Genomic DNA, 101,829 nt, shown 5'->3' on the forward strand with positions numbered 1-101,829 from the left:
GGGTTCGTCGTCGGTTGTGACGGTGGACGCAGCACGGTTCGGAAACTGCTCGGGATTGGATTCCCCGGGGAACCGTCGAGAATCGACACGCTGCTGGGTGAGATGGAAGTGACGGCTACTCCGGAAGACATCACCGCGGTGGTGACCGAGGTGCGCCAGACGGAGAAGCGGTTCGGGCTCGGGCCGTCGGGCAAGCCGGGGGTGTTCCGGGTCGTCGTGCCCGCCGGCGGCGTGGCCGAGGACCGTTCGGCGCCGCCGACGCTCGAGGAGTTTCAGCGGCAGCTGCGCGCGTACGCCGGAACGGATTTCGGGGTGCACTCCCCCCGCTGGCTGTCCCGTTTCGGCGACGCGACCCGGCAGGCCGAGCGGTACCGGGTGGGCCGGGTGTTCCTGGCCGGCGACGCCGCGCACGTCCACCCGCCGATGGGTGGGCAGGGGCTCAACCTCGGGATCCAGGACGCGTTCAACCTGGGCTGGAAGCTGGCGGCGGCCGTCACCGGGTGGGCGCCGGACGGTCTGCTGGACAGCTATGAGAGCGAGCGGCATCCGGTCGCCGCCGACGTGCTCGACAACACCCGTGCGCAGATGGAGCTGACGACCAACGAGCCGGGGCCGCAGGCGGTCCGGCGGTTGCTGACGCAGCTCATGGACTTCGACGACGTCAACCGGTTCCTAATCGAGAAGATCACGGCGATCAGCGTCCGGTACGACCTCGGCGAGGGTCACACCCTGCTCGGCCGGCGGCTGCGCGACATCCCGCTGCAGCAAGGGCGCCTGTACGAGTTGATGCGTACGGGCAGGGGGCTGCTGCTCGACCGGACCGGGCGGCTCTCCGTGGGCGGCTGGACCGGCCGGGTCGATCACGTCCTCGACACCGGCGAGGAGCCGGACGCGCCGGCGGTGCTGCTCCGGCCGGACGGGCACGTCGCGTGGGTGGGTGACGACCAGCAGACGCTCGAGGTAGCGCTCGCCAGGTGGTTCGGCGCGGCGTGAGCGCCGCTGTCACTCTCTCGGGCTAAACCGGTTGGGCGCAGCGTAATGATCAAAACGCGAAAACCGCGAAACGGACGCCCGATCTCCGGGCCGGGGTCCGTGGCGTTTTCCTCTACGAGACGCCGTCCTGCCTGCGAAGCGACGGCGTCTCCCCAGCGGACAGGCCGAAGCGGAGCCGGGCCGGCAAGCGGGCGAGCGGATCGCCGGCGGCCGGACCGGATGCTCCCGCGGAAGCGTCAGGAGAATGCGCCATGCACCACGACCGCGCCGGATAGCCGGCTCCGTAAGCGCCTGCTGCCTTACGAACCCGGCAGGTGACGAAAAAGGATCCGCGGACCGTGTCGTGGCGCGTGTGCGGATCAGGCGGGTCCTCGGCGGCCAGAAAACGCCGAGGGCCCGCACTCGCCAGACCTTAGTTCATTCACCGACCTCACCGTCGCTGCCGTGTCGCATGCCCCCGGTTCACGGCCGGGACGGTGCGGGCCCGCCGCCCGTGGTGCTGATCAGGCGGGTTCTCCGGGGTCCTCGCCGCCCCGCCCGGCGGCGGGGGCCCCACCAGCGCGGCCGCCACGTGCCGCGAAAACGTCAGACCTCGAACGCCGCTTATTTGCCCCGCCGGCAAGGAAGGTGCTAATCGCATGTCGTCCCTGGTCATCACCGTTACGGCGGGCGAGGCACGCCCGCCGGGCATCGATGAGCGAGGCGACGTGCGGCGCGCCGTCCCCCGGTCGGGGTAATCCGGTGAGCGCAGAAGCGGGATTTCGAACGGATGAGAATGCCGCACGGACATCCGATCACGTTTCTGCCCTTGGTCCGGGAATGTTGTGCCGCGCCCTTTCCGCCTCCACCGGAATCGGCGCACTCGCACAGGTCATTCCCCGTGGCCCCGGTCGCGTCCCGGCGACCGGGGCCACGTTCAAGGTCTCGCAGGAGGAAAGCGCGGATGCGCAAGCTCAGTAGACGTACCACCGTCGTTGTCGTCGCCTCGGTCGTCGCCGTGGGGGCGGCCGGGGCGGCGTACGCCGCGTGGAGCCTCACCGGTTCGGGCACGGCCGAGGCGAAGGCCGGGTCGGTGGTGACGCTCAAGGTCACCAGCGCCGGGCTGGCGGGCGGGCTCACCCCGGGCAACGCGACCACGGTGCTGCTGACCGTGGAGAACCAGAACGCTTTCCCCGTACGCATCACCGACATCGACCTCACGAAGCTGGACTCGCCCCAGGAGGGGTGCGCCGCGACCGACAACGTCCAGGTCGTCAACGACGCGCCGCTGCCGGACGCCGCGACCGTCCCGGCCGGCAGCAAGGACAAGCCGGCCACCGCGCGGATCGCCTGGGCCGGACCGCTGCGGATGATCCCCGACCCGGCGGATGCCTGCCAGGGTGCGCCGTTCACGTTCAACGTCCACCTCGACGCCGTCAGCGCGGCGTCCTGATGGCCGCGACGGGGCACGGTGGCGGCCTCGCCGTCGCCCCGTCGCCCACCGATGAGCAGACACCGAAAAGGATGCGCATGCGCAAGCTCGACCGTCGCGGCAAGGTGATCCTGAGCGTCGCGGCCGCTGCCGCCGTGATCGTGAACGCGGGCGCCGCCTGGGCGTACTGGACGCTGAACGGCGCCGGCACCGGCGTCGCGGTGGCCGGCTCGGCCGTGGAGCTGAAGCTGCAGGGCCGGTCGGACGAGAGCAAGCCGCTGTACCCGGGCGCGACCGCGGACCTCGCGGTGACCGTGACCAACCAGAACGACTTCCCGGTGAAGATCACCTCGATCAGCCCGGGCAAGGGCAAGGTGACCGCCGACCCCGACCACCGCGACGCCGGCTGCATCCAGACGGGTGTGGTGCTGAGCGCCGACGTGCTGCCGGTGTCGTGGCAGGTCCCGAAGAACACCATCGGCGCCTTCACCGTCCCGGACGGCCTGCGGATGACGAACAGCTCGGACAGCGCGTGCCAGGGTGCGACCTTCACGATCCCGGTGAAGGCGTCCGGTCTGAGCAGCGCCTCCTGAACCACCTCGTGGGTGTCCGGGCCGACGCGCCGCCCACGCTCCCCTTGTCACGTCGGCGCGATGCATGTCAGGAGTCAGGCTGTGCACCGGTGGCACAAAACCGTGGTCGTCGCGGCGGCCGTCGTCGGCGCGGCCGGGCTGGCCGTCGCGCTGCGCGACCCGTCTGCGACCGACCAGAAGATGACGCTCACCGCGGCGCCCGGCGCCGACGGAACCAACCCCGTTTTCACCGTACGGGGAGCAGCGGTCGAGGATCTGTACCCGGGCGCGCGGCGCCGGCTGGTGCTGACCCTCACCAACTCCTCCAACCGCGATCTGGTGGTGACGGGGATGCACGCCCGGCTCACCGCCACGTCGAAGCCGGGCTGCGAGCCGGTTGTGTCCAACCTGGAGGTGGGCGCGTACACCGGAGCCCTGCCGGCGCGGGTCCGGGCGCGCGGCAGCCGCGAGGCCGGCGCCGTGCCGCTGCACATGCCGAACACCGTCGTGGACGCCTGCCAGGAGGCCACCTTCACCGTCCTCGTGACCGCCGACGCTGTGGCAGCCCGGTGAGGCGTCGGCACGCCCGTACCGGTCAGTCGTTTCGTTTCCTGCGGTCGCCACTGCCGTTCGTCGGGGTGGCGACCGCGCTGGCGATCGGCACCGGCGTGGCGGCGTACGGGGACTGGGACGTCGGCGCGGACGAGGCGCAGTTCACGGTGCACGCCGCGAGCATTCCCCGGATGGACGCGCCCGCCGTGACGCTGCCCGGCGGACAGCCCGAGATCACCGCGGACGGCATCGTCGTGGGCGGCCCGCGCATCGAGTGGGACCGGGTGTCGATCGCCCCGGGCACGCCGGTGCAGCGCTACGTCGTGACCCGGCACCTCGGCCCGATCATCCAGGTCGCCTGTGACGTGCCGGCGGACCACAGGCGATGCGTCGACGAGAACGCCCCGGCCGGATATCTGGCCACGTACACGGTCGCGGCGACGTACGGCTCGTTCTGGACCGGCGTGCCCAGCCCGGAGAGCGCACCGGTCCCGCTGCCCGGCGAGGCGGCCCCGATCGTGGTCGACGGCGTGGTCATGGTGCCGGGCGGCGACGGTTCCACGCTCGTCCCGGCGCCCGGGGTGAGCGCGTCGGCGCCGACGGGGATCGTCGTCGTCCCGCAGGCGGGCACCGGGGACGGGAAGCCCGCGGCGGAACCGGTGGTCTCCGCGTCCGCCTCGACCGCGCCGGGACAGGTTCAGCAGCCACCGGTGCACAAGCCGCCCGCGCCGCCGGAGGAATCCGCGCCCGTTCCGGACTCCGGGAAACCGTCGTCGAGCGCGCCCGCCGGAGACGATGAAAACGAGGGTGGCACACAAAAGGACACGCCGCTCGGCTCGGCGGTCGACGCGGTCATTCCCGGCTGACTAGACATCCGTCGAAGTTCATAAACGCGCGTTCCTGTCACGGCGAAACACCCTGAACAAACAGCTAAATTCCGGACGACGGCCGTTTACGCCAACTGCCTTTACAGGTGTCCTGGTTTCCATGGGGCAAAGAATAGGATCGTTGGTATGACGCCATCCGGTTCGATCGCCATCCAGCTCGCCCTGTCCGTCGCCATGGTCATCTTCACCGCGTACGTCGCGGGCCGGGTGCATCAGTGGTACCGGCACGGGTTCGATCGCGATGTCGCGTACCGGGAGGGCTACAACCAGGCGTCGCACACGCTGTTCCAGCTCGCGGTGCGCAACCACCCGGTCAAGCCGGCGCCGGTCGCCGCGCCGCGGCCGGCGGCGAGCATCGCTCCCGGCGTGCGCGCCGTCGTCCCCCTGCACCAGCTTCCCGAGCGCACCCCGGTCGACCCGGCCGGCGGGCGCATCGAGCACACCCGCCTGTTATCGCACCAGGCCTGATCCGTAGGGAAGTACCGGACCGCCATGACCGTCCCCGGCAACAGCATCATCCAGGCCCTGTTCGCGCTCGCGTTCGTCATCGCCAGCGGGTACGCGGCCGGCCGCATCCACCAGTGGTACAAGCAGGGCCTCGATCGCGACCAGGCCTACCGCAACGGCTACGACCAGGCTTCCAATTCCATGTTCGACATGGCCATCCGCAAGCGCCAGCAGGACCCGGCAGCGGCGGACGCCGAGGGTGACTTCACCCCCGCGGCGGCGGAGAGCCCGGATCGCCAGCATCTCGTCGGCCAATCGCGCCGCCGCATCCAGCCCCCGCCCAAGGCCGGCCGCCGGCGTCGCCGCTCCGGGACACGCTGAGGTTTGCCCTCCACCCACGGGTGCTGCTAGATCTCCCCTTGCCGCTGGTCGGCGGCGTCGTGCCCGGCCCTCCCGGACGCGATCGGACGCTCACCCCTCGCCCGGCCGGATTAGCTCGCACGGCTCGTTCCTTCCGGTCGACCGGACACCCGGGACGGACCGATTGCCGATCCGCACAAGGCGACGAATCGGGCACTGTGGGGGTTCACCGAGCATCCGTACCCGCAGGAGGAGGCTCCGGGCCCATGAGAACCGCCGTGACGGAAGCCGTGCCGGACGACGCGGCGCCGCCCGCACCGCGAGACCGGCGGCGCCGGCTGGACGGGCGTACCCGGGCCATCCTCGCGGCGGCAGCGGTCACGGCCGCCGTGGTCAACGCCGGGGCCGTGTGGGCCTACTGGACGATCACCGACGCCGGGGCCGCCATCGTGGAGCCGGGAACGTACGTCTCGATGGCCCTGCGTGGACGCTCCAGCCTGGACACGCCGCTGCAGCCCGGCGCCACCGGCCCGCTCACGGTGACGGTGTCCAACGACAACCCGTACCCGATCGTCGTCAGTTCCGTGGAACCCGGCCCCGGCAACGTGGTCGCCGACGACGAGCACCGCGAGGCGGGCTGCCGGCGGCCCGCGGTGAGCTTCGCCCGCAGCTCCCTTTCCGTACGCTGGCAGGTCTCGCGCAACGACGTCGCGGTGTTCACCGTGCCGGACGCCCTGCGGATGGCGGCGGACGAGAAGGCGGCCTGCGCAGGTGGCGTCTTCACCGTGCCGGTCCAGGTGACCGGTCACGTCGACCGGATCTGATCAGACAGCTGCGCTCAGCGCCCGAGCGGCGTACGGTCGTAACGCCGGATCGACGTCTGCCGTTATCGGAGGTCGCCATGACCACCGTCCAGCCGAAACCGATCGTGACCCGCCCCTGGCCCGTACGGCGACAGGTCAAGGGCAGCGCGTTCGCTCGGGTCCTGCGCACCACCGACGCGAAACAGATCGGGATCATGTATCTGTTCACGTCGTTCGCGTGGTTCGTGGTCGGCGGGTTCATGGCGCTGCTCATGCGCGCCGAGCTCGCCCGCCCGGGCATGCAGTTCCTGTCGCCGGAGCAGTACAACCAGCTGTTCACCATGCACGGCACGATCATGCTGCTGTTCTTCGCCACGCCGATCGTGTTCGCGTTCGCCAACTACATCGTGCCGTTGCAGATCGGCGCGCCGGACGTCGCTTTTCCGCGGCTGAACGCTTTCGCCTACTGGCTCTATCTCTTCGGCAGCGTCCTCGCGCTGGGCGGTTTCCTGAGCCCCGGCGGCGCGGCGGACTTCGGCTGGACCGCGTACGCGCCGCTGAGCGATTCCACGCATTCCCCGGGCCTCGGCGGCAACATGTGGGTGGTCGGCCTGGCCGTCTCCGGCCTCGGCACCATCCTGGGCGGCGTCAACATCATCACGACGATCCTGACGCTGCGCGCGCCCGGCATGACGATGTTCCGGATGCCGATCTTCACGTGGAACATCCTGATCACCAGCCTGCTGGTGATCCTGATCTTCCCGTTCCTGGCCGCCGCGCTGTTCGCGCTCGCCGCCGACCGCATCCTCGGCGCGCATGTGTACGACGTGAACACGTCCGGCCCGATCCTGTGGCAGCACCTCTTCTGGTTCTTCGGCCACCCCGAGGTGTACGTGGTGGCGCTGCCGTTCTTCGGCATGGTCACCGAGGTCATCCCCGTGTTCAGCCGCAAGCCGGTCTTCGGTTACAAGGGCCTGGTCGGCGCCACCCTCGCGATCGCCGGGCTGTCCATGAGCGTGTGGGCGCACCACATGTTCGCCACCGGCCAGGTGCTGCTGCCGTTCTTCAGCCTGCTGAGCTTCCTGATCGCCGTGCCGACCGGGCTCAAGTTCTTCACCTGGATCGGCACGATGTGGCGGGGCCAGATCAGCCTCGAATCACCCATGCTGTTCGCGATCGGGTTCATGGTCACGTTCCTGTTCGGCGGTCTCACCGGGGTGCTGCTGGCGGCGCCGCCGATCGACTTCCACGTGCACGACACGTACTTCGTGGTGGCGCACTTCCACTACGTGCTGTTCGGCACCATCGTGTTCGCCGTGTTCGCCGGCACCTATTTCTGGTTCCCGAAGATGTTCGGCCGGATGCTCGACGACCGGCTCGGAAAGGTGCACTTCTGGCTGACGTTCATCGGCTTCCACACCACGTTCCTGGTGCAGCACTGGCTGGGCGCCGAGGGCATGCCCCGCCGGTACGCCGACTACCTGCCCACCGACGGCTTCACCACACTGAACATGATCTCCACGCTGGGCGCCTTCGTGCTGGGCGCGTCGACGCTGCCGTTCTTCTACAACGTCTGGCACTCGTACAAGGTGGGTCCATTGGTCACCGTGGACGATCCCTGGGGCCACGGCAACAGCCTGGAATGGGCGACGAGCTGCCCGCCGCCGCTGCGCAACTTCGACCGCATGCCACGCATCCGCTCGGAGCGCCCGGCCTTCGACGCGAAGTACCCGCACCTCGCCGCGGGCGAGCAGTCCGTCGCCGGCCCGCCCGAGGGTGGCGGCCGGCCGCTCACCAGCGAGTCCGACACCGGCGCCACGTACCAGGAGGACCGCAGCACCTAGACTCGCTGCGTGATCATCGACCGGCGGCCCGGGGACGGGGGCACCGTACGGCTGCTCGTCGCCGGCGAGCTGGACATGGTCACCGCCGACGAGCTGACTGCCGCGGTGACCGCCGCCCTCACCGACGGCGCCACCGCGGTCGTCGCCGACCTTCGCGGCGTGACGTTCTGCGACTCGTCCGGCATCGCCGCGATGGACCGCGCCTACGGCGCGGCCGCACGCCTCGGCCGGACGTTCCGGATCACCGAGGTGCAGCCGAACGTGCAGCTGGTCCTGCAGCTCACCGACATGTACGAGACCCTCACCGGCCCCTGACCCCGGCTCGCGCCCCGCCTTGCGAACGGCAGGCGGCGATATCGTTCATGCGACAAACGGCATCGGCGCGATTGACGACGTCCCGGCTCGGGCATTGGCCGCACGCATGGAGCGGCCCACGGAGGAGGCAGCCGGCGTGCACGAGCACTACACGATCCTGCGCGAGCCGGAGGTCATGAGCCTCGGCGGCACGGCCACGCTCGTCGTCCACGCCGGCGGCGACATCGACCTGCAGGCCTGCCCCACGCTGCGCGGTGTCATCCTCGACGCCGTCGCGGACGCCCGGGCCGAGGCGGTCACCGTCGACCTGACCCGGGCCACGTTCATCGACTCGGCCGCGCTGCAGGCCCTCCTGCACGGGTTCCTCGCCGCCTCGGAGGCCCACAAGGGCTTCCACGTCGCCAACGCCCACGGCATCGTCGAGCAGGTCCTGGTCACCACCGGGATGCTCGAGGTCTTCAACGGGCGCCGGTGAGCACCGGTTCGCGATCCGGCGCCGCCATCCGGCGATCCGACCGAGGGGCCCGCAGCAGCGGCAGGCAGGTCAGCGCGAGCCCGCCCGCGACCGCCACGCCGCCGGCGGCCTGCGGGACGGAGAGCGAGTCGCCGAACACCGCCACCCCCAGCGCGAAGCCGACCAGCGGCTCGAGGTTGACGAACGCGCCGGCCACCGCCGGCGTCACCCGCGACTGACCCCACGCGAAGAGCGTGAACGGTACGAGCGTGCCCGCGATCGCGAGCACGAGGGTCGCGGCCACCGGGGCCGGGGCGAACGACAGGGCGGCCGTACCGTCCACGAGCACGGCCGCCGGCAGGGTCACCACCGCGCCGACGCCGAACTGCACCGCGGTCACCGCCACCGGATCACGGCCGGCGAGCACGGCCGGCTGGGCGACCAGGAACGCCGCCGAGAGCAGGACGGACAGACCGACGAGCGTGTCGCCCGCGAGGGTCGCCGTACCGCCGCCGTGAGCCGCGATGACCGCGATCCCGGCGAGGGAGAACGCGGAGCCGGCCCACGTCGACCCGGTCGCGCCGCCCCGCCGGGTCAGCACGCCGAGCAGCGCGACCAGCACCGGCGTCGCCCCGACGATCAGCGCCGAGTGGCTGACGCTGGTCCGGGCGATGCCCGCGTTCTGCAGCACGATGACCCCGCCGTACCCGATGGCGCCCCAGAAGAGCGCCCGCGGTGACGCCGCCGCACGCAGCCCGCGCCGCGCCGCGATCGCGAGCGGCACGGCCGCGATGACGAACCGCACCACCGTCAGCCACGCCGGTCCCATGCCGGTGAGCGCGACCTTCGTCAGCGGGACGGTGGTGCCCCAGAGCAGGCCGGCGGTGGCGAGAGCGAGCAGGATGAGTCGACGGTCGGTACGCATCAGACGATCGTCCGCACCACAAGCTCAGATTCGCCGGCTCGCGCCGATCACGAAACTATATTTGGTCACATGGCCGCTCGACTTGATGAAATCGATGTCCAGCTCCTCAACGAACTGCAGCAGGACGCCGACCGGTCGAACCTGGAACTGGCCCGCCTCGTCGGCCTGTCCCCCGCCGCCACGCTCAACCGCGTCCGCCGGCTCAAGAAATCCGGCGTCATCCGGCACGTCACCGCCAAGCTCGACCCGGCCGAGGCGGGCTTCCCGCTCCAGGTGTACGTGTCGGCGCGGCTGGCCCGGCACGACCCGCGCGCCGACCTCGCCTTCCAGAAGGCGGTGCTCGCGATGCCCCAGGTCATCGCCGCCGACTGGGTGGCCGGCGAGATCGACGTGATGATGCTGATCGTGGCGCGCGACGTCGCGGAGCTGCAGCACGTGCTGACCCAGCTGTCCTTCAAGGGAGCGCAGCGGCTGACGACCCTGCTGCGCCTGCAGGAGATCAAGGCGACCTCGCCGCTGCCGCTCACCCCCGAGCCTTAGCCGGCCGGGCCCTAGCCGATCGCGAGGGTGGTGTTCGCCTCGGGCCCGGCGCCGATCGGCCGGCCGGTGAACGCCGGGAGCTCGGTGGGCGCCGTACGGCCGGTCGTGTCGCCGAGACCCAGCTGCCCCGAGGCGTTCGCGCCGAAGCACCACACGGCGTTGCCCGTGTCGGTGGCGCAGGAATGCTGGGCGCCCAGGGTCACCGTTCGCCAGGTCGTACCCGAGCCCACCCGGACCGGCGCGGTGCGGTCGGTGGTGTCGCCGAGGCCGAGCTGTCCCGACGCATTCGCGCCCCAGCACCAGAGGCTGCTGTCCGTACCGAGGGCGCAGGTGTGCTGGCCACCCGCCGTGACCGTGCGCCAGGTGCCGGTGCCGACCCGGACCGGGGAGAGCTTGGTCGCGGTGCTGCCCAGGCCGAGCTGGCCCGCAGCGTTCTCACCCCAGCACCAGAGGCTGCCGTCGACGCGGGTGGCACAGGTGTGCGCGGCACCCGCGACGATCGCGTTCCAGGTGGTCGTGGTGCCGATCTTCACCGGGGCCGTACGGTTCGTGGTGGTGCCCAGGCCGAGCTGACCCGACGCGCCGGCGCCCCAGCACCAGATCGTGCCGTCGGAGCGCAGACCGCACGTGTACGCCGTACCCGCGGTCACCGTCCGCCACTTCGTGACCGTGCCGACCTGCACCGGCGCCGTACGGCCGGTGGTGTCGCCGAGACCCAGCTGCCCGGACGCGTTGGCGCCCCAGCACCAGAGGGTTCCGTTCGACCGGACGCCGCAGGCGTGCTGCCGTCCCGCCGCGACGGCCGTCCACGTCGTCGCGCCGCCGACCTGGACGGGACCCGCTGTGCGGGCGGTGGTGTCGCCGAGACCGAGCTGTCCCGAGCCGTTGGCGCCCCAGCACCACAACGTGCCATCCGTACGCGGCGCGCACGCGAACCCGGCACCCGCCACCGGCCGTACCCACGTGGTGGCGGACCCGACCGCGGTCGGCGCGGTCAGCGAGCCGGAAGCGGCCGCGCCCGTCTGCCCGCTGGACGAGTCGCCCCAGCCGTAGAGGCCGCCCGACGAGAAGGCGGGCGCAGCCGTGAACTTGGCCGCGGTGGTCGTCTTGGCGGTGAAGGCGGCGTCGGACCGGGCCAGACCGAAGAGGCCGCCCATGGCCGCCAGGGTCACCGCAGTCGCTATCAGCAGACGCCTCACGCCGCTCCTTCTCCGTCTGCTGTCATCGTCGGCCGGGAACCGCCCGAGGTGAGGATTCAGGGCTTGCGGGCCGGGCGCAGCACCAGCGCTAACGCGGCCAGCACGGCGGCGCCCTGCGCCACGAACAGCGCCGGACGGCCCTCGCGCAGCTCGAGGCCGCCGAGCGCCACCCGCGGGACGAGCAGCCGGCCGATGCCCCGCACGTCGGCGGGCGCCGTCCGGAAGGAATCGTCGCTGCCGTTCGCGTCGCCCCGCGTGATCAGCATGCCGTCGCCGTCGATGCCGGCGATGCGGTGGATCCGGGTACGGCCGGGACGCAGCGGATCCGGCACGACCACGACCTGACCGACGGCCGGCGCCCAGCCGACCGGCGGCGCGGAGGTGACCGCCACGTCGCCGCGGTGCAGCGACGGGCTCATCGAGCCGCTGGTCACGACCGTCGGCTGCCAGCCCCACACCGCGGGCAGCGCGCTCCAGGCCAGCATGGCCGCGACCCCCGCCAGGGCGGCGACGGCGATCAGGCGTACCGCGCCGGCGGACAGGCGCAGCACCGGCATCCGGCGGACTCCGGTCCAGGCGACGGTGGTCACGGTCAGCTGTTCGCTTCCCAGGTGAAGGTCGCCGCAGCGGACGCGGCCTGCGCGCTGTCGGGCGTCGCGGCGTTCACCGTGTACGTGATGTGGTACGTCTTCTGCTGCCCGGACCCGCTCGGGGCGAAGGTGCCCACGCCGGTGGCGAACCCGGTCTTCGTGCTGCCGAAGTTCGCCAGCGTGCCGGTGTACGCGGTGCCGGACGGCGTGAAACCGGAGCAGCTGCCGAACCCGCCGCCGCTACCCTCCTCGATCACCAGGTCCACGTACGGCGTGAGCGCCCCGGAGACCGCGGTGCCGTACATCTTCACCGTCGACGAGAGGCTGCCGCTGTACGAGACGGTGATGCACTTGTCGCCGGTCGACCCGGGACGCAGGTTCGTCGCGTTGAACATCGCCGTCGCGCTGTCGTCGTCGCTCAACGCCACCGTGCCGGCGGTCCAGGAGTTGGCAGCGGTCCCCGTGGACGCGGTGAAGGCGGCGTTCGACGCCTGCCACATGACCCCGGAGCTGACCGCGATCCCACCGGCCACGGTCAGGCCCACGGCCACCATCTTCATCCCCGCAAGCTGCATGACATTCCTCTCGGACCGGCGCGGCGGGCATCGCCGTCGCAGTTGCCCGTGAGTTCGGCGGCCCGGCTCAACGCACACTCAAGCGCCCGTCAAATCCCCGGCAAGCCTCCCGCGACCGCTCAGCGGTTGGCCGGCGACCGTGTATCGCGGCCTCGGAACGCCGTCAGGCGAGGGTGGAGACCGTGCGCGTTTCGGAGTCGTAGGTGCGGGCCTCGACCAGCCGCCCGGCCGCGCCGCCGAGGCCCCGCGGGTACAGCTCGTGGACCTCCGGTTCGACCCGCAGCGCCAGGCTCACGTGCGGCACCCACGACCGCGGGTCGTGCAGCGGATTGCGTTCCCGGCCGTCGAGCGCTTCCCAGACCGCTCGCTGCATCGACTGCAGCTCGGCCGTCGGACGCACCCGCCAGGCCACTGTCCGGCCGAGGAACACCACGTCGTCGAGCTCGACCTCGATCGGGAGACCCTCCAACGCCGGCCCGACGCCGGGTGACAGAGCGTCGGCCGTGGCCAGCGTGAGGTGGGGGCGGTTGGTCGGGTGCCGGTGGGAGGCGAGGCTGCGCAGGCCCCTGGCGGCGAGGTCGTGCCAGACGGCTCGGACGCGGTCGTCCAGCGCTGCGTCCAGCAGGAGCTCAACCGTGTGCATCGAGGGAACGGTAGACGAGCAACGGCGGGGACGACGATCGCTCGTCGCCTCCGCCGTTCTTCGAGCCCGGCGCCACCGCCGGTAACAGAGCGTGGGCAGGCGGTGCACCGGATTGACATCGTATCCCGGTCATCTGCAAGTTGCACTACGCGCGGATGCTGTCGATGTCGCGCAGCGTATGGCGTTCGATCACCGGTACGGGCGGCAACGGCGCGCCGGTCACGCTGTCGTAGAGATGCGCGCGGGCTCGCTCCATCGCAATGCCCGCCAGCTCCTCGTCGTGCGAGGCCTTGCCGATGCTTTCCGCCATGACCCGCGAGGCTGCCTCCGCGTACCGGCGGGCGTCGCGCAGGCCCTGCTCGTAGCCGATCGCCGCCTCGTGTTCGCGGCCGCGCGCCACTCGGGCCTCGCTGCGTTCGTACGCGTTGCCGTGCGAGACGAACTTGAGACCGACCGCGGCGCAGTCGAGGGCGACCAGCAGCAGCGCGATGCCGATGTAGAAGACGCCGATGCCCCAGAAGTCGCTGCTCACCAGGTACCACATGGCCTTGGTGCGGGCGCCGAAGCCGGCGTCGGCCTTGATCGCCTCGGCGTTGGCCGTACGCTGATCGCTGATCTTGCGGGTGAGGTCCGCCTGCTCGGCGGCCCGCGACTGCCGCGCCGCCTCCTGGGTCTTCTGCAGCTCCGCGGCCTGCGCGTCGAGACGCGCGGCCTGGTCGTCCAGGCCGCGGGACCGCTTCACCAGGGTGTCGCAATAGCCGCCCTCCGGGCAGCCCGCTTTGCGGGAGACACCGTCACCCTCGGAGTCGGCGAGGGCTTGGGCATAAACGGTACGGGCGTCGGCGCGCTTCTGCGCAGCGCGTGTGGTGAGCGCCTGCACGGCCTTGTCGTCGGCCGCCGTCTCCCGCTTGAGCTGCTGCAGCCGGGCGTCGTACGCGGCGATCGCGCCACCCTGCTCCACCTGGCTGATCTGCTCGTTGTGCACCTCGTTGAGCCGCGCGTCGATCTCGCCCTGGTAACGGGCCAGCATCAGCGGCTCGGTGATGATCACGGCGAACAGCAGGGCGAGGCCGAGGCGGCCGGCGTACAGACCGATGGTCGGGCGGCGCAGCAGGTCGGCCGGGTCCGACGACTCCAGCCGCTCGAAGTTGATCGCCACGCGGCCCACCACGGCCCGGTCGTACGCCACCACGCCGGTCGCGACCAGCGGACCGACCAGCCACTGCCACCACGGATGCGTGTAGTTCGCGCTGGCGTCGACGAAGGCGGCGCCGCCCACCGTCGCGTACCCGAAATAGAGCACGATGAACACGCCGATGGCGCTGTAGAGGACGCGGTCCGAGTGCGTGGTCACGCTGTCCGGGTTCACGTTGGCGATCCGGAGCAACAAGCGACGCATGCAGCGAGTCTCGCTGATCACGCGGCCCGGTGCGGGCGAAACGGGTGGATCGCCGACGGCCGCCTCAGGACATCCGGACCTCGGAGATGAGCACCCGGACGATCACCGAGGCGTGCACGGTCTGCGGCTGCGGGTCCAGTTCCAGCTCCAGGTCGGCGGCCGACTCCATCCCGAACGCCGCGGCCCGCATCATGCCGCCCCCGCCGCCGGTCCCCTCGTCGGAGATCTCGGCCAGGCGCTCCACGCGCGCGCCGACCGCCTCCGCGTACTCCTTGGCCCGGCCGAGCGCGTCGTCGATCGCCTCGCGCCGCACCTCGGCGCCGGCCCGGCTGCCCGGGCGCAGCTGCCACCAGGGGCCGGAGATCGCGGCGTCCTCGATGCCGGCCAGCCGCAGCAGGATCTCCCCCAGCGCCGCGAAGTCGGTCACGGTCACCGTGGTGCTGACGCTCCCGACGTACGCCGAGATGGCGCCGCCGCGTTTGAGCTGGGGATGCACCTGCACTCCGCTGGTCTCCCGGCGCTCGACGGCGTCGGGATAGTCGTCGAGCGCGGTACGCACCTGCGCGGCCCGCTCGGTCAACCGGGTCAGCGTGGCCTGCCGGTCCTTGTCGCGGACGGACACGGTGACGGAGAACTGGGCGAGCTCGGGCGGCACTTCCCGGACGGCCTCACCGCGGACGACCACCATCGGTTGCTCAGGCATCCCCCGAACCTAGACCGTCGCCCGCGCCGGAGCGACACGGAGCGGCCTCGCCATCGTGCCGATGGGGGCCCGCCTGCACGAGGCGCTGCACCGCCGCGACGAGGTCGGCGTTGCGGAACGGCTTGAGCCAGACGCCGCAGAGCTGCTCCCCGGCGAAGCGGCGATCGTCCGGCTGGATGTCGCCGCTCAGGATGGCCACGGGGACGTCGGCCAGGACCGGGTCGGCCCGGATCGCCTGACACAGCTGCAGGCCGTCGAGACGGGGCATGTTGAAGTCGGTGAGCACCACGTCGGGCGGCCTCCGGCGCGCCATCTCGAGCGCCTCGGCTCCGTCGGCGGCCACCTCGACGGTGAAGCCGACCCGGACGAAGACGCGGTGCAACACCATGCGGACGTCGTCCGTGTCCTCGGCGATGAGGATCGTGGTCACGGCTGGGTTCCCTCCGTACGTGACTGAATCGAGCTTTCACCTCACAAACGACGGACGGACGGCGTCCTCGGCCAGAACCGGCCTACCAGCGGCGGAACGAAGACGTTCGGCCGGACCGGGGGCAACCACACGGCCCGATCCCGTTGTCGGATAGGCGTCCACCCGGTGCGCGCCCTCGGCAGTCAGGGGCGTCCGAGCGGGATCCGGACGCCGCCGCTCAGCGCCGAGTCCCGCAGCACGACAGAGACCGGCCGCACGCCACGGGGGAGGTCGAAGACGAGCGTGCCGCGTACGCGTACGCCCGGGTCGATGGGTTCGAGCACCGTCTGGCCGGGACCGCCCACGTACATGGCCGCTCCCGCCTCGCTGGGGTACGCCCGGCCGTCGGCTGCGTACGCGGTCTGCGCGCTCGCCTCGAGGGTGCGGGTCCGCGGGCCGAGGTTCTTGACCGTGACCGCGACCAGGCAGAACCGCCCGCGCGCCTTCTGGCCGAGCCGCCGGGTGCCGACCTGGCGTACGCCGCAGCGCATCCCGGTGACCGCGAACCGGAAGCGGCCGTCCGTCATCTCCTGGTGGAGCCGGCCGGTGACGGCGTCCGCGCGGGTGGCGTGCCCGGCGGTGCGCCCGAGGTCGGCGGAGAGCTCGTTCGCGGCGGCGCCGATGACCGCGACCAGGGTGACGCACGCGGCGGTGAGCAGCACGGCGAGGGCGGCGACGAGCCACGGCCACCAGTCGTCGGCGTGCGTCGCGAAATGCTGCCGGACCCGGCGGTACGGCATCGGCGACTCCCCCGGGTACGTGGTGGCGTGGCCGGGTAGCCACCCGAGAGATACCGGACCCGGCCACGCACTACACCAAACCCGCACGTATGCCGTGGCGTAGTGGGCCGAACAGTCACCCTCTGTGGCCCGGTCGGCACGCAGCGGCCGCCCGTACGCCTCATAGCCGCGAACCTCGTCTCACGCCCGCGCCGGAATGCCGCCTTCGCCCGTTATGCACCTGGCTAGGCCCCCTCTCTCTGACCGACACGGGAGTTCGCTGTGACCGAGACACAGATCAAGGACCGGCTCAAGGCCGTGCTGAACGGGAGCGCGCCCGACACGGCGACCTCGGAACATCCGCTGATCGTGCCCGGCGCCATGCACCCCAACCAGGCCCTGCAGGTGCTGACCCTGGCGCAGCGCACGGCCGAGGAACACATCGCGATCGCCAACCGCCAGGCCGAGAAGATCCGCGCGGACGCCCAGGCCGCCGCCGATCAGATCGCCAAGGACGCCGAGGCGCACTCGAAGAACATCCGCAAGGAGGCCGACCGGGTGCTCGCCGAGGCCCGCGCGGCCTCGGAGAAAGCCGCCCGCGAGGCCCGCGCGCAGGCCGAGGAGACGCGCCGGAACGCCGAGAAGCTCGTCTCGGAGGCCCGCGACCAGGCACAGAAGATCACCGGGGACGCCCAGGAGCACGCCGAACAGCTCGAACTGCAGGCCCAGCAACGGTACGAGGACGCGGTCGGCAGCCTGGGCTCGAAGCGGGAGGCGCTGCAGCAGCAGATCGAGGCGCTCGAGGAGTTCGACCGCGAGTACCGGGCCCGGCTGACCGCGTTCATGCAGGGTCAGCTGCGCGCGTTGTGGGTGGACGTACCGGTCGTGAGCAACGAGCTCGACACCCCGGACGCCGCGCCGGAGGCCTCGCCGGGCGCCGGCCCGGAGGCGTCGCCGGAGGCCGGCCCGGAGGCGTCGCCGGACGCCGCGCCGGAGGCGGTTGAGCCGGACGAGACCGAGGGCCCGGAATAGCCCGCCCCCTCCGTTCGGCCAGGACGTCCTGGCCGTTCGACCGCGCCGCCACGGCTGCCGCCGCTTCGCTAAATAGGGATGATTCGGACATGACACCACACTCTTCCCGGCGTCGCTGGGCGGCAGCGGCCGTGGCCGTCACCTCGGTGGCGGCCACGATCGCCGGGTCGTTCTTCATGCGCGCCGACGCGAGCACCACCGCTTGGGGTACGCAGGTCGCGCGCTACACGTTCGACGACCCCGCCGCCGGAAGCCTGCTCGACATCTCCGGCCACCAGCACGCGTTGGTCCCGGTCAGCGGCGCGGGCGGCGCCGTGGCCACCATGCCGCGCGGCGACGGCGCTGCCCTGACGTTCCCCGCGGCGTGCCACGAGGAGCCGTGCCCCCGGATCGCGCTGCGCGCCCGCAGCTCCGCGGACCTCAATCCCGGCAAGCGGCTGATCCGCTTCGGTGCGTCCGTCCTGCTCGCCCCGGACCAGACCACCAAGGGCCAGAACGTGGTGCAGAAGGGCTACTCGGCCCGGGGCAGCCAGTACAAGCTGCAGATCGACGGGATGGCGGGAAAGCCCAGCTGCGCCCTGGTGGACGGCCGGACCCGGCGCGTCCACATCGTCAAGAGCAGCGTCACGGTCGCGGACAACGTCTGGCACACCCTCGAATGCCGGCGCAAGCGCACCATGCTCGTGATCCGGGTGGACGGCGAGCGGCGTGGGAGCACCCGCATCCCGGCCGGCCTGTCGGTGTCCAACCGCAACCCGCTGAGCGTCGGCGGCAAGGGCGCGTACACCGACAACGACCAGTTCCAGGGCGCCCTCGACGATGTCTGGGTGGCCATCGCCTGACCGTCCCGCGGGACCGCACAACACGAAGCCGGCGCCACCGGCGATGCGGGATGGCGCCGGCTCGTTGTGCGGAGACGGTCAGAGGGCGAAGCCGTCGAGCTGGTCGCGGAGCTTGGCCAGCGCCTTGGTGAGCAGGCGCGAGACGTGCATCTGGGAGATGCCGACCTGCTCCGCGATCTGCGACTGGGTCATGTTGCCGTAGAACCGCAGGCTGACGATCCGCTGCTCGCGCTCGGTGAGCATGGCCAGCGCCGGGCCCAGCGCCACCCGCAGCTCGGTGAGCTCGAACCCGTCGTCCATGCCGCCCAGGGTGTCGCCCAGCTCGGTGCTGCCGTCCGCGTTGACCGGGGTGGAGAGGCTCGCCGCGGTGTACGCCCGCGCACCCTCCAGGCCCTCGACGACCTCTTCCTCGGTGATACCGAGGTGCTCGGCGATGTCCGTCACGGTCGGCGACCGGCCGAGGGTGTGGCTCAGCGTGCTGTTGGCGCCGGTGATGGCCAGGCGCAGCTCCTGCAGGCGCCGCGGCACCCGGATCGACCAGGTGCGGTCCCGGAAGTGCCGCTTCAGCTCGCCGACGATCGTGGGGATCGCGAAGCCGGCGAACTCGACGCCACGGTCCAGCTCGAACCGGTCGACCGCCTTGATCAGGCCGACCACGGCCACCTGGTACAGGTCGTCGGCGGGCTCGCCCCGGCCCGAGTAGCGGTTGGCCAGGTGCCGGGCCAGCGGCAGCCACGCCTCGATCGCGCGGTCACGCAGCGCCGGGCGCGACGGGTGCCCCGCGGGCAGGCTCGCCATCGCAGTGATGAACTCACTGGCGCTGTCCGTGCTCGACGACGCGTCCGTCAGAGTGTCGGCGTCGTGAGCGGAAACGGCGATGACGGTCATGAAGAAGCTCCCTGTATCCGGCTGCCGGCGTCGGCAGTCTGACGTACTCGGCGGACCCTCCGGCACGGGGGACGCGCCGGCAGCCCGCGAGGTGCTGCGGTGTGCGGACGTCTTGCCCGCAAACAGGGCACGCTCAAACTCACCTGTACGGCTGGAGATCTCGCGCCTGAAGGAGGTTGCGCTCGAGCCGTATGGTGCGTTATTGATCGACGCCTTCGTGAAGGACATTACTGTTCCCCGCCCATCCGGCTTCAACCGATCAGGCGGCGGAACTGCAGCGTGCTCGTACGGAACACCGCCCGCTCGACCACCCGCCGCCCCGGGCCCGGCGCGTCCACCATGCGCCACCGCCCGACCAGCACTCCGACGTGCCCGTTCATGGCCACCAGGTCGCCGACCCGGGCGTACCGCGGCGTGACGCGGATGCCCCGCCGGGCCTGCGCGGCGGACGAGTGCGGCAGCCGGATCCCCACGGTCCGGTACGCCCCCGATGTCAGCCCCGAGCAGTCCCATCGCGACGGCCCGCTGGCGCCGTGCGCGTACAGGTCACCGCGCTGAGCCCGGGCGTACGACACGACCCGTACCCGCGCCCTGGCGTGTCGCCGGGAGAGCTCGAGCGGCGTGAGCGCCGGCACCTTGCGGGCCGCCGGCTTCCGGGCGCTCACCGCCTTGCGGGCGGCGACCGGCTTACCGGCGGCCGCCGCCTTTCGCACGGTCTGCGGAGGCGCGGGCGCGGCTTCCACGGGAGCGGAGGCGAGCAGAACTGTGAAAGCGCCGGTAACAGCGGCCAGGCGCATGTGACGAGCGGACAGCTAAGTCTCCTCGATCGGCTCGGGACACGCGTGTGAGCTCCTGCGCCGGCGTTGCCGGTGCCGCCCGCGCAATGCGGACAGCCAGGACCCGAGCTACCTTTCTGGACAAAGGGGACGCTAGCTTGTGATGGGCTTCACACGTCAAGCCCCATATCCATGAAAAATAGTCAAGAAGCCACGCCGATCATGAGCACTCCGGCGGCGCCGCCGGCTCCCCCGCCTCCACCAGCGCTTGATTGATCTGCGTGCTGGTCGCCAGCTCCCGGAAACCGTCGCCGATCACCATCTCGACGACACCGTCGCGGCTCGGATCGAACTGCATGACGGCTCTGTTCCGCACCATCGCCCGTAGCACCACCGCGTCGCCCACTGCCGCCGGGCCGTACCGCAGAATCGCCACCGCGTCCGTCCGCTCGGCCGCCTCCCCCGCCGCGACGGCCTTCGTGAAGCGGCGTTCGTGCAGGTCCCGGACCACGGTCCGATCCAGGCCGGCGGTGGCGGCACCGTCGAGGACGCGGACGGCCACCTGCGACGGGTCGTCCGGCAGCCGCAGGTCGAGCCCGGCGCACGGGTCCGCCGGCGCGGCGGCCGGCGGCGGCGAGCCCGGCGACGGCCGGTCGCCGGTCGTCCGGACCACGACCGTACCGGCTCCGGCCGCGACCAGCGTGAGGCCGGCCGCTGCGAGGGTGGTGCGCCGGCGGGCCCGGGCACGGCCGCGGGCGCGGATCGCCGCGGCCGGGGCGAGGGGGGCCCGGCGGACGTCGTCCGCCAGGTCCAGGAGCATGTCACGAACGGGACGCGGCATCGTTGAACTCCGGAGATTCGTCGCTGAGCAGGTCCGCCAGCGCGGCGCGGGCCCGGGACAGCCGGGCCTTCACCGTTCCGGCCGGAACCCCGGTCGCGGTGGCGATGTCGCTCACCGGCATGTCGAGCAGGTAGTGCAGGACCACGGTCCGCCGCTGCGCCTCGGGCAGGCGCTGCAACGCGGCGATCACCGCGACGCGGTCGGGCGAGGGGCCGGCCGTGGTGGGCTGACCGCCCAGCCGGGCCTGCGCCGCGAGCCACCGCTTGAAGCCGCGCCAGCGGTTGGCCGCCAGCCGCCACGCGACGGTCCGCACCCACTGCTCCGGGTTGTCGTACGCGGAGACCTTCGCCCAGTGCTGCCAGGCGCGCGCGTACGCCTCCTGCACGATGTCCTGAGCGTCGCCCAGGTCGCCGCAGACGGCGTACACGTGCAGCACCACGCGCCGCGCGGTCGCCGTGTAGAACGCGTCGAAGTCCTCGGTGCCGCCGCGCGTCATGGAGCTTGTTTCCCTCGTGAGATCCGCACAGACGTAAACACCCCGGAGCCGCCGGACCGGTTGCGTCAGCCGTCGAGCTGTTCGACGACCTGCTTGCGGGCGTGCTGATAGATGACCGAGCTGCGGAACCCGACGATCTCCCGGCGGCCGCTGAACTTGTCCATCAGGAAGGCGTGCAGCGCGTCGACGTCCGGCACGGCGACGTGGACGAGGAAGTCGTCGCCGCCGGTCACCACGAACACCGACAGCACCTCGGGCAGCGCCATCACGTACGCCTTGAACCCGTCGATCACCGTACGGCTCAGCGGCCGCACCTGGACGTGCAACAGCGCCTGGACCGGGCGGTTCAGGGCGGACAGGCTCACCTCGGCGTGGTAGCCGGTGATCACGCCGCGGTCCCGCAACGCCCGGACGCGTTCCAGGCAGGTCGACGGGGCGATGCCAAGCTTGCGGGCGAGGTCGCGGTTGGTCTGCCGGGCGTCCGTCTGGAGATGCTCCACGATCGCCGAATCAAGTTCATCCACGACCGGCATTATCGCTCAGCTGCCGAACATCATTCGGTACGAGCACCGTCACGCCTGTCAGATGCCTACCTTTCTCGGCATGGAACACGAACGAATTCTCATCGAGCGCGGACAGCGCTCCGGCTTGCCGATCATCGTGGCGGTGCACTCCACCGCACTCGGTCAGGCCATCGGCGGGTGCCGGCTGGCCGCGTACCCGGGTTGGCGCGACGGCCTGACCGACGCGCTCCGCCTCTCCGCCGCGATGACCGACAAGTGCGCGCTCGCCGGCCTGCCGAACGGCGGCGGCAAGACCGTCGTCGCGCTCCCGCCGGGGCGGATCCTCGACGACACCGCACGGCGCGACGTCCTGCACGACGTGGCGGACGTGATCGCGTCTCTCGGCGGCGCCTACGCCACCGGCCCCGACATGGGTACGGGCCCCGACGACATGGCCACGATCGCCGAGCGCACCCCGTACGCGTTCTGCCGCCCGGTCGATGCGGGCGGCAGCGGCGATTCCTCCGAGGCGACCGCCGTGGGTGTCCTGGCCTCGCTGCAAGCGCTCTGCGCGGAGCGGTTCGGCTCACCCGACCTGTCCGCGCACACCTTCGCGATCCTCGGCCTGGGCCGGGTCGGCGCGCATCTGCTCGGTCTCCTGGACGAAGCCGGAGCCCCGCCGGTCGTGGTCAGCGACGTCGACGAGAACAAGCGGACGGTCGCCGGGAAACACGGGGCGACCTGGACCGATCCGCAGCGGTGCCTGACCGCGGACGTCGACGTGCTCGTCCCCGCCGCCACCGGTGGCCTGCTCACGGCGGCCTCGGTGCCCACCCTGCGCTGCGCGGCGATCGCCGGGCCGGCCAACAACCAGCTCGACGAGCCCGCCACCGCCGGCCTGCTGCACGCCCGCGGGATCCTGTGGGCGCCGGACATCGTCGTCAGCGCCGGCGGCATCGTGCACGCCACCGCCGTCGAGTTGCGCCACGAGACGTCCGGGCAGGCGACCGCCCGGGTACGCGCCATCGGCGAGACGCTGGCGGAGATTCTGCGTACGGCCCGGGCCACGGAGACCACCCCCGCCGCCGCGGCGCGGTCCCGCGCACGGAACCTCGTCGCGCGGGCATCGGGGCGCCTGGCACCATGAGCGCCGTGGCGACCGCTGGGCAGCTCGAGCTGCGTCCCTCGTACCCGATCCGCACCGAACGTCTGCTCCTGCGCCCGCTGACCGCCGGCGACACGAGCGCGCTCCTCGCCTATCGCAGCCGGCCCGAGGTCTGCCGGTACGTGCCGTTCGAGCCGATGGACCGCGCGGGCATCGCGGAACGGCTCGCCACCTACTGGGCGGCCACCGCCATCACCGACGAGAAGCAGGGCATCACCCTCGGCGTCGAGCTCGCGCAGACGGGTGAGCTGGTCGGCGACGTGCTGCTGTACTGGGTCAGCCGCGAACACCTCGGCGGCGAGATCGGCTACGTCTTCCACCCGGACCACGCCGGGCACGGGTACGCCACCGAGGCGGCGCGCGCCATGCTGCGGCTCGGCTTCGAGGAGCTGGGCCTGCACCGCATCACCGCCCGCGTCGACGAACGCAACGGGGCCTCGGCCGCGGTCGTCCGCCGGCTCGGCATGCGCCAGGAGGCCCGCCTCGTCGAGAACGAGATGTTCAAGGGCGAATGGTCCACCGAGCTGGACTTCGCCATGCTCGCCACGGAATGGCCCGCACACCGCTGACGCCTACCGCGGCAGCAGGGCCAGCGCCATCGTCGGCCCGGCGGCGTCGGGGTCGCGGGCGAGCCGGTCCATGAGGTTCTCGCCGGGGAAGTCCTCGAGCACCACGTAGTCGGCCGGGTAGCGGGTCCGGCTGCGGTCGACGGCGTACACGTCGGGAACCCGCAGGCCGAGGGACCGCAGGCGCGCGTACGCACCCTCGAAGAGGTCGAGGCCCAGCCGCCACGGCGACGAGATCGTCCCTGGTGACCGTTCTGGGCGTCATGATCGTCTCCCCTGCCCCCGCCGGTTGTGATCATGCCTCATATTGAGCGCATGAGATCGCGTGCGAGGGTAGCGGCGTTCACGCTGGCGGCGGTCGCCGTGCTGAGCTGGGCGGCCCCGGCCGCGGCGGCACCGGCGTACCCGAAGCCCAGCGGCCGGTGTGTCGACGAGACCGGCGTGATCGGCGACGACCGCTGCACGATGATCACCCGGGCGTTGCTGCGCGACGAGAAGGCGACCTCCGACGAGATCGCCGTCGCGATCGTGCCGACCACCGGCGACAAGAGCATCGAGGCGTGGTCGACGGGCCTGTTCAACAGCTGGGGCGTCGGCAAGAAGGACAAGAACAACGGGGTCCTGCTGGTCGTCGCGGTCGACGACCATCGGGTACGCCTGGAGACCGGTCGCGGCGTGACGAAGCGGCTGACCGACCGGGAGGCGAAGGCCATCGTCGACGACGTCGTGACGCCGCGCTTCGCCGAGGAGGACTACCTGCACGGCGTCCTGGCGGGTCTGGACGAGGTCCGCCGCGAGCTGGGTCATTCGATTCCGGCGGACGCGCTGCTGGAGACACTCGGCGAGCCCGCCGACGACGAGGAGCAGTTCAGCCCGGCGTACATCGTGGACGACGCGGACAGCGGGGACGACGGGTCCGGGTCGGCCTGGGGCGTGGTGATCGTGGTCGTGGCCGGGATCGGCCTGCTCCTCGCGCTGGTCACCCGCGCATCGCGGGGCGGCTCGCCGGGCTGGGCGCGCTCGGTCACCCGGTCGGGATCGGCCCACCACACGGCATGGGTCGGTGGCAGCACCGACACGTCGGCGTCGAGCTTCGGCTCGTCCTCCGGCTCCAGCTTCGGCGGCGGCAGCTCGGACGGCGGGTCAGGAGCCTCCGGGAGCTGGTGAGCCCGCCCGCGCGTCGAGGGCGGCCACCCGGCGCGGGCCCGCCGTACGCCGGTAGCTCGCGTCGAGCAGCTCGCCGATCTCGTCCCAGTCGGTGTCGCCGTCCAGATCGATCCCGACCCATCCGGACGCGCCGAGGTAGGCGGGCAGGTAGCAGCGCTCCTCGCCGAGCAGCGCCTCCCGCTCGTGAGGATCGGCCAGCACGAGGACCGACCGTTCGTGCTGCCGGTAGACGCCGTCGACCTTCACCGAGCCGCCGTAGTACGCGAACACCTTGGTGGTGAAGAAGGCGGGGTGGCCGTGCGAGATCTTCTCGGCGGCGCCGGGGAAGGCGAGCGCGAGCGTGCGTACGCGCCGCAGCACGGGGTCGGCGTCGTCGAACATGATCGGGTGCGTCACAGGACCGGCTCCTTCGGGCTGTACCGGGCGAACACCGTCTGGGCGACCCGGACGAACGCCGCGACCGCCGCCGACCGCGACTCCCGCGGCCAGGCCACCACCAGCGTCGACGGCCCCAGATCGAGGACGGTCCGGTAGGCGATCGCCGGCCGCGGATGCCGCCGGGCCAGCGACTCGGGCAGGAACCACACCATCTCGCCGACCTCGACGAGGTTGAAGATCTGTGCCAGGTCCAGCGGCCGCGGCGGCCGCCCGGCGGGGACCTCGCCTCCGTCGGCCGCCGTACCGTCGGGCAGCATGCGCCCGGCCAGGTCGGCCACCCGCAGCTCGGTACGCGCGGCCAGCGGGTCGGCCGCGGGCAGCGCGACCAGTCGGGGTTCGGTCAGCAACGGCTCGACGTCCAGCCCCCGGCCGTCGAACGGGGTGGGCAGCAGCGCGACGTCGGCCCGCCCGTCGCGCAGCGCCGCGACCTGTTCGCCGCGACCGCCGAGCTGCAGCTCCACCGGCAGCGCCACGGGCTCCTGCTCGTACGCGCCGAGCATCTCGGGCAGCATCCCGGCGTCATAGTCGGCCTTGAGCGCCAACCGCAGCGCCGGCACCTCTCGTCCCGCGTGCCGCGCCCGCCGCTCGGCCGCGGACACCGCATCCAGCGCGGTACGCGCGTCCCGCAGCAGGACCTGTCCCGCCGGTGTGAGGCGCACCTGCCGCGTGGTGCGTTCGAGCAGTCGCACGCCCAGGTGCCGTTCCAGGTCGCGGATCGCCCGGGACAGCGGGGGCTGGGCCATGCCGAGGCGGTCGGCGGCCCGGCCGAAGTGCAGCTCCTCGGCGACCGCCACGAAGTACCGCAGCTGGCGGACCTCGAGGTCGCTCATATCCGTACGGTATCAATGCGGATCGGATCGGTCCTTCAGCTCTGCGGCCGGCGCGCGTTGACTGACCTCATGATCGTTGTCACCACGCCCACGGGCGCCATCGGCCGGCAGGTCGTCGGCCACCTCCTCGACGCGCAGGCGCCGGTACGCGTCGTCGCCCGCGACCCGGACCGGCTCTCCCCGCAGGTCCGCGAGCGCGCCGAGGTCGTACCCGGCTCGCACGGCGACGCGGACGTCACCGACCGGGCCTTCGCCGGGGCGGACGCGGTGTTCTGGCTCGTGCCGCCGAACCCGCGCGCCGAGAGCGTCGACGCCGCGTACTCCGGTTTCAGCCGGCCCGCGTGCCAGGCCTTCGCCCGCCACGGCGTCCAGCGGGTGGTCGGCATCTCGGCCCTCGGCCGAGGCACCCCGGTGGTCGCGCATTCCGGGTTCGTGGCCGCCACCCTGGCTCTGGACGACCTGATCGCCGGTACGGGTGTCAGCTACCGCGCACTGACCATGCCGTCCTTCATGGACAACCTGCTGCGCCAGACCGGCTCCATCAAGGACGGTGTGTTCTTCCAGCCGATCTCCGGCGACCACAAGTCCCCGGCGTGCGCCAACCGCGACATCGCCGACGTGGCCGCCCGGCTGCTGCTCGACGACTCGTGGAGCGGCGTGGACAGCGTCCCGGTGCTCGGCCCGGAGGACCTGTCGTTCGACGAGATGGCACAGATCATGTCCGAGGTGCTGGGGTGGCCGGTGCGTTTCCAGCAGGTCCCGGTCGAGGCGTTCCGGGCCCGGCTGCTCACGGCCGGGATGTCCGAGGCCATGGCGCAGGGCATGGCCGACATGGCGGTGGCCAAGGAGAACGGCCTGGACGACGCCGAGCCCCGTACGCCGGCCGCGAGCAGCCCCACGACGTTCCGGCAGTGGTGCACGGAGGTGCTGCGGCCACGGTTCAGCTGACCTGACGGAAATCGAGGAAGGTCGGTACGGCAGGGCACCGTCACTGCCCTGCCGCACACCAACCTTGCAGTACCCTTCGATCCCGTGGATCCCCTCCTGCCCAGCGATCCCCGCCGAGCCGGGCGCTACGAGCTCGAGGGCCGGCTGGGGACCGGCGGCATGGGCACCGTGTATCTCGGGCGTTCGCCGGGCGGCCGCCTCGCCGCCGTCAAGATGCTCGACCCGTTCCTGCTGGCCCACCCCGACACGCTCGCGCGGTTCCGGCGGGAGGCGGAGACGCTGCGCAAGGTGCGCAGCGCGTACACGGCGGCGCTGATCGACTGCGAGCTGACCGACCCGCCGTACTGGATGGCCACGGAGTTCATCCCGGGCGCCACCCTCGCCGACGCGGTCGAGGCCGAGGGCGCGATGACCACCGGCGAGTGCCTGCGGCTGATGGCCAGCCTGGCCGAAGGGCTGGCGGAGGTCCACGCGCAGGGCATCTGCCACCGCGACCTCAAGCCGCAGAACGTCATCCTGTCGACGACCGGCCCGCAGCTCATCGACTTCGGCCTGGCCCGCGACCCCACCGACACCGGGCTCACACAGAGCGGCATCATCGTCGGCACCCCCGGATACATCGCCCCCGAGCTGCTCACCAACGACCGGCTCTCGCCGGCGGCGGACGTGTTCGCGCTCGGCGCCACCGTCGCGCACGCGGCGACCGGGCGGCGTCCGTACGGTGAGGGCAGCGCCCAGTCCATCTGCCAGCGCCTGCTGCGCGAGGAGATCGACCTCGACGGCGTCGACACCCGCCTCGCCGGCCTCATCCGGTCCTGCGTCGCCGGCGAACCCGAGCGGCGGCCCACCCCCGAGCAGATCGTCAGCCGCTGCCACCACCCCCGGCTCGGCGACAGCGACCCGCACGCGGCCGCCGTGCCGCCGCCGGTGAGCTGGTCCGGCGCCGCCACGGCGACGGACCGCTCGACCCTGTCCGGGCCGATCGCCCCGATCGACACCCCGCCGCCGGCAGCCGGTCCGCCGCGACGCCGGGGCAGGCGGCTCGGCCTGGCGCTGGGAGCGGTCGCGGCGGCCACCCTCCTGTTCGCCGGCGGCGTGGGCGCGGCGGTCAAGTTCACCGCGACCGCCGACGACGCGCCGGCCCCCACCGCGGTCCTGCCGTCGCCGACACCGTCGGCCACCCCGTCCGTACGGCCGTCCGCGCGCAAGTCGCCGTCGAAGCGCCCCACGAGCAGGAAGCCCGTACCCGTCAAGAGCACCAGCAGCAAGCCGAGCCCGTCGCCGAAGCCGAGCACCCGGCCGCCGGTGACCACGGTGACCAGCGCCGACGGCCGCTGCATCCAGATGCCGGACACCGACGTGAACGGCGTCAAGCTCAAGGCGGCCAAGTGCACCGGCGCCAAGAGCCAGCGCTGGCGCTTCACCCGCGAGGGCGCCCTCATGCCGGCCACCGCGACGAAATGCCTCGACATCGGCGCGAACGCGGGCGTCGACATCAACTACCGGATCCAGCTCTGGGACTGCAACTTCGGCGGCGCGCAGCTCTGGGTGCCGCAGACCGACGGCGCGCTGTACAACGCCGGCTCGGGCCGCTGCCTGAGCATCCTGCCCGCCGCCGAGGGCGGGCCGGCCCTGGCGATCCTGCCCTGCACCGGCAAACCCAGCCAGCGCTGGCAACTGCCGCGCTGACCCGCCCCGCCCTCGTCACCGCCGGGTACAAGGTCCCGCCGCCGGCAGGCTGTCGACTCTGCATGCCGGCCGGCCCACCGGCGACGATCATGCTCAGGAACGCCGAGCCGGGCCGACCGATGAGAGAAAGAGGTGCAGCGATGACCGCGACCGTCACCGCACGGCACCTGGCCGCGACGCCGTCGCGCACCGTCCTGACGGACTGCGTCCGCGTCGCCACCGCCGCGCCCTCGCTGCACAACAGCCAGCCGTGGCGCTTCCGCATCGCGGACGACCACGTCGACGTGTACGCCGACCGCACCCGCCGGCTGACCGTCGTGGATCCCACCGGGCGCGAGCTGATGATGAGCGTCGGCGCTGCGCTGTTCACCCTGCGCCTGGCGCTGCGCGAGGCGGGCTGCCTGCCCGTGCTGAACCTGTTCCCCCGCCCCGGCGAGCCCGACCTGGCCGCCCGGGTTAGCGTGGGACGACGCGCCGCCCCGTCCGCCGGCGTCACCTCGCTGGCCATGGCCGTGCAGCGGCGACGCACCAACCGTCACCCGTTCGCACGGACCGCCCTGCCGGCCGGGGCGCTCGACCGGCTCCGGGCTGCCGCCCGCCTCGAAGGCGCGAGCCTCGCCGTGGCCGGCCCGGCGGACCGTGACGCCGTCCTGGCCCTGGCCCGCTCGGCGGACCAGGACCTGCGAGCCCGCGACGGGTACGCCGAGGAGCTCGCCCGCTGGACACACGACGACCGGCATCGCCGGGACGGGGTCCCGGCCACCGCGATCGGCCCCCGCGATGCCCTGCAGCACCTGCCGGTACGCGACTTCCGGCCACCACACGCCGAGCACGACCTGACAGCCGTGGCGTTCGAGGCACACCCCACCATCGCCCTGCTCACCACGCCCGGTGACACCGAGGACGACTGGATCATGGCTGGGCAGGCGCTCCAACGGGTGCTGCTCACGGCGACCACGCTGGGTGTCAGCGCGATGCCGATGAGCCAGCCGATCGAGCTGCCGGCGGCCCGGTCCCTGCTCACCGGCCGCCGCACCGGCGAACGGGCGCAGATGGTGCTGCGCCTCGGGTACGGCCGCCCTGTCCCCGCCACGCCACGGCGCCCGGTCACCGACGTCCTCGTCCGGCGGACCAAGCCTTGACCCCGGCAGAGGCTGCGGCCGCCGCCGGACGGCGCTGCGGCAGAATCACCGGGTGACACGAGCACAGGGTGACGCCCAGCCGCCGCAGGCGTCGATCTCCGAGGACCATTTCGTCAACCTCTACCTCGCCAAGGACGACCCCTGGGACGTCGCGACGAAGTGGCACGACCAGCGCAAGTACGCCGTCACCATGGCGAGCCTGCCCCGCGAGCGGTACCGGCGCTGCTACGAGCCGGGCTGTTCGATCGGGCTGCTCACCCGGATGCTGGCGGAGCGCTGCGACGAGGTGCTGGCGGTCGACTGCGTCGACTCGGCGGTCCGGCAGGCCGCCGAGGCCGTCGGCGACCTCCCGCACGTACGGGTGGAGACGGCGATGCTCCCCGCGGATCTCCCCGACGGCACGTTCGACCTGGTCGTGATCGGCGACCTGCTGTACTACCTGTCCGGCGACGACCTGACGGCGCTGCTCGACGGGCTGGTCCGGCGGCTGGAGCCGGGCGGTGACCTGGTCGCGGTGCATTTCCGGGACCGGCAGGAGGGCGGGAACTACGACGGCTTCAACGTGCACCAGGCCCTGGCCGGCCGGCCCGAGCTGGAGCGCCTCGTCCGGCACGAGGACGAGTGGTTCGTGCTGGACGCCTTCCGCGTCAGGGCGTGACGGTCTCCGCGCGGTCGGCGAGCACCTCGCCCGCCACCTGAAGCAGCGCTTCCAGCGCCGCATGCGGGTCGGCCGGCGCCTCGGGGAACGGATCGGACCGCAGGCAGCGCTCGAGCAGCAGTTCGATCAGGGCCGCGCGGTGCAGGATGTCCGCGGTCTCGATGGCGCCCGGCAGGATGCGGATCTCGACGGTGTCGCGCAGCGGGGTGTCGGTGAGCAGCTGGGTGAGGTTGACGTCGAAGAACTTCGTCAGCCCACCCTCGTCGGCCGCCTTGCGCAGATCGTCGTACGAGGGGACGCCACGCGCCGCCGCCACGAGCGGCTCCGGCAGCGGGGCGAGGCGCCGGCACGCCGGGTTGGTCTGCAGCAGGGTGCGCAGCGGCTCACGCCACGACGCGAAGAGCCGCACGACGTTGGCCAGCGCGTACGCCGCACGGAACGGCGCGCCGTCGAGATGCAGATGCACGGCTGCCTCGCGCGGGACGGTGAAGCCCAGCTCGCGAGCGGGGCCGAGCAGTTCCTCCAGCGCCGTGCCGTGCTCGTCGGCCAGCGGCGGGGTGACGATCTCGCACGGCCGCTCCCGCTCCGCGCCCTGCGGGGCGGCCAGGGCGATCGTCGCGCCGCCCGGGTCCTCCAGCACGTACACGTCGTCGTGGCGCTGCACCCTCGTGCCCCACAGCTGCGCCGCCGCGTCGAGGGCGGCCCGCAGGGTGCCGCCGGGGTCGCTGTGCGCGGCGAGCAGGTGCAACAGCCGCCGGTCGTCGGTGAGGATGCGGAACCAGCCCGGCACCGCAGGGGCCCGCGGGTCGAGACCGGCCAGCAGCGTCACGTCGTCGACCAGCGTGCACAGCAGTGAGCCGTCCGCCCGGCGTACCTCGAAACCCTGGGTGAGGTGCAGGAACCGGCCCAGGCCCGGGACCAGGGACGGTTCGCTGTCGTGATGCCACACCGGGTGGACCCGGCCGCCGTGGCGGGCGGCCAGGTCCACGGCCAGGGTGCGCCGGCTGAGGCCCGGCGGGGCCATCAGCTCGATCTCGAATCCGGTACGCCGGAGCAGACGCGGGGTCACGGCTGGAACGGCAGGCTCTCTCCGGCCAGGAGCTTCTTCCCGCCCGCGACCTTCGCCTCGTACGGCGTGGCCTTCTTCCACATCTTGGCCAGCCGCGCGGCGTCGTCGTAGTCGTAGCCCGCCCGGAAGAACGCGTTGACCTGCTGCTCTTCCTTCGGGGTGGTGACGTCCGGGGAATCCGGGTCGTTGCTCGGCTTGACCGGCAGCTTCTTGCCGTCGAGCAGCCACTGCCCGGCGCGCACCTTGACCGCCCCGATGTGGTCGTCGTCCGACTTCATCTTCCACTTCTTGGCCAGCTTCAGGGCGTCGTCATAGTCGTAGCCGGCGTTGAAGTAGGCGTCGTACTGCTTCTGGTCCGGGTCCGTCGGCTCCGGCGAGGCCTCGAGCTGCGGCTTGCGGCTCGGCGCGAGCGACGGAGTCTGCGGGGCCGCGGCCGGCGCCACCATCGCGCCGTCGTTGCCGCCGGGCCCGGCGGGCAGGATGGACGGCAGGTTCAGCACGCCGGCGACCAGCCCGGCGCCGAGCACGGTGCCGCCGGCGACCTGCAGGCCGCGGCGCCGCCACGCGTAGGAACGGGACAGCTCCTGGACCCGCGCGTACACCTGGGCCGGGTCCGGAGCCAGGTGCTCATGGCTCTCGAAGGCTTCGCGAAGCCGGTCCTCGTTATCGATCACGACGCCTCCTTGGCGTGAATCCTGTGCGCGAACTCCGGCGACAGCCGGAGCGTTTTCAGCGCCCTCGAGGCATGGCTGCGGACGGTGGCCGGGGAGCAGCCGACCAGGTCGGCGATCGCCTCGTCGTCCAGCTGCTCGTAATATCGCAGCACGAGCACCGCCCGCTGCTTACGGCCCAGCGTCGCCAGCCGGTTCCACAGCGCGTCGGCCTCCACGACTCCCTGGGCCGGGTCGTTGCCCCCGCCCCGGGCGTCGTCAAGGTCGACGAGCCGCTCCCCCACCGCATGGACGTTGCGCACCGCCCAGCTACGCCGCCAGGACAGGTACTCGTTGAGCACCATCCGGCGCACGTACGCCTCGGGGGAGTCGGCATCGCTGATCCGCCGCCATTTGACCTGCGCCCGTGCCAGAACTTCCTGGACGACGTCCTGCGCGAGATCGCGGTCGCCCGTGAGGACGACCGCGTACCGCAGCAGGCTCGGGAGCCGGGCCACCGCGAATTGCTCGAAGGTCACACCCTGAAGGACGCGTGCGGGGTCCCGCTGTGTGCACTCGAGATCAAATTTTTTCCGCAGCCCGGCTCCCCTTCCTCTCGTCAGCGCGGCGGCGTCGCCTTCAGCATCGCCGCCTTCGGCTGCTTGACCGGCGCGAACGCCGGAGAGCCGTCGAGGTTGTACTGCTTCAGGTTCACCGCGAGGTGCTCGCTGTTGCCACCCGCGAACAGGCCGCCGAGGGTACCGCCGGCGCGCCCGCCGCTGCGGTAGAGGAAATCACCGCTCAGCGAGTACGGGACCGTGATCGTCCCGTGGGTCACCGTCACCGTGGCCTCCACGACCGAGCGGGCCGGGACGATCACCGGCTGCCGCCAGGAGAACGTCTGCGACCGCTGGGTGGACCCGTTCTGCGTGTAGCTGTACGAGCCCTCGGCGGTGAGGTTGATCTTGCCCTCGGCCAGGATCGGGATGCCGGTCTTGAAGCTCGTCGACACGGACACCTTGATGCCGGTGGTGTCCGACCAGCCCTGGCTGTCCGTGGCCACCTTCGAGCCGCTGATCTCGGTGGACTGCTGCACCGGTCAACTTTGCGTCATGATCCTTGACAAAGGTCAGAGGATTCGGCAGGTGGCGGTGGCGGCCGCGGCGGGATCACTCTCCGAAACGACCGTGACCGGGACCTTCGTGCCGCGCAGACCCGCGCCCTCGCGCTTGACGTACACGTCGGCCACGGCCGTACGCCCGGCCGCCACGTCGATGACCTCCCTGGGCAGCCACGCCGTCCACCCGGTGGCAGGCGCCGCCGAGATGCGGTAGACGTCGGTGGCGGTGCGGCCCGTGTTGCGCACCGGAACCCGGCACCGCGCCCAGCCCGAGGACGGCGCGACGGCCACGGTGGGCGTGACCGCCACGCCGCGCGGGTACGGGCCCGCGCCGTCCAGCGACCGCACCGCGACCGTGTACGACAGCACGCCGGAGGCGTCCCGGCGCGGGTCGAGCACGTAGAAGTGCAGGCGGTTGGCGGTGTCGACGTACTCGTACTCGCTGCCCGAATCCGTGCCGGCGTGGAACAGCGCGTCGGAGAGCTGCCGGTAGTCGCCGACGGTCATCTTCTGCGGGGTGCCGTCCGGGCGGACGAAATCCACCTCGTCGATGTCCTGCGGATTGGCGTCCACCGTCCAGATGAACGGCGCGGCGTCCGCATTCTTCGTCTTGGCCAGCAGGACGCCGGAATCGGGCGTGAACGAGTCGAAGCCCATCCGGTCGACCACCTCGAGCGTGTAGTTGTCGTACCCGCCGCCGTCGCAGTAAGGATCCGTCCCGGCGTCGCAGGCCGGGCTCGCGTCGCCGCCGTCCAGCGTCACGTTGATGCCCGAGATCCCGCCCTCGCCCGGCTCGACCTCGCGGGCGGTCACCCGCGCCACCACGACACCGGAATCGGCCAGCGCATCCCGGGAAAGGCGCAGCACCGCGGCTTCGTCGACGATGCCCAGCTTCATCTTGTTGCGGAGCATGTGCTGGGCGCCCATGGAGGCCCCGGCGGTCGCGGGAATGAGCCAGCGGCTGTGCGGTCCGCCCGGCCCGTTGAACGTGCCGCGGCTGAGCATCTCCCACGGCCCGCTGTAATCGCGGCGCGGCGGGACGGAATACGGATTGTTGTAGTTGTCGGCCACGCCGAGGATGTGGCTGAACTCGTGCGCGTACGTGGACATGCCCGAGCTCTCGGCCTGCAACGAGCTCCCGCCGGTGGCGTTGGGCCAGATGTTCGCCGAGGCCTGCCACGACGTCCAGTCGACGTACCGGGTCGCGTTCCAGTTCGGCAGCGCCTCGTCCGGCGGCCCGAAAGCGTCGCTCACGGCGTCCTTGCCGGCGAACTTCATCTCGCCGAACTCCTGCCACGTGGAGGACTCGTCCTGCCCGGCCGCGAGGAAGAAGACGAAGTCGTAGCGAGCGGCCTCGGTGTCACCGACGTCCGCGAGCCAGGCCGCGCGCGCATCGGTGCGCAGATCACGGCCGCAGATGTCCCCGGCCGGGCAGCCGCGGCCGCGCTGCATGGAGTTCTCGATGCCGTACTCATGGCTCTTCGACGGCATCTGATAGACCCCGAACGACGTCAGGTCGATGCCGTAGCGCCCGCCGGAATCCTCCATCCAGTACTCGTGAATGGTGTGGCCACGGTTCAGGTCGCCGGGCCGGTTGAGGAAGTCGCGATAGAACCCGGGTACGTCGGAACGCGCCAGGTCGTGCACGGAGAACGGGTTGCCGTAGATGGTGGAGTTGGCGGGCCGGGTCACGACGAACGGCTGATTCGGGAAGTCGACGAGGACCAGCGCGCCCTTGAAGTCGCGCACGGAACCGGGGGTCGCGGGATCGGCCCAGTCCGTACGCGGAATCGGCTTGTAGTCGTCCCACGTCATCGTGTCCGGCAGCTCGTAGTTCTGCGGATCGATGGCACCTCTCCGCGGCGCGGGTTGATCCCGCTGCCAGGGCTGGGTCTGCGGCCAATGACGCATCCGCCAGGGGGTGTCCGGGCCGGGCGGGGCCGGGGCCGCCTGGGCCGGGGCCACGGCGGCGGTGGTCGCCAGCAGCGCCGCGCAGATCGTCGAGGCCCAACGCCGTACGGTCATCCCGGCCCACCCGTCGATAGAGGAAAGTCGATCGATCCTGGCACTTCCGGCCGTCGTTGAAAACCGGGTGCGGCACCGGACGGCGCTTGCCTACGGTGGCGGGATGTCCCTGGAAGCCGCCCGCGCCGCCGACGTCCTCACCCAGCTCTCCGGCGAGACCCGCCTGCTCGCGCTGGCCGAGCTGGTCCGCTGCGGCAGGAACGGCGCCAGTCTCGGCGAGCTGAGCCACCGGCTGGACCTGCCGCTGCCCAAGGTCGGGGACGCCTGCGCGCGGCTCGTCGCGCTCGGGGTCGCGGTCGGCTCCGGCAACGGCTTCTACCGGGCCCGGCTCGAAGGCCTGCGCGAGGCGGCCGCCGCCGTCGAACGGGCGCAGCCCATCGCCAGCCTCCTCACCGAATACCCGCAGCTGCGCGGTAACTTCTCGCACGGGCGGCTGACCAGCATGCCGCCGACGCTGAGTGACCGGTACGAGCTCCTCGGCGAGCTGCTGTCGCGGTTCCTCGCCCTCGACGGCCTGCACGACGAGGACGAGATCAACAAGCGGCTGGCCGAGGTCACGGATGACGTCGCGGCCGTACGCCGGATGCTCGTCGACACCGGCCGGCTCGAGCGCGACCGGGCGGGCACCACGTACGGACCCGGCCGCTCCCGGCTGTAACGATCACCGCGGTGCCGCACATGTAGGTGCCGGATGCGCTTCCCCGCATCCGACACCTACAGGAGGCGCGGATGACGACGGCTACGGAAACCCGGACAGCCGCAACGCCACCCGCCGTGCGCCGCGGACGGATGTACGCCCTGGACGGGTTGCGGCTGATCTGCGCGCTGGGCGTGGCCGGTTACCACTTCGGCGACTCGTGGCGGCTGGACGGCGTACGGCCCCCGAAGCACTTCCTGCCGGACGCCGCACCCGTGCTGATCTACGGGTTCCTCGGTGTCGAGGTGTTCTTCCTGATCAGCGGTTTCGTGATCTGCACCAGCGGGTGGGGCCGGACCGTACGCGGCTTCGCCGTCTCCCGCGCCGTACGCCTCTATCCGGCCTTCTGGGCCGGCGTGCTGCTGACCGCCCTGGTCGTGACCACGCTGCCGGTGACCATCGGGGTCCCGGTCAGCGGGCTGCCGTCCGTCAGCGACGTCGCCGTCAACCTGACGATGCTCGCGGAACCGCTCAACACGCCCCTGGTCGACACCGTGTACTGGACCCTCTGGTGCGAGATCCGGTTCTACCTGCTCTTCGCCTGCCTCGTCGGCGCCGGGCTGACGCGTAAGCGGGTCGCCACGTTCGCCACCTGCTGGCTCGTCGCGGCCGTCGTCATCCCCGGCCACCCGCGCTCGCTCGTGACCGACCTGGTGATGCCCGACTTCGCGCCGTACTTCGTCGCCGGGATGACGATGTCGCTGATCCGGCGGTTCGGCCCCGACCGCCGCCTCGGCCTCCTGCTGACCGCCTGCTGGCTGGTCAGCCTGCAACGGGTCCACGTCCGCGTCCTCGACCTCAAACCCGGTTTCACGGTTCCGGCCTGGCCGGCCTACCTCCTGCTGACCATCGCGTACGGGGTGCTGCTCGGCATAGCCCTCGGTTACACGGACCGCCTCACGTGGCGCTGGCTCGCGACCGCCGGGGCGCTCACCTACCCGTTCTACCTGCTGCACCAGCGCATCGGTTACAGCATCATCCGGACCGCGTACGCCCACACCGAGCTGCCCGCCCCGGTCCTTATCACCGGGGCGGTCGCCGTCCTGCTGACGGTCGCCTGGCTCGTGCACCGGTTCGTGGAACGGCCCCTCGCGCCGGTGCTTGCTACCCTCGCGAACCCGTCGCCGGAAAAAGTCGGTAGCACCGGCGCCCGTGCCGAACATGTGAGGTCGTGAGCCAACCCACGGCGGATGCCGAGACCGCCTTCCGCGCCCTGTTCCAGGCCACGTACGACGACCTGGTCTGCTTCGTCGAGCGCCGCACCCACCTGGCGATCGCCGACGACGTCGTGGCCGAGGTGTTCCTCACCGCCTGGCGCCGCTTCGCCGACGTCCCCGAGCCGCTCGACGAAGCGCGCGCGTGGCTCTTCGTCACCGCCCAGAACACCCTGCGCAACCGCCAGCGCAGCGATCAGCGGCAACGCAGCCTCGCCCTGCGCATCCTCCGCGAACCCGGCGACACCGACGCCGCGGAAGCCGACGGCGTGGCCGCACGCGTGGACCTGGTCCGCGCCTGGCACCGCCTGAGCCCGGACGATCAGCAGGCGCTCACCCTGACGGTCTTCGAGAACCTCACCGGCGCGCAGGCCGCCCGCGTCCTCGGCATCTCCCGCCCCGCCTTCAGCGTCCGCCTGCTCCGAGCCCGCCGCCGCCTGCGCCGTCACCTGCAGCACGAAGCAACCGCCGATCACCGCCACCCCACATCCACCACGATCACCGAGACCGGAGCCTCGCTATGAGCCGCCACCTCGACCTCGACCAGGCCCTTCGCAGCGCCGCCGAACCGGTGCCCACCCGCGTCGGCCGGCCACCCGCCCAAGCCCTCCTCGACCGCATCGTCGCCTCCGCCCCCGACCCCGCGCCCACCCTCGCCACCGTCCGCCCCGCCCGCCACCGCCGGCTGATCACCGTCGCCGCGGCAGCCCTGGCCGTCAGCGCGGCCGCTCTCGCGCTGCCGAGCCTGGGCACGGACCGCGCGTACGCCTCATGGACCCCCGACGCCCGGCCCCTCCCGGCAACCCAGGCGGCAACCATCATCGACCGCTGCGTCCCCGAGGTCGGCTCACCGGCCACCCCGGAGCAAGCCCGCAACCCCCGCCTCGTCCTCGGCGAGCAGCGCGGCGCGTACGCGTACCTCGGCATCATGACGCGGACCTGGACCGCGACCTGCTTCCGCGACCACGACGGCACGGTGCGCGGGGCGAGCATCTTCGCGGCGCCGGTCACCGACGCGCAGCTGGGCCGGGAGGGGGTCGAGCTGCAGGCGTACGGTCAGCTGCGCACCGAGGAGGGGTACTGCCGGTTGATCGCCGGGCACATCGGCTCGGACGTCACCGGAGTCACCATCACGGTCCCCAAGAGCCCGACCGTGCATGCGACGGTGAAGGACGGGTTCTTCCTGGCCTGGTACCCGGAGCCGGACGGACCGCTCAGCGTGGGGACTCAGCTGTCGTTGCAGCTCACCGGCGGCAAGACGGTGGCGGGCCTGCTCGCCGGCGACCTGTACGAGGAACCGCGGCTCAAGTGATCTGAAGCCCCGTCCGATTCGCTTCAGCCATCCCCCACCCCGTCGATAGGGAGGCGACGTACGACGCGACCGGGGGGTATGGATGGACGACGGACGGAACGCGCTGTACCGCCGTCGTCGTACGGTCGAACGGGTCGGCCTCACCGCCCGCTTCATCAGTGCGGCGGTGGCGCTGCCCGGCTTCGCCACGTACCACCCCGCGGCCGGAACACCGGCGCCGCCGATGGATCCGGTCGTGGCCGGGGTGCTCTCAGCGGCGGCGCTGCTCCTCACCAACGTCTTCGCCTTCAAGGCGCTCAAGCATCTGCACGGACGCCGCTACCGGCTGCTCAGCGCCGGCCAGGTCGCCGTGGACACCGCGGTGGTGCTGTTCTCCGTCTGGTACTTCCTGGCGGATCCGCGATCCACGACCTGGCCGGTGCTGGCCCTCCCGATCGTCGTGGCGGCCGTCCGTCAACGCCTGGTCGGCGCGCTCGTGACCTGGGCGGTCACCTCCTCCGCCTTCGCCGCGATGCTCGCCGCGCAGCACCCGGCGCCCGGCCAGGCCTCGGCAGCCCCGTCCGCCACCGCGGCGGGCCTGGCGATCGGACTCCACCTCTTCCTCGCGATCATCGTCAGCCTGCAGAACCAGGCGTACGTCCGCCAGCTCCGGGAACTCGAACGCCTCCGCTCCGAACTGACCCTCCGAGCAACCCACGACCCGCTGACCCGCCTGCCGAACAGGGCCCTGCTGTACGACACGGCATCCTCGATGCTCGCCGACGACGACACGGCCGTGACGGTGCTGCTGCTCGACCTCGACGGCTTCAAACAGGTCAACGACACCCTCGGACACGCGGCCGGAGACGCCCTCCTCAAGGAGGTCGCGGAACGCCTGCGGGCGACGCTCGCCCCGGGCGAGACCGCCGCCCGCCTCGGCGGCGACGAGTTCGCGATCCTCTCACCCACCCCCGACGGCGAGGACCTGCGCAGCCGGGTCGGCGCGACGTTCACCGCCCCCTTCGCCTCGGTCGCGGCGACAGCTGCGGCGGCGCATCGCCCGCCACCGCGCGTCGGCGCCAGCATCGGGCTGAGCACAGAACCGCCGGCCCGCGACCGGGCCCTGGACACGATGCTGGCGGACGCGGACACCGACATGTACGCAGCCAAGGCCCGCCGCCGCGACGCCACGCCGAGGTGCGCCTGCCCCACTCCGGCCGACGCTCTACCGGGCCTACCGGTCAGGTCGTAAACCGCGGCGCAGCCATGAACCTCGGCTTCGTCCGGCGCAACGACGGCAGGACGGGGCGGCGGCCACCGAGTGCCACGCCGCCAGAAGGCGGTCCGAGCGGGACAGCTCGAGACGTGCACGATCCTCTATGCTGCCCGCCATGCTCACGATCAGCGACGTCGATCTCGACCCCGCTGCCGCGTACCCCGAGGTCACCACGCTGAGAACGGCTCTCGCCGCGCGCGACTGGCCGGCGTGCCGCACGGTGCTCGACGCGGCCACGCCGGTCGCCCGGACCTCGCTGATCGTCATCGCCGGCGACACATCCGGCCTCGGGGACTTCCTCACCTCGGTCCTGCGTGACGATCCGGATGACGGCACGGCGGCCGCGCTGCTGGGCGCTCACTTGACTGCCGTCGGTTGGCGGGTCCGCGGCCGCTACTGGGCCCAACACGTGAGCGCCCAGCGGTTCTCCCTCTTTCACGACTGGCTCCGGGAAGCGGAGCGTGTCCTGATCGACGGCGCCGCCCGCAACCCGGCGGACCTCGCGGTGTGGACGGCTCGCATGCCGACCGCGCGCGGGCTGGAGCTCGGGCAGGCGGAGGCGCGCCGCCGATACGACCGCCTCGCCGCGATCGACCCGCACCACCTGCCGGCCCAGCGGCACCTCCTCCAGCAGCTGTGCCCCAAATGGGGCGGGTCCTGGCAGCAGGTGCACGAGTTCGCCGGCGAGGCCATGCACAGTGCACCGCCCGGCTCGCACAACGCCGTCCTGATCGCCGAGGCGCACATCGAGCAGTGGCTCGACCTCGACGACGAGGACCCACGGGAATACCTCGGGTCCCCGGCCGTGCGCGAGGCGCTCCACCAGGCCGCCCAGCACTCGGTGTGGCACCCGGACTTCCAGCGCACCCACGGCTGGGTCTCGGTGCTGAGCACCTTCGCGATGGCCTTCAGCGCGGGAGGCGACCACCGCGCCTCCGGGCCACTGTTCGCGGCGCTGGGATCGCTGGCCTCGGAACATCCCTGGGACTACCTCGGCGAACCGGTGCCGGTCATTCAGCGCTACCGGGCGATGAGCGCGTAGCCACGGGGAGGGGCCACGATGATCAAGCAGCTCGAGGTCGACGGCGTACCGACGCTGCTCGCGCCCACCACGGGACCCATGCACGCCGGCCTGGTGTTCCGGGTCGGGCAGGCCGACGAGACGCTGGCCCGCAAAGGCGTCACGCACCTGATCGAGCACCTGGCGTTGCATTCCATCGGCGTGGCCGACTACCACTACAACGGCGTCACGGGCGTCGAGCACACCTACTTCCACATGCAGGGTACGGCGACAGAGATCACCGACTTCCTCACCGGCGTGTGCACGGCGCTCGGGTCCCTGCCGATGGCGCGCCTCACGACCGAGAAGGAGATCCTCCGCACCGAGCGGATGAGCCGGGGCAACCCTGCCGGCGAACTCCTCGGGCTGTGGCGGCACGGAGCCCGGGATTTCGGCCTGCTCTCGTACCCGGAATGGGGCCTGACCGGGCTCACCGCCGAAGACCTGCGCGAATGGGTCGCCCGCTACTTCACGCGGGACAACGCGGCCCTCTGGATCGCCGGCGACGAGATACCGGCCGGCTTGACGCTCGCCCTGCCCGCCGGGACGCGCCGGCCGGCACCCCGGGCGTCCTCGGCCCTGCCGGTAACGCCGGCTTGGTTCGGCGGCTCGTCGGGCGTGGTCGCCTGGGATTCCGTGGTACGCCGGGGAGCCGCCGCGATGCTGTTCACGCACATCCTCGAACGCCGGATGTTCCGCGAACTGCGTCAGGAGGCCGGCCTCTCGTACTCGCTGGGTGCCGACTACCAAACGCGCCAGGACGGCACCGCGGTGATCACGGCCGTGGCGGATGCGCTCCCGGAGAAGCAGGGGGCGGTCCTCGGCGGCTTCGTGGACCTCCTGGCTGCGCTGCGGGTGGGTCGGATCGACCCGGACGAGGTGACGGCCGTGGCACAGCACGCCACCGAGGCGCTCCGGCGGGCCGAGGAACAGGGCGGCCACCTCCCGGGTCAGGCGTTCAAGCTGCTCGCCGGGCTCGAGGTGCGAGAGCCGGCGGATACGACGGCGGAGATTCGAGCGGTCACTCGAGACGCGGTGACCGAGGTCGCCGCGGAGGCGTACGCCGCCGGGCTGCTCATGACACCCGGCGGTACCAGCGCCGACTGGGCCGGATACACCGACGCACCCACCACCTCCGACCACGCGGTCGAGGGCCGCCGCTTCCCCGCTGTGAACGACCCGGGACATCACCTCGTAGCGGGACCGGACGGCGTCAGCAAGATCACCGGCGACGACATCGCGACGGTCCGCTACGACGCTTGCGCAGCCGTCCTGGCCTGGCCGGACGGTCGACGCCAACTGATCGGCCTCGACGCGATGCTCGTCGCCATCGAGCCCACCTTGCACGCCGACGGCTTCGCTGCCGTATCGGAGATCGACGCCAGGATCCCGCCGGACCACCGCATCGACATGCCGGCCCGCGACGCCGCCGACATCCCTCAGCCACCCCTCATCTCCCGGCGCGGTCGCTGGCAGGCACTCTGGTGGAAGATCACGACGTGGTTGCACACCCACGGATCGTGAAGGAGCGGATCGTCCTCCCGAGTGCACCGATCACTCTCGGCTCCGCCGTGGCCGCGCTGACCGGGCTCAGCCTGGCGCTGGTCGCCGGCAAGACGAGCGGCCCGGTCTACTTCCGCACTGTGGCCGGTGCGGTTGCCACCGTTCGTTACGGCAAGCGCCTCTTCGCCATCACCAGCGCCATGCGCGGCTGAGCTGCGGGCCGCCCCGGTTTCGCCCTTCTCCCTCGCCGCTACGGCGCCGTCGGAGAATCGGGTTCAGCGAGTTCGGCGGCGGGCCAGGAGGAACACCGCGAGCGTTGCTCCCGCCAGCAGGACCACGCCCGCCGTGACGATCAAGGCGGGCGGGATGCCGCCGTTCTCGTCGTCGTCGGCCGGAGCCGGGCCGGGCGCCGCGACCGGTGCGTCCGTCGCCGCGGGGCCTGCGCTGGTTGCCTTGGGTTGTGGTGCCGTCAGGGCGGCCATCAGGTCCAGCTGTCCCGCACCGTAGTAGTCGTCCCGGCCCTTGTCGCCGCGGTCGATGGCGGTGCTGGTCAGGCGGTCCACGACCGCGGCGGCCGAGAGGTCGGGGTGTTCGGCTCGGATGAGGGCGGCCGCGCCGGCCACCAGGGCGGCCGAGACGCTGCTGCCTTCGACTTCGGCGTACGTGTCGCCGGGGGCCGGGACGGTGATGTCGACGCCCGGGGCGGCGAGGTCGACCTGGGGACCGTGGTTGGAGAAGGCGGCGACCTTGTTCCGGCGGTCGAGGGCGCCGACGGTCAGGACCTGCGGGTACGCGCCCGGGTATTCGGCGTCGTTGCCCTTGTCGGCCTCGTTGCCGGCGGCGCCGACGAGGACCACGTCGGCGGCTGCGGCCTCCTTGAGGGCGGACTGGAGGTTCTCGGACGGGTCGATCTCGAAGGCGAGGGTGATCACCTTGGCCCCGTGGTCGACGGCCCACCGGATGCCCTGCGCGACGAAGTAGGTGTCGTTGACCGGGCGGATCGGCAGGATCTTGGCCTGCGGGGCGATGCCGAGGATGCCGCCGCCCGAGCCGTGGCCCCGGCCCGCGATGATGCCCGCCATGCCGGTGCCGTGACCGACGCCGTCGTCGTTGCCGGCGGGCTTGTTCTGCACGATCTGACGGCCGGGCAGCACCGCGCCCCGCAGGTCGGGGTGGCTTGCGTCGACGCCGGTGTCGAGGACCGCGACGACGACGCCCGCGCCCTTGGTGATCTTCTGCGCTTCGGACACCTTCATCGGGGACCAGTACCACTGCTTGTCCCGGATGGAGTCGGCGCGCGCGGGGGCCGCGGACACCGCGACGGTGAGCAGGGCCGCGAGCACCGCCAGGGCCTGCCGGACCGCTACGGCCCAGCCGGTCCGGGGGGTCGTGCCCACCCTGGTGGACATGCCGGCCCGGACGGATGTGCCCGCCCGGGCGGTCGTGCCGGCCCGGGCGGTCGTGCCGGCCCGAGCGGTCGTGCCGGCCCGAGCGGTCGTGCCGGCCCGTGCCGGCATTGCGGCCCGGGCGGACGTCGCGGTCCGGACGGAGGTTGCGGCCAGGGCTCGCGTTGCGGCCCTGATGGACGTGCCGGCGGTGTCGTGGGCGGGGCCGGGTCGCGGGGTCCGCCGTGGGGCGGGCCCCGGCCGGGTCGGTGGGGTCACCCGCGCCAGCCGATCACGTTGGGGCCGGGGTCGTGGGTGGGCTGCTCGGTGGACGGGGCGATGACCGGGTCGACGCCCTCCGCCACCTGCCACGGGTTGTCCGGGTCGAACTCGGGCCGGCTGCCGTCGCCCGGACGCCGGCCGCCGCGGGCCGCGCCGGACATGCCCATCGGGCCGGCGCCGGGGCGGGCGGAGCCTGCCGGTTCCTCCGGCAGCCAGGAGGGCCGGGGTGGGCGCACCGGCTCGGTTGCGCCTGCGCGACCCGCAACGCCACCGCGACCCGCGACACCACCGCCCGCAACGCCACCACGACCCGCGCCACCGCGGCCCGCAACACCACCGCGGCCCGCAACACCACCGCGGCCCGCAACACCACCGCGGCCTGCAACACCACCCGGCGCGCCGGCGCGGCCGGGGGCTGTGGAGCCGCCTGCGGCGCCGCGGCCCGTAGCTGCGGTGGGGCCGCCGACGCGACCGGCGGCAGCGCCGCGGCCGGACATTCCGCCGATGCCGCCCATGGCGCCGCGGGGAGTGCCTCCGACCGTCTCGCCGATCACCGCGCCGGAGGGCAGGGCCCTGCCTCCACTCGTGCCGGGGCGGACGCCACCGCGACCGACACCGGAGACGCCTCCGACGCCTGTGCCACCCCGGCCGACACCGCCAACACCGCCTCCGCCACCTCCGCCGCCGGAGCCGATCTGGCCGGGAGGGAGGACACCGGGCGGGACGATGCCGGAGCCGCCGGTCACCGGGCCGGCGCCGCCCGTACCCGGGAACGGGGTGCCGCCCGGGGGAAGGGTGTCGGCCGGTGTCACGCCGGGCGGGGTGATGACTCCGGCGAGGCCCGGGCCGACCGGGGGCGCGACCGAGCCGGAGCCGCCGCCGGTCGAACCGTCGCCCGAGTGGGTGGAGCCGGGGCCGGGCACGCCGTCGGGGATAGTCGGCTCGTGGCCGGGCATGGGCGGAACCGGGTCGTGCGGTACGGGAACCGCGCCGGCGGAGCCCGCATGCCCGCCCGAGGAACCGCCGGAGCTGGAGCCGCCCAGCGTGTGCGGCTGCCGGGAGTCCCCGCCGGGAGGTGTCTTCTCGAACTTCGGTTCCTGCGGCTTGAGCTCGTACGGGTCCGGCACCTTGAGCCGGGCGACGTTCTCCTGGACGATGCCCTCCGCCGTGATCATGTGGGCGCGGGCCTTCTCGTCGATCTCGTCCTCGGCGTTGTCCCACCAGGACGGCACGAAGTCGTCGTTCTTCTCCTTGTACTGCTCGTACAGGGGCTGGATGTTGTCCTTCGCCTGCCGCAGCGCCTCGAGGATGTTCGCCAGGCCGGTCGCGGTCTCGTCGGCGTCGGCGCGGGCGGCGTCCATGCGGGCGATCAGGGTGTCGAGCTCCTGCACGAAGGCCGCGGACGACTTGTTGCGCTCCGGCGGCCACGCCGCGACCAGGTCCTCCTTGGCCTTGAGCAGCATGGCGCGCTGGTCCTTGACCGAGCCGGAGATGTCACCCCACGCCGCCACCTGCCGCCACGCCTCCGGGTCGTCCTCGTCGGCGACCATCGCCCACAGACGGGGTGTGTTGTACGACTGCCAGGCCGTGCACCAGCTGCTGCTCAGCACCTCGTCGCTCATACCGCTTCCGCCCGTCCCCCGTGGCGCGGCGGGCGGGCGGCGGCCTCCGCGGCGAGCCGTGCCCGGCGGGCCTCCTCGGCCGCCGCCCACAGCGCCTCCTCGGCCAGTGCGGTGGACTTGGCGGCCCGCGAGTCGGAGGCGTCGAAGTCGGCCGCGACCTTCTGCGCCGCCGCGGCGAGCAGCTTGGCGGCTGCTACGTACTGCCTCAGGTTCTCGGTGGACGCGACGAGGCTCTGCGCATAGCGCTGCTTGGCCGCGTGCACCGCGCCGCTCGCGTTCTTGGCGCCGAAGCGCACACCGTCGGAGAGCTGAACCTGCGCCCTCTCGGTGGCCGGCCCGAGGACACTGTCGGTGTCCACGTGCACGTCAGTGGCGAACTTGGTGAGCCCGCCCGTCTCGACATCGATCCCTGGTTCGCCCACGACGACCTCCCCGTTGCCACGCCGTCACAGCATCGCCTCGAGGGTAGCGACCACAGGCGACGTTCGTGTACCCCTGTGGATGGCTTGTCAGAGGATGGTCAGACGGCGAGACGGGCCACCGCGGCGGCCACTCTTTCATCGGTCGCCGTCAGTGCGATGCGGACGTGCTGCGCCGCCGCCGGCCCGTAGAAGGCGCCCGGGGCCGCGAGGATGCCCCGCTCGGCGAGCCAGTCGACGGTCTTCCAGCAGTCCTCGCCGCGGGTGGACCACAGATACAGGCCCGCGCCCGAGTGCTCGATGCGGAAGCCCGCCGCCGTGAGGGCGTCGCGCAGGGCCTCGCGGCGGGCCGCGTACCGGGCGCGCTGGTCGGCCACGTGGGTCTCGTCCTCGAGCGCGGCGATCATCGCCGCCTGGACCGGCGCCGGGACGATCATGCCGGCGTGCTTGCGGACCGCCAGCAGTTCGCCGACCAGGGCCGGGTCACCGGCGACGAAGCCCGCGCGGTAACCGGCGAGGTTGGAGCGCTTGGACAGCGAGTGGACCGCGATGACACCGGTGTAGTCGCCGCCGCAGACTTCGTCCGACAGCACCGAGACCGGGCTCTCGTCCCAGCCGAGCGTCAGGTAGCACTCGTCACTGGCCACGATTGCGCCGCGCTCGCGGGCCCAGTCGACCACCTTGCGCAGGTGCTCGCGGGGCAGGACCCGGCCGGTCGGGTTGGACGGCGAGTTGACCCAGACCAGCTTCACCCGGGGGTCCGGGCCGAGCGCGGTCAGCGAGTCGGAGCGGACCACCTCGGCGCCGGCGAGGCGTACGCCCACCTCGTATGTCGGGTAGCACACCTGCGGGATGACGACCACGGCACCGGGGCCGACGCCGAGCAGGGTGGGCAGCCACGCCACCAGTTCCTTGGAGCCGATGGTGGGCAGCACTGCGGGCGTACCCGAGGCGTTGCAGGCCCGGGCCACCCACCCGGCGATCGCCGCCCGCAGCGCCGGGGTCCCCGCGGTGAGCGGGTAGCCCGGCGCGTCCGAGGCGTCCGCCAGGGCGGCCCGGATCGGCGCCGGCACCGGGTCGACGGGCGTGCCGACCGACAGGTCGACGATGCCGTCCGGGTGCGCGGCGGCGACCGCCTTGGCCGGTTCCAGCAGGTCCCAGGGGAAATCAGGCAGCGACGCCGACAACACGGTCAGTGCGCATCCCCGCGCGGCGGCTGGGCCGCCACGAACGTGGCGTCCTTCTCGATCTTGCCGACCTTCGAGGCGCCGCCGGGCGAGCCGAGGTCCTCGAAGAACTCGTAGTTGGCGTTCGTGTAGTCCTTCCACTGCTCCGGGACGTCGTCCTCGTAGAAGATCGCCTCGACCGGGCAGACCGGCTCGCAGGCCCCGCAGTCGACGCACTCATCGGGGTGGATGTAGAGCATCCGGTTGCCCTCGTAGATGCAGTCGACCGGGCACTCCTCGATGCATGCCTTGTCGAGCACATCGACGCACGGCTCAGCGATGATGTAGGTCACGGGTCTTTCCCTTCCAGAGCCTTGCTGTCCTCACAGAGCACAGCCGCGGGAAGCACGGCGGTACGGGCAGAGCCTAGTATCTCGCCAGGAGGGGATGACACGTGCTCCGACGGCAAGATGTGGGACACCGGGTGGTGGTCCGCCGAATTGTAGGTGTTTCCCGGGATCGGCCGCTTTTCACCGACGCTCTCGGCGAGCTCGTCGAGCTGACGGAGACGGATCTCACTCTCGCGACGGCCAAGGGCACGGTTCGCGTGCCCCTGACGGAGGTGCACCGCGCCAAACGGGTGCCGCCCGCTCGCCGCCCGCCCGCCGCGGACGTCGTGGCGCTGGAGCTGGCGGCCAACGACGGCTGGCCGGCGCCCGTGCAGGCCCGGCTGGGCGCCTGGATCCTGCGCGCGGCCGACAACTGGACCGGCCGGGCCAACTCGGCCCTGGCCGTCGGCGACCCCGACCGTACGCTCGAGGCCGCGATCGACGCGGTCGAGCAGTGGTACGCGGCCCGCGGCCAGCAAGCCTTGATCAACACACCGATGCCGCTCGCCGCGCCGGTCAACGCCGCCCTGGACGCGCGCGGCTGGACCGCTCGGCCCCTCACCCTCGTGCAGACGGCGAGGGTCGCGGCGCTGGTGGACGCGTTGCCGGCACGGCCCGGCCTGCCGACGGTCGAGCTCGCCGACACCCCCACGGACGCCTGGTACGAGATGGTGGCCGAGCACAAGGGCACCTTGCCCGCGACGGCGAAACGTATTCTCACCGGCGTACCAGATGCGGTTTTCGCTCATGTGCACGACGCGGAGGGTGAGCTGCTCGCGGTGGCCCGGGGCGCGGTCAGCGGGCCTGACCGCTGGCTGGGGGTGTCGCTGTTGCAGACCGCTCCGGCGGCGCGGCGGCAGGGTCTGGGCGCGCACGTGCTGCGGGCGCTGGCGCAGTGGGCCGTGCAGCAGCGGTCGGCGCGGGCGTATCTGCAGGTGGAGGAGCGGAACACGGCCGCTGTCGCGCTCTACCAGAAAGTGGGTTTCACCACCCACCACACCTACTTGACGCGCGAGGCGCCGCGCTGAGAAAGCACGGGTGCGCCCGGCAGCCTGCGACGTGCCGTCGCGGCGAGGAGCGCCAGGCCGGGCAGCGCGCCCACCAGCATCAGCAGCGGTAGCGGCCACCGCATCAGCGAGTCGGCGACCGGGCTGATCGACCGTACGGGAGTCACGCGGTAGTCCGTGTCACCGGGAGACGAGCACGTGAGGGTGTAGATGCCGGCGGCGGGCACGTCCAGGTCGGCGATCGTCGTCTCGCCCGGCGTGGCGTCGTAGCCGGCCTCCTCGGGTTGGATGGTGAGCGGCACGGCCGGCACGTCGGGCGCGCCGGGCCGAACGAGCCGGCAGCCGGGGTCCGGGGGTGGGTCGCCGTCGCCCACCAGGGTGTACCGGCCGGCTGCCGGCACGTCGAAGACCGCCGGCTGGTTGGCGTGGGGCTCCGGCCCGGTCTGATCGACGGTGCTGAACTGGGCGGCGTCTGCGAGCGTTCCGGGCATCAGGAGCGCCCCGAACAGGGCGACCCCGGCAGCGGTCAGCACGGTCTTCGCCGGCCGCGGCTCGGACCGTTGCGCAGACGTGCGCCCCGCCTCGGACGTGCGCTGCTCCTCGGACGTGCGCTGCTCCTCCGACGTGCGCTGCTCCTCCGACGTGCGCTGCTCCTCCGACGTGCCCCGCGCTTCGGCCCTCTGCTGTTCTCCGGCCCCGCGCCGCTCCTCGGCCTTGCGTCCGATGAAGTGGCCGGCGACCGCACCTGCCGGCGCGGTCACGGCCGAGAGCAGCACCGGCAGGTCGATCGGATGCGCCTCCATCGGGAAGACGAACGCGTACACGGCGACCGTCGCGGCGACGTACAGCGCGGCGACTGCAAGGCCGGTTCCGATGGCCTTCGGTGCGTCCCGCTCACGGCGCGCCCGGGCTGCGGCCACGGCGGCGGGGAGGACGGCTGCGACGGCGATCCACCAGCTCATTTCGGGGCCGCCGAAGCGGGCTTCCTCGACGGGCCGGGCCGAGGCGGCCAGCGCCAGCGGGATCACGGCCGTGAGCAGGGCCCACCCGGCGAAGGAGAGCACTCCGGATATCCGCACGCTCCGATCATGCGCCGCCGACCGGCGGCGAAGGAGTCGTGACGGCGGAACTGCCCGTTCGGGAACCGGCAGAGCGGCAGAGGCCGCTGCGCCGCCATCCGATACGGCCCGGCACGGGCGGCCCTGACCCGCTCAGCGTCCGACTGACCGACCCGACGCCGATCGCGGAACCCGACTCGGCGTCGGCGCACGCAGCCGGCCCGAGGTGCGGCGCCTTGCAAGATCCGCCGCCCGGCGAGATCCGCCGCCCGGGGAGGCCCGACGCCCGGCGAGATCCGGGGCGCGGCCCGCTCAGCGGCGGACGACGCGGCGGGGCCGGGTCACCTTCGCGGTCGCCAACGCCTTCAGCGACTTCGAGCGGTAGTCGCGGCCGAGCATCGTGGCGATCCAGTAGCCGAGGAGCGTGCCGACGATGGCGAAGCCGCCGTACAGCCAGATCTGCGAGAAGAAGTTGCCCGCGCCGCCGGAGAAGGGGTAGTCGCCGCTGACGAACGGGCCGACGAGGATCGTCAGCAGCATGCCGCCGACCGCCGCGGCGGCGAGATCGGGGAGCCAGACGCTGGGCGGGACCCGCTGCGAGCGGACGAACGTGACGCCGGCCAGCACCAGGCCGATCACCGCGAACATGACGATGCTGACCCTGTTCTCGGCCGTGTCGTTGTCGGGGAAGCCCAGACGCGTCACCAGCCGGGCCACCACATTGATCGCGAACAGCGCCGCGGCCAGCACCGCGATCCTCACCCAACGCTGCCTCATGCCGTCCTCCGTGCCGACTTACGGCTCCTCGCCGCAGATGAATCGTGGTTCGGGATCGTAGCGCCAGGTGAACTTCTTGCGCTCGACCTCTTTGCCATCCTTGCGGATGACGCGCCAAGCATCCTGGGTGAAACCTGGGAGTCCGCTGCTGGAGATGCACTTCGGACCGGGCTCGCGGTGCACAGTCGGCGGCGAGGTGATGTTGCGGCGGGGGCTGCGTACGGTCTTGACGCTGTCGTAGACCTTCGTGCTCCACATCGTGACGGTCACGGACCTGCTCGTGTACGAGGTGTCGATGAGGATCCCGTACGGCGTGGTGTTCTTGAACTTGAGGTCGAGCGTCGGGTAGAAGATCGTCGACTCGATGACCGCGGGATAGCGGGAGAAGTAGAACGAGTGCGGCTTGTGCTCGACGTCCTCGAGCCCCGCGTAGTACGCCGCGTTGAACAGCGTGGTGGTGAACTGTGACGCGCCGCCGCCGACACCCGGCTCGAGCTTGCCGCCGACGATGACCGGGGCGTCCTGATAGCCGGAGGCGTAGTCGCGCTCGCCGGTGTGCTTGTTGAGCGAGAACGTCTCGCCGGGCCGGACGATGGCGCCGTCGACGTGCCGGGCGATCGTCATGATGTTCTGGCTGCGCGGCGAGCTCGCGCCACCGGTGAAATACGTCGTGAAGGTGGAGACCTTCTCCTTGACGCCGAGCTTCGCGACGTCCGCCGCGGTGACGTCCGGCTCCTGCCGAGTGAGGCTTGCCTCGACCGTGCGCGGGGCGGGGTTGCGCAGGACGCCGAGCAGCGCGGTGCCGAGCGCGTCGAGATCGACCATGTCACCGGCCGTGCCCGCGACGATCGACGGCTTGCCGCCCTTGAGGACGACGCGCGCCGGTTTCGGCTCCTTCTCGACCGGAGCGAACGCCGCAGCGGCCGCGGCGTGCAGCTTGGGGCCGTCGACCGCGGGCGTGAGCAGGCCGTTGTCGTCGGACCGGAACACGAGCCCCTTGGCCAGCGCCTGCCGGGACAGGGTCACCGACTTGCCGGCGACCTCGACGGTGACGGGCGCGGCGACGGCGGGCACGGCCAGGTCGGCGATCATGGCGTCGACCTGCTCCCGGCTGGTCGCGGGTGGCCTCTCCACCAGCGGCACGCGGGCCGTGCCACCGGCGAGCCAGGCCTTGCGGACCTCCTCCGCGGCCGCGGCCGGGTCCAGGCCGCGACCGGCAGCCGGGTTGGTCGGTTTCGGCGTGAGTCCCGCGTACGCGATGGCGGGCTTCTTCAGGGTGAGCTTCTTCGGATCCACCTGGCGGCGCAGCGCGGTTTCGAGCCTGGCCTGGTCCACCTGGATCACCGGGGCGACGGTGCGCTCGCCGAACGGCCTCGGGGTGCCGCGCATCGCCTTGCCGACGGTGAGCTCGATGTTGAGGCGCAGCCCGATCTCGGCCGGCGCGATCCGCACGGTCTTGCCGTCGAGGTCGACGGTCACCGGGTCGGTGGTGCGCGGGCCGAACGTGTCGGTCATCGCCCGCTCGGCCTCCGTGCGCGACTTGCCGCCGAGGTCGAGGCCGAGGACGTGGGTGCCGCGCGGGACGTCGCCGCCGTACGCCCAGGCGGCCACGCCGGCCGCGGCGATCAGGACGGCCGCCACCGTGGCCACGACGACGATCCGGGTGCGGTTGACGCGACCGGGCTCACCGGCCGCGGGAACCGGCTCACCGGCCGCGGGGGCGGCGGGCGGGGGGATGTCTTCGGAGACGGAGGTCAACGGTGTCACCTTCGACGACGGCGGCGGACTCGCGCCAGTCTGCAGCCCCGCGATCAGCGGCGACAAACGCCACGGGCCGATGTCATGACTTTGTGACGGTTGGCCCGCGGAGGATCGCCCGATACGTGAAGACGGCGAAGGTCAGGCTGCCAGCCAAGATCATGACGAGCGCGATCCAGTTGTCGCCGGCGATCAGGAAGTCGCCCTCGGCCGTCCGGGTGCCGGCGGCGAAGAACATGATCGCGGTCCAGAGCGCCCACGGGGGCCCGAGCGCCCAGCGCCGCCCCACGGTGGTCAGCGCGAACCACGAGATCGCATAGTTGCCGGCCACGGCCACGACCACTGCCAGGCCGATCGGGACGCCGTCGGCACGCAGCGGGGTCAAAAACAACTCGAGCAGCGCCGACAGGATCGTGGCGAGCACCGAGACCACCACCCCGCCGACCCTGATCAGCCGCTCCAGGCCCGTACGCTCCGGAGCCGGTTCATCGGCGGGCGGCGCGGGAGCGGGGGCTTCCAGCGTCATCGCCGCACCACGTTGCTGAACAAGTCGCTCTCCCACTTGTGCGGGCCGGTGACCTCGCCGCGCTCCCCCTTGACGAGCGTGAAGTACTCGACGCCCATGAACTCGCCGCCGAAGTCGCCGGCGATGCCGTACAGCCAGGAGTTGTCCGGGATCTGCGTCGCGTGCGCGCGCATCGCAGCGACCTTCTTCTCGTAGTGGTCGGTGCCGTCGATGCGGGCCGCGATCTCGTCGTCCGGGTGGCCGAACGGCAGCTCGTCGACGGTTTCCACGTCCGCGAACGGGTTGTCGTCCATGCCCTTGAACGCCTCCATGCCGCCCTCGAGCACGCTGCGGGGCATGGCGGTCCAGTAGATCTTCTCGGGCCCGAAGCCCTCCGCCTCGGCCAGCTCCGCCGCCCGCATCGCCACCCGGTGCGCCTGGATGTGGTCGGGATGGCCGTAGAAGCCGTTCTCGTCGTACGTGATCAGGACCTGGGGGCGCACCTCCCGCATGACCTCCAGGCAGTGGGCGGCGGCCTCGTCCAGGTCGGCCTGCCAGAACGCGCGCGGGTGGTTGTTGGTCTCCAGGCCCATCATGCCGGAGTCGCGGTAGCGGCCCGCGCCGCCGAGGAAGCGGTGGTCGGTGACGCCCAGCGCCGCGCAGGCGCGCTGCAGCTCGGCGATGCGCCAGCCGCCGAGCTGGTCGGCCTGGCGCGCCTCCAGCTGGGCCAGGGCCGGCACGTGGATCTCGCCCTCCTCGCCCAGGGTGCAGGTCACCAGGGTCACGTGCGCGCCCTCGGCGGCGTAGCGCGCCATGGTGGCGCCGGTGCCGGTGACCTCGTCGTCGGGGTGGGCGTGCACGAGCATGAGGCGGCGGGCGGGCAGCGCGTTCGTCACCCGCGACACTTTACGCGCGCCCCGCCGCGCCGGTTCGTCTGCTGTTTGACCCGCGCGGAGGGGCTCCGATCAGCGATGCTGGTCAGCGTGGAGTATCCCGAACTCGCCGGCCGGACCGGCCGGTTCCGCTTCGGCGCACCCCACGCCGTGACGGTCGGCGGGGACGGCGCCCGGGTGGCTTTCCTGCGCTCCGCGGGGCCGTACGACCCCGCGGCGGCGCTGTGGGTCCTGGCGGTGCCGTCCGGGGCCGTGACGAAGGTGGCGGACGGCCCGATCAGCTCGTACGCCGGCTCCCACGACCTGGGCGTGCTGGCGTGGGCGCGCGACGGACGGCTGTTTTGCGCGGGAACGGAGCTTTCCACGGCGGCGGTCGTCGTCGAGCCCCGGCCGGACCCGAGCGGACGCTCCATCGGATACACCACGCCGGACGGCACCCTGCGCGTCATCGGCGAGGAGGGCGAGGACCAGCTCCTGGCCGGAGAACCGGGCACCGGCGTGTCGTGGGGCGTGCCGGAGCCGGCGGCGGCCGAGTTCGGGCGCACCCGGGGATGGTGGTGGTCGCCCGACGGCACGCAGATCCTCGCCGTACGCAGCGCCGGGGCGGTCAGCCTGCACCTGCTCGACCTGTACGGCGGCTGGGTCGACGTGCACTGGGACCGGGAGACGTACCCGTACCTGGTCGACGTGCGCTGGACCGGCAAGGGGAACCCGCTCATCGCGGTGCTGCGCCGCAGCCAGCAGCACGGGCTGGTGCTCTCGGTCGACCCGCGTACGGGAGAGACGCAGGTGCACGCCGAGCTGGCGGACGCGCGCTGGGTGGAACCCATCCCGGGCACCCCGCTGCTGCTGCCCGACGGCCGGGTGCTCGTCGGCGGCGAACTCGCCCACGACGGCTTCGACGCCCGCTGCCTGTTCGCCGACGGCAGCCTCCTGACCCCACCCGGCCTCTACGTGCGCCGCGTCGTGGGCGTGCTCGCTGACACCCAGGAACTGATCGTCGAAGGCGCCGAGGGAGAACCTTCGGAACAACACGTGTACGCGGTCCGCACAGCGCTCGGCGGCGGCGGCGCGAAGGCCCGTACGCTCACCGACCGGCCCGGCTGGCACACCGCCGAGGTGGGCGGCGACGTCCTCGTCATGGACGCGACGGTGCACCGGGGCGCCGTCGCCATCCCGTTGCCGTCGGACGCGGCGCTCCTGCCGTACGCTCCGAACCCGGTTTTCGAAAGGGTGACCGACCGCAGGCTGCCGGCCGCGGTCCTCTACCCCGAGGGTCATGTCACGGGCACGCGCCTTCCGGTGCTCGTGGAGCTCGGCGAAGGCCCCGGACACCAGCAGGTGGTGCAGGACGCGGCCCGCTGGCAGGAACGGCAATGGTGGGCGGACGCCGGCTTCGTCGTGGTCAGCGTCGACACCAGGGGTACGCCCGGAGTGGCGCCCAGCTTCGAGAAGGCGGTGTACCGCCGCCTCGCCGACGTGGCCCTGAGCGACCACGTCGACGCCCTGCACGCCCTCACCGGCAAACACCCGGACCTCGATCTGGCCCGGGTGGCGGTACGCGGCACCGGCCTCGGCGGATGGCTGGCGGCGCTCGCGGTGCAACGGCGCGGGGACGTGTTCCGGTGCGGCATCGCGCGCGACCCGATCACCGACTGGACACACCTGGCGCCGCCGTACGCGGAACGCTATCTGGGCAGCAGGACCGACAACCCGGACGTATACGAGCACCACGCGCTCGCACCGGCCGGCCCCGCGTTGTTGATCTCCCCCTCCGGGGGTTTGTCAGAGGAACTTCAGTTCGTGATCCGGGAGTGTGCATGACGTCAGCGCTGATCGGCCGCAGCCTGCCCATGGAAGCCCTGCCGACCACCGAGGTCGAGTACCTCCGGCTCGGCGAGACCTCGGCCATCTCCGAACTCTGGGACGGCAACGTCCTCACCTGCCCCCGCGACACCCCCCGCCACCAGATGATCCTCAACGCCCTCGCCAACGCGCTGCGCGCGGGCCGCTCGGACCTCAACGTCGTCACGGGAGTCCCGGTCCGGCTCGCCCCGGGCCGCATCGCGGTCCCGGACCTCATCATCGCGGGCGCGATCGACCCGGACATCCCGCTGGTGGAGGCCCAGTCGGTCCGCCTGGTCTGCGAGATCACCTCCGCGGCGAGCGCGACGGTGGACTGGACGCTCAAGATGCACGCGTACGCGCAGGCGGGGATCCCGTGCTATCTGGTCGCCGAGCCGGACCGGGGGTTGTTGCACAGCAATATGCTGACGGCACAGGGGTACGTGGAACAGTCGGTGATGCAACTGGTCCGCGTCACCGGCCTCAACCTCTGACGTGGCTGGCCCAGCCGCTTCCGTGGAAGAATCGGCGCCATGACGTCCGCCATCTTCGGCGATGGGTTGCCGATGACCGAGGAGCGCTTCCTCGCGCTCGGCGAGACCCCCGAGCGCGTCGAACTCTTCGACGGGAGCCTGTACGTGACGCCCGCCCCCACCCCGCGCCACCAGCACATCTCTTCTGAGCTGACGTTTGCGCTGAGGCGAGCGGCACGCGAGGCGGGCCTTTTCGTGCTGGAGGCCGTCAATGTTCGGCTTCAGCCAGGACGCATCCCGATTCCCGACCTCGTCATCACCCAGCCGATCGACTTCGACCAGCTCGTCGTCGATGCGGAAGCGGTGTTGCTGGTGTGCGAGATCGTCTCGCCGTCGAACGCCTCCGCCGACAAGGTGCTGAAGATGCACTACTACGCCGCGGCGGGGATCCCCTGGTATCTGCTGGTCGAGCAGGAGACCGGCGCTCTGCACCTCTACCAGCTCAAGGGCCAGCACTATGCGGAGCATTCGGTGACGCCGCAGGGAGACGTCCTGCACCTGGAGGAGCCGGTCAAGGCTTCCATCGCAACCGCGGAGCTGTTGCCTCCACGGTGAGTTGCTCTCGTTCAGGCGCTTCGGTTCCGGAGCTGGCCGAGGATTGACCAGTAGACGTCCAGGTCCACCATCTCGAGGTTGTCCACGCTGCCTTCACCACCCAGGAAGAGCGGAACCTTGAAGCCGACACATTGATGCGGCTGAAGAGCACGGCCGTCCCGGCTTCGCCACTCCGCAAAAAGATCGCCGGCCAGATACGTGTCGGGATCGGACACGAACTCCTCGTTCAGCAGCGCCGGAACGTCGACGTCGGTCTCGAAGGAATCGCCCGTCGCCGGCTCGAAGAGCAGCACCTGCCCGTGGTGCGACGTCCCTGGCCGAGTGCCTACGGCGTACTGCCTCCCCGTCCAGTCCTGAGCGACGGCCAGGAACGAAGCCGCGGCGAACTCCGGGAAGGCCTCCGTTATGAGGCGGCTCGACAAGCGCGAGCCGGCCTCGGCGTGAACCCGTACCATTCCGTCGCCGAATGTCCTGCCTGAGCATTCGGCGGCCAACTCCCTCAAGCCAGGCAGGTCGAGCCCGGACGCGCTGGGGAACGGCTCCGGACTGCCGGCTCCGTCAGGACGGAAGACACCACGAAAGCGCTCGAACATATCCACTGTCCCAGGTCATCTCAGTCATCAGGCCACGTTCCACCGCTCGTTCGCGCAGCTGACTTCCGCTTGCCACCATCCCGCCGCTTCGCCCTGTGCCAGCAACGCCTTGACTGCTGCGAAGTCGGCGGCCGCAGGGACATTCAGTGCCACCAGGGGCAGGTCCTCGCTGAACACCTCCCCGTCGACTCCGAACGGCCGGAAACGCTCATGCACCTGTCGTGCATCGGGTCCTAGCGGTCCGTCGGGGAGGGGAAGGACTCGAACGGTGCAGTTGCCTGAGGCATGGACCCGATCCACCGCCCACAGCGTCTGATCCTCATCGACCATGTACCGGACGATGTCGCCGACCGCTACGCCGTCCTGCAGGAACGGAACGTTCTCGATCTCGGCGGTGTCGGAGCCGGTCGGGGCCGCCCACAGACCTTCGGTGTCGTAAGGCAGCCATCCCTCACGAGGCTCGAACTTGAACCAGACCTTCACCGCGTCCCCTGAGGCCGCCTCACGCATCTCCATCTTCACTGACTCCGTCTCGATCCCGTCAGGCGGCGGCCAACCGGTTCCGGCCCGCTCGCTTCGCCGCGTACAGCCGCGCATCCGCCCGGTCGTACAGCTCCCGGCCGCTCTCCCCCGCTTGGCATGCCGCCAGCCCCATGCTCAGCGTCACCCGCAGCCCCGGCGCGATCGCCGACCAGTCGCGGGTTCCGATCACCTGCCGGATCCGCTCGGCCACCTGCCGGCCCTCATGCTCACTGGCGGCCAGGAACATCGCGAACTCGTCGCCGCCGAAGCGGATGGCCACCTCGTCGTGGCGGCAGTGCGCGCGCAGCACCGCCGCGATCTCGGTCAGCACGCGGTCGCCGACGCCGTGGGAGAACTCGTCGTTGATGGACTTGAAGCGGTCCACATCGATCAGCAGCAGCGTGCCGGATCCGGACACCGCCTGGATGCGCCGGTCGAACAGGCGCCGGTTGCCCAGCCCGGTCAGCGCGTCCGAGGCCGCCGCGTGGTCCGCGCTGCTGCGGGCCGCCTCGAGCTCCACCCGGCGGTACGCCTGCTGCAGCATCGTGCGCCGGTCCAGCCTCAGCTGCCACAGCATCTCGACCTGGCCGCGCAGGGCCGACAGCATGGACTGGGCCGCCTCGCCCGGGACCTCGACCGCGGCCAGGACCGCGAGCTCGTAGCGGAAGATGAGGCGCTGCCCGGGCTGGGTGGCGAGTTCCTCCGCGGCGGTGAACTCGCGGCGGGCTCCTCGGAGGTCTCCGGTGTCGCGCAGGACGATGCCGTGGGCGAGGTGGAGCAGGCGGGCCTCGTGGTCCTGGCCGCTCGTACGCATGGGCATGAGCAACGCCCGCACGATGGCGAGCGCCTCGTCGTGACGGCCGGTCTTCGCGAGGCTCAACGACAGCAGCGCGCTGGCCAGCGGGGCTTCGGGCATGCGCGGGGCCCAATGCTCCAGCAACGGCACGCTGGTCGCGTACAGGCGGAGCGCCTCACCGGCCCGGCCGACCTGTTCGAGGCGCAGACCCCATTCCAGGCGCAGCTCCGCACGCTGGATGTCGGCTGACGAGCGGTAGAGGTCGCTGAAGTCGAGGACGTCGTTGGCGACACCGAGGCACTCGTCCGCGAGTTCGAACAGCTCCGCAGCCTTGGCCGCCTCGCACAGCGACGACATGGCCGAGACGTACCGGACGTCGCCCCGCGGGGCTGTCTCCAGCAGGACCAGGGCGCGGGCGAGGTGTTGCAGGCCGTCGTCGATGCGGCCCATCTTGATGAGCACCTCCGCCGTGTCGGCGAGGATCTTGGCGTCGGTGCTGCGCGGCCCGGCGACCGGGCGGTCGGCGGCGGTGAGCTGCTCGCCGACGGCGAGCGCCTCGTGCAGGCGGCCGAGCGCGGTGAGGGCATACATGCGGCCCAGGCGGATCGACCGGATCGTGCGCGCGTCGCCGAGCGCCGCGGCGATGCCCTCGGCCTCGTCCGCGGCCGTCAGCGTCTCCGCCTGCCGGCCCTGGATCGTCAGGTCGTGGACATGAAGAGCGAGCTCCGGGTACGGGCCGTAGGGCAGGAGGAGTGCAGGCAGGCGGCCCTCGCCCATGATCCACCCCTCTCGGCGCCGAGTCCTCGCCGGCGACCGTACCGTTCGGCACCGGGCTCGTGGACATGAACCTTCTTTGTCGTACCCGTCGCCTAGGGTTTCAGGTCATGAGCGTGGATCACTTCGACGAGGCCGGAGCGGCGGTCCAGGCGGCCCTCGACGCGGGCGCCCGCTATGCCGACGCGCGGGTCATGCTGCGCCGCACCGAGACCATGAGCGCCCGGGACGGCGAGATCGAGGACCTGAGCTCCGACGAGAGCGCCGGCATCGGGGTGCGGGCCCTGGTCGGCTCCAGCTGGGGCTTCTACGCCGTGCCCGACCTGTCGGACGCCGCCGCCCGCGCGGCCGGGCGCCGGGCCGCCGAGATCGCCGCCGCGAGCGCGCTCGTGCCCGGGCCGGCGATCGACCTGGTCCCGGCCGGCGCCGGGAGGGCCGGCTGGGCCAGCCCGTGCGAGATCGACCCGCTCTCCGTGCCGCTGTCCACCAAGGGCGACCTGCTGGTCGCGGCGACGGCCGCGGCCCGCGACGCCGGCGCCGACCTCGCCGAGGGGCTCTATCAGATCTGGGACACCCGCAAGTGGTTCGTCTCCAGCGACGGCCACCGCATCGACCAGCACATCCGCGAGTGCGGCGCCGGCATCACCGCCAGCGCGTACGGTGACGGTGAGATCCAGCGCCGGTCCTGGCCGTCACACCGCGGGCAGTACGGCACCCGCGGCTGGGAGCTCGTCGACGAGCTCGCGCTGACCGACAACGCCGCGCGGATGGCCGACGAAGCGCGGGCGCTGCTGACCGCACCGCTGTGCCCGGCCGGCGAGACCACGCTCATCCTCGGCGGCGAGCAGCTGGCCCTGCAGATCCACGAGTCCGTCGGCCACGCGATCGAGCTGGACCGCATCCTGGGCTGGGAGGCGGCGTTCGCCGGCACCTCCTGGCTCGACCTCGACCAGCTCGGCACGCTGCGCTACGGCTCCGACCTGATGAACATCACCATCGACCCGACGATCCCGGGCGCGCTGGGCAGCTTCGGCTACGACGACGAGGGCTCACCCGCGACCCCGCGCGACGCCGTACGCAACGGCATCTGGGTCGGTGTGCTCGCCGGACGCGACTCCGCGGCGATGGCCGGGCTCGACTACGCCGGCAGCGTGCGGTCCGACGGCTGGGCCCGGCTGCCCATGGTGCGCATGACCAACGTCGGCCTGGAGCCTGGGCCGCACACCCTCGACGAGATCATCGCGGCCACCGACGACGGCGTCTTCATGGACATCAACCGCTCCTGGTCCATCGACGACCGGCGGCTCAACTTCCAGTTCGGCTGCGAGATCGGGTACGAGGTGAAGAACGGCAAGCGTGGGCGGATGCTGCGCAACCCGACGTACACGGGGATCGGGCCGAAGTTCTGGCAGTCGATGGACATGCTGTCGTCGGAGACGGTGGCGTGGGGCACGCCCAACTGCGGCAAGGGACAGCCCGGCCAGGTGGGCCACACCGGGCATCCCGCGGCGCCGGCGCGGTTCACGAACGTACGGGTGGGAGTCCGGGGATGAGCACACCAGTGACCGTCGAGGTGGACCTGGCCGGCCGGGTCGTGGACCTGGCCCGGAGCGTCGCCGGGGCCGGCGCCGAGGCGGAGGTCGTCGCCGCGCACTCGGCGGAGGCGCTGACCCGCTTCGCCAACTCCGCGATCCACCAGAACGTCGCGGACGCCACCACCACCGTCAGCCTGCGCCTGCACCTCGACGGCCGCACCGCGTCCGGCTCCACCACCCGCACCGACGCCGAGGGGCTGCGGTCGCTGGTCGAGCGTACGGTCGCCGCGGCCCGGCTGTCCCCGCCCGACCCGACGTGGCCGGGGCTCACCCCGCCCACCCCGCTGCCACCCGACGCCGGGTACGACGAAGCCACCGCGTCCGCCGGCCCGCAGGAACGAGCCGCCCGCGTCCGCGACTTCGTGCAGGCAGCCGGCGGGCTGGAGACGGCGGGCTTCTGCCGCACTTCGTACGCGTCCGGCGCCTTCGCCAACACCGCCGGCCACAGCGCGCACGGCCGGTCCGCGGAGGCGGCCATGGACGGCATCGCCCGCCTCGCCGGAGCGGACGGCGTGGCCCGGCGCGCCTCCGGACGGTTGGCGGACCTCGACGGCGTGGCCCTGGGCGAGCGGGCCGCCGCGAAGGCCCGTGCGGCCGGTTCACCCGTCGAGCTGCCCCCGGGCCGCTACGAGGTCGTCCTCGAACCGACCGCGGTGGCGGACCTGCTCGACAACCTGGCGAGCTTCGGCTTCAACGGCAAGGCGTACGCCCAGCACCAGTCCTTCGCGGAGCCGGGCAGCCGGCAGTTCGATCCCCGGATCACCATCACCGACGAGCCGCTCGGCGCCCGCCTGCCCTTCGACGAGGAAGGCACACCCCGCGCCACCCTCCTCCTCGTCGAGGACGGCATCACCCGCGCGGTCAGCCACGACCGCACCTCGGCCGCCGAGGCCGGTGCGGTGTCCACGGGCCACGCCTCCGCCGCCTCGCGCTCGTGGGGCCCCATCGCCGCCAACCTGCACCTGGCGGCGGGACCGGTCGCCAACGCCGTACCGGAAGCGGGCGCCGGGCCCACCGCCTCCTCGGCCCGCGCGCTGGTCGCCGAGATGCGCCGCGGCCTGCTCATCACGGACCTCTGGTACACCCGCGTGCTCGACCAGAAGAGCCTCGTCATCACCGGCCTCACCCGCAACGGCGTCTGGCTCGTGGAGGACGGCGAAGTCACCACGGCGGTGGGCAACATGCGCTTCACCCAGTCGTACCCGCAGGCGCTCGGCCCGGGAGCGGTGCTGGGCGTGGGCGCGGAGACGGTGTCCCTGCCGGACCGGTGGTCGGGGGTGAGATACACGGCCCCGGCGCTGCACCTGGCCTCCTGGAACCTGACCGGCAACGCGTCGGGCTGACGCCTCGCGGTCCTCGGGATCCGGTATGGCGTACCGGATCCACCGGCCACCGTGGACGCTGCGGGCCATCGTCGGCGGGCGGCGTGTTGACTGCCGTGTTTCACTGAGGCCGTGAGCGACACGCCACGTGACCAGGGACGGAACCCGGACAGCGAAGGGGCCGGGCCGGACGACGCCATCGAGCCGACGACGGGCCCACCAGCCGGCGCAAACCCAGCCGGCGGCGCCCCGCTCGGCACAGGCGCAACCGGCGCAAGCACGGCCAGCGCCACCCCGCCCGGCGCAGGCACGGCCAGCGCCACCCCGCCCGGCGCGGGCACGAGCAGTGCCACCCTGCCCGGCGCGGGCGCGGCCGGCGTGACCCCCGCCGGTGCAGGCGCGACCAGCGCGACCCCCGCCAGCGCAGGCACGGCCAGCGCGACCCCCGCCAGCGCAGGCACGGCCAGCGCGACTCCCGCCGGCGCCACCCCGCCCGGCACGGGCGCGACCAGCGCCACCTCGGCCGGCGCCACCTCGGCCGGCGCCACCTCGGCTGGCGCGAACCCCGCCGCCGCTAGCGGGTACCGGGCAGGCAGAGCGGCCCCGGGCCGAACCCGGGCCGCCCGGCTCTCCCCCGCCGGCCCCGAAACGGACGCCCGGAAACGCCGCCGCCGTCGCTGGCTGGTCGCCGGCATCTCCGTCGGCGCCGCCCTGCTCGCCGTCGCGTGCTGCGCCGGGGGACTCGCCGTCGTCTCGAGGGTCGCCGACCTCAAGGACGACGCGGCCGACGCCCGTGCGGACCGGAGCCTCCGCGATGCCGCCTGCCTCGAGTTCGAGCAGCGCCTCAACCGCCTCGTACCGCCCGGCGCCACCCCGTCACCGCAAGCGCGGGCGGCGGCCGTACGGGACGAGAACGCCGCCGCGCGGATCTACGTGACCCGGGTGCGGGACGGGTCGGCGGCCGACGGGTGGCGGCAGCTCGTGGATGCGCGTACCGCCTATGCCGAGGCGTTGGATGCGCAGGCGAAGTCGCGTACCCCGGCGTTCTTCGTCGCTCCCCGGACCGGCGACGGCCGGGCCGTGGCCGACGAGCTGGTCCGGTCCTCCCCGCCGGCGTGCGCCGGCCCGATCCGCCGCCTCGCCGCCCCCGACCTGTAGCCGCGCCCGCCCGGCCGCCCCGGCAGACGCGCCCACCCAGCAGCCCCGCCGACCTCAGCAACCGCGCCGACCCCAGCAGCCGCGCCCGACCAGCAGCCCCAGCCTGCCGGCGCCGGCGCAAGGCCGCGTGCGGCCGGGCAGCCGGGGCGGCCGGGCAGCCGGGGCGGCCGGGTGCCGACAACCCTCGCACCCGCCCCAACCTGCGCAGGAACGGCCACACGCATTCATCGCGGGGAGTAAGCCATCCCTTACGCGGCATCAAGCTGACCTTCGTTGTAACGTGTGCCACACATTGCGGACGCACACCCCTGTCCCGGGCGCAGCGCTCGGGGCAAGCACAGCCAGGTTCACCGGGCGCCCGCCGGCAGAGCAGGTCTAGCAGCACTGTCAGGGAGATCAGTCAATGACGACGACGGCAACGAGGCCGGATGCGGGGCGTTCTCGCGCCGCCATCGCGGCGAGGACGTTGCGGACGGACCGGTGGTGGTTCCCGCCGCTGGTGACCTTCGTGGGGCTAAGCGCGTGGGTGATCTACGCCACTGTCCGCGTGTTCATGCACAAGTGGTACTACGTCGAGCAGTACCACTATCTGACCCCGTTCTATTCACCTTGTCTCACCGACCGGTGCGTCGAAGGGTCCGCGGAGTTCGGCACGCCGCTGCCGTCCTTCTGGCTCATCCCGGAAGCCGCGTTCACACTTCCGTTCCTGCTGCTCTTCCGTCTCACCTGTTACTACTACCGGAAGGCGTACTACCGCGCCTTCTGGCTGTCGCCGCCGGCGTGTGCCGTGCCGGACGGGCACAAGAAGTACACCGGTGAGACGCGGTTCCCGCTGATCTTCCAGAACATCCACCGGTACGCCTTCTACGCCGCCGCGATCATCTCCGTGATCAACACCTGGGACGCCATCGTGGCCTTCCAGTCCGGGGAGAAGTTCGGGTTCGGGCTGGGCAACATCATCCTGGTCGGCAACGTCGTGATGCTGTGGACGTACACCGTGTCCTGCCACTCCTGCCGGCACATCGTCGCCGGACGACTGAAGCATTTCTCCAAGCATCCGGTGCGCTACCGCTTCTGGGTTGTCGTCTCGAAGCTCAACGCCCGGCACATGGAGCTCGCCTGGATCACCCTCGGCACGCTCGCCCTGACCGACTTCTACGTCATGGCGGTGTCGGCGAACTGGTTCTCCGACCTGCGCTTCATCAACTAGAGGGCCCCCAGACACATGACTACGCGAATCGAACGACACCACTACGACGTCGTCGTCATCGGCGCGGGCGGCGCCGGGCTGCGGGCCGCGATCGAGGCCCGCCTGGCCGGCAAGAAGACCGCGATCATCTCGAAGTCGCTGTTCGGCAAGGCGCACACGGTCATGGCCGAGGGCGGCGCCGCGGCGGCCATGGGCAACGTGAACAGCCGCGACAACTGGATGGTGCACTTCGGCGACACCATGCGCGGCGGCAAGTTCCTCAACAACTTCCGGATGGCGGAGCTGCACGCCAAGGAGGCCCCGGAGCGCATCTGGGAGCTGGAGACGTACGGGGCGCTCTTCGACCGTACGAAGGACGGCAAGATCTCCCAGCGCAACTTCGGCGGCCACGAGTACCCGCGGCTCGCGCACGTCGGCGACCGTACGGGCCTGGAGCTGATCCGTACGCTGCAGCAGAAGATCGTGTCGCTGCAGCAGGAGGACTTCGCGGAGACCGGCAGCTACGACTCGCGGATCCGGGTGTTCGCCGAGACGACCATCACCGAGCTGCTGCTCGACGGCGACAAGGTCGCCGGGGCGTTCGGCTACTACCGGGAGTCCGGCGAGTTCATCCTGCTGGAGGCGCCCGCGGTCGTGCTGGCCACCGGCGGCGTCGGCCGCTCGTACAAGGTGACCTCGAACTCCTGGGAGTACACCGGCGACGGGCACGCGCTGGCGCTGCGGGCCGGCGCGACGCTGATCAACATGGAGTTCCTGCAGTTCCACCCGACCGGCATGGTCTGGCCGCCGTCCGTCAAGGGCATCCTGGTGACCGAGTCGGTCCGTGGCGACGGTGGCGTGCTGCGCAACTCCGACGGCAAGCGGTTCATGTTCGACTACGTCCCCGACGTGTTCCGGCACCAGTACGCCGACACCGAGGAGGAGGCGGACCGCTGGTACACCGACCCGGACAACAACCGGCGCCCACCCGAGCTGCTGCCCCGCGACGAGGTGGCCCGGGCCATCAACAGCGAGGTCAAGGCGGGCCGCGGCACCAAGTCCGGCGGCGTGTTCCTCGACGTCTCCACCCGCATGCCGGCCGAGACCATCACCCGGCGGCTGCCGTCGATGTACCACCAGTTCAAGGAGCTGGCCGACGTCGACATCACCAAGGAGCCGATGGAGGTCGGCCCGACCTGTCACTACGTGATGGGCGGCGTCGAGGTGGACCCGGACACGGGTGCCGCGTTCGGCCACGTCGAGGGCCTGTTCGCGGCCGGTGAGGTGTCCGGCGGCATGCACGGCTCCAACCGGCTGGGCGGCAACTCGCTGTCCGACCTGCTGGTGTTCGGCAAGCGGGCGGGCGAGCACGCGGCCGCGTACGCCGACGCGCTGCCCAAGCGCCCGAAGGTGGCCACGGCGGACGTGGAGGCCGCGGTCGACACCGCGCTCGCGCCGCTGAGCCGGGAGAACGGCGAGAACCCGTACACGTTGCAGCAGGACCTGCAGGCCGTGATGGGCGACCTGGTCGGCATCATCCGCCGCGAGGCCGAGCTGACCGACGCGCTGAAGCGGCTCCAGGAGCTGAAGGTGCGGGTCGCCAACGTCGGCGCCACCGGCGGCCGGCGCTACAACCCGGGCTGGCACCTGGCCCTGGACCTGCGCAACATGCTCGTCGTCTCGGAGTGCACGGCGAAGGCCGCGCTGGAGCGCGAGGAGTCCCGCGGCGGTCACACCCGCGAGGACTTCCCGAAGATGAGCCCGGAGTGGCGCAAGGTCAACCTGGTCTGCTCGCTGGACGAGGCGGGCGACGTGCACCTCGAGCGCAAGCCGCTGCCGAAGATGCGCGACGAGCTGCTCGGGCTCTTCCAGCGCACCGAGCTCAGCAAGTACCTGACCGATGAGGAACTCGCGGAGTTCGACGCGATCTCGACGGAGGCCAACTGATGAAGCGTCACTTCCGGATCTGGCGGGGCGACTCGTCCGGCGGCGAGATCCGCGACTTCCAGGTGGAGGTCAACGAGGGCGAGGTCGTGCTCGACGCCATCCACCGGCTGCAGGCCACCGAGGCGCCGGACCTGGCGTGCCGCTGGAACTGCAAGGCCGGCAAGTGCGGCTCGTGCTCCATGGAGATCAACGGCAAGCCGCGGCTCGGCTGCATGACGCGGATGTCGACGTTCGAGGAGAACGAGACGGTCACCATCACGCCGCTGCGCACGTTCCCGGTGATCCGCGACCTGGTCACCGACGTGTCCTTCAACTACGAGAAGGCCCGCGAGACCCCCGCGTTCGCGCCGCCGCAGGGCGTCAAGCCCGGCGACTACCGGATGAAGCAGGTCGACGTCGAGCGCTCGCAGGAGTTCCGCAAGTGCATCGAGTGCTTCCTCTGCCAGAACACCTGCCACGTCGTACGTGACCACGAGGAGAACAAGAAGGCTTTCAGCGGGCCGCGCTTCTTCATCCGCGCGGCCGAGCTGGACATGCACCCGCTGGACGACCGTACGGACCGCAAGGAGTACGCGCAGGCCAGCCAGGGCCTCGGCTACTGCAACATCACCAAGTGCTGCACCGAGGTCTGCCCGGAACACATCAAGATCACGGACAACGCCATCATCCCGATGAAGGAACGGGTGGTGGACCGCCGCTACGACCCGCTGGTCCGGCTCGGCCGCAAGATCTTCCGGCGTGACCAGCTGGACGGCTCGACCGGCAACGGCTCGAACAGCAACGGCTCGAACAGCAACGGCTCCAACGGGCGGTCCATGGCCCCCAGCACGTCGGAGGGCGCGACGGGCGTGGCGGCCGGGCTCGGCAAGTCGGGGGCCCCGCTGCCGAACGCGCCGGCCCTCAACCCCGACGGCAGGCTCGACGTCGCCGAACTCCTCGCCGAGCACCCGGGCGGCCCGTCGCCGTTCGGCGACGACCAGGAGTTCCCGCTCCGGAAGATCACCTACAACCACCCCGAGACGGACAAGGACTGAGCGACGAGGGACCCGCTTCCCGGCGGGTCCCTCCCCTTGTCAGGTACGGATCCACAAGCCGGACAACCGCAACACCCCGCACCGGCTCGCGGCATGCGGCACCCGGGCGCGACTACTCCCCCGGCTCCCAGATCAGCGCCTGGCGGTGCTGGCTGAAGCCGTTACGCAGATAGAAATCCACCGCGCGCCGCCCCGAGTGGACGGTCACGTGCCCCAACCCCCGAACTCGCGCCTCGGCCAGAATCGCGTCCATCAACGCCGCGCCGACGCCACGATTGCGGTGCTCCCCGCAAACCATGACCGACTGGCGAACCCGTCGACCTCGCCGCCGTCGAGCTCCGGCAGCTCCGCGAGCGCCGCCACATCGGCCGCTGTCGCCGACCGGCGAGAGTCGGCCCGGTTCCTCAGCGGCTACGCGAGCTACAGGATGGTCAAGTCCGCCCCGTCCTGGCACCTCAACGTGCAGACTCCCAAGACATGGGCGGCAACCACCCAGGTCTTCCGGATCACCCTCGTCGACGGGTCCACCTACGAACGAAGGTCACCCTGACATGAGCCGGCCCCGGTTCCGGACCTCCCTAGCGGTGCGGGCAGCGGCAATGCTGCTGCTCGCACCCCTGCTGGCCGCATGCACCCACCCGCCAGCAGACGGCCTGACCGGCAAAGCCGCCTTCCTGGACGACACCGGACGGGGAGAAAGGCCGATCGACGAAGGCTGGATCATCGCCGTGCCGGCCGCAGCCGTCGACGACCTGTGGAGCACCACCGGCAACAAGCCGATCAGCCAGCAAGACCTGCCGTACATGGCTGCGCCGCTCAATCGCGACCAGGTGACCCAGGCCGGTGGCGTGATCGCCCCCCTCGACGACGACGGCGAGTTCGTCCTACCCGCCGAGGAAGGCCAATACCTCCTCTGCCATCTCGAACCGGCCGATATCGGAGACGGCGGGGTGATTCAGGGCTGCGGGTTCCTGACCCTTCCAGCGTCCGGCGAACTGGAGATCTCCCGCGGAGAAGGCGGCTTCCGCGCTGCGATGAAGGAGTAGCGGTCCCAGGAGCACGCCGTCACCACGGCCATCTCCCGCTGCCTGGGCGGAGCTACCACAGATCCCCGATGAAAGCCTGAGCAGTCGTACACAAGTTCTAAAGCCGGCGTAGAGTGGCCGCCGTGGGTGCTTATCAGCCGTCGATGCTCGACTTCATGGGTGGTTCCGGCGCGACCGTCGAGCCGCTGGCCGGCCGCCTCGTCCGGCACCGGTTGACGGCCGGCGCGTGGGTGGACGTGCTGCCGGGCTGGGTGCACGGCTCCGACGACGTCTTCCGGATCCTGCTCGACGAGGTCGACTGGCGGGCCGAGCGCCGCACCATGTACGACGGCGTGGTCGATGTTCCCCGGCTGCTGCGCTGGTACGGCCGCGACGAGCAGCTGCCGCACCCCGTGCTCACCGAGGCGCGGCAGGCGTTGTCCGCGCACTACCGTGCAGAGCTCGGCGAGCCGTTCGTGACCGCCGGCATGTGCCTGTACCGCGACGGCCGCGACAGCGTCGCCTGGCACGGCGACACCCTGGGGCGCTCGTCGCGGGAGGACACGATGGTGGCGATCGTGTCGTTCGGCTCGCCGCGCAACCTGATGCTCCGGCCGCGGGCGGGCGGCGCGGAGACGCTGCGGTTCCCGCAGGGTCACGGCGATCTGATCGTGATGGGCGGCTCCTGCCAGCGCACCTGGGAGCACGCGATCCCCAAGACGGCCAAGCCGGTCGGCCCGCGGGTCAGCGTGCAGTTCCGCCCGATCGACGTGGCGTGAGAGCCGGCGCACGGCGCCTGAGAAAGCCGGCACAGGCCCGCGCACACCGCCTGAGAAAAAGCTGCATCCATCCCGTCCGGTCGTAGCGAAGACCCGGGTGACGGCACCCGCCGTTCACGGGTTCACGACTTCGCCGATGAAGGATGTGCGCACATGAACGTCGCAAGACTGCTCGCCCGTACCGCCGCCACCGCCACCGCCGCCGTGCTCGCGATCACCGCGGTGGGCGGCGCCGGGGCGTCCGCCTCCGGCAAGACCGGCACCCGGTCGCTGGCCGCGGTCCTGACCAAGGACACGAGCGGCTTCGACCGCAACAGCCGAGACTTCGACGTCCTCACCGCCGCGGTGCTCGCCGTGCTGGACGCCAAGCCCGCCAGCCCGGTCAAGGTGCTCACCGACGGCAAGGTGGCGCTGACCGCGTTCGTGCCCACCGACGCGGCCTTCCAGACGCTCGTCGCCGACATCACGAACAGCCGCAAGCTGCCGAGCGAGAAGCAGGCGTTCACGGCCGTCGCGGGCCTGGGCATCGACACGGTCGAGGCGGTGCTGCTCTACCACGTGGTGCCGGGCGCGACGATCGACCGCCGCGCGGCCCTGAAGTCCGACAACGCCAAGCTGACCACGGCCGGCGGCGGCAAGATCACCGTGGACGTCACCCGCTGCTGGTACGGCCCCCGCTACATCCGCCTGATCGACGCGGACCGCTCGGACCGCGACCCGCGCGTCGTGAAGTACGACATCAACAAGGGCAACAAGCAGATCGCGCACGCCATCGACCGGGTGCTGCGCCCCTCCGACCTTCCGTAACGGGGGTTCCGCGGTGGCCGCGCCGGACCTGCGGCCACCGCGCCCGCCCGCTACGGGCGCCGGTCCGGTCCGGGCGTGTCCCAGCCGATCGGGCCGCTGGCCAGTCCTTCCTCCCAGCTGTCCCCCGCGGCCGCGTAGGGAGCCGACGAAGGAGCCGGCCAATGCGCCGGTTGCGCGGGCGACGGCGCCGGCAGGGCGGGCCCGGCCGCGCCGCCCATGACGGCCTGAGCCGCGCCGCCCATGACGGCCTCCTGCGCCGCGGTGATCCGGCGGATGACGCCGATGGCGCAGCTCGCCGCGGCGATCTCCACCGCCGCCGACAGAGTCGCGAGCGCGGTCGAGCCCGCCGAATCGGTCGCGCCGAGGACCGCGACGGCGACCACCCGGTCGAGGATGAGGAACGCCGTCCACAGGGTCGCCCACAGGATGACGACCGCACGGCCGGGACGGCGCATGTCCCAGCCCTGCACGCGACCGTCGGTGGCGCGGTCGATCTCGTTGACCACCAGGATCGGGATGACCAGGTTGCCGAGGGGCACGAACCAGGCCCCGATCGTCCAGCCTGCGCCCCAGGTCAGGAACGAGCCGCCGAACGCGTCGATGTTGGTGCGGGCCCGGTGCAGCCAGCAGATGAACGCGATGCCCGCGAACAGCAGCGAGCCGAGGCTCAGCAGCGCCGTCCCCGCAGCCGCCGCGGCCTCCACCGCTCGCGCGGTACCGAGCCCTTCGCCGGTGACGCGCGCATCGTCCACGAGGTTGGAAGCGAAGAAGGTCAGGGCCGCGGTGAGGGCTGCCGCCACCATCGCGAGGACGAGGGCGACGATCGCGACGGTGGCACGCGTCCGGAGCGGGCGGGCGGTGCTGTAGGGCACAAAGGACGGTTGCGGATACGTGTACGGTGCGTGTTCGGTCATTGACTCTTCCCCCGTGGAGCCGGTTGGCTTGGGCAGGATAGCGGTCCGCGGGAGCTGCCGGAATTCGCCGTCACCGATATCCGGTGGAGCATTGACACGGCGGCCCGGGAAATTACACTCCAAGTGTAATTAGTTTGATCTCCACCGGCTCCACCCAGGACACGTCCGCCCTCATCGCCGAGGTGACGATGACCATGCCCGCCGGAGAGGCCCACGCCGGCCTCGCCCTCCATCAGACAACCGTCCGATTCGGTGGGCTGGTCGCCCTCGACCGGGTGTCGCTGCGGGTGCCGCCCGGCCGTACGGTCGGCGTCATCGGCCCCAACGGCGCCGGCAAGACCACGCTCTTCAACGTCGTGTGCGGGTTCGTCGCCGCCACGGGCGGCACCCTGACGTTCGACGGCCGGCCGCTGCGCCCGCGTCCGCACCGCCTCGCCCGGCTCGGCATCGCCCGTACGCTGCAGGGGGTCGGCCTGTTCCCCAGCCTGACCGTGCTGGAGAACGTGCTGGTCGCCGCGCCCGGCGACCGGGCGCGGGCGTGGGCCGAGCTGGACCGGTGCGGCGTCGCCGAGCATGCCGGCGCCCTGCCCGGGAGCCTGCCGTACGCGGTCCGCAAACGTGTTTCGCTCGCCCGCGCCCTGGTGGCCGAGCCCCGGCTGCTCCTACTGGACGAGCCCGCCGGCGGTCTCGGCGCGGAAGAGATCGACGGGCTGCGCGAGCTCATCACCGGCCTGCCGTGCTCGGTGCTGCTGGTCGAGCACCACATGGACCTCGTCATGGCGGTCTGCGACGAGATCCTCGTGCTGGACTTCGGCAAACCCGTCGCGCACGGCACCCCGGACGAGATCCGTACGAACGAAGCCGTGGCCGATGCCTACCTCGGTGCCGCCACATGAGCGCGCTGCTGAAGGTCGAGGGGCTGACGGCCGGGTACGGCGCCGCGCCGGTGCTCAACGGCATCGACCTGGACGTGGCGCCCGCCTCCATCACCGCGGTGCTGGGCGCCAACGGGGCCGGGAAGACGACTCTGCTGCGTACGCTGTCGGGCTTGGTGCGTCCCACCGCGGGCCGCGTCCTCTTCGACGGCCTGGACCTGCGCGGGGTGAAGGTCGAGCAGATGGTGCGGCGCGGCATCGCGCACGTGCCGGAGGGCCGCGGCGTCGTCACCGAGCTCACCGTGGACGAGAACCTGCGCCTCGGCGGCCTGTGGCGCCGGGACCGGGCCGACGCCAAGCGCGCGCTCGACGAGGTGTACGAGCTGTTCGAAGCGCTCGCGCGCCGCCGCGCGTTCCCCGGTCATCAGCTGTCCGGCGGCGAACGGCAGATGCTCGCGCTGGGCCGGGCGCTGGTGGGGCGGCCCCGGCTGTTGCTGCTCGACGAGCCGTCGCTGGGGCTGGCGCCGCGGGTGATCGCGCAGATCATGGCGCTGCTGCGGACTCTGCGCGACCGCAGCGGGCTGACCGTGCTGCTGGTCGAGCAGAACGTCCGCAGCGCGCTGGCCGTCGCGGACGAGGCCGTCGTCATGTCGCTGGGCCGGGTCGTCACCCGCGGCACGTCGATCGACGACGAGCTGCGCCACGCGTACCTGGGTTTCTAGAGGAGGACCATGGACCGGTTCGTGTTTCTCACGTTCGACGGCCTGGGCCGGGGTGCGGTGTACGCCGCGTTCGCCCTGGCGCTGGTCCTGATCTGGCGGGCCACGAGGATCGTCAACTTCGCCCAGGGCGCGATGGCCGTGGCGACCGCGTACGCGGGCTACTCCGTCTCGTCCGCGACCGGCTCCTACTGGCTCGGCTTCGTCGTGGCGATCGCCGCGGGCCTGGTGCTCGGCGCGGTGACCGAGCGGGTGGTCATGCGCTTCGTCGACCACTCGTCGCCGCTCAACGGGGTGGTGGTGGCGCTCGGGCTGGTGCTGGTGATCCAGGGCGTGCTCGGCATGATCTACGGCAACGAGTACCGCCCGGCCGGCACGCCGTTCAGCCGCGACGCGTTCGAGGTCGGCGGGGTGGCGCTGCTGTCGCGCTTCGATCTGTTCGTGTTCGCGGCGGTGGCCACTGTGGTCGTGCTGCTCGCGCTGTTGTTCACGCGTACGGCGACAGGCCTGCGCATGCGCGCCTCGGCCTTCGCACCCGACGTCTCCCGGCTGCTCGGCGTGAACGTGGGCGGCATGCTGACGCTGGGGTGGGCGCTCGCCGCGGCGGTCGGCTCGCTCGCCGGGATGCTGGTGATCCCGACCGAGCTGGGTCTGCACCCGAACGCGATGGACCTCGTGTTCGTGTCGTCGTTCACCGCCGCGGTGGTCGGCGGCCTGGACAGCGCGGCCGGCTCGGTGGCCGGTGGGCTGATCGTGGGCCTGCTGCTGTCGTACGTGAGCGGCTATCTGGGCGCCACGGTCGCGCCGATCGCGGTTCTGGTGCTGCTCGTCGTCGTGCTCCTCGCCCGTCCCGGCGGGCTCTTCTCCCGGTCGGCGGCGAGGACGGTATGAGCATCGTGCGGGAACGCGTCACCGCAGAACCGGCCGTCGCGATTCGACGGGAGCAACCCTGGAAACTGCGCTATCTGCTGTGGACGGTGGCCGGCGGGGTGGCCGTCGTGGCGCTGACGTACGCGCTGCCACCGTTCCGGACGTATCAGCTCGCGACCATCGGGGCGTACCTGTGCGTCACGGCCGGGCTCACGGTGCTGACCGGGCTGAACGGGCAGCTGTCGCTGGGACACGGCGCGCTGATGGCGACCGGCGCGTACACGGTGGCCCTGCTGCAGGACAAGCTGGCGGGCCGGGGGCAGTGGACGCTGCTGGTGTCGGTTCTGGCGGCGATCGCGCTGACCACCGTCGTCGGCGCGGTCGTCGGCCTGGCAGCGGCCCGGCTGCGCGGCCCCTACCTCGCCGGGCTGACGCTCGCGGTCGCGGTGGTGGTGCCGGCCCTCACGAGCACCTTCGACACGACGTTCAACAGCGACCAGGGCCTGTCCGTGGTGCTCGACCCGCCGCCCGGCACGATTCCCGTCGAGCAGTGGCAGGCGTGGCTGTCGTGGACCGGCGCCCTGCTGACGATGCTCGCGCTCGCGGTGCTCGTCCGGGGCCGCTTCGGCCGGGAGATGCGGGCCGTACGCGACGACGAGACCGCCGCGCGCCTCGCGGGCGTCAGCGTCGCCCGTACCCAGGTCCTGACGTTCGTGGTGAGCGCGGCCTGCGCCGGCCTCGGCGGCGCGCTCGTGGCGGTCCTCGCCCAGAGCGTGTCCCCCGGCGCGTTCCCGCTCACGCTCTCACTCTTCCTCGTCATGGCGATCGTCATCGGCGGGCTCGGCAGCCTGGCCGGCGCGTTCTGGGGCGCAGTGCTGCTGGTCGCGCTCCCGGCCCTGGCTCACACGGTCACCGAGGGCATCGACGCGCAGCGGCTCGAAGGCAACCTGCCGCTCGCGCTGTTCGGCGTGACCCTCGTCGTCGTCATGCTCGCCGCTCCCGGCGGGATCGCATCGCTCAATCCCCTCAAACGCATAAGGAGAAAGGCATGAGGCGTACCTCGACCGTCCTCGCCGCGCTGGCCCTGGTCGCCGCGGCGACCGCCTGCAGCGACAGCGGCGGTGGCGGCGGCAGCGCGAACACCCCCGGCGTGACCGGCACCGAGATCGTCGTCGGCACGCACATGCCGCTCACCGGCCCGGCCGCGGCCGGCTACTCGAAGATCGCGCCGGCGTCCAAGGCGTACTTCGACTACGTGAACGCGAACGGCGGCGTGCACGGCCGCAAGATCACTTACAAGATCATGGACGACACCTACAACCCGGCCACCACCCAGCAGGTCGTCCGTGAGCTGGTCCTGCAGGACAAGGTGTTCGCGATCCTCAACGGCCTCGGCACCCCGACCCACACCGGCGTGCTGGACTTCCTGAAGACCAACCGGGTGCCGGACCTCTTCGTGGCCTCGGGCAGCCGCAGCTGGAACCAGCCGGACAAGTACCCGGGCACGTTCGGCTTCAACGTCGACTACACCGTCGAGGGCAAGATCCTGGCGACCCACGTGAAGCAGACCCAGGCCGGCAAGAAGGTGTGCTTCCTCGGGCAGGACGACGACTTCGGCCGCGACGCGCTGGCCGGCATCGAGAAGATCCTCGGACCGGTGGCAGCGAAGCAGTCGTACGTCACCAGCAACCCGAACGTCGGCCCGCAGATGGGCGCGCTCAAGCAGGCCGGCTGCCAGGTCGTCATGCTCGCCACGGTCCCCGGCTTCACCGCGCTCAGCCTCGGCACCGCGGCGAAGATCGGCTTCAAACCCCAGTTCGTCGTCTCCCAGGTGGGCGCGGATCTGACCACGCTGACGAAGCAGCTCGGCCCGGCGGCGCCGCTCACCGAGGGCCTGATCTCCGACAACTATCTGCCGCTCAGCACGGACGACGCGAACCCGTGGATCCAGCTCTTCAAGAAAGTCAACGCCCAGTACAACGGCAACGCGGAGTTCGACAACAACATCGTCTACGGGATGTCGGTCGCGTACCTGTTCGTGCAGACACTGCAAGCGGCCGGCAAGGACCTGACCCGCGACGGGCTCATCGCCGCAGTGGAGAAGGGTGGCTTCCAGGGACCCGGCATGGCCCCGCTGCGGTTCTCCAAGACCGATCATTCCGGGTACGGGGGAATGCGGCTGAGCCGTGTCCAGGGCGGCAAGCAGGCATACTTCGGCACCGTCTACGAGACCGACGACGGCGACGGGGCGGTGCAGCCGTACACGGCGGCCCCGGCGGCCCCGCCGTCGAACGGCATCCCGGCGGCGCCGTAGGGCGCGGCAGTGACTCGGCGCGTCGCCTGATCGCCGCCCGGTGATGACTCGGTAAAGGAAGCGAAATGGTTGCGGCCCGCCGCCGACCGATGCAGGGTTGGCGGCGGGGAAGTTACCCGTTAGTATTTCGCACTCTAAGTGCACATTCTTTTGGGGGGTTCTGGCCGGATGTCGAAGCTCTCGGGCACCGTCGCGATCGTGACGGGCGCCAGCCGCGGAATCGGGTTCGCCATCGCGCAACGCTTCGTCGCGGAGGGTGCGAAGGTCTGCATCACCGGACGGGACGCGCAGGCGCTGGAGTCCGCGGTCAAGGACCTGGGCGGCCCGGAGGTCGCCATGGCGGTCCCCGGCAAGGGCGACGACGCCGACCACCGTGCGGCCGTGGTGGACACCGTGCTCGGCACGTTCGGCCCGGTCTCGGTCCTGGTCAACAACATCGGCATCAACCCGGCGTACGGGCCGCTCGGCACGCTCGACCTCGGCGCGGCCCGCAAGATGCTCGACGTCAACGTGCTCGGCACACTCGGCTGGGTGCAGGAGGCGCTGCGGGGCGGGCTCGCCGACGGCGGGTCGATCGTCAACATCTCCTCGGTCTCCGGCCTGCGCCCGGCGCCCGGCATCGCGTTCTACGGCGTCACCAAGGCCGCGCTCATCCACCTGACCGAGGAGCTGGCCGTCGAGCTCGCCCCGGCGGTCCGGGTGAACGCGGTCGCGCCCGCGGTGGTCAAGACCAAGTTCGCCACCGCGCTGTACGAGGGACGCGAGGACGCGGTCGCCGCCACGTACCCGCTGCGCCGCCTCGGCGTGCCGGAGGACGTGGCCGGCGCGGTGACGTTCCTCTGCTCGCCCGACGCGGCCTGGATCACCGGCCAGACGCTCGTCATCGACGGCGGCGTCACGCTCACCGGGACGGTCCAGTGAGCTCCCGGTTCGCCCGGGTCGTCGTCACCGGCGCCGGCGGGGGCATCGGCGCCGCCCTGGCCCGCCGCTTCGCCGCCGACGGCGCCCGGGTGATCGTGAACGACCTCGACGCGGCGGCCGCGCAGGCCGTGGCCGCCGAGATCGGTGGCCTCGCCGTCGCGGGCGACGCCGGGAACGAGGCGGACGTGCGCCGCCTGGTCGACACCGCCTGGGAGGAGCTGGGCGGCTGCGACCTGTTCTGCGCCAACGCCGGCATCCTCACGGCCGGCTCGGCCGACGCCCCCGACGCCGACTGGGACAAGGCGTGGCAGGTCAACGTCATGTCCCACGTGTACGTGGCCCGCGCGCTGCTCCCCCGCTGGCTCGACGGCGAGGGTGGGCGCCTGCTGTTCACCGTCTCCGCCGCCGGGCTGCTCACCCTGCTCGGCTCGGCGCCGTACTCGGTCACCAAGCACGCCGCGCTCGGCTTCGCCGAATGGCTGCGCGCCACGTACGCCCACCGCGGCATCACCGTGCAGGCGCTGTGCCCGCAGGGCGTCAACACGGCGATGATGACCGGCGGGGAACGGAGCGCCAGCAAGGCGATCCTGGCCGCGGGAGCGATCGAGCCGGAGGACGTCGCCGACACGGTCGTCAAGGCGCTGGCCGGCGACAGCTTCCTGATCCTGCCGCACCCCGAGGTGGCCGAGTTCTACCAGCGCCGGGCCACCGACACCGACCGCTGGCTCGGCGGCATGAACAAGATCCAGCGCGGCTTCGACGCGGCGGCAGCTCAGTGAGCGGGCCGCGCGGACTCGATCTGGAGAAGCTGCGGGCCTACCTGGGCTCGCCGCCGCTGTCCGCGACGATGTTCGCCGGCGGGCGCTCCAACCTCACGTACGCGGTCACCGACGGCACCCACCGCTGGGTGCTGCGCCGCCCGCCGCTGGGGCACGTGCTGCCGACGGCCCATGACATGTCCCGCGAGCACCGGGTGCTGGCGGCGCTGTCGGAGGCCGGGTTCCCCGCGCCGAGGCCCGTACGCCTGTGCACCGACCCGGACGTCATCGGCGCACCGTTCTACCTGATGGAGCACGTCGACGGGACGATCTACCGCGACGTCGCCGTGCTGGAGGCGCTGGGCCCCGAGTCCATGCGGCGGCTCGTGCTGTCGCTCGTGGACACGCTCGCCGACCTGCACGCGCTCGAGCCGGCCGCGATCGGGCTGGGCGACTTCGGCCGCCCGGAGGGCTTCAACGAGCGCCAGGTACGCCGCTGGAAGAAGCAGCTCGACGCCTCCCGCAGCCGCGACGTGCCGGGCATCGAGGAGCTGCACGCGCGCCTCGCCGCCGACATCCCGGCGGGCGGCCCGGGCTCGGTCGTGCACGGCGACTACCGCCTCGACAACGTCCTCATCGGCGAGCAGCTGCAGGTCAACGCCGTGCTGGACTGGGAGATGTCGACGCTCGGCGACCCGCTCAGCGACGTCGCGCTGATGCTCGTCTACGCCGGCCGCCCGCTGCTGCTGCCCGACCGCTCGCCGCTGTCGGTGCCGGGACATCCGAGCCTGGCGGAGATCGGCGAGCACTACGCCAAGCGGTCCGGCCGCGACGTCTCCGACCTGCACTGGTACGTGGCCTTCGCCGCGTTCAAACTCGCCGTGATCCTCGAGGGCGTGCACTACCGCTACGTGCAGGGCCAGACGGTCGGCGAGGGCTTCGACACCGTCGGCGCGATGGTCGCACCGCTCGTCGCGCAGGGACACGAGTCGCTGGAGGACAACTGATGGACTTCGCGTTCGACGAGAAGACCGAGGACTACCGCAAACGGCTGCTCGCCTTCATGGACGAGCACGTCTACCCCGCGGAGGACGGCTTCCACGAGTCGTACCGCGGTGACTGGACGCCGCCGCCCGCGCTGGCCCCGCTGCGGGAGCAGGCCAAGGCCGCCGGGCTGTGGAACCTGTTCCTGCCGGGCGAGCACGGCGCCGGCCTGACCAACCTGCAGTACGCGCCGCTGGCCGAGCTCACCGGCCGCAGCCCGTCGATCGCCCCGGCGGCGCTCAACTGCGCGGCCCCGGACACCGGCAACATGGAGGTCCTCGCCGAGTTCGGCAGCCCCGAGCAGCAGGAGCGCTGGCTGCGGCCGCTGTTGGAGGGCACGATCCGCTCGGCGTTCGCGATGACCGAGCCGCAGGTCGCCTCCTCGGACGCGACCAACATCGGCACCCGGATCGAGCGGGACGGCGACGAGTACGTCATCACGGGTCGCAAGTTCTACATCTCCGGCGCGATGAACCCGAACTGCAAGATCTTCATCGTGATGGGCAAGACCGACCCGGAGGCCGCCCGGCACGTGCAGCAGAGCATGGTCCTGGTGCCCCGGGACACCCCCGGCCTCACGGTGCGGCGCGGGATGGCCGTGTTCGGCTACGACGACGGCGACCACGGCGGCCACGCGGAGATGATCTTCGACCGGGTGCGCGTACCGGTGGGCAATCTCATCGGCGAGGAGGGCTCCGGTTTCGCGATCTCCCAGGCGCGGCTCGGGCCCGGCCGCATCCACCACTGCATGCGGCTGATCGGCATGGCGGAGCGCGGGCTGGAGCTGATGTGCACGCGGGCGCTGGCCCGTACGGCGTTCGGCAAGCCCCTCGCGGAGCAGGGCGTGGTGCAGGAGTGGATCGCGGAGTCGCGGGTCCGCATCGAGCAGGCCCGCCTGCTGGTGCTCAAGGCGGCCTGGCTGATGGACACCGTCGGCAACAAGGGCGCGCACACCGAGATCCAGGCGATCAAGATCATCGTGCCGAGCACCGCCGAATGGGTGCTCGACAAGGCCATCCAGGCCCACGGCGCGGCGGGCGTCGGCCAGGACACCCCGCTGGCCCGGCTGTGGGCGGCGGCCCGTACCCTGCGGCTGGCGGACGGCCCGGACGAGGTCCACAAGCGATCGCTGGCCCGTCGGGAGCTCAAGCGCTACCGGAGCGCCTGATGCCCGCCGCGGTCCCGCGCCCCGGCCGCCCACCGACCGACAGCCCGGCCCGCACACCGGGCTCCTGTCACCGCACGCCCACCCGTCGCCCGGCCCGCACACCGGGCCGGGTCCGCCGCCCGAGCCACCACCGGAGCTACTGATGCCGGCCGCCTCATCCCGCCCGTCCCACCGCATCGACGGCCGCACGGCCCGCTCGGAGCGCACCCGCGCCGCGATCGTCGAGGCGCACGTCGCCCTCATCCGCGAGGGCGACCTGCGTCCCACCGCCGACCGCATCGCCAAGCAGGCGGGGGTCAGCCTGCGCGCGCTGTGGAGCCACTTCGCGGACATGGAGGCCCTCTTCGCCGCCAGCGGCCAGCTCATCCTCGAGCAGCGCGACGAGACGTACGAGCCGGTCCCCACCGGCCTGCCCCTCGAGCGGCGGATCGAGGCGTACTGCCACCAGCGGGCCCGCATGCTGGAGCAGATCGCCCCGATCGCCAAGGCGTCGTCGCTCAAGGAGCCGTTCTCCCCAGCCCTGCAGAGCTACCGCCGAGCCCACATCCAGCGGGTCCGCGACGAGCTGCGCGCCCTGTTCACCCGCGAGATCGGCGACGACGAGGCCCTGCTGAACGCGCTGACGACGGCCGGCATGTGGCCCAGCTGGGGCACCCTGCGCGACGCAATGGGCCTCGACGTGGAGGAGGCCCGGCAGGTCCTCACCCGGACGGTGACCGCGCTGCTGAACGGCCGGCCCTGAGCGTCGAGTGACGGGAGGTGCGACGCGCCTCCTCCGTTCGGCCAGGTGCTGCGGCGAGGTCGCCCATGTGCCCTCGAGCGCTCTCGGAGCCGCTCTAGGCTGCGGATATGCCGGGCGAAGAGGACGGCCAGCGCGACGACGGCGGACCAGCCGCGGCCGCCTCGACGGTTGACGAACTCGACGACGAGAAGAGGCCGGCGCCACTCAACGGGTGGGTCGTCGTCCTGGCACCACTCCTGCTGGCGTTCGTGGTCGTCGGCCCGCTCGCTCACTACGGCGCTTGGCCCGACTGGGTGTCCCGCACCATCGCGGCGGCGGCTGGTGCCGCTCTGTGCTACTGGCATTGGCGCGTCAAGCATTGGAAGCCGATGCTGGAATCCCACATGAGGTGCACCAGTCCGGGAATCCGCGATATCGAAGTCGCTCAGCTCCAGCACGAGGCGGGCGACACGGCGGTGGATCCGAGCGGGGTCCTGCAGGTGCAGATGCTGGTTCTAGGCGTCACGCGTCCGGCCGCATTCCGCCAGCGCGTGGTCGAACGATACGACGTCGGGCACCGGGTGCTGCGCCAGCAGATGACCCTGGACGTCTCCATTCCCGCCCAGCTGAACGTCGCCGAACCGGCCCCCGACGCCGACCAGCGGGAAATCCTGTTCCCGCTGCTCGTGCCTCCGAAGGGGCAGCTGGTCGACAACCTCTGTGTCGCCGACTCCGACGGGGCGAGAATTCCGGTCCTGGCCTACTCGGAATACCTCTCGACTGTGGCCCGCGCGCTGCGGACGCTGCTGCTGATCGCCTACAACGCCCGCACCCTGCCGCCGGAGGCCCAGCAGGCGGAGGCCAGCGCGCTACGCGCCGTCATGCGCCGCGACCACGAACCGGTCGACTCGTCCGCGGCCGACCTCCTCCGGAACCTCCGGGTGCCGCGTCCCGGAGTGGCCCGGCTGGCGGCCCGCCTGGTCGAGAAGCTGGCCGGTCACTATGCGGTGCTGGTGTCCGTTCCGTACCCGTCGACCGGCCGCTTCGTCCTTCAGTACGAGCGGACCATCACCCCGGCGCTCAAGCTTCGCCGGTGCGAGAAGGGAAAACGGCTCTCCTGGCTGCGCGCCCGGCTGCGGGTGCTGCTGGGCGCGCGCCCGGTCGACATCTCCCTAACGCTGGAGCAGGCCTGGGCCAGCCACAGCTACCACCTTCTCGTCGACGGCGGGGACGGCATCTACGTCGGGCATCAGAAGGCCCCGGACCTGGCGACCTTCTTCGACCGGGGCATGCAGCTGAAGAATGGCGCGATGAAACCGTACTACCGCTTCCGGCGCCGGGCCGGGCAGTCGTACGCACATTTCTATTGCCGGGAATTCGCCGAACCCGCCGCGGGCCGGCCGGTGCCGGTCATTCGTTTCCGGTTCTACGAGGTTCCGCCCGGTTCCACCCTGCGCGCGCTCGTCGCCGCATTCTCCGCCGCCCTGCTGGTCTGGATCATCGGCTTCGTGATGTCCCGGCAGCCGGAGCTCGACTCCGATGCGCCCGCGTACCTGCTGGCGTTCCCCGCCGTGGCGGCGGCCTGGCTGGGCTTCGACCCGCCGGCGCGGCGACTGCTCGAGGGCACGCTGGCCGGCCGGCTCTCGCTGCTGTGCACCTCGCTGTTGTCGCTCGGCGCCAGCACGCTGTATCTGATCACCAAGAGCAAGCTGCCGTTCTTCGACGGCCGCAATCCGACAAATCTGCAGGTGCTCGGAATCGGGAGCCTATACTGGAGTCTGCTGACGGTTCTGGCCGTCATCAACGTGAGTGCGATCCTGTTCATTCATATCGTGCGGTTCAAGGAGTTCATGTACTTCTCGAGCCGGGTGTCCGATTCTCCGGGACACAGTGAGAATTCTTGAGCACGTGGTGGCTCCCCGAGCCTTTAGTCGCCCAAGGTGATACCGATGACTGATGTCGAGGCACCGCACGACCGCTTCACTGGCGGTGGCCTGGACACAGACAGGGGATCCAACGTGCTCAGCGACTCCAGCTACTTCGTGGCGTCCCACGACTGGCCCGCCGGCGCGCGGCCGGACGACCCCAGCCTGACGGAGATCTACGAGGCGTTGAGCCAGGTCGGCGAATTCTACGAGCCGGCCGTCAAGGGCCTCCTCGCCGTGACGGTCGGCGCTTCCCAGGACGCCACCTCCTGAGGCAGGCCGGGGCGGGCGACGATCCGATCGCCGCCGCCCGCCGGCCGTTCCCTCACGCCGGAGTGACCGCCTGGGCCAGGGAGACCGCGAACCAGCCCTGCGGGTCCGTCCACCACTCGCGCAGGGCGAAGCCGGACGCCGCGAGCTCGGCTGCGAGCCCCTCGCGGCGGAACTTGGCGCTGATCTCCGTACGCATCTCCTCCCCCGCCGCGTAGTCGACGGTGAGCCCGAGTTCCGGGATCGTGACCCGCTGGGCCGTACGGGCGCGCAGCCGCATCTCGATCCATTCACTCCGCGCGTCCCAGAGCGCCACGTGGTCGTACGCGTCCACGTCGAAGTCCGCGCCCAGCCGCGAGTTGATCACGCGCAGCACGTTGCGATTGAAGTCGGCCGTCACTCCCGCCGCGTCGTCGTACGCGGGCACCACGATCGCCGGATCCTTGACGAGGTCGGTGCCCAGCAGGAGCCATTCGCCCTCCCCGAGGACGGCCCGCAGGTCGCGCAGGAACGTCGCCCGCTCGGCCGGCACGAGATTGCCGATCGTGCCGCCGAGGAAGGCGACCGCCCGGTTGTCGCCGTCCGGGATGTGCTGCAGGTGCCGGGTCATGTCGCCGACGACGCCGCGGACCGACAGGTCGGGATAGTCGGTGGTGAGCCCGGCGACCGCCTCGCGCAGCGCCGCCTCGGAGACGTCGAGCGGCACGAACGAACCCAGCGTGCCATGCCGCAGCAGCGCGTCCAGCAGCAGGCGGGTCTTCTCCGACGAGCCGGAGCCGAGCTCGACGAGCGTCTTGGCGTCGGTGAGCGCGGCGAAGTCCGCGGCGCACCCGGCGAGGATCGCCCGTTCGGTACGGGTCGGGTAGTACTCGGGCAGCCGGGTGATCTCCTCGAACAGCTCGCTGCCACGGGCGTCGTAGAACCATTTCGGCGGCAGCCACTTGGCCGCGGCGGTCAGGCCGGTGGCCACGTCCGCCCGCAGATGCCGGGCGATGTCCTGCTCGTCGAGGTGTACGTCCAACATGGATCAGGATCTCCCTAGCGGGGTGAGGGTCAGGGTCGACGGGGTGGCCACCAGCACGTGGCCGTCCGGGACGGGCTGCCATTCCGGCCCGTCGTCGAGAGGTTCGGAGCTGACGAGGAGTGCGCCGGGCGTGGCGCGCACGGAAAGCGCGTGGCCGGCGGTGGTCGCGACGAGTTGCCGGCCGTCGGTGAGCAGCAGGTTGAGCCGGGAGCCGGGCGCGGCCAGGTCGACCTCGGCCACGACGTCCACGATCGCCTCGGGCGCCGGCGCCCCGGCGCGCAGCCGGTCCCGGATCAGCGCCCACAGCAGCGCGGAGTCCGTCGGTGCGTCGAGGGTGATCAGGTCCTGGACGGGCAACCGGCCGGCGGTCTTGGCGACCGACTCCGGCCAGCCGCGGACGACGCCGTTGTGGCTGAACAGCCACGGGCCCTCCGTGAAAGGCGCGGCGGCCGTCTCGGTGACCGGCATGCCGACCGTGGCGGACCGTACGGCGGCCAGCACCGCCCCGGCGACCGTGGCGGAGGCCAGCGCCGGCAGCGCGGCGTCGGACCACATCGGTGCGGCGCTGCGGTAGCGGACCGGCTCGGCGTGCCCCGGCGGATACCAGGCCACGCCGAAGCCGTCGGCGTTGATGGTGCCGCCGCCGCGCATGTCCCGCGGGGCCCACGCCTGCCGCACCAGCGCGTGCGGCGGATCGAGCAGCAGGGACGCCAACGGCGTGGGCGGGCCGAGATAGGCCAGATGACGGCACATCAAACGGCGTCCCGGGCACAGCGGAAGCCGCTGAAGATCTGCCGCCGGATCGGGTGGTCCCAGTTGCGGAAGGTGCCCCGGCAGGCGGCCGCGTCCGTGCCGAACGAGCCTCCGCGCAGCACCTTGTAGTCGCCGCCGAAGAACACCTGCGAATACTCCGCGTACGGGAAGACGGCGAAGCCGGGATAGCCGTGGAACCCGGAACTGGTCCACTCCCACACGTCACCGATGAGCTGATGGACGCCGAGCGGCGAGGCGCCGTCCGGGTACGCGCCGGCCGCCGCCGGGGCGAGGTGGCGCTGGCCCAGGTTGGCGTGCCGCGGCTCCGGTGGCTCGTCGCCCCACGGGTAGCGGCGGGAACGGCCGGTCGCCGGATCGTGCCGGGCGGCCTTCTCCCACTCCGCCTCGGTGGGCAGCCGCTTGCCGGCCCACGCGGCGTACGCCTCGGCCTCGAAGTAGCAGACGTGCACGACCGGCTCGTCGGGAACGACTCTCTCCGTACGACCGAACCGCGTGTACGCCCACCCGTCCCCGTCCCGCTGCCAGTGCATCGGCGCGCTGAGCCCGGCCTCCTGCCGGTGCGCCCACCCGCGTTCGCTCCACCAGCGCGGCTCGTCGTACCCGCCCGCGGCGATGAACTCGGCGTAGCGGGCGTTGGTGACCGGGGCCACGTCGATGAGGAACGCCGGCACGTCCACGGTGTGCGCGGGCCGTTCGTTGTCCAGCGCCCACGGCTCGGTGTCGGTGCCCATCGTGAACGGACCGCCGGGCACGAGCACCTCGCCCCCGACCGGTCCGCGCGCGGACGGCGGAGGCGGCGCGTCGAGAACGGGAGCACCCGCGCGCAGCTGGTGGGTCGCGAGCATCGTCTCGTCGTGCTGCTGCTCGTGCTGGACGATCATCCCGAACGCGAGCCCGCCGCTGACCAGGGGGCGGTCGTCGAGGCGTACGCGATCGAGCACGTCGAGGGCCTTGTCCCGCACCTGGCCCACGTACGCCCGGGCCTCCTCGGGTCCCAGCAGCGGGAGCGCCGGACGGTCGCGCCGCGGGTGCTTGAAGGCGTCGTACAGCTCGTCGATGTCGCGGCGTACGGGCTCCCGCCCGCCCACGTCCCGCACGAGCCACAGCTCTTCCTGGTTGCCGACGTGCGCCAGATCCCACACCAGCGGGGACATGATCGGGGAGTGCTGGCGGACGAGATCGGCCTCGTCCACGGCGTCGGTCAGCAGGGCCGTACGCGCGCGGGCGCGTTCCATCTCCGCGGCGACGGTCAGTCGCAGATCTGTCATCGGAGCGAGTCCTTCCTGAGGGGGGCCGCGTCGCGCAGTCGCCGGTCGACGATGTCGGCGACCGTGGCGCGGACGGGCCCGGGCAGTCCGGTGCGATCGAGGTGGCGGCACGCGAGATCGGCCACGTCCGCCGCGCACGCCGCCACGACGGGATCCGCGAGGCCGCTGCGAGCCGCGGCCGTCCACCGGTCGGCGGCGGGACGGGCGAGGTCGCGGGCGGCGTCGGTCACCGCGTCGTCGGCGAACAGGGCGGTCAGCACCGCGAGCGGCGCGATCCATTCGCCGTCCGGCTGCGCGTCGAGGTAGCGCACCTCGAGGTAGCCGCGCGGCCGTACGGGCGGGAACAGCGTGCTGAGGTGGTAGTCGAGGTCGTCGACCGTGGGCGGCCGGGGCAGCGCGCCGCGGACCCAGTCGGCGAACGTCACGCCGTCCGGGGTGTCCCAGCGCCCTTCGGTGCCGCGGACGCACAGCAGCGGTGCGTCGAGCGCGTACGCGGCCCAGCTCGCGGCCGGATCCGCCGAGCGCGGCACCGGGCCGCTGCGCCGCGCGTCGATGCCGTGCCAGGCGGCCATCCGCCCACTCGCCCAGCCGGTGTCCCGGCCCGCGTGCGTACGGGAGGTGGCGAAGGTGGCCAGCAGTGGCGGCCCGAGGTCGTGCAGGGCGGCCCAGCGCGCCGCGACCCGGTGCGGGGGCCCGGCGTCGAGGCAGACCTGCAGCCCGGCGGTGCTGCACATCATGGTGCGGCCCGCGGAGCTGTCCGCCCGGTCGAAGGCGCGGTGCATGGCCGCGTACCGGGGGGTGTCGAGGATGCGCACCGGCGGCCGGTGCGGATCGAGGCCGTGCCCGCCGAGGCCGATCCCGGATCGTGCCAGGAGGTCGGCGAGGTACGCCTGATCGAGGCTGACCGCGTCGTGCAACGCGGTGAGCGAGGTGGCCGGGGCGGAGGAGATCTCGACCTGACCGCCGGGCTCGAGGGTGACCGTGCCGCCGCCCGGGAGCGGCACGGGCTCGGGGTTCCCGAGCGTGGTGGGCGCGTACGGCCCGAGCGCGCGGCCCAGGTCCGATGCCCGCAGGTGCGCCGCCGGCCGGCGGGCGGGATGGGTGGTCCATTCCAGTTCGACCCCGAGCCGGCGCGGCGGCCCGGTCTTGAAGCAGATCCCGGCGACGTGCTCGGCGGCATCGTCCAGCCGCCGTAACTCCTGATCGGCCGCCGCGATCTCGCTACGCGGAGTAGTCATACCCCTCCCCCGTAGTAGTGATCTCTTCGGACCATACACATCGAATCGGAGGAAGAGCAGTCTTGCGGGAGTCGGCTTCACGGCGTACCGGTGAAGCCTCAGCGTGGCCGGTGCACCCCGCCGCGGGGCCGGCGGCGACGCCGGCGCAGCACGGCGAAACCGACCGCACCGGCGACCACGGCCACGGCCGGGACCGACACCCGGTACGCCGTGAGATCACCCAGGCCGGCCGCGGGCCGTGACGGGCGCGCGGCCTGCTTCGTGCCCGCCGGCGCCCCGGACGGCGACGGCTTCGGCCGCGCCTTCGGGGTGGAGGCGAGGTCCTTCCCGACGATCGAGGTGATCCAGCGCGCGACGGCGTCGATCCGGCCGCCTTGATCCTCGCCCTTGTGCGGGCAGGTCGGACCATGGCTGACGACGGCGACCACGACGGGCGTCCCGTCGCCCTCGGCGAAGTACGGCCCGCCGGAGTCGTGCGGGCACGGGCTCGTGCTCGACCGCGGCGCCACGCCGGACAGCCCGATGGCGTTCCCGCCGACCGACGTCACCTCGAACCGCCCGGTGCGCATCCGCGTCGGCTCCTCGTCGGCGTCACCGTCGGTGAGACCGAACCCGGCGAGCCGCACCTTGTCCCCGACCTGCGGCGCGCTACGGCTGATCCGCAACGGCTTGATGTCGGTGATCCCCTGGTCGATCCGCGCGAGCGCCACGTCGGCCGTCTTGCTCTGCCGCACCTCGACCACCGTCGCGACATGCCCGTCGTCGCTGGTCAGGTCGGCGCGCCCGACGGTGGCGGTGGTCTTGCGCGCGACCGGCCGGGAGACATGCTTGTTGCGGACGTCGCGGAAGCAGTGCCCCGCGGTGAGCACCCAGTGCGGCGAGATCAGACCGCCCGAGCACGAGCTGTCCCGGCGGCCGCCGTCGGCGGTCGGAATGCCGGTCATCGTCAGCTTGACCGCGAACGTATACCGTCCGTCGGGCACGCGCTCACCGTTCGCGATGGCCCGGGCCGCATCGGCCGGCCCGGCCACCACCGCCCCGCAAACCCCGAGCAGGGTGGCGACCGCCATGAGGAACTTCGCCGCTGTCCTGGTCATCGTGCGACCAGGGTGCGCGGGATCGATGATCGGATGGAAGACCAATCACTGATCAATCGCCTCCCGCACCAGGAGGCTACGCTGCGTCACGGACGCGGCGTCACACCTGCTGAACGTGCGTCTTCGCCACCTCGGCGAGCTCCGGAGTCCACTCCATCGGCTGGTGAGCGGTTTTGGTGTGCAGTTCGACATGCTGCATGAGCTCGTCGTCGTCGGAGGCGGTGAACTGGGCGGGACAGTTGTTGCCGAAGTCGGCACAACGGATCGTCACGGTCATGACCGAGGGGTACCCGGCCCCTCCGCACCGAAACGGCGCCCCTCGGCCTGTCCCGTCACACTTACGCGGCGTAACCGACGGTCCCGGTCGCCTTGTCGACCACGACCGGATAGTTGTCCAGCATGATCTCGTTGAAGTCGTCGCGCTCCACGTAGCCGCGGCCGTTGTACGGGAACACCCAGGCATCGCCGCGGTCCTCGATCGCGTACTCGACGATCACGATCTCGTGCGGAAATCGGGCCCGCATCTCGACGTCTATGAACGCCTCGGCGATCGCCCGGGCCTCCTCGAGCGTCACCACGGCGTGGTCCACCAGTCCGGGCCGAGCTCCCGCTTCTCCACCTCGACCAGCTCGGCGAGCCGCTCCGGCGACATGTCCGGAACCCGGAACCCGGACTCGACCAGATGCCGGACGAACTCGTCCGGCATCTGGACGTGGTACTTCTCGACGTAGTGCGAAAGGTCGTTACGCCACACCCAGGCTCCGTCTGTGAGAAACGAGGAACAGCCCGACCCCTCCGGGAACGGCGTGTCGTCGAAGACGTCGCGTGAGCCTTCCATGACCGCGGAGATCATGTGCCCCGAGCGCAGGTACGCGACGATCTCCGCCTCCGACCGGGTCCGCCGGGTGCCCGACCGCTCGCGCAGCCACGGCAGGGTGGAGTCCGGATGGATCTCGCGGTAGAACCCCACCCGGCGCAGCGCCACATCTCCTCCTCGACGACCGAATCGGTCCGTTCACCTCAAAATCACGATGTCGTGCGTGAAACGCGCTCTCATCTCGTCCAGGAACTCCTCGGCGATCCGCCGGGCGTCTGCTTGCGCTGGCCGTCCAGGAACGGACCACGCCCCGCTGGCGCCCCGGCCTGCCTGCGGTTTCAGAGAGTGACGACCGACCGGGCGCCCTCGCCCCGGGCCATCCGGTCGAACGCGGCGGGCACGTCCCCCAGCCCGATACGGTCGGTCACCAGATGATCCAGCCGGAGCGCCCCCGACACCACGTCCGCGGCCAGCGCCGGCACCTCGGCGTCCGGGTCGGCCGAACCGTACACGGAGGCCTGCAGCGTCCGCGCGGACGAGAAGATGTCGAGCGCGCTGAGCTGCACCATGTCGTCGGCGCGGCCCATGCCCACCACGGTGACCCGGCCGCCGCGGCGGGTCGCCCGCCACGCCGCCCGGATCGTCGCCGCCCGGCCCACGCACTCGAAGGCGTGGTCCGCGCCGCGGCCGTCCGTGCGGGAGCGGATGTCCTTGGACAGGTTCTCGCCGGACACCACGAAGTCGGTCGCGCCGGCGGCCTCGGCCAGGGCTTTCTTGCCCTCGGAGACGTCCACCGCGACCACCGTCGCCGCGCCCGCCGCGCGGGCCGCCGTCACCACGGACAGCCCGACGCCGCCGAGTCCGATCACGACCACCGAGTCGCCCGCGGCCACCTTGGCGGTGTTGCGGACCGCGCCCGTGCCGGTCAGCACGGCGCAGCCCAGCAGGGCCGCGCTTTCCCACCCCAATGCGTCGGGTACGGGGATTAGCGCGCGTTCCGGCACGACTACCTCCTCGGCGAAGGCGCCCAGCCCCAGCGTCACGTGCACCGGCGCGCCGTCGAGGGTGGCGCCGTTCTCCAGCGCCGCCACGTTCGCCGTCGCGCACAGCCACGGCTCGCCGTGGGTGCAGAACCAGCACTCGCGGCACGGCGGCGACCAGTTGAGCGCGACGTGCGTACCGGCGGTGACCCGGGTGACCCCGGCGCCGGCCTCGACGACCTCGCCGGCGGCCTCGTGACCGAGCACCAGCGGGTACGGCGGGCTCAGCGTCCCGTTGACCATGGACAGGTCGGAGTGGCAGACGCCGGCGGCGCGGATGCGGACCCGTACCTGGCCGGGGCCGACCTCGGGGAGCCGGATCTCCTCGACCGTGGGAGCCGCCGCGGGCTCGCGCACCACCAGGGCGCGGACGTACGCCGTCATCGCTGGATCGCCTTCGTCTGCTGGAACTCCGACAGGCCGTGCACGCCCAGCTCACGGCCGATGCCGGACTGCTTGTAGCCGCCGAACGGCGCCACCGGGTTGAACGCGGCCCCGTTGAGGTCGACCGCGCCCGTCCGCATCCGGCGCGCCACGGCGAGCGCGCGGTCGGGTGAGCCCCAGACGCCGCCGGCGAGGCCGTACCGGGAGTTGTTGGCGATCCGGACCGCGTGGTCGTCGTCGTCGAACGGGATGATCGACAGGACCGGTCCGAAGATCTCCTCCTGGGCCAGCTCGCTGTCCGGGTCGACGTCGGCGAACACGGTCGCGGGCACGAAATACCCCTTCTCGGGTACGGGCGCATCACCGGCGACCATCCGGGCGTCGGCGCGGTCGATGAAGCCGCGTACCCGCTCGCGCTGCGCGGCCGACACCAGGGGTCCCAGCCGTGTCGCCTCGTCGAACGGGTCGCCCGTCCGGTACGCCTGCGCAGCCGAGGCGGCCAGCTCCACGGCGGTGTCGTAGTGGCTGCGGTGCACGAGCATGCGGGTCCACGCCGTACAGGTCTGGCCGGAGTTGAGGAACGCGTTGCCGACGCCGACCTTGACGGCCTTGGTGACGTCGGCGTCCTCGAGGATCACGTTGGCCGACTTGCCGCCCAGCTCGAGCGCGACCCGGGCGATCCGGTCGGCGGCCGCGTGCGAGACCGCGCGGCCGGTCGCCGTGGAGCCGGTGAACGACACCATGTCGACGTCCGGGTGCGCGGCGATCGCAGCGCCCACGACCGGCCCGGTGCCCGGCACCAGGTTCAGCACGCCGGCGGGCAGGCCGGCCTCGTCGGCGGCGTCGGCCAGCAGGTACGCGACCAGCGGCGTCAGCTCGCTGGGCTTGAGCACGACCGTGCACCCGGCGGCCAGGGCGGCGGCCACCTTCGCGACGACCTGGTGCAGCGGGTAGTTCCACGGGGTGATCGCCCCGACCACGCCCACCGGCTCGCGGACGATCAGCGAGTGGCCGATCGTCTCCTCCTCGACCGGTTGCGCGGCGCGGTCGGCGTACCCGCGCAGCACCGTGAGCGGAAGTCCGGCCTGGACCGCCTTCGCGACCTTGAGCGGCGCGCCCAGCTCGAGCCCGACCGTCCGGGCGATCTCACCCGCGCGGGCGCTGAGCGCCTCGTGCAGTTTGCCGAGCGCTGCTCCGCGCTCGGCCATCGGCGTCGCGGCCCAGTCGTCGAAGGCGGCGCGGGCCGCGGCGACAGCCCGGTCCACGTCCTCGGCGGAGCCGGCCGGCACGTGCCCGAGGATCTCCTCGGTCGCCGGGTTCTCCACCGCGATCGTGTCGCCGGAGGACGCGGGCACCCACTTTCCCCCGATGTAGAGACTGTCCCGGTTCATCGCAGCACTCCGTTCTTCAGGGCCTCCAGGCCGGTGACCACGGTTTCCAGGCCGAGCTCGAACGCGCCCTCGTCCACGCTGCGGCGGTGCTCGGCGAGCAGGTGGGCGTCGCGCAGATGCGGGTAGCGCTCGGCGTACACCTGGGGGTCCTCATCGAAGCCCAGCGCGAACGACCCGAGCGCGGAGCCGGTGACGAGGTAGCGCATGAGCGCGCCGATGTGGGTGGCCCGGGCCGGCGGCCAGCCGGCCCGGATCAGGCCGCCGTAGACGGTGTCGGCCATGGCGAGCGCGGACGGCCGCCGGCCGGGGCCCTGGGCCAGCACCGGGACGATGTTCGGGTGGGCGCTCAGCACCGCGTGGTACGAGCGGGCCCAGAGCCGCAGCGCGTCCTGCCACTCGTGGGTGGCGAAGAACGAGACGTCGACCCGCGCGACGACGGCGTCGGCCACCGCGTCGAGGATCTCGTTCTTGGTGGCGAAGTGGTTGTAGAGCGACGGCCCCGCGACCCCGAGCTCGGTCGCGAGCCGGCGCACCGACACCGCGTCGAGCCCTTCGGCGTCCACGAGCGCGGCCGCCACCTCGACGATGCGCTCGCGGGTGAGCAACGACTGGCGGGGCCGGGCCATTTCGGCACTCCTGAACCTCTGGACTCGGGAAAACTTACACCGCTAGTTTTAGCACGTGGACTTTTCACTCAGCGACGAAGAGCGGGCGGTCCGCGACACCGCTCGCCAGTTCATCACCCGCGAGGTCCTGCCGCTCGAGCAGGAGGCGCTGCGCCGCGAACGCGCCCACCAGCCCGGCCTGGACCACAGCGAGCTGCGCGAGCTGCAGCTCAAGGCCAAGAAGTTCGGCTTCTGGGGGTTGTCGACCCCCGAGGAGTACGGCGGCATGAACCTCCCCGCGGTGCTGCAGTCCCTGATCTGGACCGAGGTGGGCCGCACCTTCGTCCAGTTCAAGTTCGGCGGCGAGGCCGACAACATCCTCTACTACGCCAACGACGCGCAGAAGCAGGAATACCTGATCCCCACCATCGAGGGCGACCGGATCTCCTGCTTCGCGATCACCGAGCCCGGCGCCGGTTCGGACGCGGCGAACATCAAGCTCAGCGCCCGCCGCGACGGCGACGACTGGGTCCTCAACGGCGAGAAGACGTTCATCACCAACGGCAACGACGCCGACTTCGTCATCGTGGTCGCCGTGACCGACCGGGAGAAGGGCGTCCGCGGCGGCGGCACGACCGCGTTCCTGGTCGACCGGGACATGGGGTGGCGCTCGGAGTTCATTCAGACCATGGGCGAGGGCGGCCCCGCGTCGCTGATCTTCGAGGACGTCCGGGTGCCGCACCGCAACATCCTCGGCGAGCTCGGCCAGGGCTTCGAGCTGGGCATGAAGTGGATCGGCAAGGGCCGCTACCTCATCCCGTCCAACGCGCTGGGCATCGCCGAGCGGGCGCTGGGCATGGCGATCGACTACGCGAACACCCGCGAGACCTTCGGCCGCAAGATCGGTGAGAACCAGGCGATCCAGTGGATGATCGCGGACTCCGAGGTGGAGCTCGAGGCGGCCCGCTGGCTCATCCTCAAGGCCGCCTGGACGGTCGATCAGGGCTGGGACCCGCGGCACGCCTCCTCCATGGCCAAGCTGTACGGCGCCGCCATGGTCAACAACGTGGTGGACCGGGTCATGCAGATCCACGGCGGCATGGGCTACACCCGGGAGCTGCCGATCGAGCGCTGGTACCGCCAGGTCCGGCTGATGCGCATCTACGAGGGCACCGACGAGATGCAGCGCCTCATCATCTCCCGCGACCTGCTGCGGGGCTACACCAAGATCGGCGGACACCTCTCATGACCGTTTTGTCGCTCGCCACCGTGCTCGCCGAGGCCGCCCGCAAGTATCCGGACAAGGTCGCGATCGTCGACGGCCAGACGCGCACGACGTACCGGGACCTCTGGGAGCAGGCGCGCTCGTACGCGGCCGGCCTGCAGCAGCTCGGCGTCGCCCCGGACGACACCGTCGCGGTGGTGGTCCCTAACGTCACGGACTTCCCCCGGGTCTACTACGGCGTCCTCGCCGCCGGCGCACGCGTCGTTCCCGTGCACCTGCTGCTCACCGCCGACGAGATGGCGTACGTGCTGCGCGACAGCGGAGCGAGCGTGGTCGTGGCGCACTCCAGCCAGCTGGCGACCGCGGGGGCCGCGGCGGCCCAGACCGGCGCCAAACTCCTCAGCGTCGGCCCACTGCCGCCAGACCTGCCGCAGGCTCCGCAGCGGCTGGAGGACGTCGCCGCGTCGGTGCCGCCGCTGCGGACGTACGTGTCCCGCGAGGCCGAGGACGTGGCGGTGGTGTTCTACACCAGCGGGACCACCGGCGAGCCGAAGGGCGCCCTGCTCACCCACCTGAACCTGGTCATGAACGCGACCGTCAACGTCTTCGACGCCAACGACGTCCGGGGCGACGACGTGGTGATGGGGTGCCTGCCGCTGTTCCACACGTTCGGCCAGACCGTGGGCATGAACGGCACCTTCCGGTTCGGCGGCACGCTGGTGCTGCTCGCGCGCTTCACCGGCGAGGCGGCGATCGACCTGATGGTGCGCGAGAACGTGACGGTGTTCCACGGCGTGCCGACGATGTACATCGCGCTGCTGGAGGCGGCGGCCAAGGCGGACCGGCTGCCCGAGCTGCGCCTGTGCGTCAGCGGGGGCGCCTCACTGCCGGTGGCGGTGCTGGAGAAGTTCCGCGAGACCTTCCACGCCCTGATCTACGAGGGGTACGGCCTCTCCGAGACCTCGCCGACGGCCACCACCAACCAGCCGGCCTTCGGCACGCGCCCGGGCACGATCGGGCACGCGATCTGGGGAGTCGAGGTCGAGATCGCCCGCGCGGAGGTGGACGAGCGCATCGAGCTGCTGCCCACCGGCGAGCTCGGCGAGATCGTGATCCGCGGGCACAACGTCTTCGCCGGCTACCTGAACCGGCCGGAGGAGACGGCGCACGCGCTGGTCGACGGCTGGTTCCGCAGCGGGGACCTGGGCACCAAGGACGCCGACGGCTTCATCACGATCGTGGACCGCAAGAAGGACCTGATCATCCGGAGCGGCTTCAACGTCTACCCGCGCGAGGTGGAGGAGGTGCTGGCGCGGCACCCGGCGGTGGTCCAGGTGGCGGTGATCGGCGTGCCGGACGAGGTGCACGGCGAGGAGATCTGCGCGGTGATCGTGCCGGAGGCGGCCGGCGCGGTGACCGCCGAGGACATCGTCGAGTGGTCGAAGGAGCGCCTGGGCCGGCACAAGTACCCGCGCCAGGTGCGCTTCGTGGAGGCGCTGCCGATGGGGCCGAGCTTCAAGGTGCTCAAGCGCGAGCTACGCCGGACGATCGCCGGCCAGTAGGGCGGGCAGCTCCGCCACGATCGGCTTGTCGGCCGGCAGCCACGGCACGCTGTCCAGCTCGTCCGCGGCGAGCCAGCGCATCGCCGTGTGTTCCAGGGCGCGCGGCTCGTCGCCGTTCAGCAGCGTCACCGCGAAGACGCGCAGGACGGCGCGGCCGTGCGCCAGCGGCACGTCCGGGCCCACTCGGGCGCCCACTTCCACCCGTACGCCCAGCTCCTCCGTGCACTCGCGGGCGAGGGCCTCGGCGTCGCTCTCGCCCGGCTCCACCTTGCCGCCGGGGAATTCCCAGCGCCCGGCGACCTCCGGCGGGGCGGACCGCTCGCACGCGAGCACCCGGCCGCCGCTGACGATCACGGCCGCTACGATCACTCTCCGTGATCTCGGCGTGCTGACGTGCTGTTCTGCGGGCATGAACCAAGAGCGTGCCACAAAACTTGACCGAACAGGTTGAACGATGCGTCCCGATCGTCACGAGAACACGGATATGTGGGCGTGGACATAGTTGACGGCGAAGACAAGACTGTGGGCACCGACCATGACGACACGGCGACAGTTTGGCCACAAGCCGGCAACGACGCCCGGGAGGTGCGCACATGCGGGGCAGGAAAGCACGGGGAGCCCGCTCCGATTACTTGAGCGACGCGCTGGCGGTGCTCGGCGGTTGGACGCAGGACGGTGTTCAGCTCAAGCGCGTGCTCGTGTGCGACGACAGTCAGCATGCCGCACTCACCGAACGGATCAAGGTGGCGGCCGACACACTGCGCCTGCGCCCGCGGATCCACCGTACGGACGGTCACACGCAGATCCTGCTCGGCGCCCCGGACGGTCAGGCCATCACCGATGGTGAGGTCACCCTGGCGGCGCGGATCGAGGACGCGTACCGCACGGTGGTCGGCCCGCAGTAACCTCGTCGGTCATGACGGCTCCCGTGTACGACAGCAAGGGCCAGTTCCAGCAGATCCAGTCGGGTCTGCTCGACGGCGAGCAGATCATCGCGGTCTACGACGCGGTCGGCGTCGGCACCGGCTTCATCGGGCTCACCAACCGCCGGGTGATCATCCAGGACAAGTCCTTCGCCGGGAAGCGCTTCGCCATCACGAGCATCCCGTATTCGAAGATCAGCAGCGTGAGCGTGGTCAGCAACAAGAGCTGGGCCGGGCAGTACTTCTCCACCGGCACCATCGCCATCACCGTCGGTCAGCACGTCTACGAGGTGGAGTTCCGGGGTTCCGAGAAGACCCACCACGTCCACAACGTGATCCTGCACTACGCCTCCTGACGCCGCTTGCAGAACAGTGCGCCGCCCCGGGCCGGGTGGCGCACTTTTTGTCGCCATAGACGAAAGTCCATGCAGGTCGGACGAAAGTATGGACAGTCGCTGCGGAAGTAACTAGCGTTTCCTCACCGTTACACGGCGGTTACGAGCGGCGCGGCCGTCCCCGGGGTCCGCGCGGCTCGCCTGGCAACTCCCCGACGTCAGGAAAGGGTGGGACCTCCATGGCCCCAAGACATCGACGTATGCCCAGATATCGATCGTGTGCCGCGGTCGCCGTACTGACGGGCGGCCTGCTGGTCGCCGTCGCCTCCCCCGCGCGCGCCCACGACATCGACCCCACCGACTACCAGCAGGTGACCCTCGCCAAGGGCGTCGACGAGGTCGGCGAGCCCATGGCCCTGGCCGTCCTGCCCGACCGGTCGGTGCTGCACACCGCCCGCAACGGCACGCTGCGGCGTACGGACGCGAACGGCACCACCACCGTCATCGGCACGCTTCCCGTCTACAACCACGACGAGGAGGGGCTGCAGGGCGTCGGCGTCGACCCGGGCTTCAGCACCAACCGGCAGATCTACCTCTACTACGCGCCGCCGCTGTCCACGCCGTCCGGCGACGCCCCGGCGACCGGCTCGAACTGGTCGGCCTGGCAGGGCGTCAACCGGCTGTCCCGGTACACGCTCAACGCCGACTTCACCCTCAACACCGGCAGCAAGGTGGACGTCCTCGACGTGCCCGCCGACCGCGGCCTGTGCTGCCACGTCGGCGGCGACATCGACTTCGACGCGGCCGGCAACCTCTACCTGTCCACCGGCGACGACTCGAACCCGTTCGACTCCGCCGGGTACGCGCCGATCGACGAGCGCACCGACCGCAACCCCGGCTACGACGCGCAGCGCAGCGCCGGCAACACCAACGACCTGCGTGGCAAGGTGCTGCGGATCAAGGTGAACGCGAACGGGTCGTACTCGATCCCGAGCGGCAACCTCTTCGCCCCGGGCACGCCGAACACCCGTCCCGAGATCTACGCGATGGGCTTCCGCAACCCGTTCCGGATGAGCGTGGACAAGGCGACCGGCATCGTCTACCTCGGCGACTACGGCCCCGACTCCGGCACCACCGACCCGAACCGCGGCCCGAGCGGCCAGGTCGAGTTCAACCGGATCACCAGCCCCGGCAACTACGGGTGGCCGTACTGCACGGGCTCGAACACGAGCACCGAGACGTACAACGAGTGGAACTTCGCCACCAACAGCACCGGCCCCAAGTACGACTGCGCCGGCGGCCCGACGAACAACTCGTTCCGCAACACCGGCCAGACCAAGCTGCCCCCGGCCCGGCCGGCCTGGATCAAGTACGGCGGCGACAGCGGCACCCCGCCCGAGTTCGGCGGCGGCTCCGAGTCCCCGATGGCCGGCCCGGTCTACCGCTACGACGCGAGCCTGAACTCGCCCACGAAGTTCCCGGCCGACCTGGACGGCCACTTCTTCGCCGGGGAGCTGGGCCGGGGCTGGATCAAGCCGATCCACGTCGGCGCGGACGGCTCGGTCGGCGAGATCTCGTCCTTCCCGTGGAGCGGCAAGCAGGTCATGGACATGGCGTTCGGCCCGGACGGCGCCCTGTACGTCCTCGACTACGGCACCGGCTACTTCAACGGCGACGCCAACTCGGCGCTCTACCGCTTCGACTACCTGGCCGGCTCGAACCGGGCGCCCACCGCGGTGGCGAGCGCGAACCGCACGTCCGGGCAGGCGCCGCTGAGCGTCACGTTCTCGTCGGCCGGTTCCTCCGACCCCGAGGGCGGGGCGCTGACCTACCGCTGGGCGTTCGGTGACGGCAGCACCTCGACGGCGGCCGACCCGACGAAGACGTACACCACCAACGGGACGTACTCGGCGACGCTGACGGTGACCGACGCCGAGGGCCTGACCGGCACCGCGAGCGTGCAGATCACGGTCGGCAACACCGCGCCGACGGTCCGGATCAACAGCCCGGGCAACGGATCGCTCTTCGCGTACGGCGACACGATCCCGTTCTCGATCACCGTGACCGATCCGGAGGACACGTCGATCGACTGCACGAAGGTCAAGATGACGTACGTGCTGGGCCACGACAGCCACGGCCACCAGATCACGTCGCAGAACGGCTGCACCGGCTCGATCACGATCCCGGTCGACGGCGAGCACGACGCGGCGGCGAACATCTTCGCGGTCTTCGACGCCGAGTACACCGACGCCGGCGGGCTGACCACGCACACCCAGCACACCCTGCAGCCCCGGCACCGCCAGGCGGAGCACTACAAGACCTCCGCCGGCGTCGACCCCATCACCAAGACGCAGGCCGAGGGCGGCCGGACGGTCGGCAACATCAACAACGGTGACTGGATCGCGTTCGAGCCGTACCGGCTGGACAACGCCACGTCGTTCACCGCCCGGGTGTCCTCCGGCGGCGTGGGCGGCACGCTGCAGGTCCGGACGGGATCACCGACCGGCACGATCCTCGGCTCGGCCACGGTCCCGCTGACCGGCGGCTGGGAGACGTTCACCGACGTGACCGGCTCCATCAGCGGCGCACCGGCCGCCGCCGGCACGCTGTACCTGACCTTCTCGGGCGGCGCGGGCGCGCTCTTCGACGTGGACGCGTTCACCTTCAACGGCCCGGGCGGCCCCCGCACCGGGCCCGTCCGCGGCCTGGCGAGCAAGTGCCTCGACGTCTCCGGCGCGGGCACCGCCGACGGCACGAAGATCCAGCTCTACACCTGCAACAACACCGCCGCGCAGAACTGGACCGTGACCCCGAACAGCACGTTCAAGGCCCTGGGCAAATGCCTGGACGTGGCCGGGGGCGGCACCGCCAACGGCACCAAGGTGCAGCTCTACACCTGCAACAACAGCGCGGCGCAGGTCTGGTCGGCCCAGGCCGACGGCACGGTACGCAACCCCCAGTCGGGCCGCTGCCTCGACGTGTCCAACAACAGCTCCGCCGACGGCCAGCAGATCCACATCTGGGACTGCCTGGGCGCGGCCAACCAGAAGTGGGTGCTCCCATGATCGGTAAAGTGCTCGCCGCCCTGTTGATGCTGCCCGCCCCGGCCGTGACCGCGGCCGCCGACGACCCGTACGACGTGCTGGTCTTCTCCCGCACCGCCGGATTCCGGCACGACTCGATCGCCGCGGGCACCACCGCCATCCGTGAGCTCGGCGCGGGCAACGGCTTCTCCGTCACCGCGACCGAGGACCCGGCCGTCTTCACCACCGGCGGGCTCGCGCCGTACGAGGCCGTCGTCTTCCTCAACACCACCGGCGACGTGCTGAACGCGGCTCAGCAGACCGCCTTCGAGAGCTACATCCGCGGCGGCGGCGGGTACGTCGGGGTGCACTCCGCGGCCGACACCGAGTACGACTGGCCGTTCTACGGCGAGCTCGTCGGCGCCTGGTTCGCCTCGCACCCGGCCATCCAAGCCGCCGACGTCGTGGTCGAGGACCGGGCGCACCCGGCCACCGCCCATCTGCCGGAGCGCTGGCGCCGGACCGACGAGTGGTACAACTACCGCACGAACGCCCGCTCGACGGCTCACGTGCTGGCCACGCTCGACGAGAGCTCGTACTCCGGCGGCGGCATGGGCGCCGACCACCCGCACGCCTGGTGCAAGACGTTCGACGGCGGCCGGTCGTTCTACACCGGCGGCGGCCACACCATCGAGTCGTACGCCGACCCGGCCTTCCGGGCCCACCTGCTCGGCGGCATCCGGTACGTGGCCCGAGCGGCCAACGCCGACTGCCGGCCCGAGAGCGGCTACACCAAGCTGTACGACGGCTCCACGGCCGGCTGGTCGCAGGCCGGTCCGGGCTCCTTCACCAACACCGACAAGACGCTGACGTCCACCGGCGGCATGGGCCTGCTCTGGTACAGCGCGAAGCAGTTCACCAACTACTCGCTCAAGCTGGACTGGAAGATGACCGACGACGACAACTCCGGCGTCTTCATCGGCTTCCCGCCGTCGGACGACCCGTGGTCCGCGGTGAACAACGGCTACGAGGTGCAGATCGACGCCACGGACGCCGCCGACCGCACCACCGGCGCGGTCTACACGTTCAAGTCCGCCGACCTCGCCGCCCGCGACGCCGCGCTGAACCCGCCCGGCGAGTGGAACACGTACGAGCTGCTGGTCGAGGGGGAACGCCTGCAGGTCTTCCTCAACGGCACGAAGATCAACGACTTCACCAACACCGACCCGGTGCGCTCGCTGGCCGGCCACATCGGTCTGCAGAACCACGGCACCGGCGACGACGTCTCGTTCCGCAACGTCCGGATCAAGGAGCTCGGCGGCACCACCCCGCCGCCCGGCCCGCGCACCGGCCCGGTCCGCGGCCTGGCGAACAAGTGCCTCGACGTCTCCGGCGCGGGCACCGCCGACGGCACGAAGATCCAGCTCTACACCTGCAACAACACCGCCGCGCAGAACTGGACCGTGACCCCGAACAGCACGTTCAAAGCGCTGGGCAAATGCCTGGACGTGGCCGGCGGCGGCACCGCCAACGGCACCAAGGTCCAGCTCTACACCTGCAACAACACCGCCGCGCAGGTCTGGTCCGCCCAGGCCGACGGCACGGTACGCAACCCCCAGTCGGGCCGCTGCCTCGACGTGTCCAACAACAGCTCCGCCGACGGTCAGCAGATCCACATCTGGGACTGCCTGGGCGCGGCCAACCAGAAGTGGGTGCTGCCCTGACCCGTATGCGGGCCGGCTCCCCCCGGTCCCGACCCACGCATGGTGGTCGGGGCCGGGGGACTCAGGGCGCCTACCGCGCCGCGGTGACCACGAACGACCAATTCCTGAAACAAATCTGCAGAACTTTTGTGGCAATCACAGGACGAGGTGTTTCTGGTTAATTCTCATCGCTTCCTCCGGCGGCCGAATGCGCAACGGGTGCCTTTTCCCGGCGTTGTTTCGAGGCCACGCATGACTGACCCTGAATGGGATTCGGTGCAGCCGATATCGACATGGAGGGAGCTGTTCATGCGCAGTCGTCTCATCCGGGGCCTGGCTGCCTGCTTCGCCGGCGTTCTCGCCGCGGTGGCAGGAGCCGGCGCGGCGCAGGCCGGTACGCCGGGCGGACCTGGCGGCCCGGCACCCGTCTCCCGCCCGGGCGTCGCCGCCGACGCGTTCTCGTTCGCGCGGTACGCGACGGTCAGCCCGGCGTCGGGCTGGAGCTTCGTAGCAGGAAACTTCGCGGGTGACTCCCGGGCCGACGTGGTGGGGTATCACCCCAGCAACGGCAGCCTGTGGGTCGGCGTGAACACGGGATCCGCGTTCTCGTTCACCCGCTATGCCACAGTGAGCCCGGCGTCGGGCTGGAGCTTCGTGGCCGGCGACTTCACGGGTGACTCCCGGGCCGACGTCGTGGGCTACCACCCCAGCAACGGCAGCCTGTGGGTCGGCGTGAACACGGGATCCGCGTTCTCGTTCACCCGCTATGCCACGGTCAGCCCGGCGTCGGGCTGGAGCTTCGTAGCCGGCGACTTCACGGGTGACTCCCGGGCCGACGTCGTGGGCTACCACCCCAGCAACGGCAGCCTGTGGGTCGGCGCCAACACGGGATCCGCGTTC

The 101,829-nt window shown here is 71.8% G+C and carries 110 protein-coding genes (1 of these 110 cut by a window edge); 61 read left to right on the forward strand and 49 right to left on the reverse strand.

The features are described 5' to 3' along the window. From rox to AB0K03_RS11690, 11 genes are all read left to right on the forward strand, one after another. Nucleotides 1-993 carry the 3' portion of a rifampin monooxygenase gene (gene rox, locus AB0K03_RS11640; protein ID WP_364683283.1) on the forward strand. It extends 435 nt beyond the left edge of the window, so 993 of the gene's 1,428 nt are visible here — the last part of the coding sequence; the start codon falls outside the window, past its left edge; its stop codon occupies nucleotides 991-993. A 943-nt stretch (nucleotides 994-1,936) separates the two neighbouring features. Further along, entirely contained in the window at nucleotides 1,937-2,425 is a 489-nt protein-coding gene (locus tag AB0K03_RS11645; RefSeq protein ID WP_364683285.1) for a hypothetical protein, read from the forward strand. Nucleotides 2,426-2,502: 77 nt separating this feature from the next. Beyond that, nucleotides 2,503-2,997 (forward strand): hypothetical protein, encoded by a 495-nt coding sequence (locus AB0K03_RS11650; protein ID WP_364683287.1) that lies wholly within the window; start codon nucleotides 2,503-2,505, stop codon nucleotides 2,995-2,997. 81 nt (nucleotides 2,998-3,078) lie between these two features. Further along, nucleotides 3,079-3,549: a hypothetical protein gene (locus tag AB0K03_RS11655; protein ID WP_364683289.1), complete on the forward strand. Its 471-nt coding sequence runs from the start codon at nucleotides 3,079-3,081 to the stop codon at nucleotides 3,547-3,549. Nucleotides 3,550-3,614: 65 nt separating this feature from the next. Next, on the forward strand, nucleotides 3,615-4,394 hold the full coding sequence (locus AB0K03_RS11660) for a hypothetical protein (protein WP_364683291.1): 780 nt from the start codon (nucleotides 3,615-3,617) through the stop codon (nucleotides 4,392-4,394). Between the two features lie 147 nt (nucleotides 4,395-4,541). Beyond that, a complete protein-coding gene (locus AB0K03_RS11665) occupies nucleotides 4,542-4,883 on the forward strand; it encodes a hypothetical protein (RefSeq protein WP_364683293.1) in 342 nt (113 codons plus the stop codon). A 24-nt stretch (nucleotides 4,884-4,907) separates the two neighbouring features. Beyond that, the gene (locus AB0K03_RS11670) at nucleotides 4,908-5,243 is read left to right on the forward strand and encodes a hypothetical protein (protein ID WP_364683295.1); all 336 of its coding nucleotides are present in this window, start codon (nucleotides 4,908-4,910) and stop codon (nucleotides 5,241-5,243) included. A gap of 245 nt (nucleotides 5,244-5,488) precedes the next feature. Beyond that, on the forward strand, nucleotides 5,489-6,046 hold the full coding sequence (locus AB0K03_RS11675; protein ID WP_364683297.1) for a hypothetical protein: 558 nt from the start codon (nucleotides 5,489-5,491) through the stop codon (nucleotides 6,044-6,046). Nucleotides 6,047-6,123: 77 nt separating this feature from the next. Further along, nucleotides 6,124-7,869 carry a cytochrome c oxidase subunit I gene (ctaD, locus tag AB0K03_RS11680; protein ID WP_364683299.1) on the forward strand — a complete coding sequence of 582 codons (1,746 nt, stop codon included), beginning with the start codon at nucleotides 6,124-6,126 and terminating at the stop codon, nucleotides 7,867-7,869. A gap of 9 nt (nucleotides 7,870-7,878) precedes the next feature. Continuing rightward, nucleotides 7,879-8,184: an STAS domain-containing protein gene (locus tag AB0K03_RS11685; protein WP_364683301.1), complete on the forward strand. Its 306-nt coding sequence runs from the start codon at nucleotides 7,879-7,881 to the stop codon at nucleotides 8,182-8,184. A gap of 106 nt (nucleotides 8,185-8,290) precedes the next feature. Next, nucleotides 8,291-8,659 carry an STAS domain-containing protein gene (locus AB0K03_RS11690; protein ID WP_364683303.1) on the forward strand — a complete coding sequence of 123 codons (369 nt, stop codon included), beginning with the start codon at nucleotides 8,291-8,293 and terminating at the stop codon, nucleotides 8,657-8,659. Here AB0K03_RS11690 and AB0K03_RS11695 read toward each other — a convergent pair. Continuing rightward, nucleotides 8,643-9,563 carry a DMT family transporter gene (locus AB0K03_RS11695; RefSeq protein ID WP_364683305.1) on the reverse strand — a complete coding sequence of 307 codons (921 nt, stop codon included), beginning with the start codon at nucleotides 9,561-9,563 and terminating at the stop codon, nucleotides 8,643-8,645. The genes AB0K03_RS11690 and AB0K03_RS11695 overlap by 17 nt on opposite strands. A gap of 69 nt (nucleotides 9,564-9,632) precedes the next feature. Here AB0K03_RS11695 and AB0K03_RS11700 point away from each other — a divergent pair, with 69 nt between their 5' ends. Then, complete coding sequence (locus AB0K03_RS11700) at nucleotides 9,633-10,103, forward strand: Lrp/AsnC family transcriptional regulator (RefSeq protein WP_364683307.1); 471 nt, start codon at nucleotides 9,633-9,635, stop codon at nucleotides 10,101-10,103. Nucleotides 10,104-10,114: 11 nt separating this feature from the next. Here the strand turns inward: AB0K03_RS11700 and AB0K03_RS11705 are convergent, their stop codons facing one another. From AB0K03_RS11705 to AB0K03_RS11740, 8 genes are all read right to left on the reverse strand, one after another. Beyond that, on the reverse strand, nucleotides 10,115-11,302 hold the full coding sequence (locus AB0K03_RS11705; RefSeq protein WP_364683309.1) for a hypothetical protein: 1,188 nt from the start codon (nucleotides 11,300-11,302) through the stop codon (nucleotides 10,115-10,117). Nucleotides 11,303-11,358: 56 nt separating this feature from the next. Then, a complete protein-coding gene (locus tag AB0K03_RS11710; protein ID WP_364683311.1) occupies nucleotides 11,359-11,892 on the reverse strand; it encodes a S26 family signal peptidase in 534 nt (177 codons plus the stop codon). Nucleotides 11,893-11,894: 2 nt separating this feature from the next. After that, nucleotides 11,895-12,452 (reverse strand): hypothetical protein, encoded by a 558-nt coding sequence (locus AB0K03_RS11715; RefSeq protein WP_364683312.1) that lies wholly within the window; start codon nucleotides 12,450-12,452, stop codon nucleotides 11,895-11,897. Nucleotides 12,453-12,630: 178 nt separating this feature from the next. Beyond that, complete coding sequence (locus tag AB0K03_RS11720) at nucleotides 12,631-13,110, reverse strand: 2'-5' RNA ligase family protein (RefSeq protein WP_364683313.1); 480 nt, start codon at nucleotides 13,108-13,110, stop codon at nucleotides 12,631-12,633. A gap of 145 nt (nucleotides 13,111-13,255) precedes the next feature. Next, the gene (locus tag AB0K03_RS11725; protein WP_364683315.1) at nucleotides 13,256-14,509 is read right to left on the reverse strand and encodes a DUF4407 domain-containing protein; all 1,254 of its coding nucleotides are present in this window, start codon (nucleotides 14,507-14,509) and stop codon (nucleotides 13,256-13,258) included. 64 nt (nucleotides 14,510-14,573) lie between these two features. Beyond that, nucleotides 14,574-15,212 (reverse strand): SIMPL domain-containing protein, encoded by a 639-nt coding sequence (locus AB0K03_RS11730; RefSeq protein WP_364683317.1) that lies wholly within the window; start codon nucleotides 15,210-15,212, stop codon nucleotides 14,574-14,576. Beyond that, nucleotides 15,205-15,642, reverse strand: coding sequence for a response regulator (locus AB0K03_RS11735; protein WP_364683318.1), 438 nt, complete (start codon nucleotides 15,640-15,642; stop codon nucleotides 15,205-15,207). Before AB0K03_RS11735 ends, AB0K03_RS11730 begins: the two co-directional genes overlap by 8 nt. Nucleotides 15,643-15,824: 182 nt before the next feature. Then, the gene (locus tag AB0K03_RS11740; protein WP_364683320.1) at nucleotides 15,825-16,421 is read right to left on the reverse strand and encodes a DUF4352 domain-containing protein; all 597 of its coding nucleotides are present in this window, start codon (nucleotides 16,419-16,421) and stop codon (nucleotides 15,825-15,827) included. 261 nt (nucleotides 16,422-16,682) lie between these two features. Between AB0K03_RS11740 and AB0K03_RS11745 the strand changes: the two genes are divergently transcribed. Further along, on the forward strand, nucleotides 16,683-17,432 hold the full coding sequence (locus tag AB0K03_RS11745; RefSeq protein WP_364683322.1) for a hypothetical protein: 750 nt from the start codon (nucleotides 16,683-16,685) through the stop codon (nucleotides 17,430-17,432). An 89-nt stretch (nucleotides 17,433-17,521) separates the two neighbouring features. Continuing rightward, a complete protein-coding gene (locus AB0K03_RS11750; protein WP_364683324.1) occupies nucleotides 17,522-18,274 on the forward strand; it encodes a LamG-like jellyroll fold domain-containing protein in 753 nt (250 codons plus the stop codon). Nucleotides 18,275-18,352: 78 nt separating this feature from the next. On the opposite strand, the gene AB0K03_RS11755 is transcribed toward AB0K03_RS11750, so the two are convergent. From AB0K03_RS11755 to AB0K03_RS11775, 5 genes are all read right to left on the reverse strand, one after another. After that, entirely contained in the window at nucleotides 18,353-19,162 is an 810-nt protein-coding gene (locus AB0K03_RS11755; RefSeq protein ID WP_364683326.1) for a SigB/SigF/SigG family RNA polymerase sigma factor, read from the reverse strand. A 251-nt stretch (nucleotides 19,163-19,413) separates the two neighbouring features. After that, the gene (locus AB0K03_RS11760; protein WP_364683328.1) at nucleotides 19,414-19,959 is read right to left on the reverse strand and encodes an NlpC/P60 family protein; all 546 of its coding nucleotides are present in this window, start codon (nucleotides 19,957-19,959) and stop codon (nucleotides 19,414-19,416) included. A gap of 199 nt (nucleotides 19,960-20,158) precedes the next feature. Continuing rightward, on the reverse strand, nucleotides 20,159-20,758 hold the full coding sequence (locus AB0K03_RS11765) for a LytR C-terminal domain-containing protein (protein WP_364683330.1): 600 nt from the start codon (nucleotides 20,756-20,758) through the stop codon (nucleotides 20,159-20,161). 1 nt (nucleotide 20,759) lies between these two features. Next, nucleotides 20,760-21,275, reverse strand: a complete 516-nt coding sequence (locus AB0K03_RS11770; protein ID WP_364683331.1) for a SigE family RNA polymerase sigma factor — start codon at nucleotides 21,273-21,275, stop codon at nucleotides 20,760-20,762. Nucleotides 21,276-21,340: 65 nt separating this feature from the next. Beyond that, the gene (locus tag AB0K03_RS11775) at nucleotides 21,341-21,808 is read right to left on the reverse strand and encodes an Lrp/AsnC family transcriptional regulator (protein WP_364683333.1); all 468 of its coding nucleotides are present in this window, start codon (nucleotides 21,806-21,808) and stop codon (nucleotides 21,341-21,343) included. Nucleotides 21,809-21,878: 70 nt separating this feature from the next. Between AB0K03_RS11775 and AB0K03_RS11780 the strand changes: the two genes are divergently transcribed. Next, nucleotides 21,879-22,925: a Glu/Leu/Phe/Val dehydrogenase dimerization domain-containing protein gene (locus tag AB0K03_RS11780; RefSeq protein WP_364683335.1), complete on the forward strand. Its 1,047-nt coding sequence runs from the start codon at nucleotides 21,879-21,881 to the stop codon at nucleotides 22,923-22,925. A 5-nt stretch (nucleotides 22,926-22,930) separates the two neighbouring features. Beyond that, nucleotides 22,931-23,512, forward strand: a complete 582-nt coding sequence (locus AB0K03_RS11785; RefSeq protein ID WP_364683337.1) for a GNAT family N-acetyltransferase — start codon at nucleotides 22,931-22,933, stop codon at nucleotides 23,510-23,512. Nucleotides 23,513-23,515: 3 nt separating this feature from the next. On the opposite strand, the gene AB0K03_RS11790 is transcribed toward AB0K03_RS11785, so the two are convergent. Continuing rightward, nucleotides 23,516-23,662: a hypothetical protein gene (locus AB0K03_RS11790; RefSeq protein WP_364683339.1), complete on the reverse strand. Its 147-nt coding sequence runs from the start codon at nucleotides 23,660-23,662 to the stop codon at nucleotides 23,516-23,518. A 162-nt stretch (nucleotides 23,663-23,824) separates the two neighbouring features. Between AB0K03_RS11790 and AB0K03_RS11795 the strand changes: the two genes are divergently transcribed. Further along, nucleotides 23,825-24,676 (forward strand): TPM domain-containing protein, encoded by an 852-nt coding sequence (locus tag AB0K03_RS11795; protein ID WP_364683341.1) that lies wholly within the window; start codon nucleotides 23,825-23,827, stop codon nucleotides 24,674-24,676. Here AB0K03_RS11795 and AB0K03_RS11800 read toward each other — a convergent pair. Next, nucleotides 24,653-25,072 carry an MmcQ/YjbR family DNA-binding protein gene (locus AB0K03_RS11800; protein WP_364683343.1) on the reverse strand — a complete coding sequence of 140 codons (420 nt, stop codon included), beginning with the start codon at nucleotides 25,070-25,072 and terminating at the stop codon, nucleotides 24,653-24,655. The two genes, AB0K03_RS11795 and AB0K03_RS11800, sit on opposite strands and share 24 nt — an antisense overlap. Further along, nucleotides 25,069-25,944 (reverse strand): LysR family transcriptional regulator, encoded by an 876-nt coding sequence (locus AB0K03_RS11805; protein WP_364683344.1) that lies wholly within the window; start codon nucleotides 25,942-25,944, stop codon nucleotides 25,069-25,071. Before AB0K03_RS11805 ends, AB0K03_RS11800 begins: the two co-directional genes overlap by 4 nt. Before the next feature lie 69 nt (nucleotides 25,945-26,013). Between AB0K03_RS11805 and AB0K03_RS11810 the strand changes: the two genes are divergently transcribed. From AB0K03_RS11810 to AB0K03_RS11825, 4 genes are all read left to right on the forward strand, one after another. Further along, entirely contained in the window at nucleotides 26,014-26,892 is an 879-nt protein-coding gene (locus AB0K03_RS11810) for an NAD(P)H-binding protein (RefSeq protein ID WP_364683346.1), read from the forward strand. 84 nt (nucleotides 26,893-26,976) lie between these two features. Further along, nucleotides 26,977-28,581, forward strand: a complete 1,605-nt coding sequence (locus tag AB0K03_RS11815; protein WP_364683348.1) for a serine/threonine protein kinase — start codon at nucleotides 26,977-26,979, stop codon at nucleotides 28,579-28,581. A gap of 140 nt (nucleotides 28,582-28,721) precedes the next feature. Further along, nucleotides 28,722-29,723, forward strand: coding sequence for an Acg family FMN-binding oxidoreductase (locus tag AB0K03_RS11820; RefSeq protein ID WP_364683350.1), 1,002 nt, complete (start codon nucleotides 28,722-28,724; stop codon nucleotides 29,721-29,723). A gap of 52 nt (nucleotides 29,724-29,775) precedes the next feature. Further along, on the forward strand, nucleotides 29,776-30,381 hold the full coding sequence (locus AB0K03_RS11825) for a class I SAM-dependent methyltransferase (protein ID WP_364683352.1): 606 nt from the start codon (nucleotides 29,776-29,778) through the stop codon (nucleotides 30,379-30,381). Here AB0K03_RS11825 and AB0K03_RS11830 read toward each other — a convergent pair. The 5 genes from AB0K03_RS11830 to AB0K03_RS11850 all read right to left on the reverse strand — a co-directional run bounded on the left by AB0K03_RS11830 (nucleotide 30,371) and on the right by AB0K03_RS11850 (nucleotide 35,245). Then, the gene (locus tag AB0K03_RS11830; protein ID WP_364683354.1) at nucleotides 30,371-31,450 is read right to left on the reverse strand and encodes an amidoligase family protein; all 1,080 of its coding nucleotides are present in this window, start codon (nucleotides 31,448-31,450) and stop codon (nucleotides 30,371-30,373) included. The genes AB0K03_RS11825 and AB0K03_RS11830 overlap by 11 nt on opposite strands. Beyond that, nucleotides 31,447-32,124, reverse strand: a complete 678-nt coding sequence (locus AB0K03_RS11835) for a hypothetical protein (RefSeq protein ID WP_364683355.1) — start codon at nucleotides 32,122-32,124, stop codon at nucleotides 31,447-31,449. Before AB0K03_RS11835 ends, AB0K03_RS11830 begins: the two co-directional genes overlap by 4 nt. Further along, nucleotides 32,121-32,639 carry a SigE family RNA polymerase sigma factor gene (locus tag AB0K03_RS11840; protein ID WP_364683357.1) on the reverse strand — a complete coding sequence of 173 codons (519 nt, stop codon included), beginning with the start codon at nucleotides 32,637-32,639 and terminating at the stop codon, nucleotides 32,121-32,123. The genes AB0K03_RS11835 and AB0K03_RS11840 overlap by 4 nt, the downstream gene beginning before the upstream one ends. A gap of 80 nt (nucleotides 32,640-32,719) precedes the next feature. After that, nucleotides 32,720-33,196, reverse strand: a complete 477-nt coding sequence (locus tag AB0K03_RS11845) for an ETX/MTX2 family pore-forming toxin (protein ID WP_364683359.1) — start codon at nucleotides 33,194-33,196, stop codon at nucleotides 32,720-32,722. Nucleotides 33,197-33,229: 33 nt separating this feature from the next. Beyond that, on the reverse strand, nucleotides 33,230-35,245 hold the full coding sequence (locus AB0K03_RS11850; protein ID WP_364683361.1) for a M6 family metalloprotease domain-containing protein: 2,016 nt from the start codon (nucleotides 35,243-35,245) through the stop codon (nucleotides 33,230-33,232). 103 nt (nucleotides 35,246-35,348) lie between these two features. Here AB0K03_RS11850 and AB0K03_RS11855 point away from each other — a divergent pair, with 103 nt between their 5' ends. From AB0K03_RS11855 to AB0K03_RS11890, 8 genes are all read left to right on the forward strand, one after another. Beyond that, a complete protein-coding gene (locus AB0K03_RS11855; RefSeq protein WP_364683362.1) occupies nucleotides 35,349-35,903 on the forward strand; it encodes a DUF2087 domain-containing protein in 555 nt (184 codons plus the stop codon). Nucleotides 35,904-35,974: 71 nt separating this feature from the next. Beyond that, a complete protein-coding gene (locus AB0K03_RS11860; protein WP_364683364.1) occupies nucleotides 35,975-37,117 on the forward strand; it encodes an acyltransferase in 1,143 nt (380 codons plus the stop codon). Beyond that, the gene (locus tag AB0K03_RS11865) at nucleotides 37,114-37,680 is read left to right on the forward strand and encodes an RNA polymerase sigma factor (RefSeq protein ID WP_364683366.1); all 567 of its coding nucleotides are present in this window, start codon (nucleotides 37,114-37,116) and stop codon (nucleotides 37,678-37,680) included. The genes AB0K03_RS11860 and AB0K03_RS11865 overlap by 4 nt, the downstream gene beginning before the upstream one ends. After that, the gene (locus AB0K03_RS11870; protein WP_364683368.1) at nucleotides 37,677-38,468 is read left to right on the forward strand and encodes a hypothetical protein; all 792 of its coding nucleotides are present in this window, start codon (nucleotides 37,677-37,679) and stop codon (nucleotides 38,466-38,468) included. The genes AB0K03_RS11865 and AB0K03_RS11870 overlap by 4 nt, the downstream gene beginning before the upstream one ends. 82 nt (nucleotides 38,469-38,550) lie before the next feature. Next, on the forward strand, nucleotides 38,551-39,699 hold the full coding sequence (locus tag AB0K03_RS11875; protein ID WP_364683370.1) for a GGDEF domain-containing protein: 1,149 nt from the start codon (nucleotides 38,551-38,553) through the stop codon (nucleotides 39,697-39,699). 139 nt (nucleotides 39,700-39,838) lie between these two features. Beyond that, entirely contained in the window at nucleotides 39,839-40,765 is a 927-nt protein-coding gene (locus tag AB0K03_RS11880) for a hypothetical protein (RefSeq protein ID WP_364683371.1), read from the forward strand. A gap of 18 nt (nucleotides 40,766-40,783) precedes the next feature. Then, entirely contained in the window at nucleotides 40,784-42,307 is a 1,524-nt protein-coding gene (locus AB0K03_RS11885) for an insulinase family protein (RefSeq protein WP_364683373.1), read from the forward strand. Next, nucleotides 42,304-42,498, forward strand: a complete 195-nt coding sequence (locus AB0K03_RS11890) for a hypothetical protein (RefSeq protein ID WP_364683375.1) — start codon at nucleotides 42,304-42,306, stop codon at nucleotides 42,496-42,498. Before AB0K03_RS11885 ends, AB0K03_RS11890 begins: the two co-directional genes overlap by 4 nt. 63 nt (nucleotides 42,499-42,561) lie before the next feature. Here the strand turns inward: AB0K03_RS11890 and AB0K03_RS11895 are convergent, their stop codons facing one another. The 5 genes from AB0K03_RS11895 to fdxA form a co-directional block, all read right to left on the reverse strand. Then, nucleotides 42,562-43,695, reverse strand: a complete 1,134-nt coding sequence (locus tag AB0K03_RS11895; protein ID WP_364683377.1) for a S8 family serine peptidase — start codon at nucleotides 43,693-43,695, stop codon at nucleotides 42,562-42,564. A gap of 251 nt (nucleotides 43,696-43,946) precedes the next feature. Next, a complete protein-coding gene (locus AB0K03_RS11900; protein ID WP_364683379.1) occupies nucleotides 43,947-45,575 on the reverse strand; it encodes a hypothetical protein in 1,629 nt (542 codons plus the stop codon). Then, nucleotides 45,572-45,997, reverse strand: a complete 426-nt coding sequence (locus AB0K03_RS11905; protein WP_364683381.1) for a hypothetical protein — start codon at nucleotides 45,995-45,997, stop codon at nucleotides 45,572-45,574. The genes AB0K03_RS11900 and AB0K03_RS11905 overlap by 4 nt, the downstream gene beginning before the upstream one ends. A gap of 98 nt (nucleotides 45,998-46,095) precedes the next feature. Next, on the reverse strand, nucleotides 46,096-47,190 hold the full coding sequence (gene dapC / locus AB0K03_RS11910) for a succinyldiaminopimelate transaminase (RefSeq protein WP_364683728.1): 1,095 nt from the start codon (nucleotides 47,188-47,190) through the stop codon (nucleotides 46,096-46,098). Then, nucleotides 47,187-47,513 (reverse strand): ferredoxin, encoded by a 327-nt coding sequence (gene fdxA / locus AB0K03_RS11915; RefSeq protein WP_106127678.1) that lies wholly within the window; start codon nucleotides 47,511-47,513, stop codon nucleotides 47,187-47,189. The genes dapC and fdxA overlap by 4 nt, the downstream gene beginning before the upstream one ends. A gap of 101 nt (nucleotides 47,514-47,614) precedes the next feature. Here fdxA and AB0K03_RS11920 point away from each other — a divergent pair, with 101 nt between their 5' ends. Further along, nucleotides 47,615-48,577, forward strand: coding sequence for a GNAT family N-acetyltransferase (locus AB0K03_RS11920; RefSeq protein ID WP_364683383.1), 963 nt, complete (start codon nucleotides 47,615-47,617; stop codon nucleotides 48,575-48,577). Here AB0K03_RS11920 and AB0K03_RS11925 read toward each other — a convergent pair. From AB0K03_RS11925 to mshB, 5 genes are all read right to left on the reverse strand, one after another. Beyond that, nucleotides 48,550-49,635 carry a hypothetical protein gene (locus AB0K03_RS11925; protein WP_364683385.1) on the reverse strand — a complete coding sequence of 362 codons (1,086 nt, stop codon included), beginning with the start codon at nucleotides 49,633-49,635 and terminating at the stop codon, nucleotides 48,550-48,552. The two genes, AB0K03_RS11920 and AB0K03_RS11925, sit on opposite strands and share 28 nt — an antisense overlap. Before the next feature lie 291 nt (nucleotides 49,636-49,926). Next, nucleotides 49,927-50,391, reverse strand: coding sequence for a hypothetical protein (locus AB0K03_RS11930; RefSeq protein ID WP_364683387.1), 465 nt, complete (start codon nucleotides 50,389-50,391; stop codon nucleotides 49,927-49,929). An 18-nt stretch (nucleotides 50,392-50,409) separates the two neighbouring features. Next, nucleotides 50,410-52,158, reverse strand: a complete 1,749-nt coding sequence (locus AB0K03_RS11935) for a VanW family protein (protein ID WP_364683389.1) — start codon at nucleotides 52,156-52,158, stop codon at nucleotides 50,410-50,412. Nucleotides 52,159-52,231: 73 nt separating this feature from the next. Then, a complete protein-coding gene (locus AB0K03_RS11940; protein WP_364683390.1) occupies nucleotides 52,232-52,675 on the reverse strand; it encodes a hypothetical protein in 444 nt (147 codons plus the stop codon). Beyond that, entirely contained in the window at nucleotides 52,672-53,559 is an 888-nt protein-coding gene (gene mshB / locus AB0K03_RS11945) for an N-acetyl-1-D-myo-inositol-2-amino-2-deoxy-alpha-D-glucopyranoside deacetylase (protein WP_364683391.1), read from the reverse strand. The genes AB0K03_RS11940 and mshB overlap by 4 nt, the downstream gene beginning before the upstream one ends. A gap of 78 nt (nucleotides 53,560-53,637) precedes the next feature. On the opposite strand from mshB, the gene AB0K03_RS11950 reads away from it, so the two are divergent. Genes AB0K03_RS11950 through AB0K03_RS11960 form a run of 3 tightly spaced genes read left to right on the forward strand, consistent with a single transcriptional unit; the run spans nucleotide 53,638 to nucleotide 56,480 of the window. Further along, entirely contained in the window at nucleotides 53,638-55,371 is a 1,734-nt protein-coding gene (locus tag AB0K03_RS11950) for a prolyl oligopeptidase family serine peptidase (RefSeq protein WP_364683392.1), read from the forward strand. Next, a complete protein-coding gene (locus AB0K03_RS11955; protein ID WP_364683393.1) occupies nucleotides 55,368-55,886 on the forward strand; it encodes a Uma2 family endonuclease in 519 nt (172 codons plus the stop codon). The genes AB0K03_RS11950 and AB0K03_RS11955 overlap by 4 nt, the downstream gene beginning before the upstream one ends. Nucleotides 55,887-55,925: 39 nt before the next feature. After that, nucleotides 55,926-56,480, forward strand: coding sequence for a Uma2 family endonuclease (locus tag AB0K03_RS11960; protein WP_364683395.1), 555 nt, complete (start codon nucleotides 55,926-55,928; stop codon nucleotides 56,478-56,480). An 11-nt stretch (nucleotides 56,481-56,491) separates the two neighbouring features. Here the strand turns inward: AB0K03_RS11960 and AB0K03_RS11965 are convergent, their stop codons facing one another. Genes AB0K03_RS11965 through AB0K03_RS11975 form a run of 3 tightly spaced genes read right to left on the reverse strand, consistent with a single transcriptional unit; the run spans nucleotide 56,492 to nucleotide 59,168 of the window. Beyond that, nucleotides 56,492-57,073, reverse strand: a complete 582-nt coding sequence (locus AB0K03_RS11965) for a T6SS immunity protein Tdi1 domain-containing protein (protein ID WP_364683730.1) — start codon at nucleotides 57,071-57,073, stop codon at nucleotides 56,492-56,494. Between the two features lie 27 nt (nucleotides 57,074-57,100). After that, nucleotides 57,101-57,589 carry a DUF4265 domain-containing protein gene (locus tag AB0K03_RS11970; protein ID WP_364683397.1) on the reverse strand — a complete coding sequence of 163 codons (489 nt, stop codon included), beginning with the start codon at nucleotides 57,587-57,589 and terminating at the stop codon, nucleotides 57,101-57,103. 25 nt (nucleotides 57,590-57,614) lie between these two features. Next, entirely contained in the window at nucleotides 57,615-59,168 is a 1,554-nt protein-coding gene (locus tag AB0K03_RS11975) for a GGDEF domain-containing protein (RefSeq protein WP_364683399.1), read from the reverse strand. A 113-nt stretch (nucleotides 59,169-59,281) separates the two neighbouring features. On the opposite strand from AB0K03_RS11975, the gene AB0K03_RS11980 reads away from it, so the two are divergent. From AB0K03_RS11980 to AB0K03_RS12005, 6 genes are all read left to right on the forward strand, one after another. Continuing rightward, nucleotides 59,282-60,718 carry a TldD/PmbA family protein gene (locus AB0K03_RS11980; RefSeq protein ID WP_364683732.1) on the forward strand — a complete coding sequence of 479 codons (1,437 nt, stop codon included), beginning with the start codon at nucleotides 59,282-59,284 and terminating at the stop codon, nucleotides 60,716-60,718. Further along, the gene (locus AB0K03_RS11985) at nucleotides 60,715-62,103 is read left to right on the forward strand and encodes a metallopeptidase TldD-related protein (protein ID WP_364683401.1); all 1,389 of its coding nucleotides are present in this window, start codon (nucleotides 60,715-60,717) and stop codon (nucleotides 62,101-62,103) included. The genes AB0K03_RS11980 and AB0K03_RS11985 overlap by 4 nt, the downstream gene beginning before the upstream one ends. 111 nt (nucleotides 62,104-62,214) lie before the next feature. After that, a complete protein-coding gene (locus AB0K03_RS11990; protein WP_364683403.1) occupies nucleotides 62,215-63,240 on the forward strand; it encodes a hypothetical protein in 1,026 nt (341 codons plus the stop codon). A gap of 403 nt (nucleotides 63,241-63,643) precedes the next feature. Beyond that, nucleotides 63,644-64,450 (forward strand): hypothetical protein, encoded by an 807-nt coding sequence (locus tag AB0K03_RS11995; RefSeq protein WP_364683405.1) that lies wholly within the window; start codon nucleotides 63,644-63,646, stop codon nucleotides 64,448-64,450. Between the two features lie 15 nt (nucleotides 64,451-64,465). Beyond that, nucleotides 64,466-66,376, forward strand: coding sequence for a fumarate reductase/succinate dehydrogenase flavoprotein subunit (locus tag AB0K03_RS12000; RefSeq protein WP_364683407.1), 1,911 nt, complete (start codon nucleotides 64,466-64,468; stop codon nucleotides 66,374-66,376). Further along, on the forward strand, nucleotides 66,376-67,410 hold the full coding sequence (locus AB0K03_RS12005; protein WP_364683409.1) for a succinate dehydrogenase/fumarate reductase iron-sulfur subunit: 1,035 nt from the start codon (nucleotides 66,376-66,378) through the stop codon (nucleotides 67,408-67,410). Before AB0K03_RS12000 ends, AB0K03_RS12005 begins: the two co-directional genes overlap by 1 nt. A gap of 112 nt (nucleotides 67,411-67,522) precedes the next feature. On the opposite strand, the gene AB0K03_RS12010 is transcribed toward AB0K03_RS12005, so the two are convergent. After that, nucleotides 67,523-67,864 (reverse strand): GNAT family N-acetyltransferase, encoded by a 342-nt coding sequence (locus tag AB0K03_RS12010; protein WP_364683411.1) that lies wholly within the window; start codon nucleotides 67,862-67,864, stop codon nucleotides 67,523-67,525. A gap of 145 nt (nucleotides 67,865-68,009) precedes the next feature. On the opposite strand from AB0K03_RS12010, the gene AB0K03_RS12015 reads away from it, so the two are divergent. The 3 genes from AB0K03_RS12015 to AB0K03_RS12025 all read left to right on the forward strand — a co-directional run bounded on the left by AB0K03_RS12015 (nucleotide 68,010) and on the right by AB0K03_RS12025 (nucleotide 70,021). Further along, nucleotides 68,010-68,456, forward strand: coding sequence for a hypothetical protein (locus AB0K03_RS12015; protein ID WP_364683413.1), 447 nt, complete (start codon nucleotides 68,010-68,012; stop codon nucleotides 68,454-68,456). Between the two features lie 143 nt (nucleotides 68,457-68,599). Then, nucleotides 68,600-69,214 (forward strand): alpha-ketoglutarate-dependent dioxygenase AlkB, encoded by a 615-nt coding sequence (locus AB0K03_RS12020; RefSeq protein WP_364683734.1) that lies wholly within the window; start codon nucleotides 68,600-68,602, stop codon nucleotides 69,212-69,214. 153 nt (nucleotides 69,215-69,367) lie between these two features. Next, nucleotides 69,368-70,021 carry a fasciclin domain-containing protein gene (locus tag AB0K03_RS12025; protein WP_364683415.1) on the forward strand — a complete coding sequence of 218 codons (654 nt, stop codon included), beginning with the start codon at nucleotides 69,368-69,370 and terminating at the stop codon, nucleotides 70,019-70,021. A 50-nt stretch (nucleotides 70,022-70,071) separates the two neighbouring features. Here AB0K03_RS12025 and AB0K03_RS12030 read toward each other — a convergent pair whose 3' ends face one another. Then, nucleotides 70,072-70,935 carry a DUF4328 domain-containing protein gene (locus AB0K03_RS12030; protein ID WP_364683417.1) on the reverse strand — a complete coding sequence of 288 codons (864 nt, stop codon included), beginning with the start codon at nucleotides 70,933-70,935 and terminating at the stop codon, nucleotides 70,072-70,074. Nucleotides 70,936-71,129: 194 nt separating this feature from the next. On the opposite strand from AB0K03_RS12030, the gene AB0K03_RS12035 reads away from it, so the two are divergent. The 12 genes from AB0K03_RS12035 (at nucleotide 71,130) to AB0K03_RS12090 (ending at nucleotide 82,523) form a co-directional block, all read left to right on the forward strand. Next, nucleotides 71,130-71,831: an ABC transporter ATP-binding protein gene (locus AB0K03_RS12035; RefSeq protein WP_364683736.1), complete on the forward strand. Its 702-nt coding sequence runs from the start codon at nucleotides 71,130-71,132 to the stop codon at nucleotides 71,829-71,831. Further along, nucleotides 71,828-72,532: an ABC transporter ATP-binding protein gene (locus AB0K03_RS12040; RefSeq protein WP_364683419.1), complete on the forward strand. Its 705-nt coding sequence runs from the start codon at nucleotides 71,828-71,830 to the stop codon at nucleotides 72,530-72,532. The genes AB0K03_RS12035 and AB0K03_RS12040 overlap by 4 nt, the downstream gene beginning before the upstream one ends. A 9-nt stretch (nucleotides 72,533-72,541) precedes the next feature. Further along, nucleotides 72,542-73,420 carry a branched-chain amino acid ABC transporter permease gene (locus AB0K03_RS12045; RefSeq protein WP_364683421.1) on the forward strand — a complete coding sequence of 293 codons (879 nt, stop codon included), beginning with the start codon at nucleotides 72,542-72,544 and terminating at the stop codon, nucleotides 73,418-73,420. After that, entirely contained in the window at nucleotides 73,417-74,451 is a 1,035-nt protein-coding gene (locus AB0K03_RS12050) for a branched-chain amino acid ABC transporter permease (RefSeq protein ID WP_364683422.1), read from the forward strand. Before AB0K03_RS12045 ends, AB0K03_RS12050 begins: the two co-directional genes overlap by 4 nt. After that, a complete protein-coding gene (locus AB0K03_RS12055) occupies nucleotides 74,448-75,713 on the forward strand; it encodes an ABC transporter substrate-binding protein (protein WP_364683424.1) in 1,266 nt (421 codons plus the stop codon). Before AB0K03_RS12050 ends, AB0K03_RS12055 begins: the two co-directional genes overlap by 4 nt. Nucleotides 75,714-75,881: 168 nt before the next feature. After that, nucleotides 75,882-76,634, forward strand: coding sequence for an SDR family oxidoreductase (locus AB0K03_RS12060; RefSeq protein ID WP_364683426.1), 753 nt, complete (start codon nucleotides 75,882-75,884; stop codon nucleotides 76,632-76,634). Next, on the forward strand, nucleotides 76,631-77,413 hold the full coding sequence (locus tag AB0K03_RS12065) for an SDR family oxidoreductase (RefSeq protein ID WP_364683428.1): 783 nt from the start codon (nucleotides 76,631-76,633) through the stop codon (nucleotides 77,411-77,413). Before AB0K03_RS12060 ends, AB0K03_RS12065 begins: the two co-directional genes overlap by 4 nt. Beyond that, nucleotides 77,410-78,399, forward strand: a complete 990-nt coding sequence (locus tag AB0K03_RS12070) for a phosphotransferase family protein (protein WP_364683430.1) — start codon at nucleotides 77,410-77,412, stop codon at nucleotides 78,397-78,399. Before AB0K03_RS12065 ends, AB0K03_RS12070 begins: the two co-directional genes overlap by 4 nt. Continuing rightward, a complete protein-coding gene (locus tag AB0K03_RS12075; protein WP_364683432.1) occupies nucleotides 78,399-79,604 on the forward strand; it encodes an acyl-CoA dehydrogenase family protein in 1,206 nt (401 codons plus the stop codon). Before AB0K03_RS12070 ends, AB0K03_RS12075 begins: the two co-directional genes overlap by 1 nt. Nucleotides 79,605-79,746: 142 nt before the next feature. After that, on the forward strand, nucleotides 79,747-80,346 hold the full coding sequence (locus AB0K03_RS12080) for a TetR/AcrR family transcriptional regulator (RefSeq protein ID WP_364683434.1): 600 nt from the start codon (nucleotides 79,747-79,749) through the stop codon (nucleotides 80,344-80,346). 107 nt (nucleotides 80,347-80,453) lie between these two features. Beyond that, a complete protein-coding gene (locus tag AB0K03_RS12085; RefSeq protein WP_364683437.1) occupies nucleotides 80,454-82,229 on the forward strand; it encodes a hypothetical protein in 1,776 nt (591 codons plus the stop codon). Nucleotides 82,230-82,274: 45 nt separating this feature from the next. After that, nucleotides 82,275-82,523, forward strand: a complete 249-nt coding sequence (locus AB0K03_RS12090; protein WP_364683439.1) for a hypothetical protein — start codon at nucleotides 82,275-82,277, stop codon at nucleotides 82,521-82,523. A 52-nt stretch (nucleotides 82,524-82,575) separates the two neighbouring features. Here AB0K03_RS12090 and egtD read toward each other — a convergent pair whose 3' ends face one another. The 11 genes from egtD to AB0K03_RS12145 all read right to left on the reverse strand — a co-directional run bounded on the left by egtD (nucleotide 82,576) and on the right by AB0K03_RS12145 (nucleotide 92,179). Beyond that, nucleotides 82,576-83,544, reverse strand: coding sequence for an L-histidine N(alpha)-methyltransferase (egtD, locus tag AB0K03_RS12095; protein ID WP_364683441.1), 969 nt, complete (start codon nucleotides 83,542-83,544; stop codon nucleotides 82,576-82,578). 3 nt (nucleotides 83,545-83,547) lie between these two features. Further along, nucleotides 83,548-84,297, reverse strand: a complete 750-nt coding sequence (egtC, locus tag AB0K03_RS12100) for an ergothioneine biosynthesis protein EgtC (protein WP_364683443.1) — start codon at nucleotides 84,295-84,297, stop codon at nucleotides 83,548-83,550. Continuing rightward, the gene (gene egtB / locus AB0K03_RS12105; RefSeq protein WP_364683445.1) at nucleotides 84,297-85,586 is read right to left on the reverse strand and encodes an ergothioneine biosynthesis protein EgtB; all 1,290 of its coding nucleotides are present in this window, start codon (nucleotides 85,584-85,586) and stop codon (nucleotides 84,297-84,299) included. The genes egtC and egtB overlap by 1 nt, the downstream gene beginning before the upstream one ends. Beyond that, a complete protein-coding gene (gene egtA, locus AB0K03_RS12110) occupies nucleotides 85,583-86,824 on the reverse strand; it encodes an ergothioneine biosynthesis glutamate--cysteine ligase EgtA (protein WP_364683447.1) in 1,242 nt (413 codons plus the stop codon). Before egtA ends, egtB begins: the two co-directional genes overlap by 4 nt. Nucleotides 86,825-86,922: 98 nt before the next feature. Continuing rightward, nucleotides 86,923-87,921 carry a trypsin-like serine protease gene (locus AB0K03_RS12115; RefSeq protein WP_364683449.1) on the reverse strand — a complete coding sequence of 333 codons (999 nt, stop codon included), beginning with the start codon at nucleotides 87,919-87,921 and terminating at the stop codon, nucleotides 86,923-86,925. A 100-nt stretch (nucleotides 87,922-88,021) separates the two neighbouring features. Beyond that, nucleotides 88,022-88,198, reverse strand: coding sequence for a DUF1059 domain-containing protein (locus AB0K03_RS12120; protein WP_249610920.1), 177 nt, complete (start codon nucleotides 88,196-88,198; stop codon nucleotides 88,022-88,024). 61 nt (nucleotides 88,199-88,259) lie between these two features. Beyond that, nucleotides 88,260-88,499 (reverse strand): YrhB domain-containing protein, encoded by a 240-nt coding sequence (locus AB0K03_RS12125; protein WP_364683451.1) that lies wholly within the window; start codon nucleotides 88,497-88,499, stop codon nucleotides 88,260-88,262. Continuing rightward, on the reverse strand, nucleotides 88,493-88,906 hold the full coding sequence (locus tag AB0K03_RS12130) for a hypothetical protein (protein WP_364683453.1): 414 nt from the start codon (nucleotides 88,904-88,906) through the stop codon (nucleotides 88,493-88,495). The genes AB0K03_RS12125 and AB0K03_RS12130 overlap by 7 nt, the downstream gene beginning before the upstream one ends. A gap of 170 nt (nucleotides 88,907-89,076) precedes the next feature. Then, the gene (locus tag AB0K03_RS12135; protein ID WP_364683455.1) at nucleotides 89,077-90,162 is read right to left on the reverse strand and encodes an alcohol dehydrogenase catalytic domain-containing protein; all 1,086 of its coding nucleotides are present in this window, start codon (nucleotides 90,160-90,162) and stop codon (nucleotides 89,077-89,079) included. Beyond that, on the reverse strand, nucleotides 90,159-91,553 hold the full coding sequence (locus AB0K03_RS12140) for an aldehyde dehydrogenase family protein (protein ID WP_364683457.1): 1,395 nt from the start codon (nucleotides 91,551-91,553) through the stop codon (nucleotides 90,159-90,161). The genes AB0K03_RS12135 and AB0K03_RS12140 overlap by 4 nt, the downstream gene beginning before the upstream one ends. Further along, nucleotides 91,550-92,179, reverse strand: a complete 630-nt coding sequence (locus AB0K03_RS12145; RefSeq protein WP_364683459.1) for a TetR/AcrR family transcriptional regulator — start codon at nucleotides 92,177-92,179, stop codon at nucleotides 91,550-91,552. The genes AB0K03_RS12140 and AB0K03_RS12145 overlap by 4 nt, the downstream gene beginning before the upstream one ends. 55 nt (nucleotides 92,180-92,234) lie before the next feature. On the opposite strand from AB0K03_RS12145, the gene AB0K03_RS12150 reads away from it, so the two are divergent. Together AB0K03_RS12150 and AB0K03_RS12155 are read left to right on the forward strand one after the other, a co-directional pair. Beyond that, a complete protein-coding gene (locus AB0K03_RS12150) occupies nucleotides 92,235-93,407 on the forward strand; it encodes an acyl-CoA dehydrogenase family protein (protein WP_364683461.1) in 1,173 nt (390 codons plus the stop codon). After that, nucleotides 93,404-94,945 (forward strand): long-chain fatty acid--CoA ligase, encoded by a 1,542-nt coding sequence (locus AB0K03_RS12155; RefSeq protein ID WP_364683463.1) that lies wholly within the window; start codon nucleotides 93,404-93,406, stop codon nucleotides 94,943-94,945. Before AB0K03_RS12150 ends, AB0K03_RS12155 begins: the two co-directional genes overlap by 4 nt. On the opposite strand, the gene AB0K03_RS12160 is transcribed toward AB0K03_RS12155, so the two are convergent. Beyond that, complete coding sequence (locus AB0K03_RS12160; RefSeq protein WP_364683465.1) at nucleotides 94,919-95,356, reverse strand: (deoxy)nucleoside triphosphate pyrophosphohydrolase; 438 nt, start codon at nucleotides 95,354-95,356, stop codon at nucleotides 94,919-94,921. The genes AB0K03_RS12155 and AB0K03_RS12160 overlap by 27 nt on opposite strands. A gap of 182 nt (nucleotides 95,357-95,538) precedes the next feature. On the opposite strand from AB0K03_RS12160, the gene AB0K03_RS12165 reads away from it, so the two are divergent. From AB0K03_RS12165 to AB0K03_RS12185, 5 genes are all read left to right on the forward strand, one after another. Then, nucleotides 95,539-95,850 carry a pterin dehydratase gene (locus AB0K03_RS12165; RefSeq protein ID WP_364683467.1) on the forward strand — a complete coding sequence of 104 codons (312 nt, stop codon included), beginning with the start codon at nucleotides 95,539-95,541 and terminating at the stop codon, nucleotides 95,848-95,850. Between the two features lie 11 nt (nucleotides 95,851-95,861). Next, nucleotides 95,862-96,224: a PH domain-containing protein gene (locus AB0K03_RS12170; protein ID WP_364683469.1), complete on the forward strand. Its 363-nt coding sequence runs from the start codon at nucleotides 95,862-95,864 to the stop codon at nucleotides 96,222-96,224. Nucleotides 96,225-96,463: 239 nt separating this feature from the next. Then, the gene (locus AB0K03_RS12175) at nucleotides 96,464-99,268 is read left to right on the forward strand and encodes a PQQ-dependent sugar dehydrogenase (protein WP_364683471.1); all 2,805 of its coding nucleotides are present in this window, start codon (nucleotides 96,464-96,466) and stop codon (nucleotides 99,266-99,268) included. Next, nucleotides 99,265-100,950, forward strand: a complete 1,686-nt coding sequence (locus AB0K03_RS12180) for a ThuA domain-containing protein (RefSeq protein WP_364683473.1) — start codon at nucleotides 99,265-99,267, stop codon at nucleotides 100,948-100,950. The genes AB0K03_RS12175 and AB0K03_RS12180 overlap by 4 nt, the downstream gene beginning before the upstream one ends. A gap of 288 nt (nucleotides 100,951-101,238) precedes the next feature. Next, a partial coding sequence (locus AB0K03_RS12185) for a VCBS repeat-containing protein (RefSeq protein ID WP_364683475.1) occupies nucleotides 101,239-101,829 on the forward strand: 591 nt, incomplete at its 3' end.

Origin of the sequence: Actinoplanes sp. NPDC049316 (assembly GCF_040677315.1) — a bacterium.
Taxonomy (GTDB): domain Bacteria; phylum Actinomycetota; class Actinomycetes; order Mycobacteriales; family Micromonosporaceae; genus Actinoplanes.

Bases quoted from the DNA above. Each gene is read 5' to 3' on its own strand.
- AB0K03_RS11750 (WP_364683324.1), top strand. From the start codon at position 17,522: ATGACACCACACTCTTCCCGGCGTCGCTGGGCGGCAGCGGCCGTGGCC.
- AB0K03_RS11875 (WP_364683370.1), top strand. From the start codon at position 38,551: ATGGACGACGGACGGAACGCGCTGTACCGCCGTCGTCGTACGGTCGAA.
- AB0K03_RS12085 (WP_364683437.1), top strand. From the start codon at position 80,454: ATGCCGGGCGAAGAGGACGGCCAGCGCGACGACGGCGGACCAGCCGCG.
- AB0K03_RS12020 (WP_364683734.1), top strand. From the start codon at position 68,600: ATGCTCGACTTCATGGGTGGTTCCGGCGCGACCGTCGAGCCGCTGGCC.
- AB0K03_RS11780 (WP_364683335.1), top strand. From the start codon at position 21,879: ATGGAACACGAACGAATTCTCATCGAGCGCGGACAGCGCTCCGGCTTG.
- ctaD (WP_364683299.1), top strand. From the start codon at position 6,124: ATGACCACCGTCCAGCCGAAACCGATCGTGACCCGCCCCTGGCCCGTA.
- AB0K03_RS11775 (WP_364683333.1), bottom strand. From the start codon at position 21,808: ATGCCGGTCGTGGATGAACTTGATTCGGCGATCGTGGAGCATCTCCAG.
- AB0K03_RS11975 (WP_364683399.1), bottom strand. From the start codon at position 59,168: ATGGGCGAGGGCCGCCTGCCTGCACTCCTCCTGCCCTACGGCCCGTAC.
- AB0K03_RS11930 (WP_364683387.1), bottom strand. From the start codon at position 50,391: ATGAGGCAGCGTTGGGTGAGGATCGCGGTGCTGGCCGCGGCGCTGTTC.
- AB0K03_RS11805 (WP_364683344.1), bottom strand. From the start codon at position 25,944: ATGAGCGACCTCGAGGTCCGCCAGCTGCGGTACTTCGTGGCGGTCGCC.
- egtB (WP_364683445.1), bottom strand. From the start codon at position 85,586: ATGACAGATCTGCGACTGACCGTCGCCGCGGAGATGGAACGCGCCCGC.
- AB0K03_RS11885 (WP_364683373.1), top strand. From the start codon at position 40,784: ATGATCAAGCAGCTCGAGGTCGACGGCGTACCGACGCTGCTCGCGCCC.
- AB0K03_RS12115 (WP_364683449.1), bottom strand. From the start codon at position 87,921: ATGACCAGGACAGCGGCGAAGTTCCTCATGGCGGTCGCCACCCTGCTC.
- AB0K03_RS12160 (WP_364683465.1), bottom strand. From the start codon at position 95,356: ATGCCCGCAGAACAGCACGTCAGCACGCCGAGATCACGGAGAGTGATC.
- AB0K03_RS11985 (WP_364683401.1), top strand. From the start codon at position 60,715: ATGAGCACACCAGTGACCGTCGAGGTGGACCTGGCCGGCCGGGTCGTG.
- AB0K03_RS12165 (WP_364683467.1), top strand. From the start codon at position 95,539: ATGCGGGGCAGGAAAGCACGGGGAGCCCGCTCCGATTACTTGAGCGAC.
- AB0K03_RS11895 (WP_364683377.1), bottom strand. From the start codon at position 43,695: ATGTCCACCAGGGTGGGCACGACCCCCCGGACCGGCTGGGCCGTAGCG.
- AB0K03_RS11730 (WP_364683317.1), bottom strand. From the start codon at position 15,212: ATGCCTGAGCAACCGATGGTGGTCGTCCGCGGTGAGGCCGTCCGGGAA.
- AB0K03_RS11645 (WP_364683285.1), top strand. From the start codon at position 1,937: ATGCGCAAGCTCAGTAGACGTACCACCGTCGTTGTCGTCGCCTCGGTC.
- AB0K03_RS11760 (WP_364683328.1), bottom strand. From the start codon at position 19,959: ATGCGCCTGGCCGCTGTTACCGGCGCTTTCACAGTTCTGCTCGCCTCC.
- AB0K03_RS12025 (WP_364683415.1), top strand. From the start codon at position 69,368: ATGAACGTCGCAAGACTGCTCGCCCGTACCGCCGCCACCGCCACCGCC.
- AB0K03_RS11740 (WP_364683320.1), bottom strand. From the start codon at position 16,421: ATGCCGTACCGCCGGGTCCGGCAGCATTTCGCGACGCACGCCGACGAC.
- AB0K03_RS11765 (WP_364683330.1), bottom strand. From the start codon at position 20,758: ATGCTCCTGGACCTGGCGGACGACGTCCGCCGGGCCCCCCTCGCCCCG.
- AB0K03_RS12090 (WP_364683439.1), top strand. From the start codon at position 82,275: ATGACTGATGTCGAGGCACCGCACGACCGCTTCACTGGCGGTGGCCTG.
- AB0K03_RS11820 (WP_364683350.1), top strand. From the start codon at position 28,722: ATGACCGCGACCGTCACCGCACGGCACCTGGCCGCGACGCCGTCGCGC.
- AB0K03_RS12120 (WP_249610920.1), bottom strand. From the start codon at position 88,198: ATGACCGTGACGATCCGTTGTGCCGACTTCGGCAACAACTGTCCCGCC.
- AB0K03_RS11940 (WP_364683390.1), bottom strand. From the start codon at position 52,675: ATGACGCTGGAAGCCCCCGCTCCCGCGCCGCCCGCCGATGAACCGGCT.
- AB0K03_RS11725 (WP_364683315.1), bottom strand. From the start codon at position 14,509: ATGCGTCGCTTGTTGCTCCGGATCGCCAACGTGAACCCGGACAGCGTG.
- egtC (WP_364683443.1), bottom strand. From the start codon at position 84,297: ATGTGCCGTCATCTGGCCTATCTCGGCCCGCCCACGCCGTTGGCGTCC.
- AB0K03_RS11670 (WP_364683295.1), top strand. From the start codon at position 4,908: ATGACCGTCCCCGGCAACAGCATCATCCAGGCCCTGTTCGCGCTCGCG.
- AB0K03_RS11755 (WP_364683326.1), bottom strand. From the start codon at position 19,162: ATGACCGTCATCGCCGTTTCCGCTCACGACGCCGACACTCTGACGGAC.
- AB0K03_RS12055 (WP_364683424.1), top strand. From the start codon at position 74,448: ATGAGGCGTACCTCGACCGTCCTCGCCGCGCTGGCCCTGGTCGCCGCG.
- AB0K03_RS12050 (WP_364683422.1), top strand. From the start codon at position 73,417: ATGAGCATCGTGCGGGAACGCGTCACCGCAGAACCGGCCGTCGCGATT.
- AB0K03_RS11995 (WP_364683405.1), top strand. From the start codon at position 63,644: ATGACGACGACGGCAACGAGGCCGGATGCGGGGCGTTCTCGCGCCGCC.
- AB0K03_RS11970 (WP_364683397.1), bottom strand. From the start codon at position 57,589: ATGGAGATGCGTGAGGCGGCCTCAGGGGACGCGGTGAAGGTCTGGTTC.
- AB0K03_RS11955 (WP_364683393.1), top strand. From the start codon at position 55,368: ATGACGTCAGCGCTGATCGGCCGCAGCCTGCCCATGGAAGCCCTGCCG.
- AB0K03_RS11795 (WP_364683341.1), top strand. From the start codon at position 23,825: ATGAGATCGCGTGCGAGGGTAGCGGCGTTCACGCTGGCGGCGGTCGCC.
- AB0K03_RS11870 (WP_364683368.1), top strand. From the start codon at position 37,677: ATGAGCCGCCACCTCGACCTCGACCAGGCCCTTCGCAGCGCCGCCGAA.
- AB0K03_RS11700 (WP_364683307.1), top strand. From the start codon at position 9,633: ATGGCCGCTCGACTTGATGAAATCGATGTCCAGCTCCTCAACGAACTG.
- AB0K03_RS11965 (WP_364683730.1), bottom strand. From the start codon at position 57,073: ATGTTCGAGCGCTTTCGTGGTGTCTTCCGTCCTGACGGAGCCGGCAGT.
- AB0K03_RS12075 (WP_364683432.1), top strand. From the start codon at position 78,399: ATGGACTTCGCGTTCGACGAGAAGACCGAGGACTACCGCAAACGGCTG.
- AB0K03_RS12035 (WP_364683736.1), top strand. From the start codon at position 71,130: ATGCCCGCCGGAGAGGCCCACGCCGGCCTCGCCCTCCATCAGACAACC.
- AB0K03_RS11810 (WP_364683346.1), top strand. From the start codon at position 26,014: ATGATCGTTGTCACCACGCCCACGGGCGCCATCGGCCGGCAGGTCGTC.
- AB0K03_RS12030 (WP_364683417.1), bottom strand. From the start codon at position 70,935: ATGACCGAACACGCACCGTACACGTATCCGCAACCGTCCTTTGTGCCC.
- AB0K03_RS12135 (WP_364683455.1), bottom strand. From the start codon at position 90,162: ATGACGGCGTACGTCCGCGCCCTGGTGGTGCGCGAGCCCGCGGCGGCT.
- AB0K03_RS12155 (WP_364683463.1), top strand. From the start codon at position 93,404: ATGACCGTTTTGTCGCTCGCCACCGTGCTCGCCGAGGCCGCCCGCAAG.
- AB0K03_RS12180 (WP_364683473.1), top strand. From the start codon at position 99,265: ATGATCGGTAAAGTGCTCGCCGCCCTGTTGATGCTGCCCGCCCCGGCC.
- AB0K03_RS11690 (WP_364683303.1), top strand. From the start codon at position 8,291: ATGGAGCGGCCCACGGAGGAGGCAGCCGGCGTGCACGAGCACTACACG.
- AB0K03_RS11855 (WP_364683362.1), top strand. From the start codon at position 35,349: ATGTCCCTGGAAGCCGCCCGCGCCGCCGACGTCCTCACCCAGCTCTCC.
- AB0K03_RS12080 (WP_364683434.1), top strand. From the start codon at position 79,747: ATGCCGGCCGCCTCATCCCGCCCGTCCCACCGCATCGACGGCCGCACG.
- AB0K03_RS11665 (WP_364683293.1), top strand. From the start codon at position 4,542: ATGACGCCATCCGGTTCGATCGCCATCCAGCTCGCCCTGTCCGTCGCC.
- egtA (WP_364683447.1), bottom strand. From the start codon at position 86,824: ATGACTACTCCGCGTAGCGAGATCGCGGCGGCCGATCAGGAGTTACGG.
- AB0K03_RS11675 (WP_364683297.1), top strand. From the start codon at position 5,489: ATGAGAACCGCCGTGACGGAAGCCGTGCCGGACGACGCGGCGCCGCCC.
- AB0K03_RS12005 (WP_364683409.1), top strand. From the start codon at position 66,376: ATGAAGCGTCACTTCCGGATCTGGCGGGGCGACTCGTCCGGCGGCGAG.
- AB0K03_RS11880 (WP_364683371.1), top strand. From the start codon at position 39,839: ATGCTCACGATCAGCGACGTCGATCTCGACCCCGCTGCCGCGTACCCC.
- AB0K03_RS11715 (WP_364683312.1), bottom strand. From the start codon at position 12,452: ATGAAGATGGTGGCCGTGGGCCTGACCGTGGCCGGTGGGATCGCGGTC.
- AB0K03_RS11850 (WP_364683361.1), bottom strand. From the start codon at position 35,245: ATGACCGTACGGCGTTGGGCCTCGACGATCTGCGCGGCGCTGCTGGCG.
- AB0K03_RS11650 (WP_364683287.1), top strand. From the start codon at position 2,503: ATGCGCAAGCTCGACCGTCGCGGCAAGGTGATCCTGAGCGTCGCGGCC.
- AB0K03_RS11720 (WP_364683313.1), bottom strand. From the start codon at position 13,110: ATGCACACGGTTGAGCTCCTGCTGGACGCAGCGCTGGACGACCGCGTC.
- AB0K03_RS12175 (WP_364683471.1), top strand. From the start codon at position 96,464: ATGCCCAGATATCGATCGTGTGCCGCGGTCGCCGTACTGACGGGCGGC.
- AB0K03_RS12145 (WP_364683459.1), bottom strand. From the start codon at position 92,179: ATGGCCCGGCCCCGCCAGTCGTTGCTCACCCGCGAGCGCATCGTCGAG.
- AB0K03_RS12170 (WP_364683469.1), top strand. From the start codon at position 95,862: ATGACGGCTCCCGTGTACGACAGCAAGGGCCAGTTCCAGCAGATCCAG.
- AB0K03_RS12140 (WP_364683457.1), bottom strand. From the start codon at position 91,553: ATGAACCGGGACAGTCTCTACATCGGGGGAAAGTGGGTGCCCGCGTCC.
- AB0K03_RS12045 (WP_364683421.1), top strand. From the start codon at position 72,542: ATGGACCGGTTCGTGTTTCTCACGTTCGACGGCCTGGGCCGGGGTGCG.
- AB0K03_RS11695 (WP_364683305.1), bottom strand. From the start codon at position 9,563: ATGCGTACCGACCGTCGACTCATCCTGCTCGCTCTCGCCACCGCCGGC.
- AB0K03_RS11770 (WP_364683331.1), bottom strand. From the start codon at position 21,275: ATGACGCGCGGCGGCACCGAGGACTTCGACGCGTTCTACACGGCGACC.
- AB0K03_RS12060 (WP_364683426.1), top strand. From the start codon at position 75,882: ATGTCGAAGCTCTCGGGCACCGTCGCGATCGTGACGGGCGCCAGCCGC.
- egtD (WP_364683441.1), bottom strand. From the start codon at position 83,544: ATGTTGGACGTACACCTCGACGAGCAGGACATCGCCCGGCATCTGCGG.
- AB0K03_RS11860 (WP_364683364.1), top strand. From the start codon at position 35,975: ATGACGACGGCTACGGAAACCCGGACAGCCGCAACGCCACCCGCCGTG.
- AB0K03_RS12000 (WP_364683407.1), top strand. From the start codon at position 64,466: ATGACTACGCGAATCGAACGACACCACTACGACGTCGTCGTCATCGGC.
- AB0K03_RS12015 (WP_364683413.1), top strand. From the start codon at position 68,010: ATGCTGCTGCTCGCACCCCTGCTGGCCGCATGCACCCACCCGCCAGCA.
- AB0K03_RS11900 (WP_364683379.1), bottom strand. From the start codon at position 45,575: ATGAGCGACGAGGTGCTGAGCAGCAGCTGGTGCACGGCCTGGCAGTCG.
- AB0K03_RS11960 (WP_364683395.1), top strand. From the start codon at position 55,926: ATGACGTCCGCCATCTTCGGCGATGGGTTGCCGATGACCGAGGAGCGC.
- AB0K03_RS12040 (WP_364683419.1), top strand. From the start codon at position 71,828: ATGAGCGCGCTGCTGAAGGTCGAGGGGCTGACGGCCGGGTACGGCGCC.